Below are 115,343 nucleotides of genomic sequence, written 5' to 3'. Positions count from 1 at the left end.
AGTTATTAATCATACGAGTGATGAACATCCATGGTTTATTGAATCACGTTCATCTAAAGATAATCCGAAGCGTGATTGGTATATTTGGCATGATGGTAAAGATGGTGCGGAGCCAAACAACTGGGAAAGTATTTTTAATGGTTCGGCATGGGAATATGATGAAGAAACAGAACAATATTATTTACATCTATTCTCACGTAAACAACCAGATTTGAACTGGGAGAATAAAGAAGTTCGTGAAGTACTATATGATACGGTTAATTGGTGGCTTGATAAAGGTATTGATGGTTTCCGCGTTGATGCGATCAGTCATATAAAAAAAGAAGAAGGCCTTAAGGATATGCCAAATCCAAAAGAGTTAAAATATGTGCCATCTTTTGATAAACATATGAATGTGAAAGGTATTCAACCTTTATTAGAAGAGCTAAAAGAAAATACATTCTCTAAGTACGATATTATGACTGTTGGTGAAGCAAATGGCGTTAAGATTGAAGATGCTGAGCTTTGGGTTGGAGAAGAGCAAGGTAAGTTCAATATGGTATTCCAGTTTGAACATTTAAGTTTATGGGATGCAGAGAAGAAGAAAGACCTTGATGTTGTAGGATTGAAAAAAGTATTAACGAAATGGCAAAAAGGATTAGAAAATAAAGGATGGAACGCTTTATATATTGAGAATCACGATAAACCACGTATCGTTTCAACATGGGGAGATGACAAACAATATTGGCGTGAAAGTGCAACAGCTCTAGGAGCGATGTATTTCTTTATGCACGGTACACCGTTTATTTATCAAGGACAAGAAATTGGTATGACAAATGTTCAGTTACCAAATATTGAAGATTACGATGATGTAGCAATTAAAAATTTATATCGCGAGAAAATTGCAGAGGGCGTACCACATCAAGATATGATGGAGATTGTATGGGCTTCTTGCCGCGATAATTCACGTACACCTATGCAGTGGAATGATGAGATGAATGCTGGTTTCACAACAAGTACACCTTGGTTTAGCATGAATCCAAATTACAAAGAAATTAATGTTGAGAAGCAAAAAAATGAAGAAAAGTCTATTTTCAATTTCTATAAGAAAATGATTGCCCTGAAAAAAGAGCACGATGTACTGAACTATGGTACGTACGATTTACTTTTAGAAGACGATCCACAAATTTATGCATATACACGTACGTTACAGGATGAAAAAGTCATTGTAATTAGTAATATCTCAAAAGAGGAAGCTGTGTATAATGAGGGTTCATTTGCACTAGAACGCAAACGTTTGCTTTTAAATAACTATGAAGTTGCAGAACATGAAGAAGTAACAACAATTGCTTTAAAACCTTATGAAACAAGGGTTTATCGCATTTCATAATAAAAAAGGATGCTCTTTGAGCATCTTTTTTTATGAAAAAAAATAAATTTCTATTGCAAAGTGAAAACGCTTTTATTAAAATAGATTTATGAAAACGGTTGCGTAAAGATAAAAATAAAGTAACATAAGGAATCGTTTTCATAAAGGGAACAGAAATTATAATTTAAATCATTATGTTGTTATAAATAAAGGGGAGGAAGAACAGATGAAAATTACTTCTTTTGATTTTTGGCAAAAGTTCGGGAAAGCGTTATTAGTTGTTGTAGCCGTAATGCCAGCAGCTGGTTTAATGATTTCCATCGGTAAGTTAATTGGTATGTCTGCTGGGGATGTTAACGCAGTTCATACAATCGCTCGCGTAATGGAAGACATCGGTTGGGCAATCATTACAAATCTACACATCTTATTCGCAGTAGCAATTGGGGGATCTTGGGCGAAGGATCGTGCAGGTGGTGCATTTGCAGCGCTATTAGCATTCGTCTTAACAAACCGAATTACAGGAGCTATATTTGGCGTAAACGCTCAAATGTTAGCGGATTCAAAAGCGACAGTTTCTTCAGTAATAGCAGGAGATTTACTTGTAAAAGATTACTTTACTTCTGTACTTGGTGCACCAGCATTAAACATGGGAGTTTTCGTGGGGATTATCACAGGTTTCTTAGGAGCTAATCTATATAACAAATATTATAACTATAATAAATTGCCACAGGCATTAGCATTCTTTAATGGAAAACGATTTGTACCATTCGTTGTAATTCTTTGGTCTACAGTTACTGCGATTGTATTATCATTTCTATGGCCATTCATCCAAAGTGGGTTAAATGAATTTGGTCGCTGGATTGCAGCTTCAAAAGATAGTGCACCAGTTGTTGCACCGTTTGTATATGGAACGTTAGAGCGTTTATTATTACCATTTGGTTTACACCATATGTTAACGATTCCGATGAACTATACAGAGCTAGGCGGAACATATACGATGCTAACTGGTTCAAAAGTTGGACAAGTTGTAGCAGGACAAGATCCATTATGGCTTGCATGGATTACAGATTTAAATAATTTATTAGCAAATGGAGATACGAAGGCATATAACGATTTATTAAATAACGTTGTACCAGCTCGTTTCAAAGCTGGACAAGTTATCGGCTCAACAGCAGCGTTAATGGGGATTGCATTTGCGATGTTCCGTAACGTTGATAAAGAAAAGCGTGCAAAATATAAACCAATGTTTTTATCAGCAGCATTAGCAGTATTCTTAACAGGTGTAACAGAACCAATTGAATTCATGTTCATGTTTATTGCTCCAGTATTATATGTTGTATATGCTATTACAACAGGACTTGCATTCGCACTAGCTGATTTAATTAACTTACGTGTTCATGCATTCGGATTTATTGAGTTAATTACTCGTACACCAATGATGGTTAACGCAGGTTTAACAAGAGACTTAATCAACTTTGTTATTGTTTCATTAGTGTTCTTCGGTCTTAACTTTACACTATTTAATTTCTTAATTAAAAAATTCAATTTACCAACACCAGGGCGTGCAGGTAACTATATTGATAATGAAGATGAGGCATCAGAAGGAACAGGAAATGTACAAGACGGTTCATTAGCAACAAAAGTTATCGATTTATTAGGTGGAAAAGAAAATATTGCTGACGTAGATGCTTGTATGACACGCTTACGTGTAACAGTAAAAGACTTAGATGTTGTTGCACCAGAAGCACAGTGGAAACAAAATGGTGCTTTAGGGCTTATTGTAAAAGATAAAGGTGTACAAGCGGTATATGGTCCGAAAGCTGACGTATTAAAGTCAGACATTCAAGATATGTTAGGTGCGTAATAATATGAAATTGCTAACTTTAAACTGTCATTCTTGGCAAGAAGAGAATCAAATAGAAAAGATAAAATATCTTGCTAAAGTAATTCAAGAAGAAGAGTACGATGTCATCGCATTGCAAGAAGTAAGTCAGTCCATACAAGCTGAAAATGTATGCGGTAACAAGAAAAAAGATAATTTTGGACTTTTACTATTAGAAGAGTTAAAAGCGCTATATGTAAAAGATTACAATATTACTTGGGATTTCTCTCATATTGGTTATGACGTGTACGAAGAAGGATTAGCGATTATAACGAAGCATAATATTATAAAAGAAGATACGTTCTTTATTTCAGAAAACGAGGATACAACGTATTGGAAAACGCGTAAAATTGTAAGTACAACAATTGCTTATAATGGTAAAGATATAACGTTTTACTCTTGCCATCTCGGTTGGTGGAATGATGAAGAAGAGTCATTCAAAGGTCAAGTTGATCGTTTGATGGAGCGTGTAGATAGTAATAAGCTCGCCTTCTTAATGGGGGATTTTAATAACAATGCTCGCTTGGAAGGCGAAGGTTATGAGTATATGATGCAAAAAGGGTTGTATGACACATATGAATTAGCAATAGAGAAGGATGAAGGAACGACTGTCCAAGGCGAGATTGCTGGTTGGGATGAAAATAAACATAATTTGCGAATCGATCTAATATTGTGTAACCAAAGTAAAAAGGTTCATTCTTCAAAAGTTATTTTTAATGGTACAAACAGAAATGTAATTTCAGATCATTTCGGTGTAGAGGTTCAATTGGATATATAATAGAAGAAATCCTCACAGAGAATAAAAGCTGTGAGGATTTTTTTTAGGAATACAAGTATTTCCAAGAGAAAATACTTGTATTTTTTATGACATTTCATATATATTTGTTATTATTGAATGTAAAACCGATTTGGTCATTTTGTATTCATACTTTGACTCACTTCGTTATATAATGAAGTAAGTGAAAGTTAATGGGAAAAAATAGTACGTTTTTGGTTAATACACGATGTAGAAAGTGATATAATTGCAAAATGCATGTATCATTTTCTAAAGAAGGAAAAATATATAATTAGGTGATAACTTCTATGAAACAAATTTGGCGTATTTATAAGACAGATTTACGGAATGTAGCCAAACATTGGGCTGCAATTGTTATTGTTTTAGGATTAATGATTTTACCATCGTTATATGCATGGTTTAACATTAAAGCTTCTTGGGATCCATATGGAAATACAAAAGAGGTTCCCATTGCAGTTTCTAACCAAGATGCAGGTTCTAACTTAAGAGGGAAAGATATTAATATCGGGAAAGAGATTGTAGACTCCCTTAAGAAAAACAAAAATCTTGGCTGGAAATTTGTAGATGAAAAACAAGCAATTTACGGAGTTGAGCGTGGGGATTATTATGCAAGTATTACGATTCCAAAAGACTTCTCTGAAAAAATTGCAACTGTTCTGGATGAAAATCCCAAAAAACCAGAACTGGATTACTATGTGAATGAAAAAGTAAACGCGATTGCACCGAAGATTACAGCAAAAGGTGCATCAGGTATTACAGAAGAAATTAGTAAAAACTTTGTAAAAACAGCAAACGGTGAGATTTTTAAAATTTTCAATGATCTTGGAATCGATTTAGAAACAAACTTACCAAGTATCGAAAAAGTAAAAGATCTTGTATTTAAGTTAGAAGCGCAGTTCCCAGAAATGAATACACTCATGGATAAGGCATTAGATGATGCAACTCGAGCAGAAGATGTTGTGAAAGTGGCGCAAAAAGATTTACCTGTTGTAGAGAGTGTAATAAATGATGGGCAGGAAGCATTGGCGAATTTAGATAAGTTCTTTGCAAGACAAGATCAAACATTAAAAAACGCTCCAGGAACGATAAGAAATGATTTAGTAGCAGCAAAAGGCGTTATGGATAGTGCAGCTGCATTTACTGACTTTTTAATGAATCCAGGTGTAGAACTAAATATTCCTGACTTGTCTGGAATGAATGGATTACCTGAATTCCCAGCGAGACCAGATCTTTCTAAGTTGAATAGTGATGGTTATAAGAGTATAGCGCAAAATATTAATCAAACAGTAAATAATGTTTTAAGTTCATCACGTGCAGGAACAGCTTATGGGAAAAGTGTTTTAAATGGATTGCAAAATGGTCAGTTTGATCCAGAACAAGCAAAGAGAGATTTAAATGCGGTATCAGAACGATTACAAACTGGTACAGATGGTATTTCATATCTTATTAATTTCTTTACTGAACTTCAAAAATCGGCGACTACTGATTTTGGTCAAAGCTTTTTCAAAGGGCGAGTGGATCACTTAACTAATGTTAAAAAAGGTATGGAAAATGCAAATAACGGTATTAAAGATATTGTAAATGTTATTGGCAAAGGACAAGAAGTAAAGAAAGATGTAACAGATGTAGCGAATCAAAAATTAGATGCAGCAAATGGATTAATTGATCAAGCTGAAAAAGATTATAATGAAACGTTTGTAGCAGATTATAAAAAAGCAGTTAGCACAGTCGATCAAGCTAAAGTTGATGCAAATGCAGTATATGATAATGCAAAAGCAGATTACGATAAAGTAAAAAATGGTATTGAGGGTGCAAAAGCAGATTTACAGAAAGCAAAAGAAGATGTACAAAATAGAGGTATTAACGGTTTAGATTCAACGAAAGTAGCTTTAAATAGCTTAAATGGTCAATTCCAATCTGGAATCGGTTTAATTGATGATATGATTCCAGTTCTAGAAAGTACAAATAAGGTTTTAGCGGATGTAAATAGTGATAAAAACCTTAATAATGGAATCGCAAAATTAAACAAAGCGAAAAGTAGTCTGCAAAAAGGTGTAGATGCAACGAATAAGGGGATTACACTTCTTAACAATGGCCAGAAACCTACAAAAGATGTAATTGAAAGTATTAACAACGCTGCGAAGGGCGGATCAGCTCAATTAACAGATGTATTATCGACGTATGATTCAGAAATTGTACCTAATTTCAATACAGCAATAGCTCGTACAAAAGAGATGTCGAAAAATACAACTCAAATTTTAAATGATGCAGACAAAAAGCTTCCAGATGTTAAAAAATTACTAGAAGATTCATCAAAAGGTTTAGTAGATGGTAAAAAGAAATTAGCAGACATTAAAGCTGAAATGCCAGCTACTGAGAAAAAGATTAAAGAATTAGCAGATAAAATTCGTGATTTTGAATCTGAAGAAGATATAAAAGACATCATACGCTTATTGAAAAACGATGTTGAAAAGCAAAGTGATTACTTTGCGAATCCAGTCAATTTAAAAGAGAATAAATTATTTGCGATGCCGAACTACGGTTCAGCGATGTCACCATTCTATACAGTGCTTGCATTATGGGTAGGCGCATTATTAATGGTTTCATTATTAACGGTAGAAGTACATGAAGAGGGCGCAAATTATAAGAGCCATGAAATTTACTTCGGACGTTTATTAACATTCTTAACGATAGGTCTTTCACAAGCGTTTATCGTATCGATGGGAGATATATTCTTACTCGGTACGTACGTAGTCGATAAGTTCTGGTTTGTGTTATTTAGTTTATTTATTGGTGGAGTCTTCGTTTGTATCGTATACTCACTCGTTTCTATTTTCGGAAACGTTGGGAAATCGATGGCGATCATTTTACTTGTACTACAAGTAGCAGGATCGGGCGGAACATTCCCAATCCAAATGACACCAGCGTTCTTCCAAGCGATTTATCCGTTCTTACCGTTCACATATGCAATTAGTGCAATTCGTGAAACAGTAGGCGGAATGCTATGGGATATCGTAACGCGAGATTTACTTGTGTTAAGTGCTTTCGTAGTAGTTATGATTGTTGCTGCGTTATTACTGAAAACACCAATTAACAAATCAAGTGAAAAATTTGTTGAGAATGCAAAAGGAAGTAAAATCATTCATTAAGAAAAGGTTCCTACCGAAAGCGGTAGGAACCTTTTTGTTTAATCGAACTTTAATTTTTTTAATGCGTCTGCGAACGGGTTGTTTAATGGTTCTTCTTCTTTTTTCTGTTGTTTCATATATTTTTGAACGTCACGTTTATCAGCTTTGTTTCCAGATTCTTTTTTACGTCGCTCTTGGAATGTTGATAATTTCTCGCGATAGCCACATTTACATGCAAAGATTTGACCTGCACCTTCACCACGTAATTCTAGTTTCTTCTTACATTGCGGACAGCGAGCGTTTGTTGTACGAGATACATTTTTACGATGACCACATTCACGATCTTGGCATACGAGCATTTTTCCCTTTTTGCCGTTTACTTCTAGCATTGGTTTACCGCAGTCTGGACAAGACTTCGTTGAAATGTTGTCATGTTTATATTTTTTATCACTCGATTTAATTTCAGAAACAATTTCTTTCGTATAGTTCTTCATTTCAGAAATGAATACTTCTTTTTTCAGCTTACCTTTTGCGATAGCCTCAAGTTTTTGTTCCCATTCACCAGTTAGTGTAGGGGATTTTAACTCTTCTGGTACTAAATCAAGTAACTGACGGCCTTTTGAAGTAATATGAATATCTTTGCCACGTTTTTCAATTAAGAACGAATTGAATAGCTTGTCGATAATATCAGCACGCGTTGCTACAGTACCTAATCCACCAGTCGATTTTAATGTATCAGCGAGTTGTTTATTTTGCGTATCCATATATTTTGTAGGATTCTCCATTGCTGAAAGTAAAGTTGCTTCATTAAAGCGTGCAGGTGCTTTCGTTTGACCTGATGTTTGCATAATTAACTTTACAGTTAATGTATCGCCCTTTTCGATGTGGGGTAGAAGCTGCTCTTTTACGTCATCAGTTACATCATCGTCTTCAAATCGATTTTCGTATACTTCCTTCCAACCAGCATGTAAAATCGTTTTTCCGCGTGCAATGAACGTTTCACTACCAACTTTAGTACGTAATGTTAGTTGCTCGTATTCGAATGCTGGGAATAAAACAGCTAAGAAACGTTTTACAACTAAATCATAAATTTTGCGTTCTTTATCTGTGAATGCTGAGAAGTTAACGTATCCTTCTGTTGGAATAATCGCATGATGATCGCTTACTTTACTATCATCAACAAATGATTTGTTAGGTTTGATAGGCTTTTGTAATACTTTATGTGCGAAGGGACGGTATTCTCCAACACCACATGCTTTTAGACGTTCTGGAAGTGTTCCAACGATATCAGATGAAATGTAGCGTGAATCTGTACGAGGGTACGTTAGCACTTTATGCTGTTCATACAATTTCTGCATAATATTTAATGTTTCTTTAGCAGAGTAACCGAACTTTTTATTTGCATCACGTTGCAATTCAGTTAAATCATAAAGACCAGGAGAGAATGACTTCTTCTGTTTCTTATCAATTTCCACAACGGTAGCATTTTGTTTATCTAAACTGTTTACAATACCATCAATTTTTTCTTTATTAAAACTACGGCTATTGCCATTTGTATCTTGCCAAGTAAGTTTGAGTTTCTCCATTGTTTGAGCTTCGATGCCGTAGTAAGTTTGTGCTTTGAAGTTCTTTATTTCATCCTCACGACTAGCGATCATAGCAACAGTAGGAGTTTGCACACGGCCGCAATTTAACTGGGCATTAAAGCGAGTTGTTAAAGCGCGAGTTGCATTAAGACCGATATACCAGTCAGCTTCTGAACGTGCAACTGCTGAAGCGTATAAATTGTCATAGGCTTTACCTGGTTTTAAATTTGCAAAACCATCTTTAATTGCTTTATCGGTTACAGAAGAAATCCATAAACGTTTGATTGGTTTATTTAGCTTAACTTTATCGATAATCCAGCGTGCGACTAATTCCCCTTCACGTCCAGCGTCTGTTGCTACAATAATTTCATTTACATCTTTTCTAAGTAGCTGACTTTTTACAGCATTAAATTGTTTACCAGTTTGTTTAATAACCGTTAATTTCAAACGCTCAGGTAGCATCGGTAAATCTTCTAAATTCCACTTTTTATATTTCACATCATAACTTTCTGGATCTGCTAATGTAACGAGATGACCTAAAGCCCAAGTTACAATATATTTATTACCCTCAAGATAGCCGTTTCCTTTTTTATCACACTTCAGTACACGAGCAATATCTCGTGCAACGGAAGGTTTTTCAGCGATTACAACGCTTTTTGGCATATTAAAAACATCCTTTCAAATTTCCATAAGTTAAATATAGCATACATCTTCTTGAGATTCAGTTTCGCTCCATATTTGAGCTGTTTTTAATGGAGTGAACAAAATCCCAACTGATTAAAGTTTCACTTTATCAGTTGCTTCTATATTAAATAGAAAAGTAAAGAACTTGTTATTTTACTAGAATAAGAGTAGACTTTGAAGTAGATGAATAAGAAACACATGGGAGTTTGTGGATACAAACTGAGAGTATGGCTACTAGTCCGTCATTGACCATTTGAACCTGTTGGATAATGCCAGCGTAGGGAGAGTGTAAAAGCACATGTTCAGGCACTTTGCGTACGCGCAAAGTGTCTTTTTGTGTATCTCCCATCATTATAGTTAGGAGATGAAAAGGATGAATATGAAAGAAATTAGTAAAGTAGTGGATTTGGTGAGAGAATCTAATCCGCTTGTTCATAATATTACAAATGTTGTTGCAACAAATTTTACTGCTAACGGTTTGTTGGCACTTGGGGCATCGCCTGTAATGGCGTATGCAAAAGAAGAAGTAGCAGAAATGGCTAGCATTGCTGGAGCGTTAGTATTAAATATGGGGACACTTCGTCCTGAAGAAGTAGAAGCGATGTTACTCGCGGGTAAATCAGCAAATGCGAACAATGTGCCAGTACTATTTGATCCAGTTGGTGCAGGAGCAACTTCGTATCGAACAGAAGTTGCGAGACATATTCCAGCCGAAATAGATTTAGCAATTATCCGCGGCAATGCGGCTGAAATAGCAAACGTTATTAATGAGAAATGGGAAATTAAAGGGGTAGACGCTGGTACTGGAAATGGCAATGTTGTAAGTATTGCAAGGCGGGCAGCAGACGAATTAAATACAGTTGCGGTTATTACTGGAAAAGAAGATGTTGTTACAGATGGAGAGAGAACTATTGTTATTCGAAACGGTCACCCTATTTTAACGAAAGTTACGGGAACAGGTTGTTTACTAACTTCTGTAATAGGAGCATTTGTAGCAGTGGAAAAAGATTATGTAAAAGCAGCAGTAGCAGCATTAACGTTTTATGGTGTAGCTTCGGAACTGGCAGCTGCTAAGACCGTGGAAAAGGGACCTGGTAGTTTCCAAATTGAATTTTTAAATCAGTTAGCGAATACTACTGCTGGTGATATTGAGAAGTATGGAAAGATTGAGGAGTTAGAGTAAGGGGGATGAAACACATGATGCGCATTGAAACAAAGAAGATGTCTAAGTTATTACAAGTGTATTTTATTATGGGAAGTAATAACTGCACGAGGGATCCTTTAGCTGTATTGAAAGAAGCATTAGATGGTGGAGTGACACTTTTTCAGTTTCGCGAGAAGGGGGAAGGTTCTTTAATCGGAGGAGATAGAGTGCGCTTTGCAAAAGAATTGCAGACGCTTTGTAAGGAATATAGTGTTCCTTTCATTGTAAATGATGATGTAGAATTAGCCATTGAATTAGATGCAGATGGTGTTCATGTAGGACAAGATGATGAAGGAATTACATCTGTTCGTGAAAAAATGGGAGATAAAATTATCGGTGTATCTGCTCATACAATTGAAGAAGCACGCTTTGCAATCGAAAACGGAGCAGATTATTTAGGCGTTGGACCTATTTTCCCAACGAGTACGAAAAAAGATACGAAAGCGGTTCAAGGAACGAAAGGATTAGCTTATTTTAGAGAACAAGGAATTACAGTGCCAATCGTTGGTATTGGTGGGATTACAATTGAAAATACAGCGGCAGTTATAGAAGCGGGTGCGGACGGTGTTTCAGTTATTTCAGCAATTAGTTTAGCTGAATCTACGTATGAAAGTACGAGAAAATTAGCTGAAGAAGTAAAGCGAATTTTGTAGAAAAGGACATGTAGTATTTTAAGTGCTACATCGAGAAGTAGACTGCCCAAAAAATTTAAACAAACGTTTGATTAAAAAAGCACAAACCTTTTTAAATAAAGGTTTGTGCTTTTTCTTTAAAACATAATTGAAATTAAGAGCATTCCAATTCCGATAGAAGTAAATGTTGCAATTAAGCCTGGAATCATAAAGCTATGATTTAATACGTATTTACCAATACCTGTTGTACCGGTACGGTCAAAGTTAATGGCAGCAACGATTGTTCCATAGTTCGGAATGAAGAAATATCCATTTACTGCAGGGAACATCGCAATCAGTAGCGCTGGTGGAATACCAAGGGATAGTCCAAGTGGCATTAAGGCACGTACTGTTGCTGCTTGGCTGTACAGTAAAATAGATAGAATGAATAGTGCGATGGCAAATAGCCAAGGCGCACTTGTTACTAAATGCTGAATAGATCCTTGAATCATATTTAAGTTTCCATTAAAGAAAGTATCTCCCATCCAAGCGATACCGAAAATTGCAACAACTGCTGTTGCTCCTGCTTTAAAGACGTTACCAGACACAATGCTTTCTACATTTGGTTTACAGAAAATAATAATAAGAGCCGCGATAGTTAACATAACCATCTCAATTGTGTTCGGCATGGAAAGACGGGCTAACTTCCCATCAACTATCCATCCTGGACGAAGTGCTTCAAATGAACCAAGAAGTACAACAAGGAAGGTTCCTACAAGGAAAAGGATAACTGATAATTTTGCGCCCTTTACACCTACAAATTCTTTTTTCTCTTCAAGCTTAGGAATCATTCCTTCTTTTAATCGTTTTAAGTATTCAAGGTCTTCATTTAATTCTTTTCCCATCTTACTAGCAACGAATGCTGCTAACATACAAGCAATGAAAGTAGAAGGAATACTCACTTTTAAAATATCTAATAAAGTGATTTTATAGTCAGCTAACATTGCTAAAAGAGCAACTGTGGCAGCTGAAATTGGACTAGCTGTAATTGCTTGCTGAGAAGCGATTACGGCAATCGACATTGGGCGTTCCGGTCTAATCCCTGATTCACGAGAGACTTCTGCAATAACAGGAAGTACAGAATAGGCAACGTGACCAGTACCTGCACATAGTGTGAATAAATAAGTAACAATTGGAGCAAAAAAAGTAATACGCTTTGGATTTTTTCGCAATGCTTTTTCAGCTAGATGAACAAGATAGTCCATTCCTCCAGCAGCTTGCAAAGCACCAGCGGCTGTAATTACTGCCAAAATCATAAGCATTACATCGATAGGAGGCGCGGTTGGTTGTAAGTGGAAGACAAAAACGAGTATTGCCATACCAACTCCACCCATTACTCCTAAACCAACTCCGCCTAGGCGTGCACCAATAAAAATACAGAGTAACAAGGTAAGAAATTGTAGCCAAAACATGATAAACTACCTCCGAAATTCATTAGTTAAGATATATTCGAATAGTTTAATTTGAATGAAAATTAAATAAATACCCGAAGAAATCCTTGTTGTTTATACATTTTTTATTATATAACACAAAAAAAGTAACATTCACGTACTTTTTGAAATTATTTTGAAAAAGCAATGCATTAAAAATTTGTATTTATATCTCTAAATAAGTAGACATTTTGATTTATATGTTGTAATCTTTGAAAGAGAATAAATTAATTCTCATAGAACTCCCATATCGTTCAACTCGTTCAGCGAGAAAGGCAAACTGATGGAAACATGAGGACGCAAAACTACAGGAGCTAAGGTCGAAAGGCTACGCTAGCCAGTTACCGGACGGATAGGGTTGGTCTTGGCCAATGCTTTTACATTGGCTTTTTTTTATTCTCGAACATATTGAGAAACATTTTCAAACAAAATATTCATATATTTTGTTTTTTTGTTTATGTTAATTAAGGAAGGTGGATATTAATGAAAAAATATTGGCATAAGTTATCGTTCCTTCAAAAGAACGTCTTATTAACCGTATTAGTTATTTTGACACTTGTTGGAAGTATGGGTGCACTAAGTTTCAACATGTTTCAAAATAGTATGATGTCTTTATTTGAAAGGCAGTCTATTGAAACAGGAGAAATAGTATTGAAAAAATTGGATGTAGAATTAGTTAGAGACATGGCGAAAGATCCTACAGCCGAAAAAGTGAAAAAAGAAAAGTTAACAGAGAAATTAGATGAAGTGTCAAAAGAATTGAAAAGTGTTGGACAAACGTATGTTACAGGAGCAAAGCCGAATGAAAAGCGAGAATTACAACTCGTTGGTTTGACTACAGAGTTAACAAAAGCGTTCCCTATAAAGCCGGGAGATTATTATGAACAACCCGCTCATTGGATGAAGGCATACGATAAAGTCATTGATACGAAAAAGGCCCAAATGACAGAAGTATATGAAGATGAAATAGGTTCGTGGGTGACAATATTAGAACCAATTACAGATGGAGAAAATAATATTGTTGCAATTATTGCGGCTGACTTAGATGCTTCCATTGTTCCTATTACAAAAGAGAAGTTTATGATACAGGGCTTACTCTTTATCATTATTTCATTAGCAATTGCGACTATTACTCAATTCTTTATCGTGCGTCACTCGTTAGCTCCATTAAAAGATTTACGAGAAGGGTTACGTAAAATTGGTGAAGGTGACTTAAGTATTAAATTAAAAGAAAGACCAGATGATATTGGAATTATTAATGTTTATTTCAATAACACGATTGAAAAGTTTAAAGGGATTATAGATAAAGTAAGGCAAACTGCTGAGCAAGTTTCTTCTTCTTCACAAGAATTGTCGGCGAGTACAGAGGAAAACAGCATGGCAGTTCAAGAGATTGCAAGTTCTATTGAAGGTTTAAGAGTAGGGGCACAGTCTCAAAAAACTTCAGTACAACAATGTTTAGAGATTGTACATGGAATGGAAGATAAGGTAGAAGAGATAACTGGGGCTGCGAAACAAGTTGCGGTTGCTTCTGAAGGTATGGAGCAACATTCAATTGAAGGTAATGAAGTGATTGGACAAATTATTAATCAAATGAGTTTAATTCAAAATGCAGTACAAGATTTATCTTCCATCATTTATTCGTTAGAAACAAGGTCAAAAGAAATTAGTGATATCGTAACTGTAATTACAGGTATTTCAAATCAAACAAATTTATTAGCTTTAAATGCTTCTATTGAGGCTTCACGTGCTGGAGCAGCGGGGAGAGGGTTTGCAGTTGTTGCTGATGAAGTACGAAAATTAGCAGAACAAACGGAAGCGTCTGCTAAAGATATAGCGAAATTAATTGGTGAAACACAAGCTGAGACAGAAGATGCTGTAGTTTCAATGCAAAAAGGTTCAAAAGAAGTAGAAACTGGAATTTCACTTGTTCAAAGTAGTGGGAATTTCTTTGAAAAAATCTCCAAATCAGCGCAATCTGTTACAGATCAAGTAAAAGCTGTTTCGGGTAATTCGAGTGACATTTTACAAAATAGCCAGAATATCGTTCAAGTCGTAAATGAATTATCACATATTGCAAACACTTATGCCAACAGCAGTAGTAATGTTGAAGAAAGCATGAAAGAGCAAGAAATATCAGTACAAGATATTGCAGAATTAGCGACTTCTTTAAGTTGGCTTTCTCAGGAATTACAAGAGCTTATTGGTGAGTTTAAAAGCGAATAAGGAGAAAGTTCAATTCTAATCAAAGGGGATATCTCCGCTACTGATTATGAATTGAACGAATCTGCCCGTTAATAAGGGATGAAAAAGGTGTGAATTTTCACACCTTTATTATATTTAAGAGAGGAATTTACATAAATATGAAATTAGCAATTTCTTATAATGAGATGGTAAAAGAATTTTTAGGGAAAGTAGAAGGAAGTATTAAAATACCTAAAGATGTGCAAGGAACGGAACTTAGGATAAAAAGGAAAACTGAACTATTTCCAAATTTGACTCACATTGTAGATTTAATAGGAGCGACTGCAACGTGGTTATATCATATTTCTAAAGAAAAACATATTGTCGTGCTTTATCATGTAAGAGGAAGTTTATTTCCGATTACTATTGAAGTTTCTAATTTTCTCTCCTATGAAAGTTTGAATTTACAGATTGAAGAGCAACTGGAACAAATTAAAGAAATGAATGAGGAAGAAATAGAAGAGTTTCAAAACGGTAATACATTATATGAAATGTCACCTATTATTATTGGTGAAACATATTATGAGCTACAAGACACGAATACATTACAATTTGTATTTAGTAAAAATATGCAAAGTGTAGAAATAATATTTAATAGTGTTAATTGGAAGGAAACAACGATTACTCGTTATGCACAACAAATACAAGGTGTTTTAATTTGTACATCACAAAATAAGAATAATTATATAAAGAATTTTAATATTATTACAGAGGCCGAGATGGCACTTTATAGTCAAGTGAATGATACGACAGCAGTATATCCTGAGAAAAGTATCGTCGATATGTTCTATAATACTGTTACTCAATTTCCAAATCGTATAGCTTTATCTTCAAGGGAAGGTACTTTAACTTATGAGGAGCTAAATAAAAAAAGTAATCAAATAGCTCATATGTTAATTAAAAATGGCGTCCAATTAGGAGACTATGTTGGAATATTTATGAAACGTAGCATAGACACAGTAGTAAGTATGGTAGCTATATTAAAAGCTGGTGCAGCGTATGTTCCGATTGATCCAGATTATCCGGAAAGTAGAATACAGTACATTATTCAAGATAGCCAAGCGAAAGTTATATTGATGAAAGAGACGCCTATAACATGTGATGGGGTTCAAACAGTTTCAATGTATGATAGTGAAACTTGTGAAGATATAGATGTAAAGTTGTCTATTCATTGTGATGATGTAGCTTATATGATTTATACATCTGGTTCAACAGGGAATCCAAAGGGAACGATGTTAGCACATAGAGGCGTTGTTAATCTGTACACTTGGATGCAAAAGCAATATGAATTGACAGAAGAGGATGTATTTGCCCAATTTCCTTCTTTTAGTTTCGATGCTTCTGTATGGGAGTCATTTGCTTCTTTATTCTGCGGAGGAAACTTGTATGTATTATTAGAGGAAGAGCGATTGTCTGTAGAAGCATTTGCAAATGCAATCTATAAAGTGAAAGCAACTTCGATCTTGGCATTAGCAACAATTTTTGTTCGACAAGTAGCAACTTATTTAGCAGAAGAAGATATATATAAGCTAGCTTCCCTAAAAAGAATTGCGATTGGCGGTGAAATGTTGCCTGTAGAGGTTATTAAATTGTGGAGAGAAAGAATAGGTACAAATGTTGAAATTCACAATGTATACGGACCGACAGAATGTACTGTAGTGACGACAACCTATAAAATACCTAGTCAGTTAAATGAGGATGTTGCGAGTATTCCCATTGGTAAACCATGTGCTAATTATCAAGTTATGATTTTGGATGAGAATATGAATCTTTGTCCAATTGGTGTACCTGGTGAATTATATATAGATTCAGTAGGATTAGCAAAAGGGTATTTTAATAAGCCTAATAAAACAATTGAAGCTTTTATTCAGAACCCTTTTAATCCTATAGTTAATATATACAAAACAGGTGATATCGTTAAGTTGTTAGAGGATGGAAATATAGAATTTTTACATCGGAAAGATGATCAAGTAAAGATTAGAGGACATCGTATTGAACTAGGAGAAATCCAAAGTAAAATTTCTCAAAATCATAATATAAAAGAAAATGCTGTTTTTGCTAAGAAGAGTAAGGAAGGTAGCCAATATTTAATCGCGTTCTATACAACTTTAAATAAAAAAGAAATACCAGAATTAGTTTATCAGTTACAAGAGCAATTACCAGATTATATGGTGCCATCTAAACTAATTTATATTAATGAATTACCACTTACACCTAATAAAAAGATTGATGTTAAGAAGTTAGCTCAGTTAGAAGAAAAGTATGAACCGGTTCGTCTACAAGAATATGTTGCACCTTCTAATAAAGCAGAGAAACAAATAGCGCGCGCTTGGGCGGAAGTATTAGGAATTTCAAAAGTTGGAGTGCATGATGATTTCTTTACAATTGGTGGACATTCATTAAAAGTATTACGAGTCTTAACATTATTAAAAGAAGATTTTTCACATTTAACAATTCAAGATTTCTTTAAAGAAAGAACGATATATGGATTAGCTCGAATTGAGCGAGAAGTAAAAGTAGAGAAAGAAGAAGTATTTCGTGAATATAAAGTGATTCACGAACCAGATACTATTACGTATGCAAACGTTTTGGAAGAAACCCAGATTTTAAATGTCTTTTTAACAGGAGCTACTGGTTATTTAGGATCACACATATTATATGAATTGTTGAGAGATACATCTGCTACTATTTATTGTTTAGTAAGACCAACCAAAGATGTGCAACAAAGAATTATAGATACATTAACAGGCTACTTTAGTGATATATGTGAAGAATGGTTACAGCGTATACAGGCCGTAGCTGGTGATCTAGGGGAAGAGTATCTTGGGATGAGCGAAGAAGAATTTATGTTCATCAGTTCTAAGATGGATACGATAATTCATTGCGGTGCAGATGTAAGACATTTTGGAGATGTAAAACAATTTGAAAATATAAATGTCCAAGGAACTAGCCGTATGCTAGCATTAGCGGAGAAAGGTGCTACATTCCATTTTATTTCTACAATTGGTATCCCGTTAGAATTAGCGGTAGATCAATGGGATACATACATGAAAACTGGTGATTTTAATTACAGTGTAGACTTAGAGAATGTATATTTAAATAGTAAACTACAAGCGGAAAACATTGTTCGTGAAGCAATGAAAAATGGTTTGCGAGGAAATATTTATCGTGCAGGTAATTTAGCATGCCATTCAGAAACAGGTTCGTTCCAACAAAATATTGAAGGAAACGCATTTTATCGTCTTATTAAAACAATGCTATTAATTGGGAAAGCACCAAATGTGAAGTGGAAAGTTGATTTCACACCAATTGATTTTGCTAGTAAATCAATTGTATCGTATTTAAAAGATTCGCAAATTGTAGGAGAGACGTTACATATTTGTCATCCACATCAAATTGAGTTTGAACAATTTATACAGTTAATTGGAGAGTGTGGATACAATCTTGAAATGGTTCCACTTTCAGAATATGTAAATACCGGACTTGAATTAGCGAAGGGAAATGAAGTAATAGCAGAGTTAATTGCTTCTCAAGTTGCAGGAGATGGAGCGCAGCAATCTGAAATTGTAATGGGTACGCGTAGAACGAATGAATGGATTAAGAAAAAAGAATTGATAGTACCAGCAATCAATAAAGAATTTATACAGCAGTTATTAGCTCATGGTGAAAAAGTTGGATATTTTCCAAAAATAATGAAATGATTATGCATGCTTTTGTTTGTTCAATAAAATAAATCATGCTACAATGAAAACGAATTAAGGACCGGGGAGCCAATTGGCTGAGAGGATGTAAGTAAACATCGACCCTCAACCTGATCTGGATAATGCCAGCGTAGGGAGTTACTTAAAGTGATGTAGCATATGTTATTCTATAATAACTTGCATACAAGGCTTTCCTACGCAGTAGGAAAGCCTTTTCTTATTTTTGAAATCTAATTTTATAAGGGGGATTTTATTATGTCACAACAAGTTACAATGTCATTTTCAGTAGTACCACAAGCGAAAACGAAAGATGTATATTCTGTTGTCGATAAAGCAATTGAAGTTGTGCAACAATCGGGAGTTCGTTATGAAGTAGGGGCAATGGAAACAACTTTGGAAGGAGAATTAGATGTACTTCTTGATGTCGTTAAACGTGCGCAACAAGCTTGCGTCGATGCTGGAGCAGAAGAAGTGATTACTTCTATTAAAATCCATTATCGTCCAAGCACTGGTGTAACGATAGATGAAAAGGTTTGGAAGTACCGTGATGAATATGCAAAACCAGAAGCAATCTAAACTTATTACAACTATTTGGCTTATCCTTCTCATTGCGATATGGGAAGGATCTGTTTCATTATTTAAAATCGAACCGTGGATTTTACCAAAGCCTTCTGCCATTGTTCAAGAATTAATTGGGATGAAAGATTTACTATTACCAAATACGATGCAAACACTGCAGGAAGTTATAATTGGACTATTCTTTGCAATTTTATTGGGGACGAGCATCGCAATTATTATGGACGTTATACCTTTATTTCGTATTTTAATAAATCCATTGCTCGTTATTTCGCAAACAATTCCAATTGTTGTACTTGCACCGCTATTTATTATTTGGTTTGGATATGGGATGTTGCCGAAAGTAATGGTCGTAATACTCGTTTGTTTCTTCCCAATTGCGCTTAGTATTTTAGAAGGTTTTCAAACAGTAGATAAAAACATGTTGAAGCTGTTACAAACAATGAAGGCGACAAAATGGCAAGTTTACCAGAAAGTAAAATTTCCAGCAGTGCTTCCATACTTTTTCTCCGGTTTAAAAATTGCAGTTACATATAGCGTAATGGGGGCAATTATCGGAGAATGGCTCGGTGCAAATGAAGGATTAGGCGTTATGCTTACGAGGGCTACAAAATCCTTTTTGACTGCCCGAGTATTTGGTGTTGCAGCAATCATCGTTATAGTGACATTATGCCTGTATTTTATCGTAGAGTTTATGGCAAGAATAACAGCACCATGGATATATAGAAAGGACGGCAGAAAATGAAAAAAGGTTTGAAAGTTATGTTAGCTGCCTTAGTAGCGGTAGGTGTGGCTGGATGTAATCCGGCGAAGAAAGAAGAAAGTGCAAGTAAAGATCAAAAAGTAAAAGTAGTATTAGATTGGTTTCCAAATACGAATCATACTGGCTTGTATGTAGCGCAAACGAAAGATTATTACAAAAAGCAAGGATTAGATGTAGAAATTATTCAACCAGGTGACAATGTAACAGCAGAGCAAATGATAGCATCAGGAAAAGCAGACTTCGCAATAAGCGCACAAGAAAATGTAACATTAGCTCGTGTGGAAGGAATTCCTGTTGTATCTGTAGGAGCGATTATTCAGCACAACACTTCAGCGTTTGCATCGCTTAAGAAAGATAATATGACGTCACCAAAAGATTTTGAAGGTAAACGTTATGGCGGCTGGGGAGGACCAGCGGAAGAAGCGACATTAAAGACGATTATGGATAAGCATCAAGCTGATTTTAATAAAGTTGAAAAAATCATCTTAGGACAAACAGATTTCTTTAAATCAATCGGCCGTGATGCAGATTTCGAATGGATTTATTACGGTTGGGATGGTATTGAAGCGAAGCGCCAAGGAAAAGAGTTAAATACGATTATGGTGAAGGACTTAGATCCAGCGCTTGATTTCTATAGTCCTGTTATTATTACGAGTGAAAAACATACGAAGCAAGATAAAGACTTTGTGAAAAAGTTTATGAGTGCAACAACAGAAGGTTATAATTTTGCAATTAAGGAACCGAAAGAAGCTGCTGATATTCTAATTAAAGCTGTTCCAGATGTAAATAAAGATTTAGTTCAAGAAAGCCAGAAATGGTTAAGTACGAAGTATCAAGATGATGCGAAAGCATGGGGAGTACAGAAGGAAGAAATTTGGACGAATTACATGAATTTCTTATATGACAACAAAGTTATTAAAAAGAAAATCGATGTAAAAGATGCTTTTACAAATGAATTCCTTCCAAGTGAAAAATGAGCGGATTACAAATAAAAAATATAGTGAAATCTTTCGACGGAAAGAATGTATTAGAGAATATTAGTGCCTCTATACAAGAGGGAGAGTTTGTTTCCTTTGTAGGACCGAGTGGTTGCGGGAAAAGCACATTATTAAACATGATTGCAAATGTTGAAAAACCAACAAGCGGGAACGTAATGTATAAAGATAAGCAAGTACAAGAGCAAGATGTTGTTAGTTATATGCCACAACAAGATTTATTACTACCGTGGCGATCAGCTTTGCAAAATATCGTTCTTCCGTTAGAAATTGAAGGAAAGCCGAAAAAACAAAGGCTGACAGAAGGAATGGAAGCATTAAAGCAGTTCGAACTAGATGAATATGCAGACCATTATCCAGATGAATTATCTGGTGGTATGCGTCAAAGAATTAGTTTTCTGCGCACATATTTATGTGAAAAGCCAATTATGCTGCTGGATGAGCCTTTTGGTAAATTAGATGCATTTACAAAAATGGAAGTACATAGCTGGCTTTTAAACTCTTGGCATCAAGAGAAGCAAACAATCGTTATGGTGACACATGACTTAGATGAGGCAATCTTGCTTTCAGATCGCGTATTTATTTTATCTCAAAGACCAGCGTCAATAGTTGGCGAGGTACAAGTGAAATTACCTAGGCCGAGAACGATGGATATGTTAACATCACTCGAATTAAAAAAGGATAAAGAAGAGATTTTAAGTGTGTTAGCTCCTTATATGAAAAAATAGAAAAAGCCTTTTAACAGTTTTTAGTATAATTACTGTTAAGAGGCTTTTTTTAGAATATGAAAAGATGGAGAAGGAACAAAAGGAAAAACAGAGAATAGAATATAACAGAGTAGTTTATACTCTTAATATAACAAATGTTAAAGGAGTGAAAGGATAAAATGACTTTATCAACTGTTCTTCAAATGGTTTTAGCTTGATATGGGAGAAGTCTGCCCATTTTTTAAGATTAAGCTAAATTGAAGACAGCAGGTAAAGAACCTTAATCCTTTTTTACGATAATATGTAATGGGTAAGGTGTATTCACCTTACCCATTTTTATATGCATAATTAAATAAGGCTTCATACTGTTGGTCTCTCTATTTAGCTTATGGACGATAAGTAAAGGAGAGAAAAAAATGAGTATATTAACAGTAGAAAATTTAAGTCATTCGTATGGTGAGAAAACCATCTTATATAATGCATGCTTTCGATTATTAAAGGGGGAGCATGTTGGGTTAGTAGGGAAAAATGGGATTGGAAAATCAACACTGCTAAGAATTTTAACAGGAGAACTTATACATGATGATGGGAACATTGAATGGTTTCCACATGTGAAGGTTGGATTTTTGCAGCAGCATATAGATTTACAAGAAGGAATAACAATTGAAGGATACTTGCAAAGTGCATTTTCTAACTTGTATGCGATTGAATACGAAATGTTAAAAACTGCAGAAGAGATGGCTGAAGCAGTAGAAGTAGAAAAATTGTTAGTAAGGTATGGAGAGTTACAAACTATATTGGAAAACTCTAATTTCTATCAAATTCATACAGAAATTGAAGAAGTGGCAATTGGTTTAGGGCTGTTTGAAATAGGATTGGAAAAGGATGTTTCAAAGTTAAGTGGAGGACAGCGGACAAAGTTATTACTAGGAAAGCTTCTTCTAGAAAAAGCTGATGTTTTATTGCTAGATGAACCAACGAACTATTTAGATACAGCACATATAGAATGGTTGCAATCGTACTTGAAACTGTACGAAAAAGCTTATATTATCATTTCGCATGATGAAGTATTTTTGAACAATATTACGAATGTCATTTACCATCTAGAAGAACGAAAAGTTAAGCGATATGTAGGGGATTATGAAAAGTTTTTACAAAGTTACCAAGTACAAAGGAAACAATTACAATCGGCGTATGTGAAACAACAAAAAGAAATTGCTCAGTTAGAAACATTTATTCAAAAAAATAAGATTCGAAAAGCAAAACAGGCAAAAAGTCGAGAGAAAGTATTGGAGAAAATGCAAAGGGTTGAAAAGGTTAATAATGTACCTCGGTCCCGTTTTGCTTTTACTGTTTATAATGAACCAGTAAGTCGTATATTACAGGCTGAGAAACTAAGAGTGGGTTATAGTGAGCCGTTATTTCCAGACTTGAATTTACAAGTGAAAAAAGGAGAAAAGATAGCTGTTGTTGGTCATAACGGTATTGGAAAAACGACAATGTTAAAGACGTTATTAGGTCAAATAAAGCCGCTAAGCGGTTCAATTTTTGTTGGGGAACGAGTAAATCCTGCTTATTTTGCACAGGAAGAGTTTGCTTCAGAAATAACACCGTTAGAGAAAGTTTGGGCAGAACGACCAGATATGACAAAGAAAGAAGTGCGCCAAGCATTAGCGAAGTGTGGATTGAAAGAAGAACACGTATTAAAACCTATTCGTTTATTAAGCGGTGGAGAGCAAACGAAAGTGCGTTTATGTGAACTTATCGTAACGAAAAGCAATGTTTTAATTTTAGACGAACCGACTAATCATTTGGATGTAGAAACTAAGATGGCTTTACAGGAAGCGTTACAACAATACAAAGGAACAGTTTTAATTGTCTCACATGAACCTTCTTTCTATGAATCGTGGATAACAAAAGTATGGAATATAGAAGATTGGAATGCTGAACAATATGAATAAAGAAAAGGCATTAGCTTTTATGAGCTAATGCCTTTTCTTTGTGATTAACATGATTTTCGAGAACTCTTACATGAGAATTGTATGAAGAAGCACTCTTATGGTGCGCTTATAAGCGTGCTTTTTCTTTTGTTATATTTATAATAATACGAAAGCCTTTCCCTAACAGGTGACTATCTTTCTTTATATATATAGATAGTTCAAAATGGAATGAAAATAATTCCTATATGTAAAGGATAATGTGGATATTATAGGAAGACAATAGAAATTAAAGGGAATTCATGTAAAATTCAAATGAACTTCATATAAACTTCATATTAGAAACTAAATATAATTATAATAGGTTATTTTGATGTTTTTGATTTTTCATAAAATTAAAAGTTTGAATTTAGGAGGTATTTCTCGAACCTAAATTCAAACTTTAGTGAAATAATTAATGGATATTACGTCTAGTTTTCGCTAATGACGGCATTTAAAAGTTCGGCAGGATTACCCGTTCCTGCACCACCAATTGTAATAGATCCACCAGGAGGAATTTCGCCATTCCATCCTGCGTTCGTAATTACATAATGATTATTTGTTTTACTACTAATTTTAGAATCCCAAACTTGTGTTAAATTGCCGCTATAATCAAATTCTAATTTCCAATTTTTAATAGGAGTCGTTCCATTATTTTTGATTATAATCGAGAAGTTATAACCGCTACCCCAATTCGAAGTGACTGAAAATGTAGCAGTGCCATTTCCATCAGGAGGTGTCGTATTAGCTTCATCCGTTTTGACAGTAAGAGCGGTAGGTTGTGATTTATTTCCAGCAGCATCTTTGGCAATTACTGAAAATGTGTATTCCGTATTAGGTTTTAAGTTTTTAATTGTAATGCTATTTGTTGTTGCACTCCATTTTTCTTCTCCGGCAGTAATTTCGTATTCAGTAACGCCTACGTTATCAGTGGATGCAGTCCAGCTTAATTGAACTGAGCTTGAATTTTTATTCGTAACTACAATATTTTTAACATTCGTTGGTGGCTCAGTATCTTTTTGACTAATAGGTCCACCAAGTAATTCTTTTACTAGCGTATCAAGTAATTTTGGACCACTGCAACTATATTTTGGACTTGTACGGCAATCCCCGCTTAGTTCCCAAAACATTGCTCCGCTTAAACCCTTCGTCTTTATATAGTCTGTTTTATATTTCATAGATTCATTGTCATCGTAGCTAATAAATGTGCCTGTAGTCGCATTATATAAGTAAGGTACTTTAGCTGTGTCATTCCAGTAGCGTACAAAACCATTTTTATTAACGTAATTGGCTGCTAAATCACCGTAATCATACACACCTGTGTCACCGGTAGAATAATCATCCCAAGTACCTTTAGAAGCAAGTTTCCCATCGCTACCTGGTTTGCAAGGTTGATATTGTCCGTTATTTTCTTTTCCACAACTTTTCCATCCACGTCCGTAAAAAGGTACGCCTAATACTAGTTTATCGACTGGAACACCTTCATTTGTATAAACATTTATAGCACCATCTACGTAAAAATTCGTATTTGCTGCTGGGTCATTTGGATCCTTGTATAGAGCTGCATTATGATTAGAAGTAGCTTCCCATCCACCGTGGAAATCATATGTCATAATATTAATCCAATCGAGTATTTGAGAAATTTTCTTTAGCTCTGTATGATCAGCGTAGCGTTGGCTTGCACCGGACGCGATTGTTAGTAAATATTGTTTGCCATCTTCAGTACCTGCTTTATTCAAAGCATTTCGGACGTCTTGAAGAAGGAGAGTGAAATTTTGTTTATCTTCAGGACGATAACTACCACCAGGAATCGTTTCAACGCCCGGATATTCCCAGTCTAAATCTACGCCATCAAACCCATATGCGCGAAGAAAAGCTACTGTAGATTCAGCAAATACTTTTCTTGTTTTTTCATCAGCGGCCATATCAGAAAAGCGGTTAGACCAAGTCCAGCCACCAACGGAAATAATTGTTTTTAAGTGAGGATATTTAGCTTTTAATCGTTTTAGTTCTCCGAAATTTCCGCAACGGGCATACTTATCGCAATCTTCCCAAGTTGTACCTGAGCCAGGATACGATTTGGTAACATCAGCCCATGGTTCACCGAGTACGAGAGTACCATTAGGAACCTCTTTATTTTGCAATGGTACACCAGATTCTTTACAGTTCCACGTTTGTTTATTTGGATTATCAGGATGAGTAGAAGGGTTTCCATGTTTTCCATTCCAACAAATATCCGCGAAAGCATAGTTAAGGTGAGTAAGTTTTGATGCATCAATGTCAGCAACTTGATAATTACGTCCGTAAACGCCCCACGAAGGAAAGTACCCAACAATTTTTTGATTTTGCTTTGGTGAATCTGCTAATGCGAGATTTGGAGTAATAAAATTTGTGAGAAAAAGAGGTAAGAAAAGTAGTAGAGATAGTAATAGCAGTGTGAATTTTTGAGACCTCATAGCCATTTCTCCTTTCAAAATAAAAGATATATTTAAAGGCATACGCCAATAAATCAAAATGAATCTAGACGTATGAAACGTCTAGATAAAATGATCAGACATCACGAAGTCTATACAAGGGAGCTGGGGGTGATTAAATCGTAACAAATGTAAGATTTAGTGTAAACGCTTTATTAAGTTGAAAAAGACTTTCTCAATACAAAAAGGCTTGAATACAAACTATATATGAAAACGAAAGGTCGGTATGGGAGGAAATAGCTCATTATAAATAAATTTGAGAAAAAATTGTATGGAGCCAATTATTAAAGACGTAGAAAGATAAGGAAATATCATGTAAAATAATAGTAAAAATATGTAAAGGAGGGAATGGTGTGGATGTGTTTTTGAACATTGCTGAAGAAAAAATTCGACAAGCAATACGGAATGGTGATCTTGATTATCTTCCGGGAAAAGGAAAACCACTACAATTAGAAGATCTTTCAATGGTACCTCCAGAACTTAGAATGAGTTATAAAATTTTAAAAAATGCGGGAATGATTCCACCAGAAATGGAACTACAAAAAGATATATTAAAAATAGAGGATCTAATTGCTTGCTGTTATGATGAAGAAGAGAGAAAGAAATTAAGAGAAGAGTTAACAGTAAAAACGCTTCGTTTTCAGCAGGTAATGGAAAAGAGAAAGATTAAAGATAGTTCAGCTTTTCGTATGTATCAAGACAAAGTATTTCGTAAATTACGCTAAGAGGGATAAGATGACTATATTTAAAACGATAGAAGAATTAGCGACCTATATCGAAGAACAACAATTGGTACTTCTGTTTATTAAAACGGAAAATTGTGGTGTTTGTGATGTTATGCTAAGAAAAGTAAATTGCGTATTAGAGAATTATGATTACGTAGAGAAAATAGAGATATTACTACAAGACATGCAAGAGATTGCGGGGCGATATGCCGTATTTACAGGACCGACAATTTTATTATTTTATAATGGAAAAGAGATCCTTCGAGAATCGCGCTTCATTTCACTTGAAAATCTAGAGAGAACCATTCAATTATTCGAGGAATAAGGGAGGCTTTTATATGGAATTTATTATTGTCATACTATTATTTGTTGTAGTTGGAATAATCGTAACAGCAGTTCGATCGAACAAAAAGAAGGTAAATCTTACAAAACAAAATAACATTCATAATTCATCTAACAGCTCATCACCATTATTTTTCTTTGCTGGATCTGATAATGATAGCTCGCATGATGGTGGCTCACATGATTGTGGAGGGTCTTTTGGGGGAGATAGCGGGGGAAGCTGCGGTGGTGGCGGTGATTGATGAAAATGCGCCTTATATAGGCGTATTTCTTTTTAAACAAACGTTTGATTAGTTGGCTTACATATTGCATAAACACAGTTAAACAAACATTTGATTAATATTTTTAATATACTAAGGGGAATGGAAATGAAAAGGGAACCGAAAGTGAAAAATAAGGGGAAAGTAGTGTTATTTTTATTAGCTGCGGGAGGTGTAATTCTTGTTAAATTAGCATTTAAATTTGGAACAATACATATGATTCGAACTTGGTTTGAAAGTACGTTTTCTTAAATAAGGAATATAGCCTCTTGCGATAGAGGTTTTTGATTTGTTATTATTAGACTGAACGGTCGGTTTAAAGAGGTGTGAATATGAGAAGAAGCGCAGAAGAGATAAAGAAAGAAATTGCATATAAAGCAGAAAGTCTATTTTCACAGAAGGGCTACGCAGCTACATCTATGGAAGAGATTTGTGAAATTACAGAGCGAAGTAAAGGAAGTATTTATTATCACTTTAAAAGTAAAGAAGATTTATTTTTATTTGTAGTGAAACAGCATACGTATGATTGGGTTGAAAAATGGAATGAAAAAGAGAAGTTGTATAGCACTAGTACTGAAAAACTATATGGTCTCGCGGAATATCATGTAGAGGACATACAGCAACCAATTTCAAATGCAATAGAGGAATTCTCTATGAGCCAAGTTGTAAGTAAAGAGATTCTGGATGAACTGTTAGCTTTAACTAGAGAATCATATGTTATGTTTGAGAAATTAATTGAAGCAGGTATACAGTCTGGAGAGTTCCGTGAAGATAATACTCGTGATCTTATGTATATTGTGAACGGATTATTATCAGGGCTTGGAGTACTTTACTACGAGTTAGATTATAAAGAGTTGAAACGTATTTATAAAAAGGCAATAGATGTATTGTTAAAAGGAATGGCAGCTGAATAATAAGTCAGTTGCTTTTCTTACAAAACAAATTAGACCGAACGGTCGGTTTATGGAAGGGGAATGAAAGTGAAAGCTTTATTTAAAAACCGAGCATTTATGCTCGTTATGGCATCTGATATTTTACAACAATTTGCAATTTGGATCAGAAATATGGCTCTTTTATATTTCATAATGGAGCGGACAAATAATGATCCAGTTTCAGTGTCTCTATTATCTGTCATGGAGTATGCACCTATCTTTATTTTCTCGTTCATTGGTGGTGCATTAGCAGATCGCTGGAATCCGAAAAGAACAATGGTCGCTGGAGATGTGTTGAGTGTACTGTCTATTATAGGAATTGTCCTGTTGTTAAAGCTGGATTATTGGCAGGCTATATTTTTTGCAACACTCATTTCCGCGATTGTAGGTCAGTTTTCTCAGCCCTCATCTTCGCGTATATTTAAGCGCTATGTAAAAGAAGAACAGGTAGCAAATGCGATTGCATTTAACCAAACATTACAGTCATTATTTCTAATTTTTGGGCCAGTGGTAGGATCGCTTGTGTATACACAACTTGGTTTATTTACGTCACTATATAGCTTAATCATTTTATTTTTGTTATCTGCTATCGCCCTTTCATTTTTACCAAAATGGGTTGAAAAAGAGCAAGTGGCAAGAGATTCATTAAAAAATGATATAAAAGAAGGATGGAAATACGTTCTTCACACGAAAAATTTACGTATGATTACGATCACTTTTACAATTATGGGTTTAGCTGTTGGATTAACGAATCCATTAGAAGTATTCCTTGTAATTGAACGTTTAGGCATGGAAAAAGAAGCTGTTCAATATTTAGCAGCAGCTGATGGAATAGGTATGTTAATCGGTGGTATTGTTGCTGCAATTTTTGCTTCAAAAGTGAATCCGAAAAAGATGTTTGTATTCGGTATGGGCATATTAGCGATATCATTTTTAGTAGAAGGGCTATCTACATCATTTTGGATTACTAGTTTCATGAGATTTGGAACAGGTATTTGTTTAGCTTGTGTTAATATTGTTGTCGGTACGCTTATGATTCAACTTGTACCAGAAAATATGGTTGGAAGAGTAAATGGGACGATTTTACCACTGTTTATGGGGGCAATGCTAATTGGAACTTCACTAGCTGGAGGATTAAAGGAACTAACTTCACTAGTTACTGTATTTTGTATAGCGATGGCACTTATTTTATTAGCGATAGGGCCAGTTCTACGTATGCAAATAAAAAAAGAAGATGTTGCTAATAAAGAGGCACTAACAAATTCGTTAGCTTCGAAATAACTATTGTAAGGGAGCAAAATTGCTCCCTTTTTCTTTGAGGAACTTTTGACAACTATATGAGCCAATTATATACTGATGTTGTAAAAACAATTTTACAGGTTAGGAGCAATGGTGTGAAAAATCAAATCTATGAATTACGCACTGAAAATAATATTTCACAAGGCGCATTAGCTGATAAATGCAAGGTTTCTAGACAAACGATAAATGCAATTGAGAATAATAAATATGATCCAAGCTTAGCGTTAGCATTCCGTTTAGCTGAAGTATTAGGAACAACTGTTGATAAATTATTTTTGTACAAGCAGTAGAGTCGTTCATTATAAGGCGCACCGTTAAAAATAAAAAAGATCCTCTTCTTATGAGAAGAGGATCTTTTCTTATAGCGTTTTAGTCTTTGGACTAGGTGGTGTAACGGATGTATTATTTTCTGGAACTCTAGTTAGTAAGAATCCACCGATAATAAACAATACAATAATACTAAGAACACCAGCGTTTGTTTTTCCTGTTAATTGCGTTGTAACACCGACTAATACCGGGCCCATAATTGCGGCGAACTTACCAAAGATATTATAAAATCCGAAGAATTCATTAGCAGATTCTTTTGGTACTAGTTTTGCAAAGTATGAACGACTTAGTGCTTGAATACCACCTTGAGATGTAGCAACTAACATTGCTAAAATCCAAAAATCAAGTGTCGTTTTTAAGAAATAAGCATATGTGCAAATAATGATATAAATAATGATACCGACATATAACATTTTTTTACCAGTAAATGTTTCAGATAGTTTTCCGTATAGTAACGCAAATGGACAAGCGACAATTTGTGTTACAAATAATATGATTAATAGATTCGTTGCACTGATACCGAGGTCGGTCCCGTAAGCTGTAGACATAGTAATAATTGTATCGACTCCGTCAATATAGAAAAAGTAAGCAATTAGAAACATAAATACAGTTTTATATTCTTTAATATTTTTAAAAGTATCAGCAAGACGTTTGAAGCTCATTCTAATAGGTCTTGGATGACGCTCAATATAGTGTGTTTGCTCTACGTTTTTAAGCATCGGAATTGTAAATAACCCCCACCAAAGAGCTGTTATCGCGAATGAAATTTGACTAGCAATGCCAACTGATAAAGGGATAGTTCCTTTTTGAGCAAGAATAATAAGAGCGATACAACCGATAAAAGGAATAGTACTCCCAATATAGCCTAAAGCGAAACCTCTTGTAGAAATTCGATCCATTCTATCTTCAGAAGTGACATCTACTAAAAATGCATCATAGAAAATGTTGGCTCCAGCAAAACCAACTAAGGCGAGCATATAGCATCCTAATAATAAGTACCACTGAGATGTTGGAACGACTGCTAACATACTTGTAAATACGATACCAAGTCCAAAGAAGAATGTGAAAAATCGTTTTTTAAATCCTTTATAATCAGCAACTGTGCCGAGAATAGGAGCAAGTATAGAAATTAAAAGTGTAGCGAACGAGTTTGCATATCCCCAATATGCTGTTGAAGTTGCACCAGATAGCCCGGCTTCTTTTGCAGCTGCTTTAAAGTAAATTGGAAATAATGCAGTTGTAATGACGAGCGAATATACCGAGTTCGCCCAATCGTATAATATCCAGCTTTTTTCTCGTCTGGACATTTTTTCCATATAGTGTTCCCCCTTAAATTTGTTCTACTAACAGTGTACAAAAATAAAAATTATAAAAAGAGAAACAGTGATGATTTTTACAGAACTTTTACATATATACACAGTTCCTTACAATTGGAGTAAATCCTCTACAATTGATCCGTCTGTTTCGCCTAAGTGTAAACCGAGTAGTCTAGCGATAGTTGGACCTTCATCAATAAGTCTCATATACGGGACAGTAACGCCGGTTTTTATTCCTTTTCCAGCAGCGATAAAAATTGTTTCATAGTTAGGTTTTGTTGGAGAGTATCCATGCGTACCAAATGTATATTTTTTACTAGGCGTAACATCTTTTTCAGTAATTTCTTTTATAAAATCTCCTGTATAGTTTTCAGTGAAATAATACCCCTCTTGCGCTTCTAACATAAATAAACAATTACCATCTGCACCGCAGTCTTTCGCAGCTTCATCATGAAGTATAAATTCAATTCCATTCTGTTTATTTTGCAGCAGTTCTTCAAGGAGTAGTTGTACTTCTCGAATTGTATCCGTATCATTTTTGTCTTTCACATATACATAGGCAGACCCGTCGCAACTTTGACAATAGGCCTTCCAATCTACTAATAGCCCTTTTTTATTTATAGATACGAGGCCTTTTTGTTGGAATAGCACATTTAATTGAATCGCTTTGTTTTCACTTAAAGCGCTATGGTCACCAAGAGCGATAATTGTACTCTCTTCGTATAGGTCACTGTCTTTTAAAGTTTGAATAATTTTCCCGAGCCGCTCATCATGTCTATGAATTGCAGCTATTGTTTCGTTAGATTCAAAGCCATGATAATGTCTTTGCGTGTCTAAATCAGTGAAATGTACGAACATAACATTAGGCTTTTTCGTCTGAATGGTGTGTACAGCAGAGGCGAGGACGAAATCATCCAGCTCTGGTTGTGATAAACCATTTCTTATATGGCCGAAACGACGATTTAAATCTAATTGGTATAGTGGGCTACCGCTAAATAAGGAAACTAACACTTGATTTTGCCACGGTCTATTGGGGAAAATTTCTGGTAAATTGTAATCAATGTTTGCTCTCCCAGTAACAGGCCATAGAAGGGCAGCTGTCGTTAAATTTGCTTTACGCGCTTCATCATACAATGTTGTTCCTTTTATCGATTTTCGGTACCAATGCCAATCAGGTGATTTACGTCCTGGTTGAAGTAACGTATTACTAACAACACCGTGCTTGTTAGGGTAATTACCGGTTACGATTGTTGAGTGGCTTGGATATGTTACAGAAGGATAAATTGGTTCTACTTTTTCGACAACCGTGCCCTTTTTTATTAGAGATTGGAAATGAGGTAGTTTTTGTAGTATAGGAAAATCTAAAGCTGATAAACAGTCGAATGATAAAATAATGACACGATTCGTTAATGCTTTATCCATAAAGTAATCCTCCTAATTATATAAAACCTATTCTTATATATTACTATTAATACCTAGTAATAAAAATATGTTTCTGAATAAAATTTATTGTTTATTTTCAGAAAAATTAAACATATAATAAGTATAAGGGAATCTATGGACGGAGGGAATAGTATGGACTGGTTAGATGGATTCGGTATATTTTACATCATTGGTGGCATCACAATTCTCCTTGTATTTGCTATTTCATATTTACTAAAGAAACGTTTTCCAGACAAACAGTTTGATATTATATTTGCACTGATTGTAATACTTCTTTGCTTAGCATCATTTCCTGTTACCATGATGGTTATTGGTGGGTGGGAAGGAATGGGATATGGATTTATTGGTTTCTTCGTTCTACTAGGTACACTTATTGGTATGATTGCACATCAACTTGTAAAAATCTCTCGAAAAAGCTACGTATAAAACTGTAAAAAATGAAAAGAATATATAATAATAAGAAAATTAGCTATTGTTTTAAAAAAGAATTTGTATTATGATAATCAACAAATTTATTTCGTTATAACGATGAAAAAGGACTAGTACATATTCAACCTTTTTAGCAGAGAGAGAATCCGCCAGGCTGAAAGATTCTTAAAAAGGCAATATGGAACCTGCCTTTGAGTTCTGCATATGCAGCGGGAATTTCCCGTTATCAAAAAGAGAGCATGCGCAATTTTTGTGCATGAATCAGGGTGGTAACGCCGGCAAAGCTCGGTCCCTATTTAGGGACGCGGGCTTTTTTGTATTTTCTAGAAGGAGGAAGACTGACTATGGCAAAAGAACAAGTGCAAGCCATTACGAAGATGGAAGAGGACTTTGCGCAGTGGTATACCGATATTGTAAAAAAAGCCGAACTTGTTGATTATTCAAGTGTAAAAGGGTGCATGATTTTACGTCCGTATGGTTATGCCTTATGGGAGAATATGCAGAAGGTGATGGATGAGAAGTTAAAAGAAACTGGCCATGAAAATGTATATATGCCAATGTTTATCCCAGAGAGTTTATTGCAAAAAGAGAAGGATCATGTTGAAGGATTTGCTCCTGAAGTAGCATGGGTTACACATGGCGGGGATGAAAAGTTAGCGGAAAGACTTTGTGTACGTCCTACATCTGAAACTTTATTCTGTGAGCACTTTTCAAAAATTGTGCAATCCTATAATGATTTGCCAAAGTTATATAATCAGTGGTGTTCAGTAGTTCGTTGGGAGAAGACAACTAGACCATTCCTTCGTACGACTGAATTTTTATGGCAAGAGGGTCATACAATCCATGAAACGGCAGAAGAATCGCAGGCTGAAACATTAAATATTTTAAACTTATATGCTTCTTTCTGTGAGGATTATTTAGCGATACCAGTTATTAAAGGACAAAAAACAGAAAAAGAGAAGTTTGCTGGAGCAAAGGCAACTTATACAATTGAAAGTTTAATGCATGATGGAAAAGCGCTTCAAACAGGAACCTCTCATAACTTTGGGACGAATTTCTCAGAAGCATTTGATATTAAGTTTTTAGATCGTAACGGTAAATGGCAATATGTGCACCAAACATCTTGGGGTGTATCAACAAGAATGATAGGCGGGCTAATAATGGTTCATAGCGATAATAATGGACTTGTAATGCCACCAAAAGTCGCTCCAGTGCAAGTTGTTATTGTACCAATTGCTCAGCATAAAGAAGGAGTTTTAGCAAAAGCAACAGAGTTACAAGGACATATTCAAAAGGTTGCACGAGTAAAAATAGATGCTAGTAATAAAACGCCTGGTTGGAAATTTAATGAGTATGAAATGAAGGGTATACCAATTCGATTAGAAGTTGGTCCTAAAGATATTGAAAAGAATCAAGTTGTACTTGTAAGAAGAGATACGAAGGAAAAAGAATTTGTACCAATGGATCAATTAGAAGAACGTATTCCAGCATTACTTGAAGAAATTCATAGTTCTTTATTTAATAAAGCAAAAGCATTTCGCGATGAGAATACGTATGCTGTGACAAATTTCGAAGAGATGAAAAAAGTAGCTGACGAAAAGCAAGGCTTTATTAAAGCAATGTGGTGCGGGGAATTGGCTTGTGAAGAGAAACTAAAAGAAGAAGTGGGAGTATCTTCACGTTGTATGCCTTTTGAGCAAGAGCATTTAGCTGAAGAATGTATTTGTTGTGGTAAAGAAGCTAAACAAATGGTGTATTGGGGAAAAGCATATTAATACTCTTTTGATAGGTGATAAAAAGGACTTTGGGCTGCATAATAAAATGCAATCCAAAGCCCTTTTTGGTTTTATACAGTATTTCATGTATTCTTTAGATGGAAGGATGTTGTTCTTATTTTACGTTTTTACGACGAATAAACAGTAACATACCAATTAGGAATGTTGAAACACCCATTAAAATAGATATAGGGTAATGCGTTGCAGTATTAGGTAATTTATCACCTTGTTTTTTTGTATTATCTTTTACATTACCACCTTGAGAACCGTTGCCCTTCTGAGAATTGCTATCGCCTTTAACACGATTGCCGCCGTGAGAGCCATTACCGCCTTGAGAACTGCTATCACCTTTAACACGATTGCCACCTTGAGAGCCATTACCGCTGTGAGAGCCACTGCCACCAGAACCGTTACCGCCAGAACCATTGCCGCCAGAGCCACTGCCACCAGAACCGTTACCGCCAGAACCATTGCCGCCAGAGCCACTGCCACCAGAACCGTTACCGCCAGAACCATTGCCACCAGAACCGTTGTCACCAGAGCCACTGCCACCAGAACCGTTACCGCCGGAACCATTGCCGCCAGAGCCATTGCCACCAGAACCGTTACCACCGGAACCATTGTCACCAGAGCCACTGCCACCAGAACCGTTGCCACCAGAACCATTGCCGCCAGAGCCACTGCCACCAGAACCGTTACCACCAGAACCGTTACCGCCAGAACCATTGCCACCGGAACCACTGCCACCAGAACCGTTACCACCAGAACCGTTACCGCCAGAACCATTGCCACCGGAACCATTGCCACCGGAACCATTGCCACCAGAACCGTTGCCACCAGAACCACTGCCGTCAGAGCCGCTACCACCAGAACCGTTGCCACCGGAACCACTGCCGTCAGAGCCGCTACCACCAGAACCGTTACCACCAGAACCGTTACCGCCAGAACCATTGCCACCGGAACCACTGCCGTCAGAGCCACTGCCACCAGAACCGTTACCGCCGGAACCATTGCTGCCAGAACCACTATCGTCCTGAGAACCGTTATTTCCTGGAGGTTTATTATTATCCTTTAAATTTCCTTCGGCAAAATGATCGCTATTTTGTACAATAGCGTTTGTTAATGGTTGGAAGTTTTCAGTTGCAGCATTACCGATATTTAAACCGCTAAAAAAAGATAAAGAGAGTGTTGATGCTAAAATGAAGATTTTCGTCATGGTTTTCCTCCTAAGAAATTAATATTCCATCTAAAATACATCCCTTTGTAATATTTCTTAGGAAAAAGAGTTTTATGCAAAAAAAACTATATATAGAAAAAGGTGGTGTATTTGTCAAAGCAGAAAAGAGTTAATGTAGATTTCCTACAAATAGTAGAGGCGGAGAATTTACATTCATAACGGTAGAGGAAGTGGCAGTAGATGAAAGAGTACATAGCGTTTGATATTGGCGGTACGCAAATTAAGTATGGCATTGTTTCAGAAATAGGGAGAGTATTAAAGCGTAAAACAGTTGCAACAGAAATTCATTCAGGCGGAGAACAAATTATTCAAAAACTTATATATGTATCCAAAAAAATAATGAATGAACATACTATTGCAGGAATTGGTATTAGCACTACGGGAATTGTTGATATTAATAAAGGAATTGTGACGGGAGGTGCGGATCATATTCCGGGATATAGTACTATTCCTATTATTGATAGATTGCAAGAGATATTAAAAGTTCCAGTATTGATTGACAATGATGTGAATTGTGCAGCGTTTGGAGAAAAGTGGAATGGTAGTGGAAGAGAGAAAGAGAACTTTATTATGCTCACCCTTGGAACAGGAATTGGGGGAGCAATTTTTATAGATGGAGAATTGTACCGAGGACATTCATTTAGTGCTGGTGAATGGGGGAATATGTTAATAGAAGGAAAAACGTTTGAAGAGGTTGCTTCGATTTCAGGATTAATTCGGCTTGTAAGAAAATATAAAGGCAAAGGCGAGTGGAATGGGAAAAGAATTTTCGAGTTGTATGATAAAGGAGATCGGGAAGTTGCTCAAGCAGTTGGGATCTTCTTTAAACATTTGGCGATTGGAATTAGTAATCTTGCTTATATTTTTAATCCAGAAACGATTATTATTGGTGGAGGAATTACCGATAGAGGAAATGAGTTTTTAAAAGAAGTAAAAGAGGAGGTCAGTAAATACTTAAATCAAGAGATTTATAATAATTGTGAGATTGAACTTGCACAAAACGGTAATTGTGCAGGAATGATTGGTGCTATTTACCACTTCTTACATCATCATAAGTAAATTATATGAATGTTTTCATATAACTGAGAATTTATCCTTTTTATCGCTAGGCAAATAATGCTACAATATAAGAGAAGAATACAATATTTTCCGATTTGGAAAATGCTTTGTAGAAAGGGAGAAACTTCATGCCTATTATTTTAGAAAAAGGTCAAAAGATCGATTTAACGAAAGGACAACCAAAAGTAGCAAAACTACAGGTTGGCTTAGGCTGGGATCCAATTGGGCAATCAGGTGGATTTCTGTCTTCATTATTTGGAAGTAAACCAAATGTAGATTGTGATGCATCTGTTGTTATGTTAGAAGGAGATCGTTTTTTAAACAAAAATGATTTAGTTTACTTCGGAAATAAGCTTTCTACTTGTGGTAGTATTATTCATTCAGGAGATAATTTAACAGGCGAAGGCGCTGGTGATGACGAAACAATTTTCGTAGAATTACATAAAGTTCCGAGCCGTATTAATCGTTTAGTATTCGTTGTAAATATTTATGACTGTGTAAATCGTCGTCAAGATTTCGGGATGATTCGTAATGCATATATTCGTATTCAAAACCCGCAAACTGGTGAAGAATTAGCACGCTATAATTTATCGGATAATTATGCTGGCAAAACGACTCTAATTGCAGGTGAAATGTATCGTCACGGAAGTGAATGGAAGTTTTCAGCAGTTGGAGAAGGAACACAAGATAAAAACTTAAGTGAGATTGTATCACGTTATCAATAAAATAACCGAGGAGGAATTGTATATGGCATCAATTTCATTGAAAAAAGGACAAAAGGTAGACTTAACAAAAACGAATCCAGGTCTTTCAAAAGTTCTTGTAGGACTTGGTTGGGATACGAATCGTTATGATGGACAAAACGATTTCGATTTAGATGTTAGTATTTTCTTAGTAGGTGCTAACGGTAAAGTTTCAGGTGCAGAGGATTTCGTCTTCTATAATAACCCAAAAGGTGCGAATGGTGCTGTAGAGCATTTAGGAGATAACCGAACTGGCGAAGGTGAAGGCGATGATGAATCGATTAAAGTAGATTTGAAAAATGTACCTGCACATATCGAACGTATTTGCTTCACAATCACGATTTACGATGGAGAAGGACGCAGCCAAAACTTTGGACAAGTTTCTAACTCTTTCGTACGTATTTTAGATGAAGAAAAGAATGCAGAATTAATTCGTTACGATTTAGGAGAAGATTTCTCTATTGAAACAGCCGTAGTAGTAGGTGAATTATATCGTCATGCAGGTGACTGGAAATTCAATGCAATCGGAAGTGGATTCCAAGGTGGATTAGCGTCTCTATGTAATAATTTTGGTTTAGATGTAGAGTAATAGATTTGATTTATATATCCATCGGTGAAATGCGTGTATACCGATGGATATATTTTTAAAGATAAAAATATAGAGGTGAATATAGATGGTTATTCAATTACAAAAAGGACAGAAAATCGATTTGGGTAAGACAAGCCCTGGTTTAACAAAAGCAGTAATTGGTCTTGGATGGGATATTAAATCTTATGACGGTGGATCAGATTTCGATTTAGATGCATCTGCCTTTTTATTAGATGCAAACGGAAAATGTACGAAGGAAACTGATTTTATCTTCTATAACAATTTACAGTCTCCTTGTGGATCTGTACTACATACAGGAGATAACCGTACAGGTGAAGGCGAAGGCGACGATGAGCAACTTGTTGTAGATTTGAAGAAAGTTCCAGCAGATGTGCACAGAATTGCTATTACAGTTACGATTTATGATGCGGAAGGCCGTAGTCAAAACTTTGGGCAAGTAGGAAATGCGTTCGTTCGTTTAGCGAATGAAGAAACGAATGAAGAAGTTCTTCGTTTTGATTTAGGGGAAGATTTCTCCATTGAAACAGCAGTTGTCTTTTGTGAATTATACCGTCATAATGGACAGTGGAAGTTTAATGCAGTAGGAAGTGGATTCCAAGGTGGTTTAGGTGCGCTTGTAAGAGCGTATGGCTTGGATGCATAGAAAGGAAACGATATTCGTTTCCTTTTTTTGACCTTTCTATAAATCTAGCAAAGAATAGGGGATATAGGTAAGATGAGTATTTTGCAAGGAATCCTTGATACGTATGCTCAGTTTTTCGACTTGGACATGTGGATTAAAGTGTTGCAAGATCCAGTATCTTGGGGATTAATAGGTACACTTGTTGTACTTGAAGGGTTGTTATCTGCTGATAACGCACTTGTGTTAGCGGTAATGGTAAAACACCTTCCGGAAGAAAAACGTAAAAAAGCATTATTCTATGGACTTATTGGAGCTTATGTGTTCCGCTTTATTGCGATTGGAATCGGGATGTTCTTAATTAAATTAGCATGGGTAAAAGTGTTAGGTGCACTTTACTTAGCGTGGCTTTCAGTTAAATACTTCATTGATAAAAGAAAAGGTAATGCAGAAGAAGAGGAATCTCATGGTATGAACCAAAATAGTATTCTCTTCAGAATGTTCGGTGTCTTCTGGGGAACAGTTGCGATGGTTGAATTAATGGATATCGCATTCTCTGTAGATAGCGTACTTGCTGCATTTGGTGTATCTAATGAAGTTTGGATTTTACTATTAGGCGGAATGCTAGGTATTTTAATGATGCGTGGTATCGCTGGTGTATTCTTAAAATTGTTAGAGCGTATTCCAGAACTTGAAACGACAGCATATATTTTAATTTTAATTATTGCAGCAAAAATGTTATTGTCTGTTATTCATATTGAAATAAGCCATACAGTGTTCTTCATTATTTTAGTTGTAGCATTTGGAGCAACATTTATACTTCACTACATGAAGAATTCTGGACAAGCTAAAGAAGAAGTAGCAGCTACTAAAGAAGACAATAAATAATTGAAATGGGTTTGCTCGTTTTGCGAGCGCCCATTTTTTATAACCAAAAATAGTTTATAATAGAAGAAGGACTTAGAAAAAACGTAAATGTTTTTGGAGGTGAACTGTTGTGTTTTCACGTTTTACACTTCAACCATATGCATTAAAAGATGAATCAGATTTAAAGCAATTTGAAGCGCTTTTAGAAAAACGCCCACAATATGAGCTGACAGAGAATGAGATGAAATTTAGTTATATAGCATGTCGAATCCTAGGCGTTCCTAATGATGTAGATGAATATTTTAATGAACTGTTTGATTATAGTGAAGCGAAAGGAATCGAAGTTTTACACGAACAAAATTTAAACAAAGTGATTGATTCAGAAAAGCTTCGTCATATTCAAGAAGTGTTCGGATTACATCAAGAAGCACCAAATGGTCTGACAGTAAATAGGTTAGTTGCACACTTATCTGGGAAACAACTTTTACCGAAAGTAGACAACCCTGATTTACAGCATTACATACATACGACGTTTATTGCAGTATTGAAATTATATGAGAAACAACATAATCAGTCGTTAAAGACAGAAGGCTTCCGTCGTTTCTTAATCGACATAATTAAACTAAGCGAAAATTACGTAGCGAAGTGGTTCTCTACGATTAATTATAAGAAACAGATGCCACGTATCGTTTGGTATGGTGATGCACAGGAAAGCCGTATATATTTCTTATATTTTCTTATTATGCTCGGTTGTGATGTGCTTTATTATCACCCCGAAGGAAAAGATGGATTTGAAAATATTGATGAAGAGGGAAGAACTTTTATTGTGTCCCATCCGGGTCGCATTTCTCTTGAACCATTCCCTGATCGCCGCCGCGAGCGTGTTGCAACAGTAGCGTATCAAGCTTCGAAAGAAATTGAACAAGTACTTCACCACGATAATTCACTATTATATAAACCGTGGCAATTCCGTTCGTATACACCTGTAGCACGTACGTTAAAAACGACATATGATGAACTCTTTTTAATTACGAAAGAAAAGGCATTTGTACGTCCAACATTCTTTGTTGAAAATAAACATATTTATATTCCTTCTTTATTTGCGAAAATATCAGGCGTTTCAAAGAATGATAAAGAATATTTTCAACGATTAAAGGCTGTTACATCATTTGATAACAGTTTATTAATTAATACATTCCCGTTTACGAAAGAGCAAAAAGCAAACTTCCAATATCATTATCGAGATGCATTGGACCGAGCTGGAAAATTACATCCTGATCTAATTATGAATAGCCATTGGTGGCCGCATAAGCGTTTACCGGAAGGTTTACAACATGGGATTGCAGAGGCGATTATCCATACGTGCGAAAGTGAAATGTGCAAACCAATTGCGAAAGAGACGAAACAAGATGTAGCGCTATATGTTTTCGCACAACTTTCTCAAATACCACCCAATATTTTAGAACAGCTTGAGAAATTTGATTATTCACAAGATGTACCGAAAATTGTTATATTTAATAATGAGAAGAGCGGAGAATTAACTCGTTCTGACGCTGTTTTATTACTATTTTTAAATCAAATTGGAGTAGATGTATTCCATTTCAATCCCACGGGCAGAAACGATATTGAACCATATGTTGAAGCGGGAGCATTTGATTCCCATTGGCTTGAAGAAGTTAATTTCGATCTTGAGTTTCATGGTTCATCAGCCTATAAAAATTTATCACAAACAATAAAAGGACTATTTCGTCCATTTTTATAAGGAAAGGGAGAATACCATATGAATAACCCAGTCGTACTAGATTCGAAAACTGAATTGAATGAGCAAACCGCACAAGATGTTCGCTTGCAACTTAGACAAGATGCAGATGTGCAACGTATTTATAACGCAGTAGATATTAAAGATCAATTGGAATTAATTGAACTTGGAAAAGAACCTTCTATGGAAATTTCACGTTTTGCTGATCAAATTTTACATACAATGTCATTATCAAAGATAGAAGATTCTGGTGAATTGTTAAAGCAACTTGGTAAAATTATGGACAGATTTGATAGTAAAGACTTTGCAGAAGAAAAAAGTGGTTTCTTCTCGCGCATGTTCAAAAAAGCGGATAAAATGATAGAACAAATCTTTAGTAAATATCAAACGATGGGCCGCGAAATTGATAAGGTTTATGTGGAAATTACGAAGTACCAAGATGAGATGAAAAAATCAATTGGAACGTTAGATGGCTTGTATGAGCAAAATTTAAAATATTATTTAGACTTAGAGAAGTACGTAGTAGCAGGAGAAATGCTATTAGAGCGTTTAAATACAGAATTAGTTCCGATGTATGAAGAGCGCGTGCGTAATAATGATCAATTAGCAGGTATTGAATTAGAGTCGCTTAAAAACTCGGTTGAAATTTTAGAGCAACGTATTGATGATTTAGAAAAAGCGCGTATGGTTGCGCTACTTACAGCGCCGCAAATTCGCATGATTCAACGTGGTAATAATAAATTAATTGGTAAAATCAATACAGCATTTATTACAACGATTCCTATCTTTAAAAATGGTATCATTCAAGCAGTAAATGCGAAACGTCAAAAGCTTGTTGCAGATTCTATGGCTGAACTTGATCGCCGTACAAATGAATTACTTAAGAAAAATGCACAAAATATCGCAACGCAAAGTGTAGAAGTAGCGAGATTATCAGGTTCTTCTAGTATTAAGATGGAAACGCTTGAGGAAACTTGGAACATTATTTCAAGAGGTATGCAAGAAACACAACAAATTGAAGAACAAAATAAACGTGAGCGTGAAGAAAGCCGCAAGCGTATGGCTACATTAACGGAGAATATCAAAAAAGAATTACAAGGATAAATGAAAAGGCAATGAGGAATATTCCTCATTGCCTTTTAGTTTCTCTTCACTAATTTAATAATCTCATTCACAATAAGTGGAATGATACTCAATAAGAGAACAAATCCCCAATCTCGCATCGTTAATGCATGTACACCGAATATATTTGCAAGGGGCGGGATGGAGATGATACAAACTTGCATAAGAACACCGATAAGAAGGGAGAGAACTAAATATTTATTTGTAAAGATCCCAATTGAAAAAATTGATTTCGTTCTTGAACGCAAGTTAAATGAATGAACGAGCTGAGAAAAACTAAGAACGACAAATGCCATCGTTTGAGCGTGTAATAGAGCATCGTCATCAATTCGCTCTGGGAAAAGAGGGAATAAATTTGTATCTCCAGTATAGAATTTTGCTCCGGCGATAAAAGCTATTAGCGTTAAAAGTCCAATGATAACTCCATTGAAAATTAGGAAAGGAACGCTACCACTAAATAAGCTTTCTTTTGCATGTCGTGGTTTTTCCTTCATCACATCTGGATCTTCAGGATCAACCCCAAGTGATAATGCAGGCAGTGTATCTGTAATTAAATTCACCCATAAAATATGAATAGGTCGTAGTGGTGTTGCCCAGCCGAGTAAAATTGCTAAAAATAAAGCGATAATTTCTCCGAAGTTACAAGAGAGTAGGAAGAGAATTGATTTTTTTATGTTGCGATAAATATTTCTACCTTCTTCAACAGCTTTCACGATAGATGAAAAATTATCATCTGTTAACACAACATCCGCTGCCCCTTTTGCAACGTCTGTTCCTGTAATGCCCATCGCTACGCCGACATCGGCTTGCTTTAAAGATGGTGCATCATTGACGCCATCACCAGTCATAGAAACGATATTTCCTTTCGCGCGTAATGCCTTTACAATTTTCACTTTATGCTCTGGAGAGACTCTAGCGAATACATTTAAATGATTAATTTTGCTAGCTAGTTCTGTATCAGAAATGTTATCTAATTCAGTTCCAATCATAATTTCCGATATTTCTTCAGCAATGCCAAGTTCTTTGGCAATTGCAAAGGCGGTATCTTTATGGTCACCAGTAATCATAACTGTGCGAATACCGGCTTTTTTACATTCTGTAATTGAATCTTTCACTTCAGTTCGTGGTGGATCAATCATACCGACAAGACCAATAAAGATAAGATTTTCTTCAAGATGATTTATATCCACATCGTTTGAATTGTATTGTTTAAATGCGAATGAAAGTACTCTTAAAGCCTCTTGAGACATTGCTCCGGCAGCTTCTAATATTTGATTTTTATCAGAATCAGTTAAAATCTCGATTTTGCCGTTTTTAAAAATATGGGTACATCGAGGTAAGAGCTTATCAATAGCGCCTTTCGTCATGCTATAGTAGCTTTCATCGTATGTATGTACGGTTGACATCATTTTACGATCTGAATCGAAAGGTACTTCGTTAACACGTTCATGTATTTTTTCTAAATGATCTTTTTGCATGTTAAAAGTGGTTCCAGCAACGAGAAGTGCAATTTCAGTCGGGTCTCCCGTTTGTGATTCGTTATTGTAAGAAGCATCATTACATAGCACCATATTTTCTAACAATAGACGTTGCGCATCATTATTTACATTTAAACTTTCTAAGTGATCGTATGTGTTATCACTATAAAAGTGAGTAACGGTCATTTTATTTTGCGTTAACGTACCTGTTTTATCTGAACAAATAATTGTGACAGAACCGAGGGCTTCAACAGCTGGTAGTTTCCGAATGATAACGTTTTGTTTAATCATACGTTGCACACCAATTGCAAGAACGATGGAAACGATAGCTGGCAAGCCTTCTGGAATAGCTGCAACGGCTAAACTAATAGCAGTCATAAACATTTCTAACGTATCCCGGCCTTGTAAAAAACCGATGAGGAACATAACGATACAAATAGCTACAGCGACAAAGCCTAAATATTTGCCGACTTGTGCTAAGCTTTTTTGAAGTGGTGTCATATCATCGTCTGCTTCATGTAAAAGGGTAGCAATCTTACCAATTTGTGAGTTCATTCCAGTTTCAACAGCAACACCGACGCCTCTTCCGTATGTTACAAGAGTGGACATAAATGCCATGTTTTTTTGATCGCCGAGTGGTACTTGCTCATCACTTTGCATGGAAGGGTGGTAGATTGCATCTTTATCAACAGGGACAGATTCACCAGTTAGAGCAGATTCTTCAACTTTTAAATTTGCGGTTTCAATAAGGCGTAAATCGCATGGGATATATCGTCCGGCGTCGAGCATAACGATATCCCCTGGAACGACGTGCTCAGATGGAATTTCTTTTAGTTCACCATTTCTCTTGACGATAGCTTTAGGTGTTGCCATCTTTTTCAATGCCTCTAAAGCTTGTTCTGCTTTCGATTCTTGGACAACACCGATAACAGCATTTAAAACTACAACAAGCGCGATAATACTGGCATCCGCCCATTCACCTACAAAGGCAGAAATAAGGGCAGCAATAATAAGGACATATACGAGGACGTCATTAATTTGGGCGAAAATACGCTGCCATAAAGTGCGTTTTTGTTTTGTAGCTAATTCATTAGAACCGTATTGCTTTAAACGTTCACTTACAATCTCATCTGTTAAACCGTGTTGTTCGTTTGTTTCTAGGTCAATCAATGTTTGATCTTTCGTCTTACTGTACCAATTGCTCATAAGTAAGCACCTCCAGTAAAAACAGTTAGCAATGGTAGTGTTGCTATTATTTGTGAGTAGTATGTATGGAGAAAAAATCTAAGGTGAGGTTCTACTTCTATTGTACAATATTTTACAGTTGGTTGAGGGAAAGAGAAGAGTTGTCATGAATTTGTTGGAAATAAAAAAGAGCCTCATATAAGAGAGGCTTTTTTACTTTTTAATTAATGTACCTAATTCTTCTGTAATAGCTTGCATTTCACTAATGCTGAATGTTTCACGTTTCATAACATGATCATAAATGTCACGTAAATCTTCGTACATTTCTTCGTTAAAACTAGCAGCTCTCATCGCTCCAGCATTAACCATACGTAATTTTTCTTTAATAGCTTCGACCATGTATTCAACGTTTTCTTCTGACTTTACGGATAAATCCACCGAAGTGTCCCCCTTTAAAATAACATAAGGCTATCTTAACATTTTTTATCATTTTCGTTAATGGATCTTTTCAATCCTATTAAATTAGTAGGGATTTCCTTTATATTTCATAATTGGTTGTTTATACTATAAGTATATATGAAGAAATGCACCAAGAAGGGAAGAAACAAAAACATGGTTCAAGTATTGTTTGTTTGTCTTGGGAACATTTGCCGTTCTCCGATGGCAGAAGCGATTTTTCGAAATCTTGTCGTAAAAGAGGGACTTGAAGAGAAAATTGTCATTGATTCTGCAGGAACTGGAGATTGGCATGTTGGCCATCCGCCACATAAAGGAACACAAAAAATTTTAAAAGAAAATGCAGTCACTTTTGAAGGAATTAAAGCAAGGCAAGTAGAAAAAGAAGACTTAACAAAGTTTGATTATATTATTGCCATGGACAACAAGAATATAGCAGATTTAAAAAGTTTAGGTAAAACTGGAGGCTATATTGGTAGGCTGTCCGATTTTGTTCCAGACGGTGGCTGGACAGACGTTCCTGACCCTTACTATACAGGGAATTTCCAAGAAGTATATGACCTTGTAACAGAAGGGTGTGCAAAGCTATTAGCTTTCATTCGAAATGAACAAGGAATATGAGGAAGCTTAGAAAGAAATACTTTCTAACATAAGAAATGAAAGGGTGAAGGAATATGGCAAAGAAAAATAATATTGCTCGAAACATTGCGATTGGTGTAGCGGCAGGTGTAGCTGTATCCATGTTAAAGAAAGAAAACCGTGAAAAAGTAAAAAATACAGCAGAAAAAGCAAAAACAAAGATGATTGAAATTGGTGAAAATGCAAAGATCAAAGAAAAAGTGCAAACTGTTACAGATAAAGGACGCGAACTTGCTGATTTCAATGTGGTAAAAGCGAAAGTAGCAGAAATTAAAAAATTAACGCCATCTGTTGTAGAGACGTTAAAAGAAACGAAAGAAATTTTTAGTAAGAAAAAAGTTGAGCCAGAAGAAAAGCCAGAAACGATTGAAATTCAAGCTGTATCTCCAAAGGTAGATGAGCTGAAAGCAGAAGAAGAGCCAGTAGTTGCTGAAGATGGTGGTATGAAAGAAGCGCGTGAATTATTTATAAAAGACTCAAATGCAGTGGAAAAAAAAACTGAAGCGTACATTGAGTTAAAGCAAGATAAAGAAGAGAAGAAAAGCGTTTAAACATATATGAGAAAAATTTTAGAAAAGGTGAGAAGAAATCGTACTTATTCGTTTGGTAAAGATTTATATGACCGGACGATGCGCGATGATGTAGCGGGCTTGGCAGCACAGCTCGCTTATTTCTTCTTGCTTGCAATTTTTCCTGGGCTCGTTTTCTTAATTACGCTTCTTGGATTTATTCCCATTCAAACAGAGGATGTGCTTAGTTTATTAGAGGTTTATGTACCAGATGATGCAATGAACTTAATTGAGGTAAATGTAGATAAAGTTGTAAACCAGCAAAATGGTGGTTTATTATCATTTGGTTTATTATCCATGTTATGGTTTGCCTCAAATGGTGTTAATGCGGTTATGAATGCTTTTAACCGCGCTTATGACGTGAAGGAAACACGTTCTTTTATTACAACAAGAGCGTTATCAATTGTGTTTACATTAGCTATTATTTTTATGATTGTCTTTGCGTTAATTGTTCCGGTATTCGGACAAGTTATTGGAGCAGCAGTGTTTAAAGCACTCGGTTTATCAGATAGTTTTTCTTTCGTATGGAGCATTACACGATTAGTAGCGAGTTTCTTCGTACTATTTGCTTTGTTTAGTTTCTTATATACATTTGCACCAGATCGAAAGTTAAAAAGAAGAGAAGTTATTTCAGGGGCGTTATTTGCTACTGTAGGATGGATTGTGGTGTCTTACTCATTTGCTTATTATGTAGATAAGTTTGCGAATTACGCCAATACATATGGTGGTCTCGGTGGTATCATTATTTTAATGTTATGGTTTTATTTAACTGGATGGGTAATTTTACTTGGCGGTGAAATTAATGGTTTACTCCACCATTATAGAACCGGTGACAATAATTCCCGTAATGAATAATGAGTTCTTGTTCCATAATAAAAAGGAACAGGGGGGATATTTCATGAGTAATAATAAAAAGAACCATAATAATAAAAGTAATAATAAACAAAAGAGCAGTTCGCATCCAAAGCATAAAACGAGTAGCAGTGCGAACGGTCATAATAGCTATCACTAAAAAAAACGGGTCCTCTATGAGGGACCCGTTTTATTTGCTTCCTTTTAGTAATCGTAAGCCATTCAAAATGACAAGAATCGTACTTCCTTCATGGCCAATAACACCGAATGGAAGAGCTAAAAATTGCAAGAAGTTTGAACAAATTAGCATGGCAATAACGGCTAGCGAAAAGATTACGTTTTGCTTCACAATACGGTTCATTCGTTTTGATAAACGAATTGCTTGGGAAAGGCGAGATAGTTCGTTCTTCATCAGTACAACATCTGCAGTTTCTAAAGCTACATCTGTTCCTTCTCCCATTGCGACACCAATGCTAGCAGTAGCTAGTGCAGGTGCATCATTTATACCGTCTCCGACCATTGCTACTGTACCATATTTTTCTTTTAACTTTTTAATCGTTTCAACTTTTGTTTCTGGTAAGCATGATGCGTAATATTCCTTTATATTACTTTCAGAGGCAATTGCTTTTGCCGTTTCTTCATTATCTCCAGTAATCATAATTGCTTCGACACCAATGCTTTGTAAATCACGAATAGCAGCTATTGTTTCTTGGCGAAGCGTATCTTTTAAAGCGATAAGTCCAAGAATGCCTCCCTCATCACTAATATAAACGACAGTTTTACCTTCTTTTTCAAGTGAGGCAGAAATACCATTATGAAATGTCTTTGTTTCTTCACCGATAAAATCAGCTTTACCTATTTTATAAGCGTTGTTTTCCAATATTCCTTTTAGACCAAAACCAGTTACATCTTCAACCTTTTCTGGTTTTTTTAAAGTAATGTCGTACGCATGTTGTGCATATTTAACAATGGATTCAGCTAAAGGATGTGTAGAGTGACTTTCAATTGATGCTGTAATATAAAGTAATTCTTTTTCTGTTATATTTTCTCGAACATATACATCTGTTACGGTAGGTTTACCTTCTGTTAATGTTCCTGTTTTATCAAACGCGATTGCTTTCACAGAAGCAAGGCGTTCTAAATGTATACCGCCTTTAAAGAGAATACCGTTTCTCGCTCCGTTAGAAATGGCTGATAACGTAGCTGGTGTAATGGCAGCTACGAGCGCACAAGGAGATGCGACTACAAGTAAGATCATAGCGCGATAAAACGTTTCATTCCAGCTCCAGTCAAGTAAGAAATGAGGAACGAACATCATAAGCGCAACAACGAGTAGTACACCTTTTACGTATGTTCCTTCAAACTTTTCAATGAATAGTTGTGATGGTGATTTTTCACTTTGTGCACTTTGGACGAGACGGATAATCTTTTGGAATAATGTTTGATCGCTCGGCTTCGTAATTTTAACTTCGATAGCACCACGTAAATTTACAGTACCGGCAAATACTTCATCGCCATGTCTTTTCTCATTTGGAATAGGTTCTCCTGTGATTGCTGCCTCATCGATATTTGTTTCACCGTTATGAATCGTACCGTCAGCAGGAACACGTTCACCGGGTTTAATTAAAATAATGTCGTTAATTTGTAACTCTCCAACAGGAACACGTTCCTCAGTTCCGGTGGAAATACGTAATGCTTCTTCAGGTTGTAAGTCAAGAAGAGCGGAAATTTCTTTTTGGCTCTTACTTAACGTATAAGATTCCATAGCACCGCTGAGTGCAAAGATGAAGATTAAAATAGCCCCTTCTGCCCAGTAGCCAATAATTGCAGCACCAATAGCTGCAAAGAGCATTAGCATTTCAACATTTAGCTCTTTTTCTTCAATCGTATCTTCAATTCCTTCTTTTGCTTTTGCATATCCACCAACTATATAAGCAAGGATATAGCAAGTAATACCTACATTTATTGCATCGTTCCTTGTGAATAGCCAGCCAGCTAAAATAAAAATACCAGATGCCACTGCAAATACAAGTTCATAATGTTTTTTTAATGTGTCCCATAAAGAGGGATGAGAAATTGTTTCTTTTGCGTGTAACGTTTTTACTTCTGAGTTCATTACTACTCGCTCCTTCCGAATTCTTATTGAGAAAAATAATCAAAATCGAAACCCCTATAAAACGACGAAAGCTGCCATCCATAATGGATAGCAGCATTTCTGTTGAATCTGTTTTTAATCGTTCTTATGTTGTAATTATTCTATAGTATATCATATGTTTTTATGAGATGGTACGGTTTTGTTTCAAGTATAAACGGAAAACTTGTGTTTTCGCAATTCCTTTGGTATATATGAATATTGTTCATAAAAAGGTCGGAAAGGAAGACAACAAGTGAAGACAGAGAAATTTTTTACCCATCCGATTGGCGTATTTATTGCTGCAATAGTAGCAACTTTTTTATGGGGAAGCGCATTTCCTTTTATTAAATTAAGTTATGTTGAACTTGGAATTCAACCACAAGAAGTTGGAGAGCAAATATTATTTGCCGGTTATCGTTTCTTTTTATCTGGATTCATGCTCTTATTATTCTTTAAAGTGTTAGGAAAAGATATGAGCTTCAAAAAAGGAACGGGGAAACAGTTAATACAAATTGGTTTATTCCAAACGTTTCTTCAATATATCTGTTTTTATATTGGAATGAGTTATAGTTCGGGAATTGAAGGAGCTATCATTTCAGGGACATCATCATTCTTTCAAATTTTACTCGCCCATTTTTTATATAAAGATGATGCCCTCAATATGAGAAAAATAATTGGCGTATCGATTGGCTTTTGTGGCGTCGTTTTAGTAAATGTGCCGAGTGATGGTAGCTTATCATTTCATTTTGGAATCGGAAGCTTATTACTTCTTAGTGCAGCAATGCTGTATTCATATGGAAACATATTAGCGAAAGAAGGTAGTAAAACGTTAGATGTTGGCTATATGACAGCATACCAAATGATGTTTGGTTCTATAGGATTATTATGTATAGGGGCTTTACAAGTTGGAGTAATGCCATTTACATTTAGTCTACATGCACTACTTATGCTGATTTATTTATCTTTCTTATCTGCAGCTGGTTTTTGCATTTGGAATACAATTATGAAGTACAATAAGGTTGGAAAAGTATCTATGTATATGTTCTTTATACCCGTATTTGGTGTGTTATTATCGAGCATGATTTTAGGTGAAGCAATTCATTCATTTGTGTTACTCGGTTTAGCATGTGTAGCCGCGGGAATTATTGTGGTAAATCGGACGCCAGCTAAGCAAAAAATAGAGAAAGAAAAACAAGTAGCATAGAAAGCAGAAAAGCGATTACAATGGAAGAACAGTACTGTTCTTCTTTTTTTATAGAAAAAGGATAATAGACTAAGTGTAACGAAAAAAGATACAAAAAGCATTTATTGAGGAGAACATATTATGAATCTACTTTACGTGGTGTTAATTGGGCAAATACTTCTTTTTTTAATTGGTGCAATTTATGCAATGCGGCAGACAAAAAGAACGAAAGATAATATGCCGTTACCTTTAGCAATCCGTCTTATTCTTAGTTTTTCTTTAACAGGTAGTGCAATTTGGATATGGTTACAAGATCCATCTGTAGAGTATAGTACGTGGGTTGCACTTGGTATGACTTTATCGACTGTGGGAGATTTGTTTATGGCTGGGCTGATTCCAATTGGTCACAGGTTAATTGGTGGGATGGTTACTTTCGCTCTTGCTCATTGTTTTTATGTAAAAGCATTTTTGCAAACAGGAATTTCGTGGAATGGTTTTTGGATTGGCTTACTCGTATATGGGCTCTTTCTAATTGTAGGATGGTTCTTCTTTATCCGAAATGATAAACAGGATAAATTGTTTACGATAGGAGCTCTAATTTACGGATTGTGGGTTGGAGGAATGGCTTGCTTTGCATTCGCCTTATATTATGAAAATACAGGAATATGGTGGATACCAGCGTTTGGTGGTTTACTGTTTGTGATTTCTGATTTTATTATTGGCGTGACAGATATCGGAGGGCGTAAATTGAAGTATGAGCCACTTTGGATTTGGTTTACATATGTAGCTGCTCAAATGTGTATTGTATATGTGGGATTATAAAAAGATACTCTCAAAATAGTGAATAGACTATTTTGAGAGTATCTTTTTTGCTTGTTTAATTTAATCAGTATTTTTATTTTTATTTTTAAATTTCTAATATTATAATTTTATAATTCAGAATTTTGTAGAAAATCATCGGTCGTATTATTTATAATAAAAGTAAAAAGATGATGAGTTGGTGAAATGATGCAAAAGAAAAAACGTTGGCGTGAATTCTTTGGAACTATTGCAATTGCGTGTTTATTGGTGTTTTTGGCGAAAATTTTTGTGTTTTTTCCGACGACTGTAAAAGGAGCATCCATGAGGCCGACGTTGCAAGATGGAGATAAGGTAATTGTTAATAAGTTAGCAAAACAATTTGAAAGCTATGGGAGAGAAGACATTATTGTTGTGAAAACAGATAATTTTTATGTCAAAAGAGTGATTGGATTATCTGGAGATATAATTGAGATGAGAAATGATCAATTATATGTGAATTCTGAAGTGATAGATGAAGAGTATTTGGATAGTAATAAAAAACAAGCAGAAAAAAAACTTATGAATTTAACAGAGGACTTTGGACCGATTACAGTTCCTAAAAATAAGATTTTTGTTATGGGAGATAATCGCTTAATAAGTAAAGATAGTAGAAATGGTTTAGGTTTTATTGATAGAGAAGATGTGTTAGGTAAGTTAGCAGGCATTTATTATCCGTTTGAAAATATGAAGATAATAAAGTAAAAAACCAAGCAAATTTTAGTTTGCTTGGTTTTTTTGTTAAACAGTAGGAGATTCGTTAGATACAAAGATATCTTCATGTTTCTTTGTAGTACTTAAAACAAATTTATGTTGTAGCAATTGTAGTTTAAATAGCGCTAAAGGATCATGATATGTTTCTGGATTGCTTCTTAGCGTTGCTAATGTTTGCTCGTCTTCCTTTATCTCAAGTTGAGCTGCATCCACATTTTGTTTCAATATGCTAAGTGGATCTTTAAAGAACATCATGATATCACGTTCTAATGCACCTTCAAATACTTCAAATTGTAGGAAGAATTGTTTTGAAATTGTGTGAGCAATTTCTGTATAGTCTTCTGTTTCAATATATTGTTTATATTTGTTGGCGAGCATAGATTGGTTTTTTTGCATATTACCAAATAATTTTCCGGCACTTTTTAAGAAAAACTGTGTTGGTGTAAAGCGTAATAAAATATTGATGTTCGTTACTGTAATTCGATTTGTCATTCGTACAACATCTCGATTCCAATCATCTAATAATTTGAAATCGCAAGGAAGTTTCATACGTTCTTCTTTATATAATTTATTAAACGTTTCACTCATTTCATCTAAATAAGCTTGAGCTTGAATAAATTCATTATGTGCTGTTTCAATCCATTCTTGAATAGACCCAGTAAATTTAGGAAGAAGTACCTGTTGTACATGCTTTTGAACTCGTTCATTCATTGCAGCATTTAATTCTTCATGAACTAGTTTGAAATCACTATCTTCTTGAACAAGATCAGAGCAGCTCTGTAATAATTCAGGAATTTGAGAATGTATATCTCGTGTAATTTCTTCTTTCGTTAAAAGATAGGATTCGGTAATAGAGCGAATTTTATCTTTTTCAAGAGCAGTAAGGTTATTAATAAATCCAGTAAGTTTCACTGAGATGTGTTTATTCCAGCGTACGGATTTTACTAATGTATTTTCTAATTCCACACGTTCATTTATGAGATAAGCAATTGTCTTTTGCGTAAACCATATTAGCTTTTCTATACGTTCTTTTTCTATATCGCGTTTTGCAAGATTAGAGAGAATAGATTCTGTTACATCTCCAAGTTGCTGACTACTCTCTTGCGAAGGAGAGTATGGGAAGAATTGTGCATCTGGAAAATGTACTTTAAGTTTACTAATTAGTTTTTCATTAGTAGTCGTATTATTTGTGTGTAATACGAAGTGAATTTGTAAGTTTGGTACTTGTTCACGTAAATAAATTAACGTATCAATTTCTTCACTATGCAATGGTGAAGAAGAATTTAATACGTAAACAAGGCTATCTGCTGCTTGTAAGTATTCAAAGTATGCATTGTTTTTATCCAATTGTCCTTGAATGGATGGTGTAATAAGAAATGTAAACTTATTTTTTCTTAAAAATCTACTTGGTAGCTTAATTTCTATACATTTTTTCTCAAGTTCTGACTGAGCAGATGTAGCCGTTATTTGATGGAATTCATCAAGGTTAGAGATATTTCTGATATCTAACTCGGTAAATTCTGTTATTTCAGTTTGACTAGCGTCTTTAAATAGAATAGGAGTTGTTAAAGTTTCAGTTAAGATGTTCTCTCCTAATATTGAATTAACAAATGATGTTTTATCATGGTCACTAGTTCCAGCTATTAGTAGTGGTGTGACATTTAAATCACATAGTTCATGGACGAGTAGCGTAAATTGATGACTTAAATCTACATCATTTTTCTCAGCCCATACAGCGATTGTTTCGAATAAATGAGAAACTGTTTCCATATTTACATCTGCTTCAGCTGATGTATTAGAAAGTAAGGATCCAGCACTTTTTACGAGTAATGATTCTAAAGTTGTAGGTGAGACTTCATTCCATGCTAATACTGCTGCAGAGACAACTAGAGAATCTTTTGCTTTCGTTAAACTGAACCAATTTGTTAATAGATTTGGTACAAGTCCGTTTAATTCATGCATAAAATGATTTCCGGTAATTAATGCAAAGTATGTTTCTTGATAGCGAGTAGAAATTTCATTCCAATCGTCATTATTGTCTGTTTCAATATGCAAGAATAAATGATTAATACTTTGAATCCAAGGAAGGTATAAGGATTCATGTTGGTAGCTATTCCAAAGAGCAATAACAAGTTCTTTAAATTGAGCTTGATCAACAGCATATAGAGCTTTTAAAGACTCATAGAAATATTCAGGCTTAATATTTTTAGTAAATCCTTTGTTTATGTAATTTATTAATGTATCAAACCAGTGTAAAGATTGTGTTCGAATACCTTCTTGAACAGCTAGTTCGATAGCGTTGTTCCAATCTTCTTGTTTTTCATAGAAAGAACGTGCAATTGCAGTAATATTTGGGTAATCCGGTTGGAATGCAACAGCTTCACTAATCGTCTTAAAAGCAAGTCCTAAACGATCTTGTTCGATATAAAGAGAAAGAAGTTGTAATGAAACTTCCATCGTAAGAGTTGTATCTTCTGTTTGAATAGATTGATAAATTTCTTCTGCCTTTGGTAGGAATCCTAGTTCAAAATAAGCATCTGCAATATTTTTTGTTGCCCAAAGTGCAAGAGTATTATTAACTTTTTCCCATTTAAATATAGCTGCTTCAAAATCTTTATTTTGATAATAAAATTCACCTTGAGCAAATCGAATATTAGAAATGTTGGAGAATTCATTTTTAGATTCATTTATATATGCTTCACCGAGTACTTCCGATGCAGGAGTAGAAGTTTCTTCTGTTAAAAATGTTTTATAGTAAACTTTTTGAATAAATTGATTTTCAATGGTCATGTTCGTTCCCCCCTGTATAATTTAGAAAAATGATGTTGTATGTAAAAGGGTTCATGTTCTTTTAATAGGTAGAAGTTGTATTATATAGACCAAACTATGTTTTTGCTAGATATATCATTTTTCTTGAGAGTTAAACCGTTGCGAAAAGTAACTTTCCTTTATTGTAACAAAAAAACACGCATATGAATTTTTATTTTTTATCAGGACATTTGCAGGCAGTAAGAATCTAATCTCAAAATTAGTGAATGTAAGTGAATTATGTCGGAGGCGAGATACCTGTAGAAGCCTGATGGATGTAGGCTAATAATCAGTAGAGGATGAAGAAAACCCACGCGGATTGAAGTTTAATTTTATCTCTGTTAAAGGAAAGAATAGAAGTAGAGTTCATTATAAAAACAATGTATAGTGAATATGTATACCATGTTTGCCTTAAAGATAGAAAGGGTACAATGTGGAATAACGATCGTGCATAGGATGTGTCTTCCGAATGGAACAACATATTGGCGAGTTAATCGCGCATTATGGCTATTTTGGAATTGTTATAGCTTTGGCTGGTGGGATTGTCGGATTACCGATACCAGACGAGTTTTTATTGACCTTTGTTGGTTATAATGTTTCAAAAGGAGTTATGTCAGGAACTGCTGCTTTTTTAAGTGGGATGGCTGGTGCGATGTTAGGGATCACGTTAAGCTACATATTAGGTTTAAAACTTGGGCTCCCTGTTTTAAAGAAATATGGGCCGAAAATTAGAATTAAAGAACATCACATTGAAAAAACACATATTTTATTTGAAAAATATGGGCCATTTCTTTTAATGATTGGTTATTTTATACCGGGAGTACGTCATTTAACAGCATATTTTGCTGGGGTATCAAATTTGACACTTTGGCGTTTTTGTTTGTACGCTTACGGTGGTGCGCTCATTTGGATAAGTGTTTTTATTGGGCTTGGCTGGAAGTTAGGCGAGAAGTGGCGCTTCGTTGAGTATAGTTTACATCATTATGGAATATGGATTTTATTAATTTCAGCAGTTGTTACATGTGTTGTATGGTTGTACATAAAGAAAAAGAAAAACCGCTAATAGCGGTTTTTTTAGCTGAAAGCAATAAATAATACACCAGCTGTAATAAAGACTACACCAACACCGGTCATAAAGTTTAACTTTTCACCGAGGATAATCATAGCGAGAATGATAGAAAATACGACGCTTAATTTATCGACAGGAGCTACTTGTGAAACCTTTCCTGTTTTGAGGGCAAGAAAATAAAATAGCCATGACGAAGCACCTGCAATCCCACTTAATGTGATAAATAGCAGTGCTTTTTTATTTAGCAGTACGTCGCCGATATTTTGAAATTTACCTTGTATGATAATAACGCCTATCATAAATAATGCCATAATAATAGATCGAATTGTTGTTGCAACGTTTGCATCGATGCCGTCTAAACCAAACTTTCCAAAAATCGATACAAGGGCAGCAGCAATTGCTGATAATAGTGCAAATAAGAGCCACGAACTCATAGTAAAATCCCTCCAATCTTACAGTATTATACATGAAAATGATTCTCATGTATAAAGTTGAAGCAATTGAGGTTTATAGGAAGCACGACTTCAACTTAACTTCTTGCTCCACCTGAATTTTAAGGTGGGAGTTTTACTGCCTGTAAATAGTGGGCTAAATAACGAAATAATCCCCACCTTATATTTTTAATAAGGTGGGGATTATTATACTACTCTGCAATTTCCTCATATAAAAAGTACGTTACATTATAAATATGTTCTACTTCATCGTCTGTCATAAACAGTAATTCGTCACGCTCAATCCCTTTTTTCTTTTCAATAAACTCAATCATGTTTTTGCGTTCTTCTCTCTTCATCAATTTTATTTCTCCTCTCAATCTGTTTTAATACAGTTTATTTAAGTTAATGTTATTATATAACAGAATCTTTAGAAAGTTCCACCTATTTTATTGTTTTTTTCAAAAGAACTTTTCGACAAAACAAGCCCACCTAAGGGGGCTTGTTTTATTTTATAGTCGTAAAAACTCAGGCTCCGTCGTACCGGCACCATCAATGTAATAAATTGTGTCGGGATTGATTTTTATCAATACGTAATTAGGGTCTTCGGGGCCGAGTAACCAACGTTTTAAGCTATTATTCCAAAACTTGTTTTTTAATGTCGAGTCTTCCTCAATTGAAGCTAATCCTTCAACTTCAATATAATCTTCATCTAACTTTTTCCCTTCTCGTCCGAGTAATACATGGACATTAGGATTGTTTTCAATATCTGTTATCTTTTTTGATTGTCGATCTGTTGCAACGTACAGTACAAAATCTTCATGGAAAAACATCATAAAGGCGCTATGAGGTTTCTCATTTCGTACTGTAGATAATACACCGGTACGTTGACCTTGAATAATAGTTGCGATTTTTTCTTTTAAGTGCATAATTTTAACCCCTTTTCACAATTTATAATTCTGTCTGTTTAAACAAGATAATTTAAATATCTTTCATACTGTTTTCTTCAATCCGATTTTTTAAACGTAATTGTGATGAAATCGGACAAGTTAGGAGAAGAATAATAATAATATTGTGGAGAAATACATACGATGGAAGGGTGAAAAGCATGTTTAATAAAATATTTCTTATAGTAGCACTTATAGGTGTACCACTATCTGTACTTGGAAAAACACTTCATTGGCCAGAAACAATTATGTTCGCTGTGTATTGTATTACGATTATCGCGTTAGCTGGTTTTATGGGGAGAGCAACAGAGAGTTTAGCAATTGTATCTGGTCCTAGAATAGGCGGATTATTAAATGCTACTTTCGGTAATGCTGTTGAACTTATCATTTCAATTTTTGCACTTCAAGCGGGGTTAATTGAAGTGGTGTTAGCTTCTTTAACGGGTTCTGTACTTGGAAATTTATTATTAGTAGGAGGACTATCCTTCTTTGTAGGTGGACTTAAATATAAAAGGCAAAGCTTTAACGTTTACGATGCAAGGCATAATTCAGCTTTATTAATATTTGCTGTTGTCGTGGCCTTTGTTATTCCAGAGATCTTTTCAATGAAGATGGACGCTGGCAAGACGTATCAATTAAGTATAGGTGTTTCTATTATTATGATTATCATGTACATTGCTGCATTACTATTTAAGTTAGTTACGCACCGTGGTGTATATCAACATAAAAGTGACGAAGTAGCGCATGAAGAAGAGCCAGAGTGGTCGAAAGGGAAGGCACTCCTTATTTTAGCGATAGCAACACTGGCGGTAGCTTATGTATCAGAGGCGCTCGTGCATACTTTTGAAACTGTTGCAAAATCATTTGGTTGGTCAGAATTATTTATAGGGGTTATTATCGTTGCAATTGTTGGAAATGCAGCGGAACATGCATCTGCAATTATTATGGCTTATAAAAATAAAGTAAATATTGCAGTCGAAATTGCAATAGGTTCTACATTACAAATCGCCATGTTTGTTGCTCCTGTACTAGTATTGCTATCTATGTTCTTCGCGCAGAGGATGCCTTTAGTATTTACCATACCAGAACTTGTATCTATGATTACAGCCGTTTTCTTAACGATTGCGATTTCAAATGATGGAGATACAAACTGGTTTGAAGGCGGCACTTTACTAGCCGCGTATGTCATTATGGGAATTGGTTTTTATTTATTATGAAAAATAGGCATAACAATTGTGCTCAGAGAAAACAATAAACAAAGTAGTATATATACCTTTACATAGGAAGGAGCCAGACAGGTGAAACGAGTATACAGCATATGTCTTTCAACTATGGTCTCGTTTATTTTATTATTTCCTAACATGAGTTTTGCAAAGACAACAGTAGGAACAAAAATGCCTTCATCTGTTTTAAATATTTCAAAAGACAATACATTTCCAAATGATGCGCAAGATTTGCCACGTTTACAGCCAAGTAAGTTTGCTCAAGAACTATTGAAAACAGCTAATATTAAAATTGAAAATCCAGACTTAATTCGGATGTTTAATGAAACGACAATTTCAAATGCGCCGCTTGCAGTAGGGTACCGGGCAAAAATTTATTTAGGTCAATGGGCTTTACATTATGAATCAGTAGACACATCGATTAATTGGGAATATAAACAAGTGAATCGAAATGTGTATGATAATCGCGGAGGAGACCGTTTATATCCACTTCGCTATAAGCAAGAAACACAAAAGACGGTTGAAGGCGATTTAACAGCAGATATGAAAGATGCTGCAGATGTGAAAAAAATGATGCTTCTCAAAGCGCTTGAAAAAGTACAATTGCCCCTTTCGTTTAAAACAACTATTGGTTATGGTACTGGACATGAGCGTGTGTATAATATTAGTCCGAGTCAACTCGGATATTTATACGCTTATACACCAGCAGTAAATGAAAAGGGAAAAGTAACATTTGGAGAAGTGTATCTTGTATTAAAGGGAAATCAAAAAAGACTTGTTGTGAAAAATATTACTTCTCAAGGAATTGGAGCGGCGATTCCAATTCATGATTATTTATTTTTTAAATTCATTTCTTCTTCCCACTCGCAATAACATAAAAAAACGTCAGCTTATAAGCTGACGTTTTTTTATAATGTAATGTTTGCTGTTTTTGATAAGAAATCTTCTGTCGGATAGTAGCTGTTTTTTACAAGAACATTTGGTCCAAGACATTTTACTGCAGGACAGTGACAGCTTAATGATTTTGCTGTTTTTGAAGCACTCCATTTGTCATATGCTTCTTGTAATGTGTTTGTTTGTATGTTTCCTAGAAGTGGAACATCACCAAAGTCCGTCACAATAATATTTCCATCGAAAATATTTACATTTAAACGAGAACGGCCATCTGGATCATTACGAACAGTGATATTTTTGCTCTCTTGTAATTTTTTAAATGTGGCAATGTCTCGCTCGTCATCGCTACAAGCATAGAAAGGTAACGTTCCAAATAACATCCATACATTTTCATCGCGAATTTCTAGTAAATGCTCAATTGCATTACGAATTTCAGATTTTGTTAAAATCTCTAGATTACTCGCGAAGTCACTTGGATACATTGGGTGAACTTCATGACGTTTACAGCCCATCTCTTCGACGATTTGACGGTGAATATGTTCAATATGTGGTAGAGTTCTTTTGTTTAACATTGTTTCGGCAGATACAAGTACACCTGCATCTGATAGAGCCTTACTATTTGTAATCATTCTTTCGAATAATTTTGCACGTTGTTCGTAAGTAGGTTTACGCTCCATCATTGCAAATCCGCCTTCAACGAAGTCATCAATTGTTCCCCAGTTATGAGAGATATGCAACACGTCTAAATAAGGAATAATTTGTTCGTAACGTGCTAAATCTATAGTTAAGTTAGAGTTGATTTGAGTGCGAACGCCTCGTTCATGGGCGTATTTTAAGAGTGGTGTTACATAGTTGTCGACGGATTTTTTTGAAAGCATAGGTTCTCCGCCAGTAATACTTAAAGAACGTAAATGAGGAATCTCATCTAATCGTTTTAATAAAAGATCCATCGGAAGCGGATTTGGGTCTTTCGGCTGTAACGTGTAACCAACAGCGCAATGCTCACAGCGCATATTGCATAACGTCGTCGTTGTAAATTCAACATTTGTTAATAGTAGTTTGCCGTACTCTTCAAGGTCCATATACGCTTCCCATGGATCGTAAGAAGGAGTAATCGGCTTCATTTTTTGTGATATCGTCATATGAAATACTCCTTTGACTATTGAAATAACAATTTGTCCATTCTCTATAATAGAAGAATATGTGCTTTTTATAAAGTGAAACTTTTTAGCGTGAAAAGAGAGAGGGCTTACATTATAGTGGATGACTGTGACAAAATTGATGAAATTTCATGCCCATAGCAATCATTTTTGCGGTATAATAAAAGCAACTCGAATTAAAAGGAGAGTGCCTTCATGGGAAAAGCAATTCAAGATAAAGATACACAATTAGTATATTTAAAAGAGCGTTTAAATATGTTCATTGAAGTAATTGATACAATTGAACCTGAAGAAGTAGAATTAGAAGATGTAGATCGTCTTCTTGCAATGTTAGATGAATTAGAATTAAAATGTGAGCAATTTAAAAAAGACGAATAATATATTAAAAAGGCTGCCAATTCCAATTTGGTAGCCTTTTTCTGTGCGGATAATAGAAGGACGATAGAAAAAGAGGTATAATCAAGTTGTGAAAAATTTCATTTATGCTTTAATAGCGTGAAACAAATAAAAAGCTAAAGAGCATAACAATGGAATTTTCAGCTCATAACGTTTTGGTAGCGTTCACAATTGAGGGGGAAGTAACAATGGAAAAGCTTCAAGAAAGCATGTATCAACTAATTGTTGAAACGTCAACGAACTTACCGAAAGATGTTCGTCGTGCGATTCAACAAGCGAAAGAGCGAGAAAATGCAGGGACTCGTTCTGCGATGGCACTTGGCACAATTACAAATAATATTAAAATGGCTGATGATAACATCTCACCGATTTGCCAAGATACAGGGATGCCAACGTTTAAAATTTATACACCAGTTGGTGTGAATCAATTAAAGTTGAAGGAAGCTATCTATAATGCGCTTGAGCGGGCGACAAAAGATGGTAAACTTCGTCCAAATTCTGTTGACTCTCTTTTTGGAGACAATAGTGGAAATAATTTAGGACCAGGTACACCGGTTATTAAGTTTGAACAATGGGAAAAAGATTATATTGATGCACGTTTAATCCTAAAAGGTGGTGGCTGTGAGAATAAAAATATTCAATATAGCTTACCGTGTGAACTAGAAGGACTTGGACGAGCTGGCCGTGATTTAGAAGGAATTCGTAAATGCCTTCTTCATGCAGTATACCAAGCACAAGGTCAAGGATGTAGTGCTGGTGTAATTGGTGTTGGTATCGGGGGAGACCGCACATCAGGTTATGAATTAGCAAAAAATCAATTATTCCGTACATTAGATGATGTCAATCCAGTACCAGAGTTACAACAACTTGAAGAGTACGTATTAGAAAATGCGAATAAGCTTGGCATTGGTACAATGGGATTTGGTGGAGAAACAACTTTACTGGGCTGTAAAATTGGCGTGTATAACCGCCTGCCGGCTAGCTTCTACGTATCTGTGGCGTATAATTGCTGGGCATATCGCCGCCTAGGTGTAACAATCCATCCTGAAACAGGTGAAATTATGGATTGGTTATATCAAGAAGGTGAAGATACACTTCAGCATGAAGCACAAGAAAAAACAGAGCAACGTGAGATTGTATTACAAGCACCAATTACAGAAGAGCAAATTCGTGGACTTCGCGTTGGTGATGTTGTAACAATTAATGGCATGATGTATACAGGTCGTGACGCAATCCATAAGCATTTAATGGATAATGATTGTCCAGTAGATTTAAATGGACAAATTATTTACCACTGTGGTCCAGTTGTTGTGAAAGATGACAATGACAATTGGCAAATTAAAGCGGCAGGTCCAACGACAAGTATTCGTGAAGAACCGTACCAAGGCGATATTATGAAGAAATTTGGTATTCGCGCTGTTATTGGAAAAGGCGGTATGGGTGCGAAAACATTAGCGGCTTTAGAAGAACACGGCGGCGTGTACTTAAACGCAATTGGCGGTGCGGCGCAATATTATGCTGAATGTATTAAAGAAGTGAAAGATGTTGATTTCTTACAATTTGGTATTCCAGAAGCAATGTGGCATTTACGCATTGAAGGTTTTAAAGCAGTTGTAACGATGGACTCTCATGGTAATAGTTTACATGCAGATGTTGATAAAACATCACTTGAAAAATTAGCGAGCTTTAAAGAGCCGGTATTTAAATAAACAAAAATGCATCTCGAATCTTTCGAGATGCATTTTTTGGTATATATAGAAAAACATGCACAGCATGAAAGTAAGTAAGTAAACAGAAACTACAGGTACGATTATATATGGAAAGGAGACTATTTATGAAATATAAATGGTTATATATCGGTCTCATTTTTTCAATTATGATGGCACTTGTTCCAGTTTCGGCATTGGCTTATACAAATACTCCACATAACTGGGGAATCCCGCGTCCTAAAAATGAAACAGTACCAGATGCAGGAAAGTTATATACGGATTTACTGCAAAAAAATGGCGGGTTTTATTTAGGAGATACGAAGAAAAAAGATATTTATTTAACATTTGATAATGGATATGAGAATGGATACACAGGGAAAATCTTAGATGTATTAAAAGAGAAAAAAGTACCAGCAACTTTCTTTGTAACGGGGCATTACATTAAAACACAAAAAGATTTATTGTTAAGAATGAAGGATGAAGGACACATTATTGGAAATCATTCTTGGAGTCATCCTGATTTTACAGCGGTAAATGATGAGAAGCTTCGTGAAGAATTAACGAGTGTAACGGAAGAAATTAAAAAAGTAACTGGGCAAAAAGAAGTGAAATATGTACGTCCTCCGCGCGGTGTATTTAGTGAAAGAACGTTAGCTCTTACGAAAGAAATGGGCTACTATAATGTATTTTGGTCACTTGCATTTTTGGATTGGAAAGTGGATCAGCAAAGAGGATGGCAATATGCGCATAATAATGTTATGACGATGATTCATCCAGGATCTATTTTATTACTTCATGCAATATCAAAAGATAATGCAGAAGCACTTGCAAAAATCATTGATGATTTGCGCGAGAAAGGGTATCATTTTAAAAGTCTAGATGACTTAGTAAAAGGCAATCAACCGTAAGCATGTATGCTTACGGTTTTCTCATGCTATAATGATGTGTAAAAAGGATGGGGAAACGTATGTGGAGCGAACATGTTACGTTAGAGTATCCGTATCATTTTGAAGAAGTATTAAAACGTTTATCTTTTGATCCTCTTAACGTCATTCAATTAGATGAGAAAGTCATTTATATCCCGCTTTGTATAGATGAGGAACAGGTTATTGTTCGCTTACAAGGGATTGGTACTGTTCAAAATCCACAGTTTTGGATTTCTAGTCAGACAGGAAATCCGGAGAAAGTCATGAAACGAATGAGAGCCATTTTTCATTGGAATGAACCGTTTCAAGATATACAAAATCATTTTTTAAACACATCATTACGTCCACTATTTGAAACATATGCTTATACTCCAATTATTTTAGAATTTGATTATTTTGCTTGTCTTCTTCGCTGTATCATTCACCAACAAATAAATTTGAAATTTGCTACTGTGTTAACAGAACAATTTGTGAAACGGTATGGAACAGAGAAGAACGGTGTATTCTTTTTCCCCACTCCGGAAATAGTAGCAAATATTTCAATAGAAGAATTGAGAGAGCAGAAGTTTAGTCAGCGAAAGGCTGAATATATAGTAGGATTAGGTCGAAGTATTGTCAGTGGTACATTAAATTTAGCGAGTATAGAAAATGAGACGGAAGAAGAAGTTTCAGCACAATTGTTGCCAATTAGGGGAATTGGTGCATGGACAGTGCAAAACTTTTTAATGTTTGGGCTTGGACGGAAAAATATGTTCCCGAAAGCGGACATTGGGATTCAGCGTGCAGTGCAAGGTATATTTCAATTAGATGATAAACCTGATGATGTATTTTTAGAAAAAGTGAAACAAGAGTGTGAACCATACTGCAGTTATGCAGCGTTATATTTATGGAAAAGTATAGAGTAGAGGTGTAATAATGATACAAAAGCAACATGAGAGTAAGTTGGAAGTTGGTCAAACGTTTCCTGTGACAATTAAACGTCTTGGGATTAACGGAGAAGGCGTTGGTTATTTTAAGAGACAAGTTGTTTTCATTCCAGGGGCATTACCAGGAGAAGAAGTTGTTGCAGAAACAACGAAAATTCAGCGTGGCTTCGCTGAAGCGAAAGTGAAAAAAGTTCGTAAAGCTTCACCGCATCGTGTGAAAGCACCGTGTCCAGTATATGAGGAGTGTGGCGGTTGTCAGCTGCAACATTTAGATTATAAAGAACAATTGAATCAAAAGCGTGATATCGTTGTACAAGCATTTGAGAAGTACATGAAAAACAGTATGGAAGAGAAAATTCGTCCAACGCTTGGCATGGAAAATCCATGGCATTACCGTAATAAGAGTCAATTACAAGTGGGGCGTAAAGACGAAAAGGTTATTACAGGGCTATATAAACAAAACTCACATCAGTTAATTGATATTGCTCACTGTATGATTCAACATAAAGCAACGAATGAAGCGACAAAAGTTGTAAGACGTATTTTAGAAAAATTAAATGTTTCTATTTACAACGAGAAAAAACAAAAAGGTTTAGTACGCACAATTGTAACACGTACTGCAGTTCAAACAGGGGAAGTACAAGTTACACTTATTACAACAAAAGAAGAATTACCAAATAAAGAACAATTTGTTGCAGAAGTACAAAAACAGATGCCAGCGGTTAAATCAATTATGCAAAATGTAAACTGGCGTAAAACATCTGTTATTTTTGGAGACAAAACATTTAAATTAGCTGGAAAAGAAGTAATTCAAGAAACACTTGGCGATTTATCATTTGAATTATCAGCACGTGCATTCTTCCAGTTGAATCCAGAACAAACAGTTGTTTTATATAATGAAGCGAAAAAAGCAGCTGCGTTAACAGGCGATGAGAAAATTGTAGATGCGTATTGTGGTGTTGGTACAATTGGACTTTGGCTTGCAAATGATGCAGCGGAAGTACGTGGTATGGATGTAATTCCAGAAGCGATTGCAGATGCAAGAAAAAATGCGAAGCGTCACGGATTTACAAATACGAAATATGAAGCAGGTAAAGCTGAACAATGGTTACCGAAATGGGTAAAAGAAGGATGGCGTCCAGATGTAATTGTTGTCGATCCACCACGTACAGGTTGCGATGATAAATTACTGGAAACAATTTTAAAAGTGAAGCCGAAACAAGTTGTGTACGTGTCTTGTAATCCTTCATCATTAGCACGTGATGTACAAGCATTAATGAAGAGCTATGAAGTGGAGTATGTGCAACCAGTTGATATGTTCCCGCATACAGCTCACGTAGAAAATGTAGTGAAGCTTGTTAGAAAGTAAAGTTTATTAATATTCCCTCATGGTATGAGGGAATATTTTCTATGAAGGAGAATATTATGCATAATTATAAATTAACGATTCAGTATGATGGTGCACGTTTTAAAGGATGGCAACGTCTCGGTAATAACGATAATACGATTCAAGGAAAAATCGAAAGTGTCATATCTGAAATGATCGGAAAAGAAATTGAAATTATCGGTTGTAGTAGAACAGACGCTGGTGTACATGCTTTGAATCAAGTTGCTAACTTTCAAAGTGATGAGAAGTTAGTGGAACATAAAGTGAAAAAATATTTAAATCAATATTTACCTAATGATATTAGCATTACGAATGTGGAAGAAGTATATGATCGTTTCCATGCTCGTTACAATTCTAAAGCAAAAACATATCTGTATAAAATTTGGAATGAAGAGCATACAAATCCATTTATGCGTAAATACAGCATGCATGTGAATAAAAAATTAAATGTGGAAAGCATGAAAGCAGCTGCGAAACATTTAGTTGGTTCACATGATTTTACTGCTTTTTCAAATGCGAAATCAAAGAAAAAATCTATGGTTCGAGAAGTATATACACTTGATGTGATGGAAGAGGCAGGGTTTGTACAAATTAGAGTAAGTGGTAACGGCTTCCTTCATAACATGGTAAGAAAAATTGTTGGAGCATTAATTGAAGTTGGATTAGGACAATTAGATGCTGAAGCAATTCCACAAATTCTAGAGGCGAAACAACGTAATCAAATTAATTGTCTTGCTGAGGCGAGTGGTTTGTATTTGGAGAATGTTGAGTTTTAATGGCAAATAAAAAAATCGGGCTAAGTAGCTCGATTTTTTTAGTATTACGAAGATTTCTCTTTTTTTATACGTATCTTCAAATTCCAAAAAGCAGCAAGCATAATAGCTGCAAAGGAGCCGCTAATTGTTCCAAATAGTTTTGCATAAGGAGAGCTGCTTACATCGGCATTAATGAATAACATCATACAGAGCATGGCAGGGAAAAAGTATAAGTATTGTAATAACTTTAATTTTTTATCATTACTCATATATATAGCCCCTTTCTAGCATGTTATATGTTTATTATAACATATTTTACCAAGTTGTTTTTACACTTGGAGACATGTTCATTTCATATGTGTAAATGCAGTTTTTTAATTCGATATTGTAAGTTTTGCCTACTTAATCCTAAAAATTTTGCAGCTTGTGAGATGTTGCCATGATTCTCTTTAAGAATTTGGTTAATGTAGTTCTTTTCCATTTTTTCTATTGTGTGTTTTAAAGTTTTTGGTGCATCAGTATTGTGATTAGTTAGTGCATGTTGCATATTGAATTCTGTTTTTATTCGTTCACGGAAGCGAGTAGGCATATGAAACGCTGTAATGATGGTTTCATCTTCTATTAAGTTCATGGAACCTTCAATTATATGTTCCAACTCCCGTACGTTCCCAGGCCAATCGTATGCATAGAAAAATTCTCTTACATTTACATCTACATCGGTTACGTTTAGCCCGAATTGAGTATTATATTTTTCAATAAAGTGCTGAACAAGAGCTAGAATATCTTCTTTTCTTTCACGTAAAGGCGGAAGACATAAAGTAACGACGCTTAATCGGTAATATAAGTCTTCTCTTAATCGATTATGTGCGATGGCTTCGAAAGGATCTTCATTGATAGTTGCTATAATACGAACATCAATTTCTTTTTCGTGTGTGCCTCCGATTCTTCGTATTGTTTTTTCTTGTATAGCTCGTAGTAACTTCGCTTGAAGTGCTGGACTTAATGAGTTGATTTCATCTAATAACAAAGTTCCTCCGTTCGCTTCTTCAAATAAACCAGCTTTATCGATAGCTCCTGTAAATGCACCTCGGTTTGTACCGAATAATAAGCTTTCCATGAGTGTATCAGGTATAGCGGCACAGTTCTGTGAAATAAAGGGTTTTGTTGAACGCTGACTTTCATTATGGATGCTTTGTGCAAATAGTTCTTTCCCAGTGCCTGTTTCTCCTACTAGAAGTATGGAGGAAGATGTACGAATTACTCTTTTTCCTTCAGTAATGATTGATTGAATAGCTTCAGAATCACCAATTATGTGATCAAAGGTAAATTTAGTACTTTGTTTTCGAGAAGGGCCCATTCTTATTGTTTGCTTTAAGTTACTAATTTCTTTTGATATTTCAATAGCGCCTTTAATTTTTCCATTTTCTATTATAGGGAAAGTATCGTTAATCGTTGTAATTTCTTGTCCTTTATTGTTAAAATACGTTTGTTTTATATTTTTGTTTGTTTTTCCTAATTTTAATGCCTCTATAAGAGTACTATTTTTATTTTCTTCAAATGCAAATATTTCTAAAGGACTTTTATATAATACATCTGAGCGTTCCATTGATTCAATTTCCATCATTTTGCGGTTATAGATAATCGTTTTACTTTCCTCATTAATAATATGAATCCCGATATCGAGTTCATTGAGTAAAGTTTCATATAGCATGTTCATTTCAATGATCTGTTTAAAATTAATGTCTTCTGTACGCATAGATTATCTTCTCCTCATTTCACCCTATGAAGACTGACTTTTTATAATTTTATTAAAATTCTTATAAAACCGCAAAATTTTTTTGCTATTTTCCTTTTAAAACTTTTCAAATGATAGAAAAATTTTGCGGTTGTGCACGCTTTTTTGTGTAAAACTCTCATTTAATATATGAATTAGAGACTTGGTACGCATTTTGCATAAATAATATTTGAAATCTCTAGAGGGGAGAATATGAATTTTTACAGGATATACAACGTTTCGGTGTCAATTAATAAGAGGGAGGGATTTATAAAGTGAAGACAGTTATAGAAGGTGTGTATAGTCCTTGTTATGGAAAAGTAGAGAAGTTATTTGTTACGGAAAGTTCTTACGTATACGAGTGGGAGAAATTAGCGTTAATTGAAACAATAGATAAACAGAAAGTAGAAATTAAGATAGGAATCAGTGGTTATATTGAATCATTAGAAGTAGTAGAAGGACAAGCTATTGCTGATCAAAAGTTATTAATAACAGTAAGGGATGACCTTTTAGTAACAGGCAGTGATTAATGTAAGTGATGTGTATTTTTGCTCTTTTAAATCATTATTTTTACGGTGAAGAATTTTAAAAACGCTTACATTAAATGGATTGGCAAAGTGAAAAGGGGGGATTTATATGATGGATCAAAACCAAGGATTAAAAAGAGAATTGAAAAGTAGGCACATATTTATGATTGCACTCGGTGGAGTTATTGGTACAGGACTTTTTTTAGGATCAGGTTATACGATTCATGAAGCTGGACCTGGAGGAGCAATTGTAGCGTATCTTGTCGGTGGATTTGTAATGTATTTAACGATGCTCTGTCTTGGAGAGTTAGCGGTTGCGATGCCTGACGCAGGGTCTTATCAAACGTATGCGACAAAGCATATTTCTCCTGCAGCAGGTTATGTAGTGGGATGGATGTCGTGGTTAAACTGGTCTGCTACGATAGGTATTGAATTAATTGCAGTTAGTATTTTGATGAAACGTTGGTTTCCTGATGTACCGTCATGGATTTGGTGTGTAGTGTTCGCGGTACTGCTCTTTGCTATTAATGCGTTATCTTCAAGAAGTTTTGCGGAAGTGGAATTTTGGTTTGCAAGTATTAAAGTAATTACAATTATTGCATTTATTATTTTGGGCGGGGCAGCAATGTTTGGGTTTCTAGATATGAAAGGGAATGAACCAGCGCCAATGTTCTCTAGCTTTACTGATTATGGTGGATTGTTTCCAAATGGATTATCAGCCATTTTAATTACAATGATTGCAGTTAATTTTTCTTTCCAAGGAACAGAATTAGTTGGTATTGCAGCAGGTGAGAGTGAAAATCCAGAGAAAACGATCCCGAAGGCAATTAACAATACAGTTTGGCGTATACTTGTTTTCTTTGTACTATCTATTTTTATTCTTGCTGGACTATTCCCTTGGCAGCAAGCAGGAGTAATAGAAAGTCCATTCGTAGTTGTATTTGATAAAATTGGTATTCCTTATGCAGCAGATATTATAAATTTCGTTATTATTACAGCAGTACTATCCGTTGCGAATTCAGGATTATATGCAACTTCGCGTATGCTATGGTCTATGTCTAATCAAGGAATGATTAGTCCAATTTTTGGAAAGTTATCTGAAAACGGTGTTCCTATTTATGCATTAATCGTAAGCACAATTGTAGGGTGTCTCTCACTACTATCAGGTATTTATGCGGAAGATACAGTTTATTTATGGCTGCTTTCTATCGCTGGATTCGGAGCGATACTAGTTTGGGCATCTATTGCTTTATCAAATTTATTAGCTAGAAGGTCATACATGAAGCGGGGCGGGGATGTTAAGGACTTGAAATTTAAAACACCATTGTATCCATTTGTACCACTTCTTGCGTTAGTATTAAATTTAACAGTAATCGTTGGCATGGCCTTTATTCCAGAACAAAGAATGGCATTGTATTGTGGTATTCCATTTATGATTGTTTGCTTACTGTTTTATCGTGCTACAAGAAATAAGGGAAGTAATGTAGAGCATATTGAAAAGACAAATACAACGGAAGTAGAGAGTTTATAATAGTGATTAATTAGGAGACTGTAAAATTGTAAACAGTCTCTTTTTTTGTGAAAATAAAGCTGGAAACATACTATGTATGCAAAGGGGAATTAGCGATGAATCCAGAAGTTTCGCAGTTGTTAAAACAAATAGATTCAAGGAAAGAGGAATTACTAGAACTTACAAAAACTTTAATTCGTTTTGAAACACCAGCACCGCCAGCGAGAAATACAAATGAAGCACAAGAATTTGTTGCAGAGTTTTTAAGAAAACGAAATTTTAGTATTGATAAATGGGATGTATATCCGAATGATCCGAATGTTGTTGGGGTAAAAAAAGGGATAAAAAGTGACTCATATAAAAGTCTTATTATTAATGGACATATGGATGTAGCCGAAGTGTCAGCAGATGAGGCGTGGGAAACAAATCCATTTGATCCATTTATAAAAGATGGCTGGTTAGTTGGACGTGGCGCAGCAGATATGAAAGGTGGGCTGGCTGGAGCGCTATTTGCCATTCAACTTTTACAAGAAGCTGGTATTGAATTACCTGGAGATTTAACTTTTCAATCGGTAATTGGAGAAGAAGTTGGAGAAGCAGGTACACTTCAATGCTGCAAAAGGGGTTACGATGCTGATTTTGCAGTAGTAGTGGATACGAGCGATTTACATATGCAAGGACAAGGCGGTGTCATTACTGGATGGATTACAGTGAAAAGTCCACAAACGTTTCATGATGCAACGCGCAGACAAATGATCCATGCTGGAGGACGTTTATTTGGAGCGAGTGCGATTGAAAAAATGATGAAAATTTTACAAAGCTTACAAGAATTAGAGCGCCACTGGGCAGTTATGAAAACATATGAAGGCTATCCATCTGGAACAACAACAATTAATCCAGCTGTTATTGAGGGAGGAAGGCATGCGGCGTTTATTGCGGATGAGTGCCGATTGTGGATAACAGTGCACTTCTATCCGAATGAAACACATGAACAAATAATAAACGAAATTGAAGAGTATATTGGAAAGGTGGCAGCTGCCGATCCATGGTTAAGTGAAAATCCGCCACAATTTAAGTGGGGCGGAGAATCAATGATTGTAGATCGTGGGGAAATTTTCCCTTCATTAGAAGTAGATAGTGAACATAAAGCTGTAAAAAAACTTAGCTCAGTACACGAGTCTATTCTATCAAAAAATACAATTTTAGATATGTCTGCAACGGTAACTGATGGTGGTTGGTTTAGTGAGTTTCACATTCCAGCGATTATATATGGACCAGGTACATTAGAAGAAGCACATTCTGTAAATGAGAAAGTTGAAATTGAACAGTTAATTGAATTTACAAAAGTGATAACAACATTTATATATGAATGGTGCCACACGAAAAAATAGATTTGTATAGTAAAATCGTACGAGTATGTATACTTGTACGATTTTTTAGTGAACTATTTCAGAGTTGAATATAAACAACTGAAATAGTTCTTTATTTTGCTATGTCTTTCGTTTCATTTCAAGTAATTTCTCTTTTGCTAATTCAACGGCAATCGCATCATCTAAATAGCCAATTGGAAAGAGATAGTCGGGAATAATATCTGTCGATAAAATGAAATAAAGTAATGCGCTCCCAAGAACTGCACGTTCTTCTTTTGAAATGGTTTCATTACAAAATTGTTGATACATATCTGTTAATTGTTCAATAAAAGGACCAGCACTATCAATTTGCTCTAATTTGCTTGCAAAACTGTCATGAATACGTTTTTCGCCTTCTGTTGTCTGGGCATAGCGTTCGTAATTTTCGAGTTCTTGTTTTACGCGAGTTGTAGTGTAATCGAAATCGAATAAGTTAGAGGATTGTAAAGTTTGTTGAATGGTATCAAGAGATGTGTACATATCCGTTTTTTCTTTATTAATGTGAGGAGAATCAGGGTACATTTCATCAAATAACAATTGGGGTGGAACTTGAAGACATTCTGCAAATTTTTGTAGATGTTTTTGTTTTGGCGGTTGTTTGCCATTAATAATTCTTGAGACTGTTGCAGGATCAATATTTGTAAGTATTCCTAGTTGGCGCATAGATAAGGCGCGTTCTTTTAAAAGTTTTTTTATTAATTTACCAAGCCGATCATTCGGGTTTTCATTAGCCATAGTGCAGGCACTCCTTTTTTAGTGTTGAAAAAATGTTGAGCATTTATTACAAGTATATGAAACAGACAGGCACAGTTGCTCAACATTTTCATAATATGCATTGAAAAGTGAGAAAAAGGGGTGACTATTTATGAATACGGTAGGCTTATTTTCAATTTTTTTAATTGGGATTGCTTCTAATTTAGATAATGCAGGTGTTGGGATTGCGTATGGCATTCGTAAAATTCGTATTTCGTGGTTTAACAATTTTATCATCGCATTCTTTGGATTTTTATTTACTTTACTAGCTGGATTTTTTGGGAACTGGATTGCATTATTTATTTCAGAGTTTACAGCAAACCTGATTGGAGCAATCGTTTTAGGGATAATTGGGGTGTTTATTTTATGTCAGCCTTTCTTGGGTCAAAAAAATACTGTAGGTTCTAAAGATGATAATGTACTTATGGGAATTTTACGTGATCCAGAAAAAGCAGATTTTGATGGATCTAAAACAATTAGTTTTTCTGAAGCACTTGTTTTAGGAGTTGCATTATCTATTAATAATATTGCAGGTGGGTTTGATGCTGGGGTAACAAATTTAAATCTTTGGCTTACAGCGACTATTTCTGGGGTGTTTAGTTTTATTTGCATAAGTGGTTTTGCATATGTAGGGAAACGATATTTAGCAGCTTACTTAGGGAAATGGGCGACGGTTATTGCAGGAGTGTTATTAATACTTATTGGGATTGATCAGTTGTTGTGAAAATAGAAAAGCAATGTTCGAGCATTTCCTCGGAAATACTTGAATAAATTGCATATATCGACATCGGATATTTACTTCTTAATAAATAAAAAGCACCTACATACTACATAGGTGCTTTTTAGCGTATGTCTTCAATTAATTGCTCTGATTCTTCATGCATACTGTATTCACTTAACACTTGGATGCAAAGCCATTTTAATTCCTCGATAGTATGCTCAAGTTCTTCAGGAAGCACATGATGAATGTCTTCAAGTCCCATCCCGAAATGAATAAGTTCAAGTACTTGATCATCGATGTTCCGATCCATTAATAATTCAAGTACTTCTAAATTGAATATGTATCGGTGAGCTTCGTCGAGTGAAACAACTTTTAACTTCAAGCTTTCTACAATACTCAATATAAAAAGAAGGATTGTTTTTTCAAGAACAGGTTGTTTTCCCATTTGAAATATTAGTTTCATCTTTCACACCTCCACATATAGCGCTAGGTTGTACTATATTATTCAGGAGGGGGGAACAAATATGCATGATATAGAGAAACTTTCAGCACTGTTTTTGTAAGAGGATTGATAACTGACAAAATTGAGGTTTTGGTGAAATAAAAAATCCTGCTAGTATAGCAGGATAACTCGCGATTAAAAAATACTCCAGCCTTCTTGAGCAGAAAGAAGTTCAAGAATTTTAAAACCAGCAATGCTATTTCCGTTTGCATCTAAAGCTGGTCCGAAAATACCGATTCCCATGTCTCCTTTTACGCAACCGAAAATACCACCGGCTACACCACTTTTTGCAGGGATACCAACACGAATTGCAAATTCACCAGATTCGTTATACATACCACATGTGACCATAAATGTTTTGCAAATTTTTGTAATATGTTTAGGGATGATTTGTTTCTTTTTATATGGATCATATCCATCCATTGCAAAAATTAAGCCGATACGTGCTAAATCGATGCAGTTTACTTCAACTGCACATTGACGAGTATATAAATCCATAAGTTCTTCAATATCACAATCGATAATTCCGTTTTGTTTCATATAATAACAAAGTGAACGGTTTAGATAAGCTGTCTCTAATTCTGAATCGGCAACTTTAGAGGAATAATTAATAGTAGGATTATCTGTTATTTCACGTACAAAATGAAGAATACGTTCCATTTTTTCCTCGTTATCTTTTCCTGCTAACATGCTTGTAATAGCTAATGCTCCTGCATTTATCATTGGATTAAGGGGTTTGGACGGACTTGTCGTTTCTAACTTAATAATAGAATTAAATGGGTCACCCGTTGGTTCCATTCCAACTTTAGAAAATACATATTCTTCGCCACGGTCTAAAAGGGCAAGGGCAAGTGTAATTACTTTGGAAATACTTTGAAGAGTAAATAGTGTTTGTGAGTTGCCTGCATGGATATATTCTGTTTCTTTATGGAAAATGGCAATCCCTAAATCGTCTGGATTTGCATTTCCTAGTTCGGGGATATAAGTAGCAAGTTTTCCTTTTTTCGTATATGGTTTTACTTGTTCTAACAACTGTTGTAAGTTGTTTGTTTCAATGCACTGCATAGTACCAACGCTCCTATTTTGAATTAACTAAGTTTACTTTTCCCGATATGCTCGGAAATAAATAATAACATGAAAAAGTGGAATGATAAAACGAAAGTTCAATGTGCTATAATAGGTCTTTCATTTCGAGTATTCTGTATTTTGAAAAGGAGAATTTTCCTTTTATATAACAGTTTGGAAATAGGAGATTTATCCATAAAAAGTTCGGAAATAAAAACTACACATCTATACAACTATATGTTATTATGGTTATGTAATAGAAAGCGTTTTCTAAAGCGTACTTATAATGATAACGATTTCATAAATTAGATTAGGGGGAATTAAAATGTTGCAGTTTTTACAACGTATTGGTAAAGCTTTAATGCTTCCGATCGCAGTACTACCAGCAGCAGGATTATTGCTTCGTTTAGGGCAACCAGATGTATTTGATATTCCTGTTATGGCACAGGCCGGCGCAGCAGTTTTTGATAACTTAGCACTTATTTTTGCAATTGGTATTGCAATCGGTCTTTCAGTGGATGGTAGTGGTGCAGCAGGTCTTGCAGGTGCAATTGGTTATCTTGTTATGAAAAATAGTATTGATGCACTTAGCAAAGGGTATTCAACTGCTGAATTACAAGGTAAATTAGGTAAAGTTCAAGATTTAATAGGTAATAGCGCAAATGTAGATCCATCTAAGCTTGCGGATACAATGACACAAGTATCTAAGGCTGCTGAATTATCGACTAAAGTAGATATGAAAGTCTTAGGTGGTATTATTGTTGGTGTTATAGCCGGACTTCTTTATAATAAGTTCCATAAGATTAAACTTCCAGAATGGTTAGGTTTCTTTGCTGGAAAACGTTTCGTTCCAATTGTTACATCAGTTGTGATGTTGATATTAGGAATTCTATTTGCACAAATTTGGCCAACAATTCAAAATGGTATTGATGCATTAGCTCATGGAATTGTTAATTTAGGTGCAATTGGTTCAGGATTATTTGGTTTATTAAACCGTTTATTAATCCCAATTGGTTTACACCACGTAATGAACACATACTTCTGGTTTGTATTTGGGGACTTTACAAATGCAGCAGGTAATGTTGTTAATGGTGATATTGCTCGTTTCCTTGCAGGTGACAAAACAGCAGGTATGTTTATGACTGGTTTCTTCCCAGTTATGATGTTCGGTTTACCAGCAGCATGTTTCGCAATGATTGCAGCTGCTAAACCAGAAAAGCGTAAAGCAGTTACTGGTATGTTAGCTGGTCTAGCATTAACTTCATTCTTAACTGGTATTACAGAGCCTATTGAATTCTCATTCATGTTCTTATCACCAGTATTATATGGTATTCATGCTGTACTAACAGGTCTTTCTTTATTCATTACAACATCACTTGGCATTCATGATGGTTTCTCATTTAGTGCCGGTGCAATCGATTACGCTTTAAACTTTGGTATTGCAACAAAACCAGTCTTACTAGCAGGTATCGGTTTAATTTACGCAGCAATTTATTTCATAATATTCTACTTCTTAATTAAGAAGTTCGATTTAAAAACTCCTGGTCGTGAAGATGACGATGAGTTAGTTGAAGATGGTGATGCACCAGTTGCAGGTTCAATTGGTGAAACTTACGTAGCAGCTTTAGGCGGAAAAGAAAACTTAACAGTTATTGATAACTGTGCAACACGTCTACGCTTACAAGTAAAAGATGCTGGTCAAGTAAATGAAGCAGCATTAAAACGTGCTGGTGCAAAAGGTGTTATGAAATTAAGTAATACAAGTGTACAAGTTATCGTAGGTACAAATGTTGAATCTGTTGCCGATGATATGAAAAAACACGTATAAATAATGAGATAAGAGGATGTCCCAAAAGATTGATAACATCAATTTTTTAGAGGACATCCTCTTTTTTGTTAACAATTTAACGGGAATCTTACTTTTGTAAATTTTCTTTTTCTTTTTTGTACATATGGGTTGGTAATATGTGCAGTGCGTGATAAAGTAGGGATGATATAGAATGGATTATCCATAATCTACTAAAATAAATCTTTAGTAGAGGAATTAAATTATTGGTGAGTAAGGGGAAAAAAGCAATTATGGATCAGGAACAAAATAATGCGAATGGGAAAGCACATCGGCCGATTGTATACATAAAAAGGACAATCATTCTCGTCTTACTATTATCACTTGTATATTTCATGTATACAAAAATTGTTGCGCATAATAAGAAAGAAGAAACTTTAAAAGCGGCAGCAGAAATGAAGAAACAAGAAGAGCTAAAAAAGAAAGAAGAAAAAAAGAAACAAGACGTACAGAAGCAAAAACAAAAAGAGCAGGAAGAACAAGTGAAGCAAGCGCAAGCTGCGGAACAGCCTGCTGAAGGACCACCTCAAGAAATTAATGAAAACGCTCAATTGGACCAGTATTTACAAAACGCAGGATTTAGCGGGACAGCTGTTATTGTGAAGAACGGAAAAGTTCTTCTGAATAAAGGGTACGGTATGGCAAATAAAGAGCAGCAAGTACCGAATAATTCAGAGACGACTTTTTATATTGGCTCTATTTCAAAGGCGTTTGTAGCAACTGCTATTATGCAATTGAAAGATCAAAATAAATTACAAGTTGAAGATACTGTTGCGAAGTATATTCCAGATTTTCCACAAGGTAATAGTATTCAGCTAAAACATCTATTAACACATACATCAGGGATTCCAGAATATGAGCAAGGAAAAGAAGATATTTCTCATGAAGAACTGATAAAGCGAATAGGAAATCAAAAGCGTATTGGTGGTCCAGGAGAGAAGTGGAAGTATTCCGATTCGAACTACTCTATACTTGCATACATTGCCGAGAAGGTAAGTGGACAGTCGCTTGAAGAATATATTAAACAACATATTTTTGCTACTGCTGGTATGAAACATTCTGGTTTTGGCACAGCGTTAGAACAAACAAGATTCCCATCAACGGGTTATAAAATAGTAAATAATAATATGACAACACCTAATATTCCGAGCATGTCACAACTATATGGTTGTGGTGATATATATACGAGTGCACATGATTTATATTTATTTAACGAAGCGTTATACTCTGGAAAGTTAATTTCAAAAGCGAGTTACGATCAAATGTTTACAGCCGTGAAAAAAGATTACGGATTTGGCTGGTACGTAGACCCAGGAAGCTATTCGAATCACGGTGTAATGCCAGGTTGGAATTGTTTAAATGGATTTAGTAAAAACGGTAGTGTGTATGTTGTTTTATTATCTAACATTCAAAACAACATTAAATCATTTGGTAAAGTGAATAATGACATTTATACGATGTTGCGAAATATTGAAGTGTAAGAAACTATCCTTTTGGATAGTTTTTTTTTTTGCCCTGAAACAAATATTTCTTTTAGAAAATGTATGCCTTACCTATCACAAAAATATCTATTTTGTATACATTAAGATGTATGGATGTAAAATTTTATAATCTAAAAATAATAGGAGGAGAAGTGTATGTGTCTGTTCAGAAAATATTGGCATAAATTATCAAGAGTGTTTAATAGACAATTAGGCTATTTTTTAGATGATAAATTATTGCCTGCTGTGGAACGACTTTTATTTTCGCAAAACTTTGCAAGGTTTATTCAAAGAAACTCTAGGCAAGCTACGGAAGAATTTATAAAATCAAGCCAATTTCAATCTATTATTTGTAACATTTTAAAAGAATGCAATACATCACCTTTTAAAGAAATTGCAAAGCAGTATTTAGGTAAAAACGTTGAAATTACGGTGACAGTTGGACAATTAACAGGTGTGATTGTAGCGGTTGGTGATGATTTCTTAACACTACAAGAAGGAATAGGGACGGAAGTTTTATTACCATTTACAAGTATTATATCAATAAAAGAAGCGTAAGAAAGGAGACTTATATATGTTATTTACTGATGAATTGCGTAACCATGTTGGTGAGTTAGTGCAAGTTGTTACAGCTGTAGAAATTGTTGCAGGCATTCTGTTATCTGTGACGGATGGGGCAGTAAGTGTTCGTACTTCTCCTTCTTATGGACCACCGGAAGATGTAATCGTGCGTACTCCTATTATTGCTTATGTTCGCTTGGAAGGGTAAGTGTGATACAAGTATGAGAGTATCAGTTGTTATTCCAGCGCACAATGAAGCGAGTACTTTATCACAAGTTTTAGTAGAAGTGGAGAAGCTCAAGCCTTACGAAATTATTGTAGTAGATAATGGCTCCACAGATGGAACGAAAGACATAGCGTTACAACATCATTGTCACGTGATTTATTATAAACATTCTCTTGGCAATGATGTTGGACGGGCTATTGGGGCTAGAGAAGCAAAAGGTGAAATTGTTTTGTTTTTAGATGGTGATATTGTTATTGATAGTAAAGAGTTACAACGTTTCGTGAAAGGAATTCGACAAGGGCATCAAATTGTTGTGAATAATTTAACATGGTCGGTTTATTTAAAGATGAGACCACATTATACGACAGTTGGAAAGTTCATGTTGAATCGCTATTTGAATAAAAAAGAGCTTGTTGTTGGATCTTTAATCGCAATTCCACATGCGATGAGCAGGGAAGTTATCGAGAAACTTGGGTGGTGGAATTTAGCAGATCCAGCACTATTTCAAGCGATAGCGATGTCTAGAGGAGTAGATATTGTTGATACGGCTTCGGTCGATGTAATTCACACAAATAAGGTTCGTCCTGTGCATACAGGAACATCACCTGGTTCTCCTTATCCGAAAGCGACTAGCCGTATTATGGGTGATCATTTACGTGCTTTGCAATATGTAATCGAAACATATGGTAAACGCGGCGGTTTTTCGGAGGGAAACAGGGATAGGGAGTTTATAGGGAACTATAAACCAGTTGTATTAAAGAAGGAAAAAGCGAAATATAGTGCGATTATACCAGTGTCAGAAGAAAAAATGACGATAAGATCTGTTATACAAGAAGTGAAAAAAGCAGGGGTAGATGAAATTATTGTTGTCGCGAATGGAGCAGATTTTGAGACTGTTAAACAGGCAAAGTTAGAGAATGTTATCGTTATTGAATTCGAGGAAGCACTCGGACATAATGTAGCTCGAGCGATAGGAGCTATGCATGCCACAGCCGATATTTATTTATTCGTTGATGGTGATTTTGTTATTCCAGCAAAAAAACTCACTCCATTTTTGCAAGCTGTTGAAGATGGAAGTGACGTGGTTTTAAATGATTTACAATGCTTATTAGATATGTTTCATCCTGCAGATCCAATTAGTATGGGGAAATATTTTATGAATTTAGTAGCGAAAAGACCGGATTTATGGAATAACTCATTAACGGCAGTACCACATGCTATGCATAAAAGGGTAATAGAGAAAATAGGATATGACTCGCTTGTTATTCCGCCATTAGCTCAAATGAAAGCTATTTTGGAGGTTTTTTCTATTACAGCAGTAGAATTTGTAGATGTTATAAAAACCAATCGGATACGCCCGGAGCAACATGGATTTGTAAATGGGCGTATTCCGGCATTTGACCGTATTTTCGGTGATCAACTTGAGGCGATTGCTTATCTATTGCAATATACAGACGAACGTGGGAGTTTTACAGATGGAGATCGCGATAGAGACACTATTCAACAATTGAGAAAGGAAGAAAAGAATACAGATGAATGCTAGTAGTAAAGTAGCTATTATTGGATTAGGGTATGTTGGTCTTCCTTTAGCAGTCCATTTTGCAGAAAGAGGACATACCGTACTTGGATTAGATAAAGATACTAGAAAAATAGAATCGATTATAAAAGGAGAAAGTTATATTCCAGATGTTTCTTCTAAAGTGTTGCAAAGTTTATTGACTAAAAATAAATTAATAGTAAATACACCAGATAAAGGTATTACTGATTTCCAAAATAGTGATTATGTTATTGTTACTGTTCCAACTCCAATTAATGAACGAAGAGAACCAGATTTAAGTGCCCTCATTTCAGCTTCGCATTATATACAACAAAATCTCCAAAAAGGACAAACCTTCATTTTTGAAAGTTCCACATATCCAGGCACACTTGAGGAAGTTATTATTCCTATTATTTCTCAAGCTGGCCAAAAGGTAGGAGAAGATTTCTATATCGGATATTCCCCTGAGAGAATTGATCCAGCAAATAGTCAATATTCAGTTCAATCTATTCCAAAAGTTATTAGTGGACAAACAGAAAAGTGTAAACAAAAAGTACAGGATTTATATAGTACCATTTTTGACGTAGTTGTACCTGTTAGTTCGCCGAAAGTAGCAGAGATGTGTAAGCTATTTGAAAATATTCAGCGCTTAGTTAACATCTCTTTAGTAAATGAGTTAAACACATTATGTGAAAGTTTAGGGATTGATTTTTATGAGGCCATTGAAGCGGCATCTACAAAACCTTTTGGATTTACTCCGTATTGGCCAGGACCAGGGATAGGGGGGCACTGTATTCCCGTAGACCCCTTATATTTTCAATGGAGAATAAAAAAGAATGGGGCAATTAGTCAATTAATTGAGGCGGCACATGTAATTAATGAAGAAATGCCAGAGAAAATAGTCCGGAAAGTAAAGGGCATGGTGCAATCACCCGGACTAGTTTTAATTGTAGGAATCGCATATAAGAAAGATGTAAATGATTTGAGAGAATCACCGGCTTTGCCAATTATTCAATTACTAATAAAAGAAGGATACGAGATAAAATACCATGATTCATATATTTCTTCCGCGGAAATTGGAGATAAGGTGTATCAATCTGTTGCTTTGGATGAACAAACAGTTAAAGAGGCAGGTTGTATTTTAATTTTAACTGACCACTCTAATATCGATTGGAAGCTTTTTAAAGGAATGAACCGAGTAATAGATACACGGGGAATTATAAAGAAGGTGAGTGTATGAGTAAGAAATGTTTAATTACAGGTGGGGCCGGATTTATTGGATCTCATTTAGCTGAAGAGTTGGTGAGAAGGGATTATGAAGTCACAATTGTGGATAACTTCTATAAAGGGAAAAATAAGTATCATAATGAGCTAATGAGAGAGATTCGGGTTATTCCAATAAGTGTTTTAGATAAAAATTCTATTTATGAATTAGTAAACCAACATGATGTAGTGTTTCATTTAGCAGCAATTTTAGGTGTTAAAACGACAATGGAAAAAAGTATAGAGCTCATTGAAACGAATTTTGACGGAACTAGAAATATTTTACAAGCAGCATTAAAAGGAAAGAAGAAAGTAGTTTTTGCATCTACTTCAGAAGTGTATGGTAAAGGCAAACCGCCTTTCTCTGAAGAAGGAGATCGATTGTATGGGGCAACTTCTAAAATTCGTTGGAGTTATGCAGTTTGTAAAACGTTAGAAGAAACATTATGTTTAGGATACGCATTAGAAGGGTTACCTGTAACGATTGTTCGTTATTTTAATATTTATGGTCCAAGAGCGAAAGATGGTCCATATGCAGGGGTAATCCCGCGATTTATCCGTGCAGCTTTGCAAGGAGAAGACATTCTCGTATATGGAGATGGAAAGCAGACACGTTGCTTTACGTATGTGAGTGATGCGGTAGAAGCAACAATTCGGGCAATGGATGAGAAGGTAAATGGTGAGATTATTAATATAGGTTCTGAGAACGAACAGAGTATAAAAGAAGTAGCAGAAACAATTAAAAAACTAACGAAATCTTCTTCGAAAATTGTACAAGTTCCTTTTGAGGAAGTATATCCACATGGCTTTGAAGAAATTCCGAATAGAAGGCCGAACGTAACGAAGTTAAGAGAACTTGTTCAATTTCAAGCGACAGTAACGTGGGAACAAGGATTGAAAGAAACTATTAAATGGTTTCGTGAAGAAAACAATGGCTAAGTCGCTATCAGTTATTATTCCTGTAAGTAATGAAGTAGCTACGATTTCAGACGTTATTCAATCGGTAAAACCGTTAAATCCAGTAGAGATTATTGTAATAGCAAATGGTTGTAATGATGGTACAGAAGAGGTTGCTGATCGGCTAGGATGTAAAATAATCAGGCATAAAGAACTATTAGGAAATGATGTTGGGCGTGCAGTCGGCGCAAAACATGCGATAGGTGATGTATTACTATTTATAGATGGGGACTTTGCTATTCCAACTTCCAAATTACAATTGTTTCTTAATCCAATTTTACATGATCAGACTGACATCGTTTTAAATAATTTGGATGCATTGTTTTTAAAGAAACAAAAACCCCATTCCGTTACAGTGTGGCGTCAAATATTAAATGCAATGTTAGAGCGTGAAGAATTAAAAATAGATTCTTTATTATCTGTACCTCATGCGTTGACGAAAGAAGTCATCCAAAGTATTGGATATGAATGTTTAGTTAATCCTATTGTAGCTCATTTACGTATAGCACAAAGTAAATGGAGAATTAGCCGTCATTTTGCTATTGATGTTATTACGCCGAATAAATTTCGACCGATTGAACATGCTGCATATGGCACGAACCTTTCTCAATCTGAAAGACGAATGATAGGTGATCATATAGAAGCAGTTGCAGAACGAATAGTAAGCAGTGATATACGCGGGGGATATTATGATGGAAATAGGAAAAGGGATAGTGTCTATCATACTTTAAATTTCGAAGATTTTTATCAAGGATGGGGCGTGACATCCAATTTGTATAAAGGAAAGCAACTATCAGTTGTTATTCCTGTACAAAATGAAGAGAAAACAATTGGAAACGTTATAGAAGAGCTTCGTAAAATTGAACCTTTTGAAATCATCGTTGTCGTAAATGGTTCGTCAGATAAAACAGCAACGATTGCAAAAGACAAAGGCGCAACAACCATTGTATATAAAGAAGCCCTTGGAAACGATGTAGGACGTTCACTTGGAACTTATTTTGCAAAAGGAGAAATTGTGTTATTTATAGATGGTGATTTTGTTATTCCAGCTAGTGAGCTATATCCTTTTGCAAAAGCTATAGCAGATGGAAAGGACGTCGCATTAAATGATTTAAATCATTATTTAGATTTAAGAGTACCACTTCATCTTGTAACTGCATTTAAGTATGCACTAAATTTAGCTTGTGATAGAAAGGATTTAGGGGTAGGCTCACTTATTGCGGTGCCTAATGCATTTAGCCACAAGTGTTTGAAAGCAATTGGATATAAATCTTTATTGTCACCTTGTGTGGCACAAGTGAAGGCTCTTCTTTCTGGATTTGAAATTGCATGTGTATGTCGTGTTGAGGTTGATAAGATGAACCGTATTCGTCCCAGTGAACATTTCGCAAAAATAGGTCATCCTCCAGCTGTACTTCGAATTATAGGTGATCATATAGAAGGACTAGAGCAAATAATTACATTAACAGACAATCGTGGCGGATTCTATGATGGCAATAGAAAAAGAGATGTTTTATAGAAGTAACAAAAAAAGTGTACAACATGTGTACACTTTTTTGTTCTGTTATAAAAACTATAACAGATTAGGAGATAAGAGTATTACAGCTCTACAATGGGTATTGTTCTTATATTACAAAATAGGACTCGTATATAAGGATACAAAAAAAATACAATTAAGGGAAGGGTTAATTTTAAAGACTTTTAAATGAAGTTAACACTATATATATAGTGGTTTGCTCAATGTTTCACAAACATGTCACAACTATTTCGTTCACTTTCGTAAAAAAGTAGTATTCTAAGTGTGTAAGCTGTTATATAAAAAATCTTAGTCCTGTACTAATCAAAAATGGAGGAGATTAGGATGACTCAAGTATTAGAAAATGTTAAAAACGCATGGGAAAACTTTAAAGGTGAAAAATGGAAAGCAGAGATTGATGTTCGCGATTTCATTTTAAATAATGTAAACGTTTTCGAAGGAGACGAATCTTTCTTAGCAGAAGCAACTGAAGCAACGAAACAACTTTGGGATCAAGTAATGGATTTAACAACAAAAGAACGTGAAAACGGTGGCGTTCTTGATATGGATACAAAAATTGTTTCTTCTATTACATCACATGACCCAGGGTACTTAAATAAAGATATTGAAAAAGTAGTCGGTTTCCAGACTGATAAACCATTTAAACGTTCTTTACAACCATATGGTGGTATTCGTATGGCAGAACAAGCTTGTGAATCTTATGGATACGAAATGGACAAAGAACTTAGTCGTATTTTTAGAGATTGGAGAAAGACTCATAACCAAGGTGTATTTGATGCTTATACACCAGAAATGAGAAATGCACGTAAATCAGGTGTTATTACTGGTCTTCCAGATGCATACGGTCGTGGACGCATTATCGGTGACTATCGCCGAGTAGCATTATATGGTATTGATCATTTAATTGAAGCGAAAAAAGCTGATTTGAATTTAACTGGTGGTGTAATGAGCGAAGATACAATGCGTTTACGCGAAGAGTTATCTGAGCAAATGCGTGCACTTCAAGAACTAAAACAAATGGCTGCTTCTCATGGTTTCGATATTTCTAAACCAGCAACAAATGCACAAGAAGCATTCCAGTGGTTATACTTCGCATATCTTGCAGCGATTAAAGAGCAAAACGGAGCTGCAATGAGTCTTGGACGTACTTCTACATTCTTAGATATTTACATTGAAAGAGATTTAGCAAATGGTACTTTAACAGAAGAAGAAGTACAAGAAATTGTAGATCACTTCATTATGAAATTACGTCTTGTGAAATTCGCAAGAACACCTGATTATAATGAATTATTCTCTGGTGACCCAACTTGGGTAACTGAATCTATCGGTGGTATGGCATTAGATGGTCGTCCATTAGTAACAAAGAACTCATTCCGTTTCTTGCATACATTAGATAATTTAGGACCAGCTCCAGAACCGAATTTAACAGTTCTTTGGTCTAAACAATTACCAGAGAACTTTAAAAACTACTGTGCGAAAATGTCCATCAAAACATCAGCAATTCAATATGAAAATGATGACATTATGCGTGCTGATTACGGCGATGATTACGGAATTGCTTGTTGTGTATCTGCAATGAGAATCGGTAAGCAAATGCAGTTCTTCGGAGCTCGTGCAAACTTAGCGAAAGCATTATTATATGCGATTAACGGTGGTAAAGATGAAAAATCAAAAGCACAAGTTGGTCCTGAGTACGCACCAATTACTTCTGAAGTACTAAATTACGAAGAAGTTATGCATAAGTTTGATATGACAATGGAATGGTTAGCGGGTCTATATTTAAACACATTAAATGTTATCCATTACATGCATGATAAATATAGCTATGAACGTATTGAAATGGCACTTCATGATACAAATGTTCTTCGTACAATGGCAACAGGTATCGCGGGTCTATCTGTAGTAGCAGACTCATTAAGTGCAATTAAATACGCACAAGTAAAACCAATCCGTGATGAAAATGGTATTGCAGTCGACTTCGAAATTGAAGGGGACTTCCCTAAATACGGTAACAATGATGATCGTGTAGATGAGATCGCTGTAAATCTCGTGAAAACATTTATGAATAAACTTCGTAAACATAAAACATATCGTAATTCCGTTCATACAATGTCAATTTTAACTATTACATCTAACGTTGTATACGGTAAGAAAACTGGTAACACTCCAGATGGACGCCGTACTGGAGAACCATTTGCACCAGGTGCAAATCCAATGCATGGACGTGATACAAAAGGTGCATTAGCTTCATTATTATCTGTAGCTAAATTACCATATGAAGATGCACAAGATGGTATTTCTAATACATTCTCTATTATTCCAAAAGCACTTGGTAAAGAAGATGATGTACAAGTACGTAACTTAGTATCTATGCTTGATGGCTATGCAATAAAAGAAGGCCATCACTTAAATATTAACGTATTTAATCGTGAAACATTAATGGATGCAATGGAACATCCTGAGAAATATCCACAATTAACAATTCGCGTATCTGGTTACGCTGTAAACTTTATTAAATTAACTCGTGAACAACAAATTGATGTAATTAACCGTACAATGCATGAAAGCATGTAAATGAAAAAAGTATCCCTTCGCTTTTAATACATAGCGAAGGGAGGCTGTTTCAATAAAGGAGGAAGTAACATGGTAAAAGGAAGAATACATTCTGTAGAGTCTTGTGGTACTGTTGATGGCCCAGGGATTCGTTATGTCATATTTACACAAGGGTGTTTATTACGTTGTCAATATTGTCATAATGCGGATACGTGGGAAATCGGTAAAGGTAAAGAAATAACAGTTGAAGAAGTGATGCAGGATGTGACATGTTACCTTCCATTTATTGAAGCCTCCGGAGGCGGTATAACAGTTAGTGGTGGAGAACCATTATTACAGCTAGACTTTTTAATTGAGTTGTTTAAAAAGTGTAAAGAGGCTGGTATCCATACAACAATCGACTCTTCTGGTGGTTGTTATTCGGAGGAACCAGAATTCCAAAATAAGCTAGATATTTTAATGGATTATACAGATTTAGTTTTATTGGATTTGAAACATATTGATTCCAAAAAGCATCGTAAATTAACAGGGAAACCAAATGAACATATTTTACAATTTGCTCGTTATTTATCGGATAAGAATAAACCGATTTGGGTACGACACGTATTAGTTCCCGGTGTTACGGATAATGAAGAGGATCTACAAAAACTATCTAGCTTTATTCAAAGTCTGTCTAATGTTCAAAAAGTTGAAGTGTTACCATATCATAAGCTTGGTGTATATAAATGGGAGGCGCTTGGACACAAGTACCCACTCGCAAATGTAGAACCACCTACTGAGAAAAATGTAGAACATGCTAAACATATTTTACAAGCGGTCTAATCCAAATATTGGATTAGGCTTTTTGCTTTCTTTACAATAAAATCTAGAGTATATATTGATAAAAGAGTATACTGAAAGTAGAATATCCATAATTTTGTACGGAATAAGTGGATAAATTTACATAATTGTAAAGGGAAATCAAAATAGTAAAAAGAATTAAGAAGTAAAAGAGTGAGTATCATGGAATAGAGAACATTTGTAAGTTATTGCGAAAGCTCTTATAGGAAAGTATAATGTAAAGATATGAGCACAGATAGGATTAAGGGGTCAATCTTATATGCTTTGCATATCCACGACAGGTACATAGCTGAAAAGGGAATTATTAGAATCTGTTTATGTAATTTTTAAGGAAAATGTTTTTCCTATTGTCGTATATGCAATATGGAGAAACAAAAAGCTAGGAGTGGATTTGTTTGATAAAAAACCCCAAGGTTTTAATATTAACTGCACATTACGGTAATGGTCATGTGCAAGTAGCAAAAACATTAGAACAAACATTTCGCCAAAAAGGAATTGAAGATGTTATTGTATGCGACTTGTTTGGAGAATCACATCCATTTATAACTGACATTACAAAATATCTATATTTAAAAAGTTATACAATAGGAAAAGAATTATATCGTTTGTTTTATTACGGGGTAGAAAAAATTTATGATAAGAAAATAGCATCTTGGTATGCGAACTTTGGAAGAAAACGTTTGAAAACACTGTTACAGGTGGAGAAACCAGATATTGTAATTAATACATTTCCAATTATTGCTGTACCAGAATTGAAAAAACAAACGGGGATTTCAATTCCTGTCTATAACGTATTAACGGATTTTTGCGTGCACAAAATATGGATTCATCGAGAAGTAGATCGTTATTTTGTTGCAACGGATCACGTGAAAGAATTGATGGTTGATATCGGTGTACCTGCGGAACAAATTGTTGAAACAGGAATTCCAATTCGGAGTAGTTTTGAGTTAAAGGTAAATTCAGACATCATATATAATAAATATCAGTTATGTAAGAATAAAAAGATTTTACTAATTGTAGCAGGTGCTCATGGGGTATTAGGAAATGTAAAAGAACTATGCCAATCATTTATGTCAGTGCCTAATTTACAAGTAGTTGTCGTTTGTGGAAAAAATGAAGCTTTAAAACATGATTTATTAAGCTTACAGAAGCAAAATTCCGATGCATTAAAAGTGTTTGGGTATGTTGAAAATATTGATGAATTATTCCGAGTTACTTCGTGTATGATTACGAAACCAGGCGGAATAACATTAAGTGAAGCAGCAGCGTTGCAAGTACCTGTCATTTTATATAAGCCTGTTCCAGGACAAGAAAATGAAAATGCGATGTACTTTGAAAAAAAAGGAGCAGCAGTTGTCATTCGCGATGATAGTGAGGTTTTTGCAAAAACAGAGGCATTATTACAAGATGATGTGAAGCTTCTTCAAATGAAAGAAGCAATGAAAAGCATCTATCTTCCAGAGCCAGCTGGCCATATTGTAGATGCAATTTTGTCAGAAAATCATGCAGAACCGCGTCATATACCTATTAAATCACCTGCTCTTGCACAATCTTTTACTTAATATGAAACCCTCTTTGTATATGTAAAGAGGGTTCTTTATTATTTTCAAAGAAAATTTAGCTACTTATCCACAAAAGGATTGCGTTTTCATTAAACAGTAAAGTCGGAATATTAACAACTATATCCACATTGTCCACAATTTTTAGAAAAATATCCACAATTAAAACAGCTGATATATGCTTTAATATAGAAAAATATTAAGTGTTTTTGAAAATTACTAACAATTCCATTGATTTTGTGGATAAAGTTGTCCACAGCAAAAAGACCCTTATGTATAAGGGGCCTTTTTGCTTACTTCTATCAGTCGAGAAAATTATGTAATGAAAATGAATAATTAGGGGGGAAACTTCTAATTATTCATTTTCACTTTAAATGCTTTTCGAGCGATATCCTGCTGCACGATCTGCTTTTTGAAATTCGCGTTGATAGAGAACTTCTTGTGTACTAGATAATGTGTTTTTTGCTTTATCACGTTTCTTTTTATCCATTACAAATCACCTCGTGTCTTAAAGTTACTATTTATCGTTTCCAAAGACATGAGGGGATATACGCATATGGAAAATGTTAATGATTGATTATCATTTCAGAAAATTTAGATTATGCTTCTTTTAATTGATGAGCATCTTGGAAGGTTGTATCTCGCATTGTAGCAAGTGTGTATTGATCTTTTGGAATTTCATATAAGTTATATACTTCTTCGTTTGCGTTAATTTCATCATATACGGCTTTTCTTGTTTCATTTGCTAGATTCACATATTGCAGTTTTTCTGCAGCTTTAATAGAACGAATATTTATTTTACGAATACGCATGAAAATTGTTTCAATATCTAATTCATAGAAAAGTTCACTAAAAAATGAATCTTTTGCCAATTTATTATAGCCTTTTCCATGATATGGTTTGCCAAGCCATGTCCCGAGAAATCCAGCTTTTTCTTGCACATCAAATAAAGTAATTGTTCCGATAGGGTTACCCCATTCATCTAAAATTGTGCGTGAAATTAATTCACCACGCTCTTCAGCTTCAATCGTTTGTTTCGTTAAGAATAAATATTCTTCATAAGAATAAGCCTTTTGACGCACAAAAGGGAAGACAGCTGGATCCACCATTAACTCGTATAGAACGTGGCTGTCGTGTAAGTCGCGTTTTTTCAACATACTAACTCCTCCTCACACGAGGGTAGCATGACGAAAAAACACCCCACCCTCGAAATTTTTATATCAATCTTTAAAAAATTTCGGGGTGGGAATCGAACCCACTAGAACCAGTTTCTAACGCTGGTGGCGCACCATTTGCCTTCCCCATTCATCAATTTGAAAATGATAATCACGACACAAATTGATTATGGTTTCATTCAGTTTATAATCGTATAATACTTTATCTAGTCAAAAAAATAAACTAGTTTTTTTTATTTTTTTTGTAAATTATTTTTCCATCAATCATAGTTAGTACAGGCTTGGCTAAATAATGGAAAGGATGATGAGTCCATAACACGAGATCGGCGTCTTTTCCAACCTCGATGCTTCCAATTCTATCCTCTAAACGCAAATTTCGCGCTGGGAATATGGTGATTCCTTCTAGTGCTGTTTTCTCGTCTAACCCTTCTCTTACTGCGACAGCAGCACAAATATTTAAATACTGAATGGGTGTATAAGGATGGTCTGTTGTTATAGAAACTTCCACACCATTTTTGGATAATATATGGTAAGTATCCCATGTCTTGTTTTTTAGTTCGATTTTAGAACGGCGTGTCAGAGTGGGACCAACTGAAACCTTCAAATTGTGTTTCGAAAGCTCTTCAACAAGAAAGTGTCCTTCTGTACAATGTTCAATACGTAGATCGAGGTTGAATTCCGTTGCAAAGCGTAGCGCAGAACTAATATCATCTGCTCGATGGGCGTGGATACGTACGGGTATTTCACGACGTAATGCTTTTAAAATAGGAAGCATTCGAAAATCAGCTTCGTGCCCGTAGTGTTGTGCTTCATAGAATGATTCCCGAAGTAACCCCATAATCCCCATACGTGTTATGGATTCTTTTGTTCCATTACTATGGACTTTTTTAGGGTTTTCTCCAAAGGCAATCTTTAAACCAGCAGGTTCTTGAATAATCATATGATCAATACAAGTTCCAGCTGTTTTTATTACACAAGTAGTACCCCCGATAATATTTTGACTGCCAGGCATAACGTGAACGGTTGTAATTCCATTTTGTACAGCGTCTTGAAAGGCGATATCGAGAGGATGGATTCCATCTAAAGAACGAATATGTGGTGTTGAAACTTCAGATGTTTCATTGGCATCATTTCCAGCCCAACCAGTACCTTCATCATAGAGACCAAGGTGAGTATGGACATCAATAAAGCCAGGTAAGAGATGGAGTGCTCGTGCATCTATAACGGTCATATCTTGAGTAGGTTGAATAAAAGGTTTGACCTCGGTAATTCGCTCTCCTGTAACGAGTACATCACCTTGAAACTTTGGAGATGTAATAGGGTATACAATGGCTTGTTTGAGCAATATTTTCATAGGTACCTCATTTCTGTTACTTTATAATGCTAATGGAAGTTAAGGGAAAGTAACTGAAAGGTTATTTGTATGGTAATGCTTCGGATCCTAGAAAATGAAAGTTTTAAAAGGGCCCATGTAAAATTGTGTTTTAGAAGTACTACATTGTATGCGAAAGTATATTTTGTAATGCATGGTCTATTGCCGGAAATGTGTATTGGTATCCATGTTTAATTGCTTTACTAGGTAATACATGTTGCCCTTCTAGTACAAGTATGCTCATCTCACCTAATAAGGCGTGAAGCATAAATGAAGGGACAGGCAGCCAATGTGGTTTTCTCGTTGCAGCAGCGATGGTCTTTCCAAATTCCTTCATTCTTATAGGTGTTGGTGCTGTCATATTAAGAGGACCATCAATTTCTTTTTTGTGTATGATGAAATCCATCATACGAACGACATCGTCTATATGAATCCATGATAACCATTGTTTCCCAGAACCAATGGTGCCGCCGATATAGAATTGATAGGGAAGTAACATTTTTGGCAAGGCTCCGCCATCTGCACCTAATACAACGCCAAATCTTGTGTAAATTGTTCTTATTCCGAGAGAACATGCTTTAGCTGCTTCTTGTTCCCATAAAAATACTGTTTCTGCTAAAAAGTCATTTCCGGGAGTTTCTTGTTGCTCAGTAAAAGACTCTATTTCAGATGTTCCGTAGTATCCAATAGCACTTGCATTAATAAATGTATGTGGTTTTTTATGGAGTGCCTGCAATTGTTTAATGAGTCCTTTTGTTGTTTGAATTCTACTGTTTAAAATGGCTTTCTTTTGTTTCTTTGTCCATCTACTATTAATAGACTCTCCGGCTAGATTAATAACTACATCAATAGAAGAGAGGGGAAAGGTTTGTAAATCTGGTGTCCATTGAACATACTGAAGGTTAGGGTCGGAAGTTTCAGTAGTTTTTTTTCGTGTGAGGATGTAAACAGTATATCCTTTTTGAACAAAAAAAGTAGAAAGATATTTACCGATAAAGCCTGTACCACCAGAAATTGCGATTTTCACAAGTATTTCCTCCTCATTATATATATTCTTGAAAAGAAAAAATGTTCCTCGACTATGTTAAAATAATAGAGAGGTGAGAGTATGGCTGTCATTACAAAAATAGAAGTACAAAAACGATCGAAAGAACGATTTAATATTTATATTGATAAAGGCCAAGGTGAAGAGTACGGGTTTAGTGTGGATCAAGTAATCTTAATGAAACATGGATTACAAAAAGGCTTAGAAATTGATGAAATAGAGTTAGGAAATATTTTGTACAATGAAGAGGTACAAAAAGCATATTTACAAGCAATCTCCTATTTATCCTATCAAATGAGAACAAAACAAGAAATAGAAGATTTTTTACGAAAAAAAGAAGTGGGACAGGCCATCATCTCTGAAGTCGTTTCGAAATTATTACATGACCGATATATTAATGATAAAGAGTACGCTGTTTTATATACGCGAACGCAAAGTAATGTGAATCGAAAAGGTCCAACTGTTATTAAAAGAGAGTTGTTAAATAAAGGTGTTCAAGATTTACTTATTATGCACAGTTTACAAGAATATCCGAAGGAAAAGCAAATTGAGAATGCCTTGTTTCTCATAGAAAAGAAGAAAAAATCTTATCAAAAGCATTCTTTTTTACAAATGAAGCTAAAGTTAGATGAGATGCTTGTTCGAAAAGGATATTCTAGAGAAGTAATTCAAATTTGTTTGGAAGAATTGAAAGACGAAAGAGATGACGAAAAGCAACAAGAAGCGTTACACTATCATGGGAATAAATATTATGAGAAATATAAGAAGCATGATGGATGGACATTTGAAAACAAGATGAAACAAGCGTTATATCGAAAAGGATTCTCTATTGATGAAATTGAGATATTTTTGCAAATGAAACGCGAAGAGGAATGAGGAGAATAAGATGAATATGCCAAAACGCTACAGTGAAATGACACCGCATGAGCTAAGGGAAGAAATTGGCGCTTTGAAGGAGCAAGCAGTAAAAGCTGAGCAGCTTGGGATTGTCAATGAATTTGATGTATTAATGAGAAAAATGGCAATGGCTCGTGCTTATATGACGGATATAAACAAGTTCCGTATTGGTGAAATATATGAATTAGTAGAAGAACCTGGTGTATTATTTAAAATTACGTATTTCAATGGGGTATTTGCTTGGGGATATAAGCAAAATGATAATGAAGAGATTGGCATACCAATTTCCTTATTGCAAGAAAAATAAAAACCAGAGAGCACATATCTCTCTGGTTTTCATCTTTGGTAGGCGTTAAAGGAGATAGGAGATTCTAAAATTGGCGTTTTTTACATTCATTTGCCAATATAATGAGAGACTGGGTTTGTTGCGTCTGTCCGTTAACTTGCGCTTTCGCATGTTTTGGACGAGTCCACGTATGGTTAAATAATTCAGAACGACTATCTAAGCGATCACGGTAGCTCATCTTTATCACCTCGTGTAGGAAGTTAATTTAATTTGTACTACTCTTCCTGCTGATTTGCAGCACGCATACGTTCTTGTGGGTGCGTGTTAATTGTGCCGTTAGGTCGCTTCGAAGCGAAGCGTGATTTCGCTTTCGGCTGACCGTCGATTTTGCTGTTGTTTTTTGACTCAGACCAAAATTCGGCTTGTTTACCCATTGCGAACGCCCTCCTCCTCATCAGTTGATACCTCTTTAAGAAGTATCACTTATAGAATGTGCAAAACAGAAGAAACTATCCTTTAGAAATGAAGGGATAAATAGGTAAAAGGAGATTAGAACATGAATGATATTTATGAAGCATTAACGAAAGAATTATTAGACAAGAATGACAAGCTTTCTTACGGACAAGCTCGTGCATGGGTTGAATTACTTTGGGAAGATTTTCAAACAACTTATGCAAAATCAGGGCGTTATCAAGGTGAGGAAATGACTGAGCAAGTGGTACGATCATGGATTAATAATCATGGTGTACGCCTTCATGAAATGCGTACAAACAATCCGAAGTATAGTCATTTAATTAATCAAGAAGATCATTTGAAACATTAAAAAAAGCGACTTGAGTCGCTTTTTTTAATGTGGAAGTAATTCCAGTTTTTTGCGAAGTTTTTCTTCACTAAAAATCCATCCTGTATAGGAACTAATAATATTTAAATTGTGGTCGAGCTGAACAATCGCGACAAATGGATAATAATCTTTACTTCGATACCGTAAATCAATGAATCGTACTTCGTAATAATGATCATGATCAAAAATATCCCAGCGATATACAGGAGAGAAAGATAGGAAGGCCGAGATGTTTTCATCTTGTTTAGCTGCTCGCATAATATCATTTTCTGGGAACGGTACCCGATCGAATTTGTCATATATCATGATGTTACCACGGTGCCATCTCGCAACGTAGTAATAATCAGCTGTAACGACTGCTAAATGATAATGATAAAATCGGTAAGAAGGAGAAATGATAATCTTTTCGACATTTTTGAAACGTTTGTGTACAACGCTTCTTATATTTCTGTGCATCATAATCCGTCCGATATAGTAAACAATCATTAATATATATGCTGCTAAGGCTGTGTATCCTTTATGAGAACCGACTAGCATGCAAGCAATTGCAAGTATATGGATAAAGAAAATTACGGTATCGAATGTATTAATCACGCCGAGTGCGACCCATTTTTTTGTGAAAGGCCGTAATGCTTGTGTACCATAGGCGTTGAAAATATCTACAAAGACGTGAAGGAAGACTGCAATAAATGACCAAAGTAGTAGATGAAGATATGGAGCGTCTGAAAAGAAGGCGAAAGAAATGCCACTTATAAGAAATGACCAAAGAATTACCGCGGGAATGGAATGAGTAACTCCGCGATGATTTCTTATATATTTAGCGTTATTACGCAATTTTAAAACTGTGTCAATGTCAGGAATGTTGGAACCAGCAATTGTAGCAAGCATAACAGCTTGTGGGCCAATATCACTTTGTGCTATGGCTGGGTCTAATGTTGCTAAGCTACCTAAAGTGATACCCATAACAAGGTGAGTGGCTGTGTCCATAAAAATCCACCTCCGTTTTTTATTAATGTAACTCTTTTTATTCGATACCTCAAGTCCTTTGCCTTCAATTTCCTATGTCATCTTACTTAAATTTTTTCCTAAAATCTTTATAATAGTACTTATATGCAAAAAAATGAGGGGGATCAAGTTTGACACTTGAAATACTAAAAAATTTTAATATAGAGCAGTTTCAAAATGATTTAATTGGTTGGTTTGAAGAGGAGCAGCGCGACTTACCATGGAGAAAAAATAAAGATCCATACCGCGTTTGGGTTTCTGAGATTATGTTACAGCAAACAAGAGTAGAAGCTGTAAAACCATATTACGCAAATTTTATGGGGAAGTTTCCTACACTTGAAGCGTTAGCGAACGCAGATGATGAAGAAGTATTAAAAGCATGGGAAGGTTTAGGATATTATTCTAGAGCACGTAATTTACATGCGGCAGTAAAAGAGGTAAAAGAAGTATACGGCGGGGTTGTACCAAGTGATGTAAAGAAAATTGAAAAGTTAAAAGGAGTTGGACCATATACAAAAGGTGCTATTTTAAGTATCGCATATGGTATACCAGAGCCGGCAGTTGATGGAAATGTTATGCGTGTATTATCTCGCATTTTATCAGTATGGGATGATATTGCAAAACCAAAGACTCGAAAAGTTTTTGAAGAGATTGTGCGTGAAATTATTTCAGTAGAAAATCCATCTTATTTTAATCAGGGATTGATGGAATTAGGTGCACTGATTTGTATTCCTAAAAATCCATCGTGCTTACTTTGTCCTGTACGTGAGCATTGCAGAGGATATGCTGAAGGTGTTCAAAAAGAATTACCAGTAAAAAGTAAAGCGAAAGCTCCTACAATGGTACCGCTTGTTGCAGGAGTAATTCAAACTGAAGATGGTCGCTACGTCATTAATAAACGTCCAAGTAGCGGGTTATTAGCTAACATGTGGGAGTTTCCAAATATTGAACTTGGCGAAGGGATTCGAAATCAGAAAGAACAGCTTATAGATTATATGAAGGAAAAGTTTGAGCTCGAGGTTTCTGTTGATGAATACGCAATGAATGTACAACATACGTTTACCCATCGTACTTGGGATATATTTGTATTTTACGGAAAAGTAACCGGTGATATTGTTGATACAGATACATTGAAATTTGTATCGAAAGAAGCATTTGAGCAGTTACCTTTCTCTAAATCGCATCGTACGATTTATGAGAGTTGTGTTGAGAAAATTACAATGCAATAAAACAAAAAAGTGTTCCCTAGATTAGGAACACTTTTTTAATCGTAAGAAATTTTTGTCCCATGAGTCCAACTAGCTTCACCTTCTTGTAAGCCGCCTCTTGATTCAATTTCTACTATGATTTCTTTGTAAATACTTTGACCTTCCGCATTTAAATAGGGCAAAATCTGTTGTAATGAATGATGAAAATAAGCTAATTCATCTTCTTTCCATTCGTTTTTTGAAAGCATCGTTAGTTCAGTCATATCGCGTCCTATATACATATTTCCACCTCCATTTTCTATAGTTTGAATGAGTAACAAGAGATATATGCGGAATTTTTTCAAAAGAAAATTACGGATAGCTTCTAGTTGAATTGGTTACATTATTGATTGTGGAGGTGAGAAAGATGAGTAAAAAACAACAAGGTTATAACAAGGCAACTTCTGGTGCTAGCATTCAAAGTACAAATGCTAGTTATGGTACAGAGTTTGCAACTGAAACAAATGTACAAGCAGTAAAACAAGCAAACGCACAATCAGAAGCAAAGAAAGCACAAGCTTCTGGTGCACAAAGTGCAAACGCTAGTTATGGTACAGAATTTGCAACTGAAACAGACGTGCATGCCGTGAAAAAACAAAATGCTAAGTCAGCTGCAAAACAATCACAATCTTCTAGTTCAAACGAGTAATGAAAGAAAAACACTTCTCCAATTCGAGAGAAGTGTTTTCTTTGTGTGCGGGTCATTGTAATGAAAAGAAAGTGAACGACATAACTTCTAATAAGTCAACAAATGTTGTCAAAGGAGAAGGAAGTTAAAGATTAGAAATATGTAATTAGGAATAATAACTGATGAATAAGTCCAAAAGGGGGTAAGTAATGAACGATTTTGATAAGTTGGTAGGGGAGCAATTAGAAACGATGGATGAGTTGTTAAAGTTACAAGCACATCTAGAGAAGTATCAACAAATTGAAATGAATGAAAAAGAAACGTGCGATAAAAAAGAACTGCATTTTATCCGTCAGGAAATATATAGAACAGAAGTAGCGTTGAAGATGTTACATGAGAAATTTGAAGAACAAACGAATAGTGTAATCCAATCTTTTGCAACTGAAAAAATGATTTCAAATTTAGGATAAGATATATTATTGCCTTCAGGTGAAAAGTCCTTCAAATAGAGAGGGGCTTTTTCTATTACATGTCCTCGTTTATAAATAATACAGTACAATCCTTGTGTTATGAGAAGATTGGGTATTATTGTATTCAACGATAAACCTCCTGCATATTCAGTGTGGAAAATAGAGTCTTATCCCTTTAGTTTTAAAATTTTGACAAAAAAGTTATAATAGAAGAAAAGTGAATGCCGTTCAAAGGGCATTTGCAGTTGAAAGAAGGGAGCATATATGGGATTTCCCAAAGAAGGAGAAAAAGTACAAATACATAGTTATAAACATAATGGCTCCATTCATAGAATGTGGGAAGAAACAACAATTTTAAAAGGGACACAGAGTCTTGTGATCGGAGCGAATGATCGTACAGTAGTTACAGAATCGGATGGCCGAACATGGATTACGCGTGAACCAGCAATTTGTTATTTTCATGCCAACTATTGGTTTAATGTGATTGGGATGCTTAGGGAAGAGGGCGTATATTATTATTGTAATTTAAGCTCCCCTTTTGCGTATGATTCTGAAGCATTAAAGTATATTGATTATGATTTAGATATTAAAGTGTATCCAGATATGACATATACGCTTCTAGATGAAGATGAGTATGAAAAACATAGTCAAATTATGCAGTATCCACCTGTTATCGATACAATTTTAAAACGAAATGTAGCACATTTAACACAGTGGATTCATCAAAGAAAAGGTCCGTTCGCACCAGACTTCGTAGATATGTGGTATGAACGATATTTAATGTACAGAAATTAAAGCAAACCTGCAGGGGGCTTCCCGGCAGGTTTGTCCTATTAGAGGGGGGATTATGTGCAGGGCATAAAAAGATATTTACAATTTGTTAAACCATATCGATGGCTTATCGCTATTACAATTATTATTGGACTAGTTAAGTTTGGTATCCCACTTATTATGCCGTGGTTATTAAAGTATATTATCGATGATGTAATTCAAGGCGGAGGTTCACTTCAAGATAAAACATCTCAATTAATAACAGCGATTGGAATTGCTTTTTTTATTTTTGCGGTATTAAGACCACCGATTGAATATTATCGTCAATATTTCGCGCAGCGTATCGCAAATACAATACTGTATGATTTGCGGAAGTATATTTTCGGTCACTTACAAAAGTTAAGTTTACGTTATTACTCCAATACAAAAACAGGAGAGATTATTTCGCGTGTCATCCATGATGTAGAACAAACGAAGGATTTTGTAATTACTGGTTTGATGAACGTCTGGTTAGATACTGCAACAATTGCTATTGCCATCATTGTTATGTTTTCTATGAATATAAAATTAACATTTGTTGCGTTATTGATTTTACCTATTTATGTAATTGCAGTGAAATATTTTTTCGGACGTCTTCGGAAATTGACGAAAGAGCGTTCACAAGCGTTAGCGACGATGCAAGGATATTTGCATGAACGTATTCAAGGAATGCAAGTGACACGTAGCTTTGCGTTAGAAGAGTATGAGGGGAAGCAGTTTGAAAAAAGAAATAATGAATTTTTAACGAAAGCATTAACCCATACAAGTTGGACGGCGAGAACATTCTCGGCAGTAAATACGTTAACAGATTTAGGTCCGTTACTTGTGATTGGTTTTGCAGCATATGAAGTAATTCAAGGGCAGTTAACGCTAGGGACGATGGTAGCTTTTGTTGGATATATGGATAGTTTATATAGTCCGCTTCGCCGCCTTGTTAATTCATCTACAACATTAACACAATCTTTTGCATCGATGGACCGTGTGTTTGAACTGTTAGATGAAAAATACGATATTGTTAATGTGCCAAATGCGGTACAAACGAAAAAATTAAATGGAGAAATTGTATTTGATAATGTTTCTTTTCGTTATAATGCAGATGAAAAAGAGATATTACACAACTTGTCATTAACTATGCAGCCTGGAGAGAAAGTAGCGCTTGTAGGAGCGAGTGGGGGAGGAAAGTCATCTCTTGCTAGTTTGATTCCGCGTTTCTATGATGTTTCTGAGGGAGCGGTTTATGTAGATGGGATAGATGTAAGAAAGTATAATATGAGAAATTTACGTAGTAATATTGGAATTGTACTGCAAGATAATTTATTGTTTAGCGATACAATTGGAGCTAATATATTATATGGAAATCCGAAAGCTACAGAGCAAGAAGTGATTGCAGCTGCCAAAGCTGCGCAAATTCATGATTTTATTATAGACTTACCAGAGGGTTATAATACTGTCGTTGGAGAACGTGGTGTAAAGCTATCGGGCGGGCAAAGACAACGTGTGGCAATTGCACGAGTGTTTCTAAAGAATCCGTCGGTACTTATATTGGATGAAGCAACTTCGGCATTGGATTTAGAAAATGAAAGGTATATTCAAGAGGCGCTTCAGACGTTAGCTGCTGACAGGACGACGATTATAATCGCACATCGATTAGCGACGATTACGCATGTTGATACGATTATTTACATTGAAGACGGTGAGATTAAAGAGACTGGTTCTCATGAAGAGTTAATGCGAAAAAGAGGATTTTATTACAATTTATATCAACTTCAACATATAACAGAAACAGCTCCTTTAGCATAAAAGGAGCTGTTTTTTTATTCGTCTTCTTTTTTATCATCGATTTGGAGTTCTTTTTCTGGTTTATGGTATGTGTAGAAGCTATCTACAAGTAAATCTAAATGCTCTACTTCTTCGCTATAGTTAATAATGGAAGAAATAAGAGGGAAGAGATGTAGCCATGTTTTATATGCTTCTTCATCGTCCTTATTTTGATATTCCATAAAGATATCAATTAATTCTTGTTTACCCGTTTCAACTTCATCAAGCATTTCAACTGATTGTTGTTTTTTTGCTTTACCAATAAATTTTAATAAAACTTGTTCATGATAATGCGTTAATGAGTCAAGTTCGTTTTGGATAGATTCCTGAAACTCTTCCGGCATGTAACGCAGTTCGTTTTCAGTACGGTGTAATGATTTTAACGTACTTAAAGCACGGCTTGTTGTCGCTAACATTTGTCTGAATAAAACGAGCTTACGAATTTTTGCGAACTTTACTTTTTTCGTGTAGCTTCTTTCTTCTTTATACAGCAAATAGTAATGGTTTAATTTGATCATTTTTTCTTTCATACGATCAATATCAGTTTTTAGCGTTGTAAAATCAGAAGCTTGCCTGCTATTCATTCGAATCCATTTTACAATTTCTTCTGTATTATCAACGATACGATGATAAAGTTTTGTTTCATATTTCGGCGGCATAAATACTAAATTTACAAGTGAAGCCGCAATAATACCAATCATAATCGTCGCAAAGCGAAGTAAGGCAAAACTAAAGAAATCTTCGCCTTGATACTCCATAATGGCGATAACTGTTACTAAAGCAATTGATATTGTGTTTTCTAATCGTAATTGCAGTGTAAGAGCAATTACTAATATACATGTTAATCCAATAATAAAAGGATTATGTCCAAAAGCAGTAGCAAATGCGATAGCAAATATCGCACCGATTACATTTGCTTGAATTTGTTCAAGTGCGGTTAAATAAGAACGGTATACAGAAGGTTGAACAGCAAAGATAGCTGAAATTCCCGCAAATACCGGACTCGGTAATTGAAGTAAAATACAAGCAAATAAAGCTAACGTGATGGCAATACCCGTTTTTAAAATGCGAGCACCAAGTTTCATACCCTTAATAAGATCCTTTCTCTTGTCATAATGAATGTACAACATGATACTATACATTCATTACAATATGTTAGCAAGTGATATTTTAGTGACGTTAAAAGAAATTAGTATTCATTTTATCGCGCTAATTGTGAACAGTAAGATTCCCGCCTCTAAATTCAGTAGCTGGATGCCGGTAAACGCTCAATTGCTGTAGGCTAATTAAAGTTTCACTTTATAATTTTTCCTAATTTCTTTTAAACATCAGTTTTTAGTAAAAAGACCTGCTGAATTTCAGCAGGTCTCAAATTGTTACTATAGATTACTATGAGAAGTGTACTTCGTCAATTTTTTCTTAATAATGAAAATTACTCATGTCACTCTGTTGAGATAGATGGATCTGCCTGTTCTTTTTTCGGGATAATTTCAAAAAACTGGTTCTGTATATCATCTAATAACGGGGTTAACAAAGCAACTTCCTCATATTGCTCATGCTCGTTTAGTACACGAATATAGTCTAGCAATAATTCAGTTACATCTTTCAAACCATTTTTACTAATTGGTTGTAATGTAACATTTGCCCCTTTTGCGATTCTTCTTTTTAAGGCCTGTTCTGTTAAGCCTAAGTTTGAATCATGACGTAAATAAACAACACCGCCAGTCATGCCGGCGCAAATCCATGGACCAGGGTCACCTAAAACAAGCGCTCGCCCATTTGTCATATATTCAAAAGCAAACCCTTTAATATTGGAGTATGCCCCTATATTTCCGTGCTCTTTTTCACGGAGTGGTTTTGTTATTCTACCTCCAATTATCATGTCTGCCCCAGAAAGGCGAATGCCAGCGCGAGCATCAGCGTTCCCTTGTACGTATAGTGCCCCTTTTTGTGCGCCATATCCAAATCCTTTTCCGACAGAACCGTTATAATATACTCCGTCTTTTCCTTTTGATTTCGTTATATAAATCCCACCACCAAAGGAAGTTTTACCAATGCCATCTTGTGCGCCGCCATTTACGTGTATAAATAAATTTTCACTATTGTAAGCACCTAACCCATTTCCGGGAATAGAACCATTCGTATACTTTAATGTAAGTGGTTCAAGTTGAGTAGCTTCATATAGTTTACTGCGAACGCGATAACATGATTCTAGACCACCCATAACGCGTTGCTCTACACCAACGCCTACTAATTCTTTTGAGTCAGCGGAATGAACTGTTTTAAATTGTTTTTCCGGTACGCCTTCTGTTGTTGTAACAGATGGATGTTCTATTATTTGTAGTAAATTACGTAAGTTTAATAAATTTTCGCCTCGAACTTGCTCTAATAAATCAGAACGCCCAACAATTGCTTGTAAATTTGTATACCCAAGCTGTCCTGTTAATCGTTTTAGTTCTATACCGAAAGTGGTGAATAAATTTAGCAGGCCAGCAACTGCGCTTTCTAATTCGCGCGGAACGAAGCGGCGTAACCCATGTTCTTTTGCTTGTGCTTCAGACTCAATTTGTGTCGCAATTCCGACATGGCAAGTATCTAGATGACACCCACGGCAAGTAGTACAGCCGATTGCAATCATTGATAGTGTGCCAAATCCAATACGATTTGCTCCGAGGAGCATGATTTTCAAGGCATCATTTACACTTCGAATACCACCATCTGCCCAAATCTCTACTTTATGTCTCATACTTGCTTCTAATAAAGCGTTGTGAGCGGCTTTAACACCAATTTCTACAGGGAGACCTACATGCTGCAATGCGTGAATACGTGCAGCACCTGTTCCGCCATCGAATCCGCTAATGTTAATAAAATCAGCGCCAGCTTTGGCGATACCGACAGCAATTGTTCCGATATTAGGAACGACAGGGACTTTCACGGCTACTTTGGCAAGTTGATTAGCTGTTTTAATTTCTGTAATCATTTGAGCTAAATCTTCAATTGAATAAATATCATGGTTATTAGAAGGTGAAATTAAATCTGAGCCGATTGTCGCATTACGTGCTTCAGCTATTTTGGCTGTCACTTTTGAACCAGGTAAATGTCCACCTTCCCCAGGCTTTGCGCCTTGACCGATCTTAATTTCAATTAAGTTTGATGAGTTTAGTAGTTCGGCATTTACTCCAAATCGTCCAGATGCCACTTGTTGTCCACGTGTATGTGGGTATTTCCCAATCATATCTTTAATTTCGCCGCCTTCACCGTTCAAGCTAATCATATTTAGCTGATCGGCCGCTTCTGCATATGCGCGAAAGGCGATTTCGTTTTGAGAACCAAATGACATAGAACTAATAATAAATGGTAAATTATGATTTTGAATGCCGATAGATACTTCTTCAGTTGGAACGACATGTTTTGTTTGTTTCGTTTGAACAAGGTGTCTGATTGCGATTGGATTATTCTCTTCTAGTTCACTTAACTTGTCACGGTAATCATCATAAGAATTTCCTTTTGCAACATCGCCAATTGCTTTCCAAATTCGCGGGAATATATGAAATGATTTTCGCATTCTAATTTTAGGATTGTTATAATCCTCTGCTCGTATTTTTGCATCTTCAGTAAGTGATTCAAGTGAAAAAGCTAAATCATTTGAACCGAAGAAATTTGTAATTTGTAATATATTTGCAATTTCTTCATGTAACCCAATAGATGAATAGAGACGTCCGTAACCACGTAACTCATGAATTCCAATTGTTGAAATGACTTTTTCTAGTCCTTTATTAAGTGCATTATACAGATTCGTAATTGGTATTTTTGTTCCATCATTTACAGTCGCGAATAATAAATATGGATTAATACTATCTGCTCCTAATCCATATAGCGTTACAATGTCATGTAAGGAGCGAAGGGCACCAGAACGTATAACGAGAGAACAATTGCGGCGTAATTTATTTTCACTTAATGCTTGATGTACTTTAGCGGTAACTAAATGTGGATCAATCCACAAGCGTTCATTTAGATGGGCTTTTGCGTCATCTAATACTAGTAGAGAAGCACCATTGTTAACAGCAGCTATCGCTTCAGAACTAATGCGGCTTAATGCACATTGCAGAGTTTCTGACGAACTGAATGTAGCAGAGATTGTGGCGATAGAGTTATGAGTCATAAATAGCTCTATGAGTTGTTCATACGTAATTGTGTGTAATTCCTCTGCAATAGGTTGTGCCACGCTGCCTTCTAAAATAATTGGTGAAAGCATTTCAACTACAAATGGCCGTTTTGCGCCGCTTAATAAACTTGGACGCTCTCCAAGTACAGTACGTGTAGAGAAGTGTTCAATTTCACGGTCACGGTCAATTGCAGGGTTTGTAACAACAGCTACACTTTCTTTAATAAAGTCAGCGATATTTCGTCTATCAGTATCGAGTGCGGCAAGTGGTGAGTCATGCCCAAGTGAGCGAATGGGCTCAACGCCTTTTGTTGCCATCTGTTCAAGGAGCTGAATATGTTCTCGGTTCCATCCGAAAGCGACGTATTGTTTCGTTTCAACTTGAACAGAATCACATAGCCCTTGGATTTTTTTCGTTTCAGGGATAGATAAATTTAAATGGTAATTGGTAGTATCAATTCGCTTTTTAAGACGGTTATATACTTGGATTTGATATTTGTCATATTCATAAAGAACAAGTTCATCTTGTTCATTCCATTTTAATCCAACCTTTTCTCCAGGGGCGAGTGGTTTTGGTTCTGCTACATATTTAGTTGGTGATACAACTCCAGGTTCAGAAGAGAAAATATAAGAGCTCTCTGTCTCTACTTTCCAGACTGGGCGTAATCCAAGGGAATCAACACTGAAAACAGCTTCATCTTTAAAACGGGAAATGATGCCAGCTGGTCCTTGTGCAAAATGTCCCCATGCTTCACGTATATACGTATATAAATCTTGTAAAGGTGTTTCATAAAGTTTAATTTCATTAATAATTGGAGGGAACAATATTTCCATTGCTTCAAATAAACTGTAGTCGTATTGAACAAGTAGAGTTTCTAAGGTGCGGTTTAAATCTTGAGAGTCACTGCCTCCAGCAGTAAGTGGTACATCAATCATTTCAGCTTGATCGCGTAATTTTGCGATTGTGTTAATTTCACCATTATGTCCGAGAATGCTAAATGGTTGTACACGAAAAAAATTAGATAATGTATTAGTAGAGTAGCGGTTATGTCCTAATGTCATAGTTGAAGCGATAAGTGGATGTTGTAAATCATTATAGTAGGCAACAAGTGTATCACCAGCACCTAGAACTTTATATACAACATGATCACGACTTAATGAAGCAACATGAATTGCTTCGTTTTCCTCTATTTTTATTGTGACAGAAAATAATGTTTGCTCAATATTTGTAATTTCGTTTTCTGCGATAAGGGCAACTTGCCAAAATAAAGGTTCTTCTTGTTTACCAAGTGGACCGAGTGCATCGGAGTTTGTTACATCATCACTTTCGAAAATGATTGTAAAATTTTTGTTGTTTAATTGCGTACGAATATAATCTTTTAAGATAGTAATGTTTTCTTTTTTATTTAGAAAAAAATGTCCAACGATAAAGTGGGGATGATCCACAATCGTTGGATTATATCCGCTACTTTTTAGTTTTTCATTCCAAATCGCTTTTGGTACATCAATGTGAATGCCGATGCCATCGCCCTCACCATTAATGAAACCAGCTCTATGATTCATTTTGACGAGTGATTGAATACAAAGGTCAATGTTTTCTTTGGTAGCAATTTTTCGTTTCTCCATAACGGAAACGATTCCACACGCATCGTGTTCTGCATTTCTATAATCTCGAAATAAAGACGGTGTCCATGTATTTTTTGTATTGAGCATCCGTCAATCCCCCCTCTTATAAAAGTTAGAATAATCTTACTATTTAAGGTGCAAATCACCTTGTACACAGAGATAGTAATGCTGTAAAAGAATATAAAACAGATAATTATGAATAATTATACTATTAATACGGGATTTATGAAATAGAAAAAAGGAAAAAAGAAAGGTGAGCTTTCTTTTTTCCTTTTAATGACGGGATTATTTATTGTCTGCTAGGGCAGCAAATGCTCTGCCGACAGCTTCGATTGTATATTCAATATCTTCTTTTGTATGTTCTGTCGTTAAGAACCATGCCTCGTATTTAGAAGGTGCTAAGTTAACTCCTTCTTGAAGCATAAGCTTGAAGAATTTACCGAACATTTCACCGTCTGTATCTTGTGCGGCATCGTAATCTTCAATTGTATTTGTTGTAAAGTATACAGTTAAAGCTCCTTTTAGACGGTTTAATGTAATGTCGATATTATGTTTCGTTGCTTGCTCTAAAATTCCTTTTTCAAGCATTGCACCAAGTTCATCTAATTTCTCATAAAGTCCTTCTTGTTGAAGCACTTCTAGACAAGCGATACCTGATGCCATAGAAGCAGGGTTTCCTGCCATTGTACCAGCTTGGTATGCAGGTCCAAGCGGAGCAACTTGTTCCATAATTTCTTTCTTACCACCGTAAGCACCGATCGGTAACCCGCCGCCAATAATTTTACCAAGCGCTGTTAAGTCAGGTGTCACACGAAGTAAGTCTTGAGCACCACCGTACATAAAGCGGAAAGCAGTAATAACTTCATCGTAAATTACTAGTGCGCCAGCTTCGTGAACAAGTTCATTCACTTTTTCAAGGAATCCTGGTTTAGGTTCTACAATACCGAAGTTTCCAACAATCGGTTCTACAAGGATAGCTGCTACTTCATGACCCCATTTATCTAACGCCTCTTTTAAAGTTTCTACATTATTAAATGGAACGGTAATAACTTCTTGTGCGATACTTTGTGGTACGCCAGCTGAGTCAGGAGTTCCTAAAGTAGAAGGACCAGATCCAGCTGCCACAAGTACTAAATCAGAATGACCGTGGTAACAACCAGCAAATTTCATGATTTTTGTGCGACCTGTATAAGCACGAGCAACACGAATCGTTGTCATCACTGCTTCTGTACCAGAGTTTACAAAACGGACTTTATCTAATGCAGGCATTGCTTCTTTTAACATTTTTGCGAATTTTACCTCTAGCGCTGTTGGTGTTCCGTAAAGTACCCCATTTTCAGCAGCTGTTGTAATTGCTTTTGTTATATGCGGATGAGCATGTCCAGTAATAATAGGACCGTATGCTGCTAAATAATCGATATATTTATTTCCGTCTACATCCCAGAAATAAGCGCCTTTCCCGCGTTCCATAGCAACAGGAGCGCCGCCGCCAACTGCTTTAAAAGAACGAGAAGGACTGTTAACACCGCCAACGATATGCTCTAAAGCTTCTTTATGTAATGCTTCTGACTTTGTGAATTTCACTACAATTCATCTCCTTACAAAAATCTATGTATTATTCTAACATGTTTTTCGAAAAGACGTATTGTTTGTGATAGCGAAGGCAGTTGGGTAAACTATTCGTTGTGACATTTAGGAGGGGGGTCCGATTATGAAATCGGTAATTGAGGTACAAGGGTTACGTAAAGAGTTTACAGCCTATTCAAGTCGTCCGGGCTTAAAGGGTGCATTTCGCGATTTATTAAATCGTAATTATAAAATAGTACCAGCAGTAAATGATGTATCTTTTACTGTAAAGCAAGGTGAAATGGTTGGTTATATCGGTGAGAACGGTGCTGGTAAATCAACAACAATTAAAATGCTTACGGGGATTTTGACTCCGACATCAGGGCAAATCACAGTAAATGGAATGAATCCACATAAACAAAGAGAAGAATTTGTAAGAACAATTGGTGTTGTCTTTGGACAGCGCTCGCAACTTTGGTGGGATATTGCAGTCCAAGAATCGTTTCGTTTATTAAAGAAAGTGTATGGTGTATCAGACGCTCAGTATAAGGAGCATATGGAGCACGTAATTGAAACGTTAGATATAGGGCCTTTATTAGATAAACCAGTTCGAAAATTATCTCTTGGTCAAAGAATGCGTTGTGAATTAGCAGCAGCCTTAATTCATAATCCACCGTTATTATTTTTAGATGAGCCAACAATTGGGTTAGATGTACTTGTGAAATTGAAAATACGTGAATTTTTAAAAGAAATGAACGAACGTTATAAAACAACAATTTTATTAACTACTCATGATATTACGGATATTGAAGCTTTATGTGAGCGTGTTATCATGCTGGATGAAGGAAATATTATGTATGACGGTTCTTTAAAAAATCTTCGTACGCAGTGGGGAGCAGAGAAGGAAATACACTTTCAGTTTGTTGCACCAGTTTCCTATCAGGCTTTATCAATGGTTATGCCAGATAATCATGTTGTTTGGTCGAAAGCGAAAGAGGAAAACGCATGGGTTGCAAAAATTCCGAATGAAGAAGTTGTTATTTCAATGCTTATTTCTAAAGTAGTACAAGCATTTCAAATTAAAGATTTAAAAATTAACGAAGTGTCTACAGAGGAAATTATTCGTAACATTTATGAAGAAGGTATTACGCATGGGTAAGTATATTGAAATGATTCGAATTCGCTTTTTAATGATGCTTGCGTATCGCACAAACTATTATAGCGGGATTTTAATTTATACAATTAATATCGGCGCATATTATTTTTTGTGGCAAGCAATTTATAGCGGAAAAGAGAATATTGAAAGTTTATCTATTTCGCAAATGACTACGTATATCGCAATCGCGTGGATGGCACGTGCGTTTTATTTTAATAATATAGATAGAGAAATTGCGATGGAAATTCAAGAAGGCCGTGTGGCTGTAGAATTAATTCGTCCTTACAACTATTTAGGTATGAAAGTTATGCAAGGTCTTGGCGAGGGGATATTCCGTTTTGCATTCTTTTCCATCCCGGGCATGGTGATCGTTACGCTATTATTTTCATTGCAAATTACAACGAATTTTCAAACGTGGTTATATTTCTTCTTATCTTTAATATTTAGTTTTATTATTAATACACAAATTAATTTAATGACGGGAATGCTTACGTTTTTCTTATTTAATAATAGTGGAATTATGTATGCAAAACGCGTTGTTATTGATTTATTTTCAGGTCTATTATTACCAATTAGTTTTTATCCGTTATGGGCCCAAAAAGCAATGATGTTTTTACCGTTTCAGGCTATTAGTTATATTCCAAGTATGATTTTTTCTGAAGGTATACAGGGGAGTAAGTTGTATGAGGCTTTAGTATTTCAAGTGATTTGGGCAATTGTACTTATTATTCCAATTGTACTCATGTGGAGAACGGCGAGAAAACGTCTAATTGTACAAGGGGGATGATGAGATGCTATATATAAACTTATTTTTACAATATGCAAGTCAATATATAAAAACGAAATTGGAGTATCGAGGCGATTTTATCGTTGGTTTACTTTCTGATTTATCGCTTCAAGCAGTTAATTTAATATTTATTCTCGTTGTATTTGGGCATACACAAGCATTGAAGGGATGGAGTCGAGAAGAGGTAATCTTTATTTATGGTTTCTTTTTAGTACCATTTGCCATCTTTTCAGCTTTCTTTAATATATGGGATTTTAATGATCGATACATTATTAAAGGGGAGATGGATCGTGTATTAACGCGACCGATCCATAGCCTATTTCAAATTATATTAGAAAGAATGGAACTTGAATCTTTAATTGGAGCCATTACAGGGATTGTTGTAATGGGATATGCAGCTGTGGAGTTACAATTATCTTTTTACTGGTATGATTTCTTCTTATTTATATTGATGGTAGGAGGAGGAGCACTTGTATATGGAGGGATATTTGTTACGCTTGCGAGCCTTGGTTTTTGGTCGGATGCGAAAAGTTCAATTATGCCCCTTATGTATAACATAGGTAATTACGGGCGCTATCCTGTTAATATTTATAATCGTGTAATTCGTTTCATTTTAACGTTTGTTTTACCGTTCGCGTTTGTTGGAGTATATCCAGCAGCATACTTTTTAAGAAAAACAGAATGGAATAGTTATGCATTCGCGACGCCACTTGTTGGTGTTATCTGTTTTACGATTGCAATCAACCTCTGGAACCAAGGAGTAAAAAGATACCGTGGCGCGGGTAATTAATTATAGAAGCTTGTTCGTTTCTAAGGGATAAATCAGTCCTCCACCTCATACATATAAAATGAGGTGGAGGACATGTTATGGGGATTTATTCTATTAATTGCAGCAATCGCTATTTTGAAAAGTGTCCAATTATTATGGAGTTCTTATTCAGATTCAACGCGTTTTTTTTCGCTGTATAATTTGGCCACATTATTTTTGATCTATACAACAGTACTGATCGCGTTTGGATTAAGTTACGTTGTATTAGAGGAAATGGGTTTCGCAGTTTTGAAAGAGGACGGAGAAAGTTTGAACGTTCATTCTTTTCAACTCGTTGAAGTTTGTTTATATTTTAGCGCAGTTACTTTATTGTCTGTTGGATATGGTGACATATCTCCGATTGGAATTGGGCGATGGATTGCAATTGCAGAAGCGCTAATTGGATATACACTCCCTTTTGCTTTTGTGATGAGGTCTGTAATAGACAATGAAAAATAAGGAAGCATTTGTTATAGTAAAGGAAAAGAGTAGGAGTGATAACAATGATTACAGTAGGAGAAATGGCACCAGAATTCACATTAGAGGGAAGTAACGGAGAAGAAGTTAGCCTAGCTGATTTTCGCGGTAAAAATGTAGTTCTCTATTTTTACCCGAAAGATATGACGCCAGGATGTACAACTGAAGCATGTGATTTTCGTGATGCGTATGGAGTATTTCAAGAGAAGGATACGGTTATTCTTGGAGTAAGTCCTGATTCAGCGAATAGACATTTGAAATTCATTGAGAAACATGAATTGCCATTTACACTTTTAGTAGATGAAGATCATAAAGTAGCAGAGTTATACGATGTTTGGAAGTTAAAAAAGAACTTTGGGAAAGAGTATATGGGAATCGAGCGTTCTACATTCCTTATTAATAAAGACGGTGAACTTGTAAAAGAGTGGCGTAAAGTGAAAGTGAAAGGACATATTGAGGATGTTCTTTCTTATATAAAATAAATCTACGTTGGAGATAAAATATGCAGAAACAAGGCAAGTGTCTATACATATTTTACTGCCTTACATAAAGTGGAAGTGTAGGGCATACCTCCTCAGATGATAGTATTCCAAGTGCGATTATGTCGCACTTTTTTCTATGTAATATATGAAGAAAAAGGGAAAGATACATAAAAACAAGTCCTGAATATAAAAATAAACCACATACTTATAGTAGAAATATTGACGATTTATAAGAAAAGGAGTACACTCTTTATAAGAATTATAAAATAATAATCCGTATAGAATCGGGGTGCATGACGGTGGTCAAAGAAGAATTAAAAGAAGCGCTAGAAATGCTGAAAAATACGGGTGTACGCATTACTCCACAGCGTCATGCTATTTTAGAGTACCTTGTGGAATCAATGACGCACCCAACAGCGGATGATATTTATAAAGCATTAGAAGGTAAGTTTCCAAATATGAGTGTTGCAACTGTCTATAATAACTTACGTGTGTTTAAAGAGGTTGGACTTGTAAAGGAATTAACTTATGGAGACGCTTCAAGTAGATTTGATTATGTTACAAGTCAACATTATCATGTGATTTGCGAAAAATGTGGTAAGATTGTTGATTTTCCTTATGGAGGCTTGGAAAAGCTGGAAGAGGAAGCTGCGAAAACGACAGGCTTCGTTATCAATAGTCATCGCTTAGAAATTTATGGCGTTTGTCCAGAGTGTCATAAGGCGTAATATATAATAAAGAAAGAGGCTGACGGCTATACGTCAGCCTCTTTCTTTATTATATAAGGATTAGCGTGAGGTTAATCGGGATTTACAGTGCTAAGTTAGTAAGAAGGGTTAGATAAAAGTTTGTCGAATTTACTTTGTATTGGTGGAAATGAATTCTTGGAGGGGACATTTTGAAGAAATATGAGATTAAAAGTGACATTCCAACATTGGAAGAATATAAATATTTATGTGATTCTGTGGGATGGACTAATTATATGAACTTTGAGGTGGTGGAAATATCACTTCAAAATTCGATTTACTGTATAACAGTCAAGGATAATAATCAAATCATCGGCATGGGCAGAATTGTTGGTGATGGGGCTATCTATTTCTATATTCAAGATATAGTGGTTCATCCAGAGTATCAAAAGAATGGTATTGGAAAGAAAATAATGAATACTTTAGTAGAATACTTAAATCAGAATGCTCCAGATAAAGCATTCATTGGTTTGTTTGCGTCGCAAGGGAAAACGTCATTCTACGAAAAATATGATTTTAAAGATTATTCGCCTAACATGACAGGGATGTTTACTGTTATTTCGAAAAAATAGGTGTAATAAATTTAATAAAACAATTAAAAAGTTGATTTCTTAATAAATCAACTTTTTAATGAGTTGAAACGTTTGTAGTGTTGCAAACTCGTATTTCCCTTGATACTTATGATTTATAACTCTTCTTGTTATACTTTTCATCAAATTCTTTTCCTTCTAGATCTCGATCTAGTGTTAAAGGTTGATTGCAGTGCATACATGCATCGACACGGCCGAGCATTTTTGTTGGCTTATCACAGCTTGGACAAATAATTTGGATAGTCTTAGTAGATAACATACCAATCCAAAAGTAAACGACAGTGCTAGCGATAACAGCTAAAAAGCCAACCATCATAAAAGTTGTCATGATAATAATGTTTTCGCGGAAAAAGACACCTAAGTATGCAATGAAGAGGCCGATAAATACTAAACTTAATGCAAAGGTCCGGATTTTATTGATTTTGTTTGAATACTTAATGCTCATTCTCACCACACTCCTATAATAATAATATAACATAAAATTTAGAATTTTCACTCTCGTGTAAATTGATAAAGAGATAAGATATGAAATGGATAGGAGAGGAGCCATGAAGAATGAATGGGTGCTATAATGATTTTTAAGTTTTTAACGGGATGTGAAATTTTTTTGTAAAAAGTATTGACCCTGTATATACTGCATGATATATTAATAACCGTCGCTGATGCGGAAACGCAGAAAACGACAAAAAAGAAATTGAAAAACTTAGTTGACATTGAAAAATGAAGATGTTAACATAAGGAAGTCGCAAATGAGCGACCAAGTAGTTCTTTGAAAACTGAACGAAACAAACAACGTGAAACGTCAATTTTTATTTTTAGATGCTAGACAAACTAACTTTATTGGAGAGTTTGATCCTGGCTCAGGATGAACGCTGGCGGCGTGCCTAATACATGCAAGTCGAGCGAATGGATTGAGAGCTTGCTCTCAAGAAGTTAGCGGCGGACGGGTGAGTAACACGTGGGTAACCTGCCCATAAGACTGGGATAACTCCGGGAAACCGGGGCTAATACCGGATAA

At 35.4% G+C, this 115,343-nt stretch carries 107 protein-coding genes, 1 rRNA gene, 1 pseudogene, 3 riboswitches and 1 other annotated feature (1 of these 113 running past the window's edge); of the genes and pseudogenes, 78 read left to right on the top strand and 31 right to left on the bottom strand.

What is annotated here, in order from left to right; translation table 11 throughout:
- The 4 genes from ACO6VI_RS13045 to ACO6VI_RS13030 all read left to right on the top strand — a co-directional run.
- Positions 1-1,369: the 3' portion of a glycoside hydrolase family 13 protein gene (locus tag ACO6VI_RS13045; RefSeq protein ID WP_001044706.1), read on the top strand. It extends 296 nt beyond the left edge of the window; the window shows 1,369 of its 1,665 coding nt (coding positions 297-1,665); its start codon lies off the left edge, out of view; its stop codon occupies positions 1,367-1,369.
- A 205-nt stretch (positions 1,370-1,574) separates the two neighbouring features.
- A complete protein-coding gene (locus ACO6VI_RS13040) occupies positions 1,575-3,212 on the top strand; it encodes a PTS transporter subunit IIBC (RefSeq protein ID WP_000705566.1) in 1,638 nt (545 codons plus the stop codon).
- Positions 3,213-3,216: 4 nt separating this feature from the next.
- Positions 3,217-4,008: an endonuclease/exonuclease/phosphatase family protein gene (locus ACO6VI_RS13035; RefSeq protein WP_000771978.1), complete on the top strand. Its 792-nt coding sequence runs from the start codon at positions 3,217-3,219 to the stop codon at positions 4,006-4,008.
- Positions 4,009-4,313: 305 nt separating this feature from the next.
- On the top strand, positions 4,314-7,175 hold the full coding sequence (locus tag ACO6VI_RS13030) for a YhgE/Pip domain-containing protein (RefSeq protein ID WP_098834330.1): 2,862 nt from the start codon (positions 4,314-4,316) through the stop codon (positions 7,173-7,175).
- A 38-nt stretch (positions 7,176-7,213) separates the two neighbouring features.
- Here the strand turns inward: ACO6VI_RS13030 and topB are convergent, their stop codons facing one another.
- On the bottom strand, positions 7,214-9,403 hold the full coding sequence (gene topB / locus ACO6VI_RS13025) for a DNA topoisomerase III (RefSeq protein ID WP_098834331.1): 2,190 nt from the start codon (positions 9,401-9,403) through the stop codon (positions 7,214-7,216).
- A gap of 209 nt (positions 9,404-9,612) precedes the next feature.
- Positions 9,613-9,725: riboswitch (TPP riboswitch) on the top strand.
- Between the two features lie 72 nt (positions 9,726-9,797).
- Between topB and thiM the strand changes: the two genes are divergently transcribed.
- Positions 9,798-10,607 carry a hydroxyethylthiazole kinase gene (gene thiM, locus ACO6VI_RS13020; protein WP_098818307.1) on the top strand — a complete coding sequence of 270 codons (810 nt, stop codon included), beginning with the start codon at positions 9,798-9,800 and terminating at the stop codon, positions 10,605-10,607.
- 14 nt (positions 10,608-10,621) lie between these two features.
- On the top strand, positions 10,622-11,281 hold the full coding sequence (gene thiE / locus ACO6VI_RS13015; protein ID WP_141552614.1) for a thiamine phosphate synthase: 660 nt from the start codon (positions 10,622-10,624) through the stop codon (positions 11,279-11,281).
- Positions 11,282-11,397: 116 nt separating this feature from the next.
- Here thiE and ACO6VI_RS13010 read toward each other — a convergent pair whose 3' ends face one another.
- Entirely contained in the window at positions 11,398-12,711 is a 1,314-nt protein-coding gene (locus ACO6VI_RS13010; protein WP_000498702.1) for an anaerobic C4-dicarboxylate transporter family protein, read from the bottom strand.
- Between the two features lie 282 nt (positions 12,712-12,993).
- Positions 12,994-13,078: riboswitch (cyclic di-GMP riboswitch) on the top strand.
- Between the two features lie 134 nt (positions 13,079-13,212).
- On the opposite strand from ACO6VI_RS13010, the gene ACO6VI_RS13005 reads away from it, so the two are divergent.
- From ACO6VI_RS13005 to ACO6VI_RS12975, 7 genes are all read left to right on the top strand, one after another.
- The gene (locus ACO6VI_RS13005) at positions 13,213-14,955 is read left to right on the top strand and encodes a methyl-accepting chemotaxis protein (RefSeq protein WP_063546332.1); all 1,743 of its coding nucleotides are present in this window, start codon (positions 13,213-13,215) and stop codon (positions 14,953-14,955) included.
- A 137-nt stretch (positions 14,956-15,092) separates the two neighbouring features.
- Entirely contained in the window at positions 15,093-18,674 is a 3,582-nt protein-coding gene (locus ACO6VI_RS13000) for an amino acid adenylation domain-containing protein (RefSeq protein WP_422423451.1), read from the top strand.
- Between the two features lie 52 nt (positions 18,675-18,726).
- Positions 18,727-18,828, top strand: a riboswitch (TPP riboswitch).
- A 101-nt stretch (positions 18,829-18,929) separates the two neighbouring features.
- Positions 18,930-19,250: an MTH1187 family thiamine-binding protein gene (locus ACO6VI_RS12995; RefSeq protein WP_000082906.1), complete on the top strand. Its 321-nt coding sequence runs from the start codon at positions 18,930-18,932 to the stop codon at positions 19,248-19,250.
- Complete coding sequence (locus tag ACO6VI_RS12990; RefSeq protein ID WP_161520387.1) at positions 19,222-19,995, top strand: ABC transporter permease; 774 nt, start codon at positions 19,222-19,224, stop codon at positions 19,993-19,995. The genes ACO6VI_RS12995 and ACO6VI_RS12990 overlap by 29 nt, the downstream gene beginning before the upstream one ends.
- A complete protein-coding gene (locus tag ACO6VI_RS12985; protein ID WP_000715573.1) occupies positions 19,992-20,990 on the top strand; it encodes an ABC transporter substrate-binding protein in 999 nt (332 codons plus the stop codon). Before ACO6VI_RS12990 ends, ACO6VI_RS12985 begins: the two co-directional genes overlap by 4 nt.
- The gene (locus ACO6VI_RS12980) at positions 20,987-21,736 is read left to right on the top strand and encodes an ABC transporter ATP-binding protein (protein WP_000016079.1); all 750 of its coding nucleotides are present in this window, start codon (positions 20,987-20,989) and stop codon (positions 21,734-21,736) included. The genes ACO6VI_RS12985 and ACO6VI_RS12980 overlap by 4 nt, the downstream gene beginning before the upstream one ends.
- 395 nt (positions 21,737-22,131) lie before the next feature.
- Complete coding sequence (locus ACO6VI_RS12975) at positions 22,132-23,676, top strand: ABC-F family ATP-binding cassette domain-containing protein (RefSeq protein ID WP_161520386.1); 1,545 nt, start codon at positions 22,132-22,134, stop codon at positions 23,674-23,676.
- A gap of 446 nt (positions 23,677-24,122) precedes the next feature.
- Here ACO6VI_RS12975 and ACO6VI_RS12970 read toward each other — a convergent pair whose 3' ends face one another.
- Entirely contained in the window at positions 24,123-26,147 is a 2,025-nt protein-coding gene (locus ACO6VI_RS12970) for a glycosyl hydrolase family 18 protein (RefSeq protein WP_161520385.1), read from the bottom strand.
- Between the two features lie 371 nt (positions 26,148-26,518).
- On the opposite strand from ACO6VI_RS12970, the gene ACO6VI_RS12965 reads away from it, so the two are divergent.
- From ACO6VI_RS12965 to ACO6VI_RS12935, 7 genes are all read left to right on the top strand, one after another.
- Positions 26,519-26,890 (top strand): DUF1992 domain-containing protein, encoded by a 372-nt coding sequence (locus ACO6VI_RS12965; RefSeq protein ID WP_000382378.1) that lies wholly within the window; start codon positions 26,519-26,521, stop codon positions 26,888-26,890.
- A gap of 10 nt (positions 26,891-26,900) precedes the next feature.
- Positions 26,901-27,215 carry a thioredoxin family protein gene (locus ACO6VI_RS12960; RefSeq protein ID WP_053565344.1) on the top strand — a complete coding sequence of 105 codons (315 nt, stop codon included), beginning with the start codon at positions 26,901-26,903 and terminating at the stop codon, positions 27,213-27,215.
- 13 nt (positions 27,216-27,228) lie between these two features.
- Positions 27,229-27,474 carry a hypothetical protein gene (locus ACO6VI_RS12955; RefSeq protein ID WP_000394364.1) on the top strand — a complete coding sequence of 82 codons (246 nt, stop codon included), beginning with the start codon at positions 27,229-27,231 and terminating at the stop codon, positions 27,472-27,474.
- 126 nt (positions 27,475-27,600) lie between these two features.
- Complete coding sequence (locus ACO6VI_RS12950; RefSeq protein WP_000817985.1) at positions 27,601-27,744, top strand: hypothetical protein; 144 nt, start codon at positions 27,601-27,603, stop codon at positions 27,742-27,744.
- Positions 27,745-27,824: 80 nt separating this feature from the next.
- The gene (locus tag ACO6VI_RS12945) at positions 27,825-28,406 is read left to right on the top strand and encodes a TetR/AcrR family transcriptional regulator (protein ID WP_098437948.1); all 582 of its coding nucleotides are present in this window, start codon (positions 27,825-27,827) and stop codon (positions 28,404-28,406) included.
- 66 nt (positions 28,407-28,472) lie between these two features.
- Positions 28,473-29,705, top strand: coding sequence for an MFS transporter (locus ACO6VI_RS12940; protein WP_053565343.1), 1,233 nt, complete (start codon positions 28,473-28,475; stop codon positions 29,703-29,705).
- A 56-nt stretch (positions 29,706-29,761) separates the two neighbouring features.
- Entirely contained in the window at positions 29,762-30,013 is a 252-nt protein-coding gene (locus ACO6VI_RS12935) for a helix-turn-helix transcriptional regulator (RefSeq protein WP_002023181.1), read from the top strand.
- A gap of 69 nt (positions 30,014-30,082) precedes the next feature.
- Here the strand turns inward: ACO6VI_RS12935 and ACO6VI_RS12930 are convergent, their stop codons facing one another.
- Positions 30,083-31,366 (bottom strand): MFS transporter, encoded by a 1,284-nt coding sequence (locus ACO6VI_RS12930; protein WP_161520384.1) that lies wholly within the window; start codon positions 31,364-31,366, stop codon positions 30,083-30,085.
- 108 nt (positions 31,367-31,474) lie between these two features.
- Positions 31,475-32,788, bottom strand: coding sequence for an ectonucleotide pyrophosphatase/phosphodiesterase (locus ACO6VI_RS12925; protein WP_161520383.1), 1,314 nt, complete (start codon positions 32,786-32,788; stop codon positions 31,475-31,477).
- 153 nt (positions 32,789-32,941) lie between these two features.
- Between ACO6VI_RS12925 and ACO6VI_RS12920 the strand changes: the two genes are divergently transcribed.
- Entirely contained in the window at positions 32,942-33,235 is a 294-nt protein-coding gene (locus ACO6VI_RS12920) for a YesK-like family protein (RefSeq protein ID WP_000383860.1), read from the top strand.
- Positions 33,236-33,328: 93 nt separating this feature from the next.
- Positions 33,329-33,535: a binding site (T-box leader), on the top strand.
- A gap of 47 nt (positions 33,536-33,582) precedes the next feature.
- Entirely contained in the window at positions 33,583-35,013 is a 1,431-nt protein-coding gene (gene proS, locus ACO6VI_RS12915) for a proline--tRNA ligase (protein WP_001040983.1), read from the top strand.
- 115 nt (positions 35,014-35,128) lie between these two features.
- Here proS and ACO6VI_RS12910 read toward each other — a convergent pair whose 3' ends face one another.
- On the bottom strand, positions 35,129-36,229 hold the full coding sequence (locus tag ACO6VI_RS12910) for a cell wall anchor protein (protein ID WP_422423445.1): 1,101 nt from the start codon (positions 36,227-36,229) through the stop codon (positions 35,129-35,131).
- 201 nt (positions 36,230-36,430) lie between these two features.
- Between ACO6VI_RS12910 and ACO6VI_RS12905 the strand changes: the two genes are divergently transcribed.
- From ACO6VI_RS12905 to ACO6VI_RS12875, 7 genes are all read left to right on the top strand, one after another.
- Positions 36,431-37,309 carry an ROK family protein gene (locus tag ACO6VI_RS12905; RefSeq protein ID WP_161520382.1) on the top strand — a complete coding sequence of 293 codons (879 nt, stop codon included), beginning with the start codon at positions 36,431-36,433 and terminating at the stop codon, positions 37,307-37,309.
- A 128-nt stretch (positions 37,310-37,437) separates the two neighbouring features.
- Positions 37,438-38,034, top strand: coding sequence for a TerD family protein (locus ACO6VI_RS12900; RefSeq protein WP_001121586.1), 597 nt, complete (start codon positions 37,438-37,440; stop codon positions 38,032-38,034).
- A 22-nt stretch (positions 38,035-38,056) separates the two neighbouring features.
- Positions 38,057-38,641, top strand: coding sequence for a TerD family protein (locus tag ACO6VI_RS12895; protein ID WP_000146729.1), 585 nt, complete (start codon positions 38,057-38,059; stop codon positions 38,639-38,641).
- Between the two features lie 85 nt (positions 38,642-38,726).
- A complete protein-coding gene (locus tag ACO6VI_RS12890) occupies positions 38,727-39,305 on the top strand; it encodes a TerD family protein (protein ID WP_000236653.1) in 579 nt (192 codons plus the stop codon).
- A 72-nt stretch (positions 39,306-39,377) separates the two neighbouring features.
- Positions 39,378-40,169, top strand: a complete 792-nt coding sequence (locus ACO6VI_RS12885) for a TerC family protein (protein ID WP_023520991.1) — start codon at positions 39,378-39,380, stop codon at positions 40,167-40,169.
- Between the two features lie 109 nt (positions 40,170-40,278).
- Positions 40,279-41,910, top strand: coding sequence for a YceG family protein (locus ACO6VI_RS12880; protein WP_000492846.1), 1,632 nt, complete (start codon positions 40,279-40,281; stop codon positions 41,908-41,910).
- Between the two features lie 18 nt (positions 41,911-41,928).
- Positions 41,929-43,011: a toxic anion resistance protein gene (locus ACO6VI_RS12875; RefSeq protein ID WP_001064413.1), complete on the top strand. Its 1,083-nt coding sequence runs from the start codon at positions 41,929-41,931 to the stop codon at positions 43,009-43,011.
- Between the two features lie 35 nt (positions 43,012-43,046).
- Here the strand turns inward: ACO6VI_RS12875 and ACO6VI_RS12870 are convergent, their stop codons facing one another.
- Both ACO6VI_RS12870 and ACO6VI_RS12865 read right to left on the bottom strand, forming a co-directional pair.
- Entirely contained in the window at positions 43,047-45,713 is a 2,667-nt protein-coding gene (locus tag ACO6VI_RS12870) for a cation-translocating P-type ATPase (RefSeq protein WP_063546349.1), read from the bottom strand.
- Between the two features lie 192 nt (positions 45,714-45,905).
- Complete coding sequence (locus ACO6VI_RS12865) at positions 45,906-46,130, bottom strand: DUF1128 domain-containing protein (RefSeq protein ID WP_000366196.1); 225 nt, start codon at positions 46,128-46,130, stop codon at positions 45,906-45,908.
- A gap of 174 nt (positions 46,131-46,304) precedes the next feature.
- Between ACO6VI_RS12865 and ACO6VI_RS12860 the strand changes: the two genes are divergently transcribed.
- From ACO6VI_RS12860 to ACO6VI_RS12850, 3 genes are read left to right on the top strand one after another with little or no spacing between them, the layout of a single operon-like run.
- The gene (locus ACO6VI_RS12860; protein ID WP_000250916.1) at positions 46,305-46,769 is read left to right on the top strand and encodes a low molecular weight protein-tyrosine-phosphatase; all 465 of its coding nucleotides are present in this window, start codon (positions 46,305-46,307) and stop codon (positions 46,767-46,769) included.
- Between the two features lie 53 nt (positions 46,770-46,822).
- Positions 46,823-47,338, top strand: coding sequence for a DUF4075 domain-containing protein (locus tag ACO6VI_RS12855; RefSeq protein WP_001085387.1), 516 nt, complete (start codon positions 46,823-46,825; stop codon positions 47,336-47,338).
- Positions 47,339-47,344: 6 nt separating this feature from the next.
- Positions 47,345-48,211 carry a YihY/virulence factor BrkB family protein gene (locus ACO6VI_RS12850; RefSeq protein ID WP_001226536.1) on the top strand — a complete coding sequence of 289 codons (867 nt, stop codon included), beginning with the start codon at positions 47,345-47,347 and terminating at the stop codon, positions 48,209-48,211.
- 187 nt (positions 48,212-48,398) lie between these two features.
- Here the strand turns inward: ACO6VI_RS12850 and ACO6VI_RS12845 are convergent, their stop codons facing one another.
- Positions 48,399-50,324, bottom strand: a complete 1,926-nt coding sequence (locus ACO6VI_RS12845; protein WP_063546352.1) for a heavy metal translocating P-type ATPase — start codon at positions 50,322-50,324, stop codon at positions 48,399-48,401.
- 271 nt (positions 50,325-50,595) lie between these two features.
- Here ACO6VI_RS12845 and ACO6VI_RS12840 point away from each other — a divergent pair, with 271 nt between their 5' ends.
- The 3 genes from ACO6VI_RS12840 (at position 50,596) to lepB (ending at position 53,067) form a co-directional block, all read left to right on the top strand.
- Positions 50,596-51,546: a DMT family transporter gene (locus ACO6VI_RS12840; RefSeq protein ID WP_063546354.1), complete on the top strand. Its 951-nt coding sequence runs from the start codon at positions 50,596-50,598 to the stop codon at positions 51,544-51,546.
- Between the two features lie 120 nt (positions 51,547-51,666).
- Positions 51,667-52,347: a lysoplasmalogenase gene (locus ACO6VI_RS12835; protein WP_001051080.1), complete on the top strand. Its 681-nt coding sequence runs from the start codon at positions 51,667-51,669 to the stop codon at positions 52,345-52,347.
- A gap of 183 nt (positions 52,348-52,530) precedes the next feature.
- Positions 52,531-53,067, top strand: a complete 537-nt coding sequence (lepB, locus tag ACO6VI_RS12830; RefSeq protein WP_000983309.1) for a signal peptidase I — start codon at positions 52,531-52,533, stop codon at positions 53,065-53,067.
- Positions 53,068-53,103: 36 nt separating this feature from the next.
- Here lepB and ACO6VI_RS12825 read toward each other — a convergent pair whose 3' ends face one another.
- Positions 53,104-55,866, bottom strand: a complete 2,763-nt coding sequence (locus ACO6VI_RS12825) for a tetratricopeptide repeat protein (protein ID WP_023520995.1) — start codon at positions 55,864-55,866, stop codon at positions 53,104-53,106.
- Between the two features lie 487 nt (positions 55,867-56,353).
- Between ACO6VI_RS12825 and ACO6VI_RS12820 the strand changes: the two genes are divergently transcribed.
- On the top strand, positions 56,354-56,947 hold the full coding sequence (locus ACO6VI_RS12820) for a DedA family protein (protein ID WP_000434878.1): 594 nt from the start codon (positions 56,354-56,356) through the stop codon (positions 56,945-56,947).
- Between the two features lie 11 nt (positions 56,948-56,958).
- On the opposite strand, the gene ACO6VI_RS12815 is transcribed toward ACO6VI_RS12820, so the two are convergent.
- The 3 genes from ACO6VI_RS12815 to ACO6VI_RS12805 form a co-directional block, all read right to left on the bottom strand.
- Complete coding sequence (locus tag ACO6VI_RS12815) at positions 56,959-57,387, bottom strand: EamA family transporter (RefSeq protein ID WP_000100295.1); 429 nt, start codon at positions 57,385-57,387, stop codon at positions 56,959-56,961.
- 209 nt (positions 57,388-57,596) lie between these two features.
- Positions 57,597-57,743, bottom strand: coding sequence for a BH0509 family protein (locus ACO6VI_RS12810; RefSeq protein ID WP_000817786.1), 147 nt, complete (start codon positions 57,741-57,743; stop codon positions 57,597-57,599).
- 153 nt (positions 57,744-57,896) lie between these two features.
- Positions 57,897-58,313: a pyridoxamine 5'-phosphate oxidase family protein gene (locus ACO6VI_RS12805; RefSeq protein ID WP_000550219.1), complete on the bottom strand. Its 417-nt coding sequence runs from the start codon at positions 58,311-58,313 to the stop codon at positions 57,897-57,899.
- Between the two features lie 179 nt (positions 58,314-58,492).
- Here ACO6VI_RS12805 and cax point away from each other — a divergent pair, with 179 nt between their 5' ends.
- Positions 58,493-59,548 (top strand): calcium/proton exchanger, encoded by a 1,056-nt coding sequence (gene cax / locus ACO6VI_RS12800; protein ID WP_000482131.1) that lies wholly within the window; start codon positions 58,493-58,495, stop codon positions 59,546-59,548.
- A gap of 81 nt (positions 59,549-59,629) precedes the next feature.
- Positions 59,630-60,427, top strand: coding sequence for a YfkD famly protein (locus ACO6VI_RS12795; protein WP_002098868.1), 798 nt, complete (start codon positions 59,630-59,632; stop codon positions 60,425-60,427).
- A 35-nt stretch (positions 60,428-60,462) separates the two neighbouring features.
- Here ACO6VI_RS12795 and yfkAB read toward each other — a convergent pair whose 3' ends face one another.
- A complete protein-coding gene (yfkAB, locus tag ACO6VI_RS12790; protein WP_422423435.1) occupies positions 60,463-61,590 on the bottom strand; it encodes a radical SAM/CxCxxxxC motif protein YfkAB in 1,128 nt (375 codons plus the stop codon).
- Positions 61,591-61,803: 213 nt separating this feature from the next.
- Between yfkAB and ACO6VI_RS12785 the strand changes: the two genes are divergently transcribed.
- From ACO6VI_RS12785 to truA, 6 genes are all read left to right on the top strand, one after another.
- Positions 61,804-61,986, top strand: a complete 183-nt coding sequence (locus tag ACO6VI_RS12785) for an SE1561 family protein (protein ID WP_000513558.1) — start codon at positions 61,804-61,806, stop codon at positions 61,984-61,986.
- 206 nt (positions 61,987-62,192) lie between these two features.
- Entirely contained in the window at positions 62,193-63,713 is a 1,521-nt protein-coding gene (gene fumA / locus ACO6VI_RS12780) for a class I fumarate hydratase (protein WP_000413530.1), read from the top strand.
- A gap of 125 nt (positions 63,714-63,838) precedes the next feature.
- Positions 63,839-64,621, top strand: coding sequence for a delta-lactam-biosynthetic de-N-acetylase (pdaA, locus tag ACO6VI_RS12775; protein ID WP_000875956.1), 783 nt, complete (start codon positions 63,839-63,841; stop codon positions 64,619-64,621).
- A gap of 59 nt (positions 64,622-64,680) precedes the next feature.
- A complete protein-coding gene (locus ACO6VI_RS12770) occupies positions 64,681-65,544 on the top strand; it encodes a DNA-3-methyladenine glycosylase family protein (RefSeq protein ID WP_000269416.1) in 864 nt (287 codons plus the stop codon).
- Positions 65,545-65,554: 10 nt separating this feature from the next.
- The gene (gene rlmD, locus ACO6VI_RS12765) at positions 65,555-66,934 is read left to right on the top strand and encodes a 23S rRNA (uracil(1939)-C(5))-methyltransferase RlmD (RefSeq protein ID WP_000615213.1); all 1,380 of its coding nucleotides are present in this window, start codon (positions 65,555-65,557) and stop codon (positions 66,932-66,934) included.
- Positions 66,935-66,990: 56 nt separating this feature from the next.
- Positions 66,991-67,728, top strand: a complete 738-nt coding sequence (gene truA, locus ACO6VI_RS12760; RefSeq protein ID WP_048538466.1) for a tRNA pseudouridine(38-40) synthase TruA — start codon at positions 66,991-66,993, stop codon at positions 67,726-67,728.
- Positions 67,729-67,772: 44 nt separating this feature from the next.
- Here truA and ACO6VI_RS12755 read toward each other — a convergent pair whose 3' ends face one another.
- Entirely contained in the window at positions 67,773-67,976 is a 204-nt protein-coding gene (locus ACO6VI_RS12755; protein ID WP_000063858.1) for a hypothetical protein, read from the bottom strand.
- Positions 67,977-68,059: 83 nt separating this feature from the next.
- Positions 68,060-69,463, bottom strand: a complete 1,404-nt coding sequence (locus ACO6VI_RS12750; protein ID WP_001258420.1) for a sigma-54 interaction domain-containing protein — start codon at positions 69,461-69,463, stop codon at positions 68,060-68,062.
- A 293-nt stretch (positions 69,464-69,756) separates the two neighbouring features.
- Between ACO6VI_RS12750 and ACO6VI_RS12745 the strand changes: the two genes are divergently transcribed.
- From ACO6VI_RS12745 to ACO6VI_RS12735, 3 genes are all read left to right on the top strand, one after another.
- Positions 69,757-70,011 (top strand): biotin/lipoyl-containing protein, encoded by a 255-nt coding sequence (locus ACO6VI_RS12745; RefSeq protein ID WP_000859489.1) that lies wholly within the window; start codon positions 69,757-69,759, stop codon positions 70,009-70,011.
- A gap of 106 nt (positions 70,012-70,117) precedes the next feature.
- Positions 70,118-71,539, top strand: coding sequence for an amino acid permease (locus ACO6VI_RS12740; RefSeq protein ID WP_000969245.1), 1,422 nt, complete (start codon positions 70,118-70,120; stop codon positions 71,537-71,539).
- Positions 71,540-71,634: 95 nt separating this feature from the next.
- Positions 71,635-72,909: an acetylornithine deacetylase gene (locus ACO6VI_RS12735; RefSeq protein ID WP_001067761.1), complete on the top strand. Its 1,275-nt coding sequence runs from the start codon at positions 71,635-71,637 to the stop codon at positions 72,907-72,909.
- Between the two features lie 99 nt (positions 72,910-73,008).
- On the opposite strand, the gene ACO6VI_RS12730 is transcribed toward ACO6VI_RS12735, so the two are convergent.
- Complete coding sequence (locus ACO6VI_RS12730) at positions 73,009-73,662, bottom strand: DUF1232 domain-containing protein (RefSeq protein ID WP_001262773.1); 654 nt, start codon at positions 73,660-73,662, stop codon at positions 73,009-73,011.
- Positions 73,663-73,792: 130 nt separating this feature from the next.
- On the opposite strand from ACO6VI_RS12730, the gene ytaF reads away from it, so the two are divergent.
- Positions 73,793-74,404 (top strand): sporulation membrane protein YtaF, encoded by a 612-nt coding sequence (ytaF, locus tag ACO6VI_RS12725; RefSeq protein WP_001098787.1) that lies wholly within the window; start codon positions 73,793-73,795, stop codon positions 74,402-74,404.
- A 118-nt stretch (positions 74,405-74,522) separates the two neighbouring features.
- On the opposite strand, the gene ACO6VI_RS12720 is transcribed toward ytaF, so the two are convergent.
- Positions 74,523-74,864: a DUF3969 family protein gene (locus tag ACO6VI_RS12720; RefSeq protein ID WP_000766603.1), complete on the bottom strand. Its 342-nt coding sequence runs from the start codon at positions 74,862-74,864 to the stop codon at positions 74,523-74,525.
- A 174-nt stretch (positions 74,865-75,038) separates the two neighbouring features.
- A complete protein-coding gene (gene glsA / locus ACO6VI_RS12715) occupies positions 75,039-75,968 on the bottom strand; it encodes a glutaminase A (protein WP_001149850.1) in 930 nt (309 codons plus the stop codon).
- A gap of 69 nt (positions 75,969-76,037) precedes the next feature.
- Here glsA and ACO6VI_RS12710 point away from each other — a divergent pair.
- The 13 genes and pseudogenes from ACO6VI_RS12710 to ACO6VI_RS12650 all read left to right on the top strand — a co-directional run bounded on the left by ACO6VI_RS12710 (position 76,038) and on the right by ACO6VI_RS12650 (position 90,331).
- Positions 76,038-76,152, top strand: a pseudogene (locus ACO6VI_RS12710) (transcriptional regulator).
- Between the two features lie 141 nt (positions 76,153-76,293).
- Positions 76,294-77,796 (top strand): N-acetylglucosamine-specific PTS transporter subunit IIBC, encoded by a 1,503-nt coding sequence (nagE, locus tag ACO6VI_RS12705; RefSeq protein ID WP_065481913.1) that lies wholly within the window; start codon positions 76,294-76,296, stop codon positions 77,794-77,796.
- 251 nt (positions 77,797-78,047) lie between these two features.
- The gene (locus ACO6VI_RS12700; protein ID WP_000371895.1) at positions 78,048-79,295 is read left to right on the top strand and encodes a serine hydrolase domain-containing protein; all 1,248 of its coding nucleotides are present in this window, start codon (positions 78,048-78,050) and stop codon (positions 79,293-79,295) included.
- A gap of 156 nt (positions 79,296-79,451) precedes the next feature.
- Positions 79,452-79,853, top strand: a complete 402-nt coding sequence (locus ACO6VI_RS12695) for a hypothetical protein (RefSeq protein ID WP_000335546.1) — start codon at positions 79,452-79,454, stop codon at positions 79,851-79,853.
- Between the two features lie 16 nt (positions 79,854-79,869).
- The gene (locus ACO6VI_RS12690; protein ID WP_000899471.1) at positions 79,870-80,064 is read left to right on the top strand and encodes a hypothetical protein; all 195 of its coding nucleotides are present in this window, start codon (positions 79,870-79,872) and stop codon (positions 80,062-80,064) included.
- 13 nt (positions 80,065-80,077) lie between these two features.
- On the top strand, positions 80,078-81,625 hold the full coding sequence (locus ACO6VI_RS12685; protein WP_237655433.1) for a glycosyltransferase family 2 protein: 1,548 nt from the start codon (positions 80,078-80,080) through the stop codon (positions 81,623-81,625).
- The gene (locus ACO6VI_RS12680; RefSeq protein WP_161520380.1) at positions 81,615-82,859 is read left to right on the top strand and encodes a nucleotide sugar dehydrogenase; all 1,245 of its coding nucleotides are present in this window, start codon (positions 81,615-81,617) and stop codon (positions 82,857-82,859) included. Before ACO6VI_RS12685 ends, ACO6VI_RS12680 begins: the two co-directional genes overlap by 11 nt.
- Positions 82,856-83,821: an NAD-dependent epimerase/dehydratase family protein gene (locus ACO6VI_RS12675; RefSeq protein WP_089170370.1), complete on the top strand. Its 966-nt coding sequence runs from the start codon at positions 82,856-82,858 to the stop codon at positions 83,819-83,821. The genes ACO6VI_RS12680 and ACO6VI_RS12675 overlap by 4 nt, the downstream gene beginning before the upstream one ends.
- Positions 83,814-85,358 (top strand): glycosyltransferase family 2 protein, encoded by a 1,545-nt coding sequence (locus tag ACO6VI_RS12670; protein ID WP_161520379.1) that lies wholly within the window; start codon positions 83,814-83,816, stop codon positions 85,356-85,358. The genes ACO6VI_RS12675 and ACO6VI_RS12670 overlap by 8 nt, the downstream gene beginning before the upstream one ends.
- Complete coding sequence (locus ACO6VI_RS12665; RefSeq protein ID WP_161520378.1) at positions 85,327-85,548, top strand: hypothetical protein; 222 nt, start codon at positions 85,327-85,329, stop codon at positions 85,546-85,548. The genes ACO6VI_RS12670 and ACO6VI_RS12665 overlap by 32 nt, the downstream gene beginning before the upstream one ends.
- A 152-nt stretch (positions 85,549-85,700) precedes the next feature.
- Positions 85,701-87,950, top strand: coding sequence for a formate C-acetyltransferase (gene pflB / locus ACO6VI_RS12660; RefSeq protein WP_161520377.1), 2,250 nt, complete (start codon positions 85,701-85,703; stop codon positions 87,948-87,950).
- Between the two features lie 69 nt (positions 87,951-88,019).
- Positions 88,020-88,751, top strand: a complete 732-nt coding sequence (pflA, locus tag ACO6VI_RS12655) for a pyruvate formate-lyase-activating protein (protein WP_000238466.1) — start codon at positions 88,020-88,022, stop codon at positions 88,749-88,751.
- Between the two features lie 413 nt (positions 88,752-89,164).
- Entirely contained in the window at positions 89,165-90,331 is a 1,167-nt protein-coding gene (locus ACO6VI_RS12650; RefSeq protein WP_161520376.1) for a diglucosyl diacylglycerol synthase, read from the top strand.
- A gap of 367 nt (positions 90,332-90,698) precedes the next feature.
- Here the strand turns inward: ACO6VI_RS12650 and ACO6VI_RS12645 are convergent, their stop codons facing one another.
- The 4 genes from ACO6VI_RS12645 to ACO6VI_RS12630 all read right to left on the bottom strand — a co-directional run bounded on the left by ACO6VI_RS12645 (position 90,699) and on the right by ACO6VI_RS12630 (position 93,902).
- Entirely contained in the window at positions 90,699-90,818 is a 120-nt protein-coding gene (locus ACO6VI_RS12645) for a YfhE family protein (protein WP_000358482.1), read from the bottom strand.
- Between the two features lie 109 nt (positions 90,819-90,927).
- The gene (locus ACO6VI_RS12640; protein ID WP_000914737.1) at positions 90,928-91,485 is read right to left on the bottom strand and encodes a GNAT family N-acetyltransferase; all 558 of its coding nucleotides are present in this window, start codon (positions 91,483-91,485) and stop codon (positions 90,928-90,930) included.
- A 241-nt stretch (positions 91,486-91,726) separates the two neighbouring features.
- Positions 91,727-92,857, bottom strand: a complete 1,131-nt coding sequence (locus ACO6VI_RS12635) for an amidohydrolase (RefSeq protein WP_000698297.1) — start codon at positions 92,855-92,857, stop codon at positions 91,727-91,729.
- A gap of 139 nt (positions 92,858-92,996) precedes the next feature.
- Entirely contained in the window at positions 92,997-93,902 is a 906-nt protein-coding gene (locus ACO6VI_RS12630; RefSeq protein ID WP_161520375.1) for a TIGR01777 family oxidoreductase, read from the bottom strand.
- Between the two features lie 81 nt (positions 93,903-93,983).
- On the opposite strand from ACO6VI_RS12630, the gene recX reads away from it, so the two are divergent.
- Together recX and ACO6VI_RS12620 are read left to right on the top strand one after the other, a co-directional pair.
- The gene (gene recX, locus ACO6VI_RS12625; protein WP_000268513.1) at positions 93,984-94,796 is read left to right on the top strand and encodes a recombination regulator RecX; all 813 of its coding nucleotides are present in this window, start codon (positions 93,984-93,986) and stop codon (positions 94,794-94,796) included.
- Between the two features lie 10 nt (positions 94,797-94,806).
- Positions 94,807-95,124: a YfhH family protein gene (locus ACO6VI_RS12620; protein ID WP_001057023.1), complete on the top strand. Its 318-nt coding sequence runs from the start codon at positions 94,807-94,809 to the stop codon at positions 95,122-95,124.
- Positions 95,125-95,188: 64 nt separating this feature from the next.
- Here ACO6VI_RS12620 and ACO6VI_RS12615 read toward each other — a convergent pair whose 3' ends face one another.
- Together ACO6VI_RS12615 and ACO6VI_RS12610 are read right to left on the bottom strand one after the other, a co-directional pair.
- A complete protein-coding gene (locus ACO6VI_RS12615) occupies positions 95,189-95,341 on the bottom strand; it encodes a YpzG family protein (RefSeq protein ID WP_000122093.1) in 153 nt (50 codons plus the stop codon).
- A gap of 37 nt (positions 95,342-95,378) precedes the next feature.
- On the bottom strand, positions 95,379-95,537 hold the full coding sequence (locus ACO6VI_RS12610) for a small, acid-soluble spore protein K (protein ID WP_000517891.1): 159 nt from the start codon (positions 95,535-95,537) through the stop codon (positions 95,379-95,381).
- Positions 95,538-95,659: 122 nt separating this feature from the next.
- Here ACO6VI_RS12610 and ACO6VI_RS12605 point away from each other — a divergent pair, with 122 nt between their 5' ends.
- Positions 95,660-95,926, top strand: a complete 267-nt coding sequence (locus ACO6VI_RS12605; protein WP_000998159.1) for a YfhJ family protein — start codon at positions 95,660-95,662, stop codon at positions 95,924-95,926.
- 24 nt (positions 95,927-95,950) lie between these two features.
- Here ACO6VI_RS12605 and ACO6VI_RS12600 read toward each other — a convergent pair whose 3' ends face one another.
- Complete coding sequence (locus ACO6VI_RS12600; protein ID WP_161520374.1) at positions 95,951-96,931, bottom strand: metal-dependent hydrolase; 981 nt, start codon at positions 96,929-96,931, stop codon at positions 95,951-95,953.
- Positions 96,932-97,080: 149 nt separating this feature from the next.
- Here ACO6VI_RS12600 and mutY point away from each other — a divergent pair, with 149 nt between their 5' ends.
- Positions 97,081-98,178, top strand: a complete 1,098-nt coding sequence (mutY, locus tag ACO6VI_RS12595) for an A/G-specific adenine glycosylase (RefSeq protein ID WP_161520373.1) — start codon at positions 97,081-97,083, stop codon at positions 98,176-98,178.
- 35 nt (positions 98,179-98,213) lie between these two features.
- On the opposite strand, the gene ACO6VI_RS12590 is transcribed toward mutY, so the two are convergent.
- On the bottom strand, positions 98,214-98,438 hold the full coding sequence (locus ACO6VI_RS12590) for a hypothetical protein (protein WP_161520372.1): 225 nt from the start codon (positions 98,436-98,438) through the stop codon (positions 98,214-98,216).
- A 125-nt stretch (positions 98,439-98,563) separates the two neighbouring features.
- On the opposite strand from ACO6VI_RS12590, the gene ACO6VI_RS12585 reads away from it, so the two are divergent.
- From ACO6VI_RS12585 to ACO6VI_RS12570, 4 genes are all read left to right on the top strand, one after another.
- Positions 98,564-98,845: a gamma-type small acid-soluble spore protein gene (locus tag ACO6VI_RS12585; protein ID WP_000039034.1), complete on the top strand. Its 282-nt coding sequence runs from the start codon at positions 98,564-98,566 to the stop codon at positions 98,843-98,845.
- 188 nt (positions 98,846-99,033) lie between these two features.
- Positions 99,034-99,294 (top strand): YgaB family protein, encoded by a 261-nt coding sequence (locus ACO6VI_RS12580; RefSeq protein WP_000997578.1) that lies wholly within the window; start codon positions 99,034-99,036, stop codon positions 99,292-99,294.
- 264 nt (positions 99,295-99,558) lie between these two features.
- Entirely contained in the window at positions 99,559-100,089 is a 531-nt protein-coding gene (locus ACO6VI_RS12575; protein WP_000506627.1) for a nucleoside tri-diphosphate phosphatase, read from the top strand.
- Positions 100,090-100,143: 54 nt separating this feature from the next.
- A complete protein-coding gene (locus ACO6VI_RS12570; RefSeq protein ID WP_053565318.1) occupies positions 100,144-101,904 on the top strand; it encodes an ABC transporter ATP-binding protein in 1,761 nt (586 codons plus the stop codon).
- Positions 101,905-101,918: 14 nt separating this feature from the next.
- On the opposite strand, the gene ACO6VI_RS12565 is transcribed toward ACO6VI_RS12570, so the two are convergent.
- Complete coding sequence (locus ACO6VI_RS12565) at positions 101,919-103,007, bottom strand: aromatic acid exporter family protein (RefSeq protein ID WP_000765787.1); 1,089 nt, start codon at positions 103,005-103,007, stop codon at positions 101,919-101,921.
- Positions 103,008-103,050: 43 nt separating this feature from the next.
- Between ACO6VI_RS12565 and ACO6VI_RS12560 the strand changes: the two genes are divergently transcribed.
- Positions 103,051-103,203, top strand: coding sequence for a hypothetical protein (locus tag ACO6VI_RS12560; protein ID WP_153601216.1), 153 nt, complete (start codon positions 103,051-103,053; stop codon positions 103,201-103,203).
- A 160-nt stretch (positions 103,204-103,363) separates the two neighbouring features.
- Here the strand turns inward: ACO6VI_RS12560 and ACO6VI_RS12555 are convergent, their stop codons facing one another.
- Entirely contained in the window at positions 103,364-107,800 is a 4,437-nt protein-coding gene (locus ACO6VI_RS12555) for a glutamate synthase-related protein (RefSeq protein WP_063546360.1), read from the bottom strand.
- A 198-nt stretch (positions 107,801-107,998) separates the two neighbouring features.
- Entirely contained in the window at positions 107,999-109,297 is a 1,299-nt protein-coding gene (gene hemL / locus ACO6VI_RS12550; protein ID WP_063546362.1) for a glutamate-1-semialdehyde-2,1-aminomutase, read from the bottom strand.
- A 127-nt stretch (positions 109,298-109,424) separates the two neighbouring features.
- Between hemL and ACO6VI_RS12545 the strand changes: the two genes are divergently transcribed.
- From ACO6VI_RS12545 to ACO6VI_RS12515, 7 genes are all read left to right on the top strand, one after another.
- Positions 109,425-110,438, top strand: a complete 1,014-nt coding sequence (locus tag ACO6VI_RS12545) for an ABC transporter ATP-binding protein (protein ID WP_000843653.1) — start codon at positions 109,425-109,427, stop codon at positions 110,436-110,438.
- The gene (locus tag ACO6VI_RS12540; RefSeq protein ID WP_000521519.1) at positions 110,431-111,222 is read left to right on the top strand and encodes an ABC transporter permease; all 792 of its coding nucleotides are present in this window, start codon (positions 110,431-110,433) and stop codon (positions 111,220-111,222) included. Before ACO6VI_RS12545 ends, ACO6VI_RS12540 begins: the two co-directional genes overlap by 8 nt.
- Before the next feature lie 4 nt (positions 111,223-111,226).
- Complete coding sequence (locus tag ACO6VI_RS12535) at positions 111,227-112,012, top strand: ABC transporter permease (RefSeq protein WP_000965774.1); 786 nt, start codon at positions 111,227-111,229, stop codon at positions 112,010-112,012.
- Between the two features lie 72 nt (positions 112,013-112,084).
- Complete coding sequence (locus ACO6VI_RS12530; protein WP_000964345.1) at positions 112,085-112,489, top strand: potassium channel family protein; 405 nt, start codon at positions 112,085-112,087, stop codon at positions 112,487-112,489.
- A gap of 44 nt (positions 112,490-112,533) precedes the next feature.
- Positions 112,534-112,989 (top strand): thioredoxin-dependent thiol peroxidase, encoded by a 456-nt coding sequence (bcp, locus tag ACO6VI_RS12525; RefSeq protein WP_000633711.1) that lies wholly within the window; start codon positions 112,534-112,536, stop codon positions 112,987-112,989.
- A 299-nt stretch (positions 112,990-113,288) separates the two neighbouring features.
- Positions 113,289-113,717 (top strand): peroxide-responsive transcriptional repressor PerR, encoded by a 429-nt coding sequence (gene perR / locus ACO6VI_RS12520; protein WP_000237829.1) that lies wholly within the window; start codon positions 113,289-113,291, stop codon positions 113,715-113,717.
- Positions 113,718-113,887: 170 nt separating this feature from the next.
- Positions 113,888-114,307: a GNAT family N-acetyltransferase gene (locus ACO6VI_RS12515; RefSeq protein ID WP_000759744.1), complete on the top strand. Its 420-nt coding sequence runs from the start codon at positions 113,888-113,890 to the stop codon at positions 114,305-114,307.
- Positions 114,308-114,413: 106 nt separating this feature from the next.
- Here ACO6VI_RS12515 and ACO6VI_RS12510 read toward each other — a convergent pair whose 3' ends face one another.
- Positions 114,414-114,770: a YgzB family protein gene (locus ACO6VI_RS12510; RefSeq protein ID WP_000025058.1), complete on the bottom strand. Its 357-nt coding sequence runs from the start codon at positions 114,768-114,770 to the stop codon at positions 114,414-114,416.
- Between the two features lie 392 nt (positions 114,771-115,162).
- On the opposite strand from ACO6VI_RS12510, the gene ACO6VI_RS12505 reads away from it, so the two are divergent.
- Positions 115,163-115,343 (top strand): 16S ribosomal RNA (locus ACO6VI_RS12505); the annotation flags it as partial.

It is taken from the genome of Bacillus sp. PSXD-155 (assembly GCF_049310765.1).
Lineage (GTDB): Bacteria > Bacillota > Bacilli > Bacillales > Bacillaceae_G > Bacillus_A > Bacillus_A cereus.
This window is presented reverse-complemented; position numbering and strand designations above follow the sequence as displayed.

What these genes read in the sequence shown, in the direction of transcription:
- ACO6VI_RS13040 (WP_000705566.1), top strand. Translation starts at nt 1,575, where the DNA reads ATGAAAATTACTTCTTTTGATTTTTGGCAAAAGTTCGGGAAAGCGTTA.
- ACO6VI_RS13035 (WP_000771978.1), top strand. Translation starts at nt 3,217, where the DNA reads ATGAAATTGCTAACTTTAAACTGTCATTCTTGGCAAGAAGAGAATCAA.
- ACO6VI_RS13030 (WP_098834330.1), top strand. Translation starts at nt 4,314, where the DNA reads ATGAAACAAATTTGGCGTATTTATAAGACAGATTTACGGAATGTAGCC.
- topB (WP_098834331.1), bottom strand. Translation starts at nt 9,403, where the DNA reads ATGCCAAAAAGCGTTGTAATCGCTGAAAAACCTTCCGTTGCACGAGAT.
- thiM (WP_098818307.1), top strand. Translation starts at nt 9,798, where the DNA reads ATGAATATGAAAGAAATTAGTAAAGTAGTGGATTTGGTGAGAGAATCT.
- thiE (WP_141552614.1), top strand. Translation starts at nt 10,622, where the DNA reads ATGATGCGCATTGAAACAAAGAAGATGTCTAAGTTATTACAAGTGTAT.
- ACO6VI_RS13010 (WP_000498702.1), bottom strand. Translation starts at nt 12,711, where the DNA reads ATGTTTTGGCTACAATTTCTTACCTTGTTACTCTGTATTTTTATTGGT.
- ACO6VI_RS13005 (WP_063546332.1), top strand. Translation starts at nt 13,213, where the DNA reads ATGAAAAAATATTGGCATAAGTTATCGTTCCTTCAAAAGAACGTCTTA.
- ACO6VI_RS13000 (WP_422423451.1), top strand. Translation starts at nt 15,093, where the DNA reads ATGAAATTAGCAATTTCTTATAATGAGATGGTAAAAGAATTTTTAGGG.
- ACO6VI_RS12995 (WP_000082906.1), top strand. Translation starts at nt 18,930, where the DNA reads ATGTCACAACAAGTTACAATGTCATTTTCAGTAGTACCACAAGCGAAA.
- ACO6VI_RS12990 (WP_161520387.1), top strand. Translation starts at nt 19,222, where the DNA reads ATGAATATGCAAAACCAGAAGCAATCTAAACTTATTACAACTATTTGG.
- ACO6VI_RS12985 (WP_000715573.1), top strand. Translation starts at nt 19,992, where the DNA reads ATGAAAAAAGGTTTGAAAGTTATGTTAGCTGCCTTAGTAGCGGTAGGT.
- ACO6VI_RS12980 (WP_000016079.1), top strand. Translation starts at nt 20,987, where the DNA reads ATGAGCGGATTACAAATAAAAAATATAGTGAAATCTTTCGACGGAAAG.
- ACO6VI_RS12975 (WP_161520386.1), top strand. Translation starts at nt 22,132, where the DNA reads ATGAGTATATTAACAGTAGAAAATTTAAGTCATTCGTATGGTGAGAAA.
- ACO6VI_RS12970 (WP_161520385.1), bottom strand. Translation starts at nt 26,147, where the DNA reads ATGAGGTCTCAAAAATTCACACTGCTATTACTATCTCTACTACTTTTC.
- ACO6VI_RS12960 (WP_053565344.1), top strand. Translation starts at nt 26,901, where the DNA reads ATGACTATATTTAAAACGATAGAAGAATTAGCGACCTATATCGAAGAA.
- ACO6VI_RS12955 (WP_000394364.1), top strand. Translation starts at nt 27,229, where the DNA reads ATGGAATTTATTATTGTCATACTATTATTTGTTGTAGTTGGAATAATC.
- ACO6VI_RS12950 (WP_000817985.1), top strand. Translation starts at nt 27,601, where the DNA reads ATGAAAAGGGAACCGAAAGTGAAAAATAAGGGGAAAGTAGTGTTATTT.
- ACO6VI_RS12945 (WP_098437948.1), top strand. Translation starts at nt 27,825, where the DNA reads ATGAGAAGAAGCGCAGAAGAGATAAAGAAAGAAATTGCATATAAAGCA.
- ACO6VI_RS12935 (WP_002023181.1), top strand. Translation starts at nt 29,762, where the DNA reads ATGAGCCAATTATATACTGATGTTGTAAAAACAATTTTACAGGTTAGG.
- ACO6VI_RS12930 (WP_161520384.1), bottom strand. Translation starts at nt 31,366, where the DNA reads ATGGAAAAAATGTCCAGACGAGAAAAAAGCTGGATATTATACGATTGG.
- ACO6VI_RS12925 (WP_161520383.1), bottom strand. Translation starts at nt 32,788, where the DNA reads ATGGATAAAGCATTAACGAATCGTGTCATTATTTTATCATTCGACTGT.
- ACO6VI_RS12920 (WP_000383860.1), top strand. Translation starts at nt 32,942, where the DNA reads ATGGACTGGTTAGATGGATTCGGTATATTTTACATCATTGGTGGCATC.
- proS (WP_001040983.1), top strand. Translation starts at nt 33,583, where the DNA reads ATGGCAAAAGAACAAGTGCAAGCCATTACGAAGATGGAAGAGGACTTT.
- ACO6VI_RS12910 (WP_422423445.1), bottom strand. Translation starts at nt 36,229, where the DNA reads ATGACGAAAATCTTCATTTTAGCATCAACACTCTCTTTATCTTTTTTT.
- ACO6VI_RS12905 (WP_161520382.1), top strand. Translation starts at nt 36,431, where the DNA reads ATGAAAGAGTACATAGCGTTTGATATTGGCGGTACGCAAATTAAGTAT.
- ACO6VI_RS12900 (WP_001121586.1), top strand. Translation starts at nt 37,438, where the DNA reads ATGCCTATTATTTTAGAAAAAGGTCAAAAGATCGATTTAACGAAAGGA.
- ACO6VI_RS12895 (WP_000146729.1), top strand. Translation starts at nt 38,057, where the DNA reads ATGGCATCAATTTCATTGAAAAAAGGACAAAAGGTAGACTTAACAAAA.
- ACO6VI_RS12890 (WP_000236653.1), top strand. Translation starts at nt 38,727, where the DNA reads ATGGTTATTCAATTACAAAAAGGACAGAAAATCGATTTGGGTAAGACA.
- ACO6VI_RS12885 (WP_023520991.1), top strand. Translation starts at nt 39,378, where the DNA reads ATGAGTATTTTGCAAGGAATCCTTGATACGTATGCTCAGTTTTTCGAC.
- ACO6VI_RS12875 (WP_001064413.1), top strand. Translation starts at nt 41,929, where the DNA reads ATGAATAACCCAGTCGTACTAGATTCGAAAACTGAATTGAATGAGCAA.
- ACO6VI_RS12870 (WP_063546349.1), bottom strand. Translation starts at nt 45,713, where the DNA reads ATGAGCAATTGGTACAGTAAGACGAAAGATCAAACATTGATTGACCTA.
- ACO6VI_RS12860 (WP_000250916.1), top strand. Translation starts at nt 46,305, where the DNA reads ATGGTTCAAGTATTGTTTGTTTGTCTTGGGAACATTTGCCGTTCTCCG.
- ACO6VI_RS12855 (WP_001085387.1), top strand. Translation starts at nt 46,823, where the DNA reads ATGGCAAAGAAAAATAATATTGCTCGAAACATTGCGATTGGTGTAGCG.
- ACO6VI_RS12850 (WP_001226536.1), top strand. Translation starts at nt 47,345, where the DNA reads ATGAGAAAAATTTTAGAAAAGGTGAGAAGAAATCGTACTTATTCGTTT.
- ACO6VI_RS12845 (WP_063546352.1), bottom strand. Translation starts at nt 50,324, where the DNA reads ATGAACTCAGAAGTAAAAACGTTACACGCAAAAGAAACAATTTCTCAT.
- ACO6VI_RS12835 (WP_001051080.1), top strand. Translation starts at nt 51,667, where the DNA reads ATGAATCTACTTTACGTGGTGTTAATTGGGCAAATACTTCTTTTTTTA.
- lepB (WP_000983309.1), top strand. Translation starts at nt 52,531, where the DNA reads ATGATGCAAAAGAAAAAACGTTGGCGTGAATTCTTTGGAACTATTGCA.
- ACO6VI_RS12825 (WP_023520995.1), bottom strand. Translation starts at nt 55,866, where the DNA reads ATGACCATTGAAAATCAATTTATTCAAAAAGTTTACTATAAAACATTT.
- ACO6VI_RS12820 (WP_000434878.1), top strand. Translation starts at nt 56,354, where the DNA reads ATGGAACAACATATTGGCGAGTTAATCGCGCATTATGGCTATTTTGGA.
- ACO6VI_RS12815 (WP_000100295.1), bottom strand. Translation starts at nt 57,387, where the DNA reads ATGAGTTCGTGGCTCTTATTTGCACTATTATCAGCAATTGCTGCTGCC.
- ACO6VI_RS12810 (WP_000817786.1), bottom strand. Translation starts at nt 57,743, where the DNA reads ATGAAGAGAGAAGAACGCAAAAACATGATTGAGTTTATTGAAAAGAAA.
- ACO6VI_RS12805 (WP_000550219.1), bottom strand. Translation starts at nt 58,313, where the DNA reads ATGCACTTAAAAGAAAAAATCGCAACTATTATTCAAGGTCAACGTACC.
- cax (WP_000482131.1), top strand. Translation starts at nt 58,493, where the DNA reads ATGTTTAATAAAATATTTCTTATAGTAGCACTTATAGGTGTACCACTA.
- yfkAB (WP_422423435.1), bottom strand. Translation starts at nt 61,590, where the DNA reads ATGACGATATCACAAAAAATGAAGCCGATTACTCCTTCTTACGATCCA.
- ACO6VI_RS12785 (WP_000513558.1), top strand. Translation starts at nt 61,804, where the DNA reads ATGGGAAAAGCAATTCAAGATAAAGATACACAATTAGTATATTTAAAA.
- fumA (WP_000413530.1), top strand. Translation starts at nt 62,193, where the DNA reads ATGGAAAAGCTTCAAGAAAGCATGTATCAACTAATTGTTGAAACGTCA.
- pdaA (WP_000875956.1), top strand. Translation starts at nt 63,839, where the DNA reads ATGAAATATAAATGGTTATATATCGGTCTCATTTTTTCAATTATGATG.
- ACO6VI_RS12770 (WP_000269416.1), top strand. Translation starts at nt 64,681, where the DNA reads ATGTGGAGCGAACATGTTACGTTAGAGTATCCGTATCATTTTGAAGAA.
- rlmD (WP_000615213.1), top strand. Translation starts at nt 65,555, where the DNA reads ATGATACAAAAGCAACATGAGAGTAAGTTGGAAGTTGGTCAAACGTTT.
- truA (WP_048538466.1), top strand. Translation starts at nt 66,991, where the DNA reads ATGCATAATTATAAATTAACGATTCAGTATGATGGTGCACGTTTTAAA.
- ACO6VI_RS12755 (WP_000063858.1), bottom strand. Translation starts at nt 67,976, where the DNA reads ATGAGTAATGATAAAAAATTAAAGTTATTACAATACTTATACTTTTTC.
- ACO6VI_RS12750 (WP_001258420.1), bottom strand. Translation starts at nt 69,463, where the DNA reads ATGCGTACAGAAGACATTAATTTTAAACAGATCATTGAAATGAACATG.
- ACO6VI_RS12740 (WP_000969245.1), top strand. Translation starts at nt 70,118, where the DNA reads ATGATGGATCAAAACCAAGGATTAAAAAGAGAATTGAAAAGTAGGCAC.
- ACO6VI_RS12735 (WP_001067761.1), top strand. Translation starts at nt 71,635, where the DNA reads ATGAATCCAGAAGTTTCGCAGTTGTTAAAACAAATAGATTCAAGGAAA.
- ACO6VI_RS12730 (WP_001262773.1), bottom strand. Translation starts at nt 73,662, where the DNA reads ATGGCTAATGAAAACCCGAATGATCGGCTTGGTAAATTAATAAAAAAA.
- ytaF (WP_001098787.1), top strand. Translation starts at nt 73,793, where the DNA reads ATGAATACGGTAGGCTTATTTTCAATTTTTTTAATTGGGATTGCTTCT.
- ACO6VI_RS12720 (WP_000766603.1), bottom strand. Translation starts at nt 74,864, where the DNA reads ATGAAACTAATATTTCAAATGGGAAAACAACCTGTTCTTGAAAAAACA.
- glsA (WP_001149850.1), bottom strand. Translation starts at nt 75,968, where the DNA reads ATGCAGTGCATTGAAACAAACAACTTACAACAGTTGTTAGAACAAGTA.
- nagE (WP_065481913.1), top strand. Translation starts at nt 76,294, where the DNA reads ATGTTGCAGTTTTTACAACGTATTGGTAAAGCTTTAATGCTTCCGATC.
- ACO6VI_RS12700 (WP_000371895.1), top strand. Translation starts at nt 78,048, where the DNA reads ATGGATCAGGAACAAAATAATGCGAATGGGAAAGCACATCGGCCGATT.
- ACO6VI_RS12695 (WP_000335546.1), top strand. Translation starts at nt 79,452, where the DNA reads ATGTGTCTGTTCAGAAAATATTGGCATAAATTATCAAGAGTGTTTAAT.
- ACO6VI_RS12690 (WP_000899471.1), top strand. Translation starts at nt 79,870, where the DNA reads ATGTTATTTACTGATGAATTGCGTAACCATGTTGGTGAGTTAGTGCAA.
- ACO6VI_RS12685 (WP_237655433.1), top strand. Translation starts at nt 80,078, where the DNA reads ATGAGAGTATCAGTTGTTATTCCAGCGCACAATGAAGCGAGTACTTTA.
- ACO6VI_RS12680 (WP_161520380.1), top strand. Translation starts at nt 81,615, where the DNA reads ATGAATGCTAGTAGTAAAGTAGCTATTATTGGATTAGGGTATGTTGGT.
- ACO6VI_RS12675 (WP_089170370.1), top strand. Translation starts at nt 82,856, where the DNA reads ATGAGTAAGAAATGTTTAATTACAGGTGGGGCCGGATTTATTGGATCT.
- ACO6VI_RS12670 (WP_161520379.1), top strand. Translation starts at nt 83,814, where the DNA reads ATGGCTAAGTCGCTATCAGTTATTATTCCTGTAAGTAATGAAGTAGCT.
- ACO6VI_RS12665 (WP_161520378.1), top strand. Translation starts at nt 85,327, where the DNA reads ATGATGGCAATAGAAAAAGAGATGTTTTATAGAAGTAACAAAAAAAGT.
- pflB (WP_161520377.1), top strand. Translation starts at nt 85,701, where the DNA reads ATGACTCAAGTATTAGAAAATGTTAAAAACGCATGGGAAAACTTTAAA.
- pflA (WP_000238466.1), top strand. Translation starts at nt 88,020, where the DNA reads ATGGTAAAAGGAAGAATACATTCTGTAGAGTCTTGTGGTACTGTTGAT.
- ACO6VI_RS12645 (WP_000358482.1), bottom strand. Translation starts at nt 90,818, where the DNA reads ATGGATAAAAAGAAACGTGATAAAGCAAAAAACACATTATCTAGTACA.
- ACO6VI_RS12640 (WP_000914737.1), bottom strand. Translation starts at nt 91,485, where the DNA reads ATGTTGAAAAAACGCGACTTACACGACAGCCACGTTCTATACGAGTTA.
- ACO6VI_RS12635 (WP_000698297.1), bottom strand. Translation starts at nt 92,857, where the DNA reads ATGAAAATATTGCTCAAACAAGCCATTGTATACCCTATTACATCTCCA.
- recX (WP_000268513.1), top strand. Translation starts at nt 93,984, where the DNA reads ATGGCTGTCATTACAAAAATAGAAGTACAAAAACGATCGAAAGAACGA.
- ACO6VI_RS12620 (WP_001057023.1), top strand. Translation starts at nt 94,807, where the DNA reads ATGAATATGCCAAAACGCTACAGTGAAATGACACCGCATGAGCTAAGG.
- ACO6VI_RS12615 (WP_000122093.1), bottom strand. Translation starts at nt 95,341, where the DNA reads ATGAGCTACCGTGATCGCTTAGATAGTCGTTCTGAATTATTTAACCAT.
- ACO6VI_RS12610 (WP_000517891.1), bottom strand. Translation starts at nt 95,537, where the DNA reads ATGGGTAAACAAGCCGAATTTTGGTCTGAGTCAAAAAACAACAGCAAA.
- ACO6VI_RS12605 (WP_000998159.1), top strand. Translation starts at nt 95,660, where the DNA reads ATGAATGATATTTATGAAGCATTAACGAAAGAATTATTAGACAAGAAT.
- ACO6VI_RS12600 (WP_161520374.1), bottom strand. Translation starts at nt 96,931, where the DNA reads ATGGACACAGCCACTCACCTTGTTATGGGTATCACTTTAGGTAGCTTA.
- ACO6VI_RS12590 (WP_161520372.1), bottom strand. Translation starts at nt 98,438, where the DNA reads ATGTATATAGGACGCGATATGACTGAACTAACGATGCTTTCAAAAAAC.
- ACO6VI_RS12585 (WP_000039034.1), top strand. Translation starts at nt 98,564, where the DNA reads ATGAGTAAAAAACAACAAGGTTATAACAAGGCAACTTCTGGTGCTAGC.
- ACO6VI_RS12580 (WP_000997578.1), top strand. Translation starts at nt 99,034, where the DNA reads ATGAACGATTTTGATAAGTTGGTAGGGGAGCAATTAGAAACGATGGAT.
- ACO6VI_RS12575 (WP_000506627.1), top strand. Translation starts at nt 99,559, where the DNA reads ATGGGATTTCCCAAAGAAGGAGAAAAAGTACAAATACATAGTTATAAA.
- ACO6VI_RS12565 (WP_000765787.1), bottom strand. Translation starts at nt 103,007, where the DNA reads ATGAAACTTGGTGCTCGCATTTTAAAAACGGGTATTGCCATCACGTTA.
- ACO6VI_RS12560 (WP_153601216.1), top strand. Translation starts at nt 103,051, where the DNA reads ATGATACTATACATTCATTACAATATGTTAGCAAGTGATATTTTAGTG.
- ACO6VI_RS12555 (WP_063546360.1), bottom strand. Translation starts at nt 107,800, where the DNA reads ATGCTCAATACAAAAAATACATGGACACCGTCTTTATTTCGAGATTAT.
- ACO6VI_RS12545 (WP_000843653.1), top strand. Translation starts at nt 109,425, where the DNA reads ATGAAATCGGTAATTGAGGTACAAGGGTTACGTAAAGAGTTTACAGCC.
- ACO6VI_RS12540 (WP_000521519.1), top strand. Translation starts at nt 110,431, where the DNA reads ATGGGTAAGTATATTGAAATGATTCGAATTCGCTTTTTAATGATGCTT.
- ACO6VI_RS12535 (WP_000965774.1), top strand. Translation starts at nt 111,227, where the DNA reads ATGCTATATATAAACTTATTTTTACAATATGCAAGTCAATATATAAAA.
- ACO6VI_RS12530 (WP_000964345.1), top strand. Translation starts at nt 112,085, where the DNA reads ATGTTATGGGGATTTATTCTATTAATTGCAGCAATCGCTATTTTGAAA.
- bcp (WP_000633711.1), top strand. Translation starts at nt 112,534, where the DNA reads ATGATTACAGTAGGAGAAATGGCACCAGAATTCACATTAGAGGGAAGT.
- ACO6VI_RS12510 (WP_000025058.1), bottom strand. Translation starts at nt 114,770, where the DNA reads ATGAGCATTAAGTATTCAAACAAAATCAATAAAATCCGGACCTTTGCA.